The sequence below is a fragment of the Bradyrhizobium sp. USDA 4510 genome (genome assembly GCF_054059095.1).
Window position 1 is genome coordinate 4,600,375 of record NZ_JBSSBT010000001.1, and the last position, 112,525, is coordinate 4,712,899.

General features: G+C 64.3%; 105 protein-coding genes, 3 tRNA genes, 5 pseudogenes and 2 riboswitches (2 of these 115 running past the window's edge). Of the genes and pseudogenes, 56 read left to right on the forward strand and 57 right to left on the reverse strand.

Annotated elements, in window-relative coordinates; genetic code table 11:
• The 4 genes and pseudogenes from ACVMDN_RS21295 to ACVMDN_RS21310 form a co-directional block, all read left to right on the forward strand.
• Positions 1–427 carry the 3' portion of a tetratricopeptide repeat protein gene (locus ACVMDN_RS21295; RefSeq protein ID WP_076831644.1) on the forward strand. The gene continues 170 nt to the left of window position 1, outside the view, so the window shows 427 of its 597 coding nt (coding positions 171–597); its start codon lies beyond the left edge, outside the window; the stop codon is at positions 425–427.
• A gap of 200 nt (positions 428–627) precedes the next feature.
• Positions 628–1,779, forward strand: a complete 1,152-nt coding sequence (locus ACVMDN_RS21300) for a DJ-1/PfpI family protein (RefSeq protein WP_076831647.1) — start codon at positions 628–630, stop codon at positions 1,777–1,779.
• A gap of 106 nt (positions 1,780–1,885) precedes the next feature.
• Entirely contained in the window at positions 1,886–4,243 is a 2,358-nt protein-coding gene (locus tag ACVMDN_RS21305) for an Orn/Lys/Arg family decarboxylase (RefSeq protein WP_076831649.1), read from the forward strand.
• Between the two features lie 18 nt (positions 4,244–4,261).
• A pseudogene (locus tag ACVMDN_RS21310) lies at positions 4,262–4,812 on the forward strand (N-acetyltransferase family protein).
• Between the two features lie 343 nt (positions 4,813–5,155).
• On the opposite strand, the gene ACVMDN_RS21315 reads toward ACVMDN_RS21310, so the two are convergent.
• Positions 5,156–5,377 carry a dodecin gene (locus ACVMDN_RS21315; protein WP_026192947.1) on the reverse strand — a complete coding sequence of 74 codons (222 nt, stop codon included), beginning with the start codon at positions 5,375–5,377 and terminating at the stop codon, positions 5,156–5,158.
• 245 nt (positions 5,378–5,622) lie between these two features.
• Here ACVMDN_RS21315 and ACVMDN_RS21320 point away from each other — a divergent pair, with 245 nt between their 5' ends.
• Entirely contained in the window at positions 5,623–6,204 is a 582-nt protein-coding gene (locus ACVMDN_RS21320) for an HdeD family acid-resistance protein (protein WP_057017581.1), read from the forward strand.
• A gap of 132 nt (positions 6,205–6,336) precedes the next feature.
• Here ACVMDN_RS21320 and ACVMDN_RS21325 read toward each other — a convergent pair whose 3' ends face one another.
• Both ACVMDN_RS21325 and ACVMDN_RS21330 read right to left on the reverse strand, forming a co-directional pair.
• Positions 6,337–6,723: a COG4315 family predicted lipoprotein gene (locus tag ACVMDN_RS21325; protein WP_210262721.1), complete on the reverse strand. Its 387-nt coding sequence runs from the start codon at positions 6,721–6,723 to the stop codon at positions 6,337–6,339.
• Positions 6,724–6,981: 258 nt separating this feature from the next.
• Complete coding sequence (locus ACVMDN_RS21330) at positions 6,982–7,722, reverse strand: bestrophin-like domain (RefSeq protein WP_076831658.1); 741 nt, start codon at positions 7,720–7,722, stop codon at positions 6,982–6,984.
• A 159-nt stretch (positions 7,723–7,881) separates the two neighbouring features.
• On the opposite strand from ACVMDN_RS21330, the gene ACVMDN_RS21335 reads away from it, so the two are divergent.
• Entirely contained in the window at positions 7,882–8,826 is a 945-nt protein-coding gene (locus ACVMDN_RS21335; protein ID WP_076831661.1) for an ornithine cyclodeaminase family protein, read from the forward strand.
• Between the two features lie 119 nt (positions 8,827–8,945).
• Here the strand turns inward: ACVMDN_RS21335 and coaA are convergent, their stop codons facing one another.
• From coaA to ACVMDN_RS21360, 5 genes are all read right to left on the reverse strand, one after another.
• Positions 8,946–9,878 (reverse strand): type I pantothenate kinase, encoded by a 933-nt coding sequence (gene coaA, locus ACVMDN_RS21340; protein WP_076831663.1) that lies wholly within the window; start codon positions 9,876–9,878, stop codon positions 8,946–8,948.
• A gap of 225 nt (positions 9,879–10,103) precedes the next feature.
• Positions 10,104–12,362 (reverse strand): xanthine dehydrogenase family protein molybdopterin-binding subunit, encoded by a 2,259-nt coding sequence (locus ACVMDN_RS21345; protein ID WP_456835015.1) that lies wholly within the window; start codon positions 12,360–12,362, stop codon positions 10,104–10,106.
• Entirely contained in the window at positions 12,359–12,841 is a 483-nt protein-coding gene (locus ACVMDN_RS21350; protein WP_057017586.1) for a (2Fe-2S)-binding protein, read from the reverse strand. The genes ACVMDN_RS21345 and ACVMDN_RS21350 overlap by 4 nt, the downstream gene beginning before the upstream one ends.
• A gap of 4 nt (positions 12,842–12,845) precedes the next feature.
• The gene (locus ACVMDN_RS21355) at positions 12,846–13,706 is read right to left on the reverse strand and encodes an FAD binding domain-containing protein (RefSeq protein ID WP_076831740.1); all 861 of its coding nucleotides are present in this window, start codon (positions 13,704–13,706) and stop codon (positions 12,846–12,848) included.
• A gap of 254 nt (positions 13,707–13,960) precedes the next feature.
• Complete coding sequence (locus ACVMDN_RS21360) at positions 13,961–14,419, reverse strand: hypothetical protein (RefSeq protein WP_076831669.1); 459 nt, start codon at positions 14,417–14,419, stop codon at positions 13,961–13,963.
• A gap of 332 nt (positions 14,420–14,751) precedes the next feature.
• On the opposite strand from ACVMDN_RS21360, the gene ACVMDN_RS21365 reads away from it, so the two are divergent.
• Positions 14,752–16,347 (forward strand): ABC transporter substrate-binding protein, encoded by a 1,596-nt coding sequence (locus ACVMDN_RS21365; protein ID WP_076831671.1) that lies wholly within the window; start codon positions 14,752–14,754, stop codon positions 16,345–16,347.
• Positions 16,348–17,012: 665 nt separating this feature from the next.
• Here ACVMDN_RS21365 and ACVMDN_RS21370 read toward each other — a convergent pair.
• On the reverse strand, positions 17,013–18,575 hold the full coding sequence (locus tag ACVMDN_RS21370) for a winged helix-turn-helix domain-containing protein (RefSeq protein ID WP_057017589.1): 1,563 nt from the start codon (positions 18,573–18,575) through the stop codon (positions 17,013–17,015).
• A gap of 138 nt (positions 18,576–18,713) precedes the next feature.
• Here ACVMDN_RS21370 and ACVMDN_RS21375 point away from each other — a divergent pair, with 138 nt between their 5' ends.
• From ACVMDN_RS21375 to ACVMDN_RS21390, 4 genes are all read left to right on the forward strand, one after another.
• Complete coding sequence (locus ACVMDN_RS21375) at positions 18,714–18,947, forward strand: DUF1127 domain-containing protein (protein WP_076831674.1); 234 nt, start codon at positions 18,714–18,716, stop codon at positions 18,945–18,947.
• A 237-nt stretch (positions 18,948–19,184) separates the two neighbouring features.
• Complete coding sequence (locus ACVMDN_RS21380) at positions 19,185–20,588, forward strand: alpha/beta fold hydrolase (protein WP_307720402.1); 1,404 nt, start codon at positions 19,185–19,187, stop codon at positions 20,586–20,588.
• Positions 20,589–20,864: 276 nt separating this feature from the next.
• A complete protein-coding gene (locus ACVMDN_RS21385; protein WP_244558926.1) occupies positions 20,865–22,163 on the forward strand; it encodes a peptidase M15 in 1,299 nt (432 codons plus the stop codon).
• Between the two features lie 39 nt (positions 22,164–22,202).
• Positions 22,203–23,396, forward strand: coding sequence for an aspartate kinase (locus tag ACVMDN_RS21390; protein ID WP_076831683.1), 1,194 nt, complete (start codon positions 22,203–22,205; stop codon positions 23,394–23,396).
• 297 nt (positions 23,397–23,693) lie between these two features.
• On the opposite strand, the gene plsY is transcribed toward ACVMDN_RS21390, so the two are convergent.
• The 4 genes and pseudogenes from plsY to ACVMDN_RS21410 all read right to left on the reverse strand — a co-directional run bounded on the left by plsY (position 23,694) and on the right by ACVMDN_RS21410 (position 28,796).
• Positions 23,694–24,347, reverse strand: a complete 654-nt coding sequence (plsY, locus tag ACVMDN_RS21395; RefSeq protein ID WP_456835014.1) for a glycerol-3-phosphate 1-O-acyltransferase PlsY — start codon at positions 24,345–24,347, stop codon at positions 23,694–23,696.
• A 35-nt stretch (positions 24,348–24,382) separates the two neighbouring features.
• Positions 24,383–25,523 (reverse strand): annotated as a pseudogene (locus tag ACVMDN_RS21400) (amidohydrolase/deacetylase family metallohydrolase).
• 58 nt (positions 25,524–25,581) lie between these two features.
• Positions 25,582–27,525, reverse strand: coding sequence for a patatin-like phospholipase family protein (locus ACVMDN_RS21405; protein ID WP_456835013.1), 1,944 nt, complete (start codon positions 27,523–27,525; stop codon positions 25,582–25,584).
• Positions 27,526–27,644: 119 nt separating this feature from the next.
• Positions 27,645–28,796, reverse strand: a complete 1,152-nt coding sequence (locus ACVMDN_RS21410; protein WP_456835012.1) for a zinc-binding dehydrogenase — start codon at positions 28,794–28,796, stop codon at positions 27,645–27,647.
• Positions 28,797–28,884: 88 nt separating this feature from the next.
• On the opposite strand from ACVMDN_RS21410, the gene ACVMDN_RS21415 reads away from it, so the two are divergent.
• The 5 genes and pseudogenes from ACVMDN_RS21415 (at position 28,885) to ACVMDN_RS21435 (ending at position 34,224) form a co-directional block, all read left to right on the forward strand.
• Positions 28,885–29,562, forward strand: a complete 678-nt coding sequence (locus ACVMDN_RS21415; protein ID WP_141343026.1) for a hypothetical protein — start codon at positions 28,885–28,887, stop codon at positions 29,560–29,562.
• 162 nt (positions 29,563–29,724) lie between these two features.
• Positions 29,725–30,684 (forward strand): acyl-CoA desaturase, encoded by a 960-nt coding sequence (locus ACVMDN_RS21420; RefSeq protein ID WP_456835011.1) that lies wholly within the window; start codon positions 29,725–29,727, stop codon positions 30,682–30,684.
• Positions 30,685–30,957: 273 nt separating this feature from the next.
• Positions 30,958–32,509: pseudogene (locus ACVMDN_RS21425) on the forward strand (FAD-dependent monooxygenase).
• 149 nt (positions 32,510–32,658) lie between these two features.
• On the forward strand, positions 32,659–33,276 hold the full coding sequence (locus ACVMDN_RS21430) for a PilZ domain-containing protein (RefSeq protein ID WP_028342942.1): 618 nt from the start codon (positions 32,659–32,661) through the stop codon (positions 33,274–33,276).
• Between the two features lie 333 nt (positions 33,277–33,609).
• Positions 33,610–34,224, forward strand: coding sequence for a transglutaminase-like cysteine peptidase (locus tag ACVMDN_RS21435; RefSeq protein WP_026192955.1), 615 nt, complete (start codon positions 33,610–33,612; stop codon positions 34,222–34,224).
• Between the two features lie 286 nt (positions 34,225–34,510).
• On the opposite strand, the gene ACVMDN_RS21440 is transcribed toward ACVMDN_RS21435, so the two are convergent.
• Positions 34,511–34,699 carry a hypothetical protein gene (locus tag ACVMDN_RS21440; RefSeq protein ID WP_456835010.1) on the reverse strand — a complete coding sequence of 63 codons (189 nt, stop codon included), beginning with the start codon at positions 34,697–34,699 and terminating at the stop codon, positions 34,511–34,513.
• 99 nt (positions 34,700–34,798) lie between these two features.
• Here ACVMDN_RS21440 and ACVMDN_RS21445 point away from each other — a divergent pair, with 99 nt between their 5' ends.
• The 3 genes from ACVMDN_RS21445 to ACVMDN_RS21455 all read left to right on the forward strand — a co-directional run bounded on the left by ACVMDN_RS21445 (position 34,799) and on the right by ACVMDN_RS21455 (position 36,673).
• Complete coding sequence (locus tag ACVMDN_RS21445; RefSeq protein ID WP_456835009.1) at positions 34,799–35,428, forward strand: TetR/AcrR family transcriptional regulator; 630 nt, start codon at positions 34,799–34,801, stop codon at positions 35,426–35,428.
• A 33-nt stretch (positions 35,429–35,461) separates the two neighbouring features.
• Positions 35,462–35,992: a bifunctional 3-hydroxydecanoyl-ACP dehydratase/trans-2-decenoyl-ACP isomerase gene (gene fabA, locus ACVMDN_RS21450; protein ID WP_028342938.1), complete on the forward strand. Its 531-nt coding sequence runs from the start codon at positions 35,462–35,464 to the stop codon at positions 35,990–35,992.
• Positions 35,993–36,181: 189 nt separating this feature from the next.
• Entirely contained in the window at positions 36,182–36,673 is a 492-nt protein-coding gene (locus ACVMDN_RS21455) for a hypothetical protein (protein WP_225160275.1), read from the forward strand.
• Positions 36,674–37,131: 458 nt separating this feature from the next.
• Here the strand turns inward: ACVMDN_RS21455 and ACVMDN_RS21460 are convergent, their stop codons facing one another.
• The 3 genes from ACVMDN_RS21460 to ACVMDN_RS21470 all read right to left on the reverse strand — a co-directional run bounded on the left by ACVMDN_RS21460 (position 37,132) and on the right by ACVMDN_RS21470 (position 38,638).
• Positions 37,132–37,281, reverse strand: a complete 150-nt coding sequence (locus ACVMDN_RS21460) for a hypothetical protein (protein WP_156436402.1) — start codon at positions 37,279–37,281, stop codon at positions 37,132–37,134.
• Between the two features lie 371 nt (positions 37,282–37,652).
• Positions 37,653–38,168 carry a hypothetical protein gene (locus tag ACVMDN_RS21465; protein WP_141341161.1) on the reverse strand — a complete coding sequence of 172 codons (516 nt, stop codon included), beginning with the start codon at positions 38,166–38,168 and terminating at the stop codon, positions 37,653–37,655.
• A 155-nt stretch (positions 38,169–38,323) separates the two neighbouring features.
• Entirely contained in the window at positions 38,324–38,638 is a 315-nt protein-coding gene (locus ACVMDN_RS21470; protein ID WP_456835008.1) for a hypothetical protein, read from the reverse strand.
• Positions 38,639–38,725: 87 nt separating this feature from the next.
• Here ACVMDN_RS21470 and ACVMDN_RS21475 point away from each other — a divergent pair, with 87 nt between their 5' ends.
• A complete protein-coding gene (locus ACVMDN_RS21475) occupies positions 38,726–38,998 on the forward strand; it encodes a hypothetical protein (RefSeq protein ID WP_057019071.1) in 273 nt (90 codons plus the stop codon).
• Positions 38,999–39,002: 4 nt separating this feature from the next.
• Here the strand turns inward: ACVMDN_RS21475 and ACVMDN_RS21480 are convergent, their stop codons facing one another.
• Both ACVMDN_RS21480 and ACVMDN_RS21485 read right to left on the reverse strand, forming a co-directional pair.
• A complete protein-coding gene (locus ACVMDN_RS21480) occupies positions 39,003–39,533 on the reverse strand; it encodes a gamma carbonic anhydrase family protein (RefSeq protein WP_028342934.1) in 531 nt (176 codons plus the stop codon).
• Positions 39,534–39,725: 192 nt separating this feature from the next.
• Complete coding sequence (locus tag ACVMDN_RS21485; protein WP_028336117.1) at positions 39,726–40,055, reverse strand: DUF6949 family protein; 330 nt, start codon at positions 40,053–40,055, stop codon at positions 39,726–39,728.
• Positions 40,056–40,275: 220 nt separating this feature from the next.
• Between ACVMDN_RS21485 and ACVMDN_RS21490 the strand changes: the two genes are divergently transcribed.
• A complete protein-coding gene (locus ACVMDN_RS21490; protein ID WP_168856765.1) occupies positions 40,276–40,986 on the forward strand; it encodes a hypothetical protein in 711 nt (236 codons plus the stop codon).
• Positions 40,987–41,104: 118 nt separating this feature from the next.
• Here the strand turns inward: ACVMDN_RS21490 and ACVMDN_RS21495 are convergent, their stop codons facing one another.
• The gene (locus ACVMDN_RS21495; protein ID WP_021077729.1) at positions 41,105–41,317 is read right to left on the reverse strand and encodes a DUF3126 family protein; all 213 of its coding nucleotides are present in this window, start codon (positions 41,315–41,317) and stop codon (positions 41,105–41,107) included.
• Positions 41,318–41,510: 193 nt separating this feature from the next.
• Positions 41,511–42,338 carry a serine O-acetyltransferase gene (gene cysE, locus ACVMDN_RS21500; protein WP_092089661.1) on the reverse strand — a complete coding sequence of 276 codons (828 nt, stop codon included), beginning with the start codon at positions 42,336–42,338 and terminating at the stop codon, positions 41,511–41,513.
• 182 nt (positions 42,339–42,520) lie between these two features.
• Here cysE and ACVMDN_RS21505 point away from each other — a divergent pair.
• A pseudogene (locus ACVMDN_RS21505) lies at positions 42,521–43,912 on the forward strand (hypothetical protein); the annotation flags it as partial.
• Between the two features lie 3 nt (positions 43,913–43,915).
• Here ACVMDN_RS21505 and ACVMDN_RS21510 read toward each other — a convergent pair.
• Positions 43,916–44,668, reverse strand: coding sequence for an alpha/beta fold hydrolase (locus ACVMDN_RS21510; RefSeq protein ID WP_076830251.1), 753 nt, complete (start codon positions 44,666–44,668; stop codon positions 43,916–43,918).
• A gap of 57 nt (positions 44,669–44,725) precedes the next feature.
• Positions 44,726–45,859: a hypothetical protein gene (locus ACVMDN_RS21515; RefSeq protein ID WP_076830158.1), complete on the reverse strand. Its 1,134-nt coding sequence runs from the start codon at positions 45,857–45,859 to the stop codon at positions 44,726–44,728.
• A gap of 234 nt (positions 45,860–46,093) precedes the next feature.
• On the opposite strand from ACVMDN_RS21515, the gene ACVMDN_RS21520 reads away from it, so the two are divergent.
• Complete coding sequence (locus ACVMDN_RS21520) at positions 46,094–46,339, forward strand: zinc-finger domain-containing protein (RefSeq protein ID WP_018272338.1); 246 nt, start codon at positions 46,094–46,096, stop codon at positions 46,337–46,339.
• Positions 46,340–46,346: 7 nt separating this feature from the next.
• Positions 46,347–47,549, forward strand: coding sequence for an FAD-dependent monooxygenase (locus tag ACVMDN_RS21525; protein ID WP_456835007.1), 1,203 nt, complete (start codon positions 46,347–46,349; stop codon positions 47,547–47,549).
• A gap of 39 nt (positions 47,550–47,588) precedes the next feature.
• Here ACVMDN_RS21525 and ACVMDN_RS21530 read toward each other — a convergent pair whose 3' ends face one another.
• Entirely contained in the window at positions 47,589–48,023 is a 435-nt protein-coding gene (locus tag ACVMDN_RS21530; RefSeq protein ID WP_057019078.1) for a hypothetical protein, read from the reverse strand.
• Positions 48,024–48,247: 224 nt separating this feature from the next.
• Here ACVMDN_RS21530 and ACVMDN_RS21535 point away from each other — a divergent pair.
• The 3 genes from ACVMDN_RS21535 (at position 48,248) to ACVMDN_RS21545 (ending at position 49,031) form a co-directional block, all read left to right on the forward strand.
• Positions 48,248–48,334, forward strand: a tRNA-Leu gene (locus ACVMDN_RS21535).
• 133 nt (positions 48,335–48,467) lie between these two features.
• A complete protein-coding gene (locus ACVMDN_RS21540) occupies positions 48,468–48,824 on the forward strand; it encodes a hypothetical protein (RefSeq protein WP_456835006.1) in 357 nt (118 codons plus the stop codon).
• A 63-nt stretch (positions 48,825–48,887) separates the two neighbouring features.
• Positions 48,888–49,031, forward strand: coding sequence for a hypothetical protein (locus ACVMDN_RS21545; protein WP_253641282.1), 144 nt, complete (start codon positions 48,888–48,890; stop codon positions 49,029–49,031).
• A 70-nt stretch (positions 49,032–49,101) separates the two neighbouring features.
• Here ACVMDN_RS21545 and ACVMDN_RS21550 read toward each other — a convergent pair whose 3' ends face one another.
• Positions 49,102–50,721 (reverse strand): ABC transporter substrate-binding protein, encoded by a 1,620-nt coding sequence (locus tag ACVMDN_RS21550; RefSeq protein ID WP_026192960.1) that lies wholly within the window; start codon positions 50,719–50,721, stop codon positions 49,102–49,104.
• A gap of 265 nt (positions 50,722–50,986) precedes the next feature.
• Here ACVMDN_RS21550 and ACVMDN_RS21555 point away from each other — a divergent pair, with 265 nt between their 5' ends.
• The 10 genes from ACVMDN_RS21555 to ACVMDN_RS21600 all read left to right on the forward strand — a co-directional run bounded on the left by ACVMDN_RS21555 (position 50,987) and on the right by ACVMDN_RS21600 (position 63,690).
• Entirely contained in the window at positions 50,987–52,117 is a 1,131-nt protein-coding gene (locus ACVMDN_RS21555; protein WP_026192961.1) for a M20/M25/M40 family metallo-hydrolase, read from the forward strand.
• Between the two features lie 92 nt (positions 52,118–52,209).
• Positions 52,210–52,316: riboswitch (glycine riboswitch) on the forward strand.
• A gap of 3 nt (positions 52,317–52,319) precedes the next feature.
• Positions 52,320–52,434: riboswitch (glycine riboswitch) on the forward strand.
• Between the two features lie 65 nt (positions 52,435–52,499).
• The gene (locus ACVMDN_RS21560) at positions 52,500–53,858 is read left to right on the forward strand and encodes a D-amino acid dehydrogenase (protein WP_456835005.1); all 1,359 of its coding nucleotides are present in this window, start codon (positions 52,500–52,502) and stop codon (positions 53,856–53,858) included.
• Between the two features lie 160 nt (positions 53,859–54,018).
• A complete protein-coding gene (locus ACVMDN_RS21565) occupies positions 54,019–54,960 on the forward strand; it encodes an ABC transporter permease (protein WP_028336105.1) in 942 nt (313 codons plus the stop codon).
• Positions 54,961–54,963: 3 nt separating this feature from the next.
• Complete coding sequence (locus tag ACVMDN_RS21570) at positions 54,964–55,851, forward strand: ABC transporter permease (protein ID WP_456835004.1); 888 nt, start codon at positions 54,964–54,966, stop codon at positions 55,849–55,851.
• A 141-nt stretch (positions 55,852–55,992) separates the two neighbouring features.
• Positions 55,993–57,642 carry an ABC transporter ATP-binding protein gene (locus ACVMDN_RS21575; RefSeq protein ID WP_076830168.1) on the forward strand — a complete coding sequence of 550 codons (1,650 nt, stop codon included), beginning with the start codon at positions 55,993–55,995 and terminating at the stop codon, positions 57,640–57,642.
• Between the two features lie 222 nt (positions 57,643–57,864).
• Positions 57,865–59,385, forward strand: a complete 1,521-nt coding sequence (locus ACVMDN_RS21580; protein ID WP_456814557.1) for a M81 family metallopeptidase — start codon at positions 57,865–57,867, stop codon at positions 59,383–59,385.
• 6 nt (positions 59,386–59,391) lie between these two features.
• Positions 59,392–60,564 (forward strand): M20 aminoacylase family protein, encoded by a 1,173-nt coding sequence (locus ACVMDN_RS21585; protein ID WP_456814558.1) that lies wholly within the window; start codon positions 59,392–59,394, stop codon positions 60,562–60,564.
• Positions 60,557–61,975 carry an amidase gene (locus ACVMDN_RS21590; protein ID WP_057019085.1) on the forward strand — a complete coding sequence of 473 codons (1,419 nt, stop codon included), beginning with the start codon at positions 60,557–60,559 and terminating at the stop codon, positions 61,973–61,975. The genes ACVMDN_RS21585 and ACVMDN_RS21590 overlap by 8 nt, the downstream gene beginning before the upstream one ends.
• Before the next feature lie 141 nt (positions 61,976–62,116).
• Positions 62,117–63,007, forward strand: coding sequence for a crotonase/enoyl-CoA hydratase family protein (locus tag ACVMDN_RS21595; protein ID WP_057019086.1), 891 nt, complete (start codon positions 62,117–62,119; stop codon positions 63,005–63,007).
• The gene (locus tag ACVMDN_RS21600; protein ID WP_456814559.1) at positions 63,004–63,690 is read left to right on the forward strand and encodes an esterase/lipase family protein; all 687 of its coding nucleotides are present in this window, start codon (positions 63,004–63,006) and stop codon (positions 63,688–63,690) included. Before ACVMDN_RS21595 ends, ACVMDN_RS21600 begins: the two co-directional genes overlap by 4 nt.
• Here ACVMDN_RS21600 and ACVMDN_RS21605 read toward each other — a convergent pair.
• From ACVMDN_RS21605 to ACVMDN_RS21620, 4 genes are all read right to left on the reverse strand, one after another.
• On the reverse strand, positions 63,687–64,613 hold the full coding sequence (locus ACVMDN_RS21605; protein WP_456785281.1) for a ketopantoate reductase family protein: 927 nt from the start codon (positions 64,611–64,613) through the stop codon (positions 63,687–63,689). The genes ACVMDN_RS21600 and ACVMDN_RS21605 overlap by 4 nt on opposite strands.
• 129 nt (positions 64,614–64,742) lie before the next feature.
• Positions 64,743–65,720: an NADPH:quinone oxidoreductase family protein gene (locus ACVMDN_RS21610; protein WP_456814560.1), complete on the reverse strand. Its 978-nt coding sequence runs from the start codon at positions 65,718–65,720 to the stop codon at positions 64,743–64,745.
• Positions 65,720–66,331 (reverse strand): 2-hydroxychromene-2-carboxylate isomerase, encoded by a 612-nt coding sequence (locus ACVMDN_RS21615; protein ID WP_028342912.1) that lies wholly within the window; start codon positions 66,329–66,331, stop codon positions 65,720–65,722. The genes ACVMDN_RS21610 and ACVMDN_RS21615 overlap by 1 nt, the downstream gene beginning before the upstream one ends.
• Positions 66,332–66,430: 99 nt before the next feature.
• The gene (locus ACVMDN_RS21620; protein ID WP_076830192.1) at positions 66,431–67,135 is read right to left on the reverse strand and encodes a glutathione binding-like protein; all 705 of its coding nucleotides are present in this window, start codon (positions 67,133–67,135) and stop codon (positions 66,431–66,433) included.
• A gap of 99 nt (positions 67,136–67,234) precedes the next feature.
• Here ACVMDN_RS21620 and ACVMDN_RS21625 point away from each other — a divergent pair, with 99 nt between their 5' ends.
• On the forward strand, positions 67,235–68,257 hold the full coding sequence (locus tag ACVMDN_RS21625) for a methionine synthase (protein WP_456835003.1): 1,023 nt from the start codon (positions 67,235–67,237) through the stop codon (positions 68,255–68,257).
• A 16-nt stretch (positions 68,258–68,273) separates the two neighbouring features.
• Here ACVMDN_RS21625 and ACVMDN_RS21630 read toward each other — a convergent pair whose 3' ends face one another.
• From ACVMDN_RS21630 to ACVMDN_RS21640, 3 genes are all read right to left on the reverse strand, one after another.
• Positions 68,274–68,897, reverse strand: a complete 624-nt coding sequence (locus tag ACVMDN_RS21630; RefSeq protein ID WP_057019091.1) for a hypothetical protein — start codon at positions 68,895–68,897, stop codon at positions 68,274–68,276.
• A 153-nt stretch (positions 68,898–69,050) separates the two neighbouring features.
• Positions 69,051–69,578 (reverse strand): xanthine phosphoribosyltransferase, encoded by a 528-nt coding sequence (gene gpt, locus ACVMDN_RS21635; protein WP_057019092.1) that lies wholly within the window; start codon positions 69,576–69,578, stop codon positions 69,051–69,053.
• Positions 69,579–69,584: 6 nt separating this feature from the next.
• Complete coding sequence (locus tag ACVMDN_RS21640) at positions 69,585–70,337, reverse strand: competence/damage-inducible protein A (protein ID WP_076830204.1); 753 nt, start codon at positions 70,335–70,337, stop codon at positions 69,585–69,587.
• A 225-nt stretch (positions 70,338–70,562) separates the two neighbouring features.
• Between ACVMDN_RS21640 and ACVMDN_RS21645 the strand changes: the two genes are divergently transcribed.
• The 4 genes and pseudogenes from ACVMDN_RS21645 (at position 70,563) to ACVMDN_RS21660 (ending at position 74,736) form a co-directional block, all read left to right on the forward strand.
• Entirely contained in the window at positions 70,563–71,981 is a 1,419-nt protein-coding gene (locus ACVMDN_RS21645) for a circularly permuted type 2 ATP-grasp protein (RefSeq protein WP_076830254.1), read from the forward strand.
• A gap of 170 nt (positions 71,982–72,151) precedes the next feature.
• Complete coding sequence (locus ACVMDN_RS21650) at positions 72,152–73,096, forward strand: alpha-E domain-containing protein (RefSeq protein WP_016846373.1); 945 nt, start codon at positions 72,152–72,154, stop codon at positions 73,094–73,096.
• Positions 73,097–73,287: 191 nt separating this feature from the next.
• A complete protein-coding gene (locus tag ACVMDN_RS21655) occupies positions 73,288–74,130 on the forward strand; it encodes a transglutaminase family protein (RefSeq protein WP_057019096.1) in 843 nt (280 codons plus the stop codon).
• Between the two features lie 184 nt (positions 74,131–74,314).
• A pseudogene (locus ACVMDN_RS21660) lies at positions 74,315–74,736 on the forward strand (carboxymuconolactone decarboxylase family protein).
• Between the two features lie 30 nt (positions 74,737–74,766).
• Here ACVMDN_RS21660 and ACVMDN_RS21665 read toward each other — a convergent pair.
• The 3 genes from ACVMDN_RS21665 to pdhA are packed head-to-tail and all read right to left on the reverse strand — an operon-like array spanning position 74,767 to position 77,955.
• Positions 74,767–75,864 (reverse strand): dihydrolipoamide acetyltransferase family protein, encoded by a 1,098-nt coding sequence (locus tag ACVMDN_RS21665; protein WP_456814562.1) that lies wholly within the window; start codon positions 75,862–75,864, stop codon positions 74,767–74,769.
• Positions 75,865–75,884: 20 nt separating this feature from the next.
• Positions 75,885–76,865 (reverse strand): alpha-ketoacid dehydrogenase subunit beta, encoded by a 981-nt coding sequence (locus ACVMDN_RS21670; RefSeq protein WP_057019116.1) that lies wholly within the window; start codon positions 76,863–76,865, stop codon positions 75,885–75,887.
• Positions 76,858–77,955 carry a pyruvate dehydrogenase (acetyl-transferring) E1 component subunit alpha gene (gene pdhA, locus ACVMDN_RS21675; protein ID WP_168858050.1) on the reverse strand — a complete coding sequence of 366 codons (1,098 nt, stop codon included), beginning with the start codon at positions 77,953–77,955 and terminating at the stop codon, positions 76,858–76,860. The genes ACVMDN_RS21670 and pdhA overlap by 8 nt, the downstream gene beginning before the upstream one ends.
• Positions 77,956–78,125: 170 nt before the next feature.
• Between pdhA and ACVMDN_RS21680 the strand changes: the two genes are divergently transcribed.
• The gene (locus ACVMDN_RS21680) at positions 78,126–78,344 is read left to right on the forward strand and encodes a hypothetical protein (RefSeq protein ID WP_057019099.1); all 219 of its coding nucleotides are present in this window, start codon (positions 78,126–78,128) and stop codon (positions 78,342–78,344) included.
• A 352-nt stretch (positions 78,345–78,696) separates the two neighbouring features.
• Entirely contained in the window at positions 78,697–78,990 is a 294-nt protein-coding gene (locus ACVMDN_RS21685) for a GYD domain-containing protein (protein ID WP_026192964.1), read from the forward strand.
• 186 nt (positions 78,991–79,176) lie between these two features.
• On the opposite strand, the gene ACVMDN_RS21690 is transcribed toward ACVMDN_RS21685, so the two are convergent.
• Positions 79,177–80,787 (reverse strand): ABC transporter substrate-binding protein, encoded by a 1,611-nt coding sequence (locus ACVMDN_RS21690; protein WP_456814563.1) that lies wholly within the window; start codon positions 80,785–80,787, stop codon positions 79,177–79,179.
• A gap of 300 nt (positions 80,788–81,087) precedes the next feature.
• On the opposite strand from ACVMDN_RS21690, the gene ACVMDN_RS21695 reads away from it, so the two are divergent.
• The gene (locus ACVMDN_RS21695; RefSeq protein ID WP_057019101.1) at positions 81,088–81,849 is read left to right on the forward strand and encodes a hypothetical protein; all 762 of its coding nucleotides are present in this window, start codon (positions 81,088–81,090) and stop codon (positions 81,847–81,849) included.
• Positions 81,850–81,861: 12 nt separating this feature from the next.
• Positions 81,862–82,623: an SDR family oxidoreductase gene (locus ACVMDN_RS21700; RefSeq protein ID WP_092089683.1), complete on the forward strand. Its 762-nt coding sequence runs from the start codon at positions 81,862–81,864 to the stop codon at positions 82,621–82,623.
• A 364-nt stretch (positions 82,624–82,987) separates the two neighbouring features.
• Here the strand turns inward: ACVMDN_RS21700 and ACVMDN_RS21705 are convergent, their stop codons facing one another.
• Positions 82,988–84,208: an MFS transporter gene (locus ACVMDN_RS21705; RefSeq protein WP_456814565.1), complete on the reverse strand. Its 1,221-nt coding sequence runs from the start codon at positions 84,206–84,208 to the stop codon at positions 82,988–82,990.
• A 116-nt stretch (positions 84,209–84,324) separates the two neighbouring features.
• Here ACVMDN_RS21705 and ACVMDN_RS21710 point away from each other — a divergent pair, with 116 nt between their 5' ends.
• Complete coding sequence (locus ACVMDN_RS21710) at positions 84,325–85,581, forward strand: NupC/NupG family nucleoside CNT transporter (protein WP_283070568.1); 1,257 nt, start codon at positions 84,325–84,327, stop codon at positions 85,579–85,581.
• Positions 85,582–85,676: 95 nt separating this feature from the next.
• Here ACVMDN_RS21710 and ACVMDN_RS21715 read toward each other — a convergent pair whose 3' ends face one another.
• Positions 85,677–85,907 (reverse strand): MGMT family protein, encoded by a 231-nt coding sequence (locus ACVMDN_RS21715; RefSeq protein ID WP_076830218.1) that lies wholly within the window; start codon positions 85,905–85,907, stop codon positions 85,677–85,679.
• 348 nt (positions 85,908–86,255) lie between these two features.
• On the opposite strand from ACVMDN_RS21715, the gene ACVMDN_RS21720 reads away from it, so the two are divergent.
• Positions 86,256–86,567: a hypothetical protein gene (locus ACVMDN_RS21720; protein ID WP_456814566.1), complete on the forward strand. Its 312-nt coding sequence runs from the start codon at positions 86,256–86,258 to the stop codon at positions 86,565–86,567.
• 49 nt (positions 86,568–86,616) lie between these two features.
• Here the strand turns inward: ACVMDN_RS21720 and ACVMDN_RS21725 are convergent, their stop codons facing one another.
• Positions 86,617–87,027 (reverse strand): response regulator, encoded by a 411-nt coding sequence (locus ACVMDN_RS21725; protein WP_168858046.1) that lies wholly within the window; start codon positions 87,025–87,027, stop codon positions 86,617–86,619.
• Between the two features lie 5 nt (positions 87,028–87,032).
• Entirely contained in the window at positions 87,033–87,422 is a 390-nt protein-coding gene (locus tag ACVMDN_RS21730) for a response regulator (RefSeq protein WP_057019106.1), read from the reverse strand.
• A gap of 388 nt (positions 87,423–87,810) precedes the next feature.
• Between ACVMDN_RS21730 and ACVMDN_RS21735 the strand changes: the two genes are divergently transcribed.
• A complete protein-coding gene (locus tag ACVMDN_RS21735) occupies positions 87,811–88,773 on the forward strand; it encodes an HWE histidine kinase domain-containing protein (RefSeq protein WP_246786681.1) in 963 nt (320 codons plus the stop codon).
• Between the two features lie 235 nt (positions 88,774–89,008).
• Here the strand turns inward: ACVMDN_RS21735 and ACVMDN_RS21740 are convergent, their stop codons facing one another.
• From ACVMDN_RS21740 to ACVMDN_RS21755, 4 genes are all read right to left on the reverse strand, one after another.
• Positions 89,009–90,358 carry an IS701 family transposase gene (locus tag ACVMDN_RS21740; protein WP_076828966.1) on the reverse strand — a complete coding sequence of 450 codons (1,350 nt, stop codon included), beginning with the start codon at positions 90,356–90,358 and terminating at the stop codon, positions 89,009–89,011.
• Positions 90,355–90,513, reverse strand: coding sequence for a hypothetical protein (locus ACVMDN_RS21745; RefSeq protein WP_456814567.1), 159 nt, complete (start codon positions 90,511–90,513; stop codon positions 90,355–90,357). Before ACVMDN_RS21745 ends, ACVMDN_RS21740 begins: the two co-directional genes overlap by 4 nt.
• A 16-nt stretch (positions 90,514–90,529) precedes the next feature.
• Positions 90,530–91,096, reverse strand: a complete 567-nt coding sequence (locus tag ACVMDN_RS21750) for a cupin domain-containing protein (protein WP_057019108.1) — start codon at positions 91,094–91,096, stop codon at positions 90,530–90,532.
• A gap of 100 nt (positions 91,097–91,196) precedes the next feature.
• Positions 91,197–91,487, reverse strand: coding sequence for an usg protein (locus tag ACVMDN_RS21755; RefSeq protein WP_026192965.1), 291 nt, complete (start codon positions 91,485–91,487; stop codon positions 91,197–91,199).
• Positions 91,488–91,882: 395 nt separating this feature from the next.
• Here ACVMDN_RS21755 and groES point away from each other — a divergent pair, with 395 nt between their 5' ends.
• From groES to ACVMDN_RS21775, 4 genes are all read left to right on the forward strand, one after another.
• Positions 91,883–92,197, forward strand: coding sequence for a co-chaperone GroES (gene groES / locus ACVMDN_RS21760; protein WP_021077770.1), 315 nt, complete (start codon positions 91,883–91,885; stop codon positions 92,195–92,197).
• A 45-nt stretch (positions 92,198–92,242) separates the two neighbouring features.
• On the forward strand, positions 92,243–93,883 hold the full coding sequence (groL, locus tag ACVMDN_RS21765; RefSeq protein WP_076830236.1) for a chaperonin GroEL: 1,641 nt from the start codon (positions 92,243–92,245) through the stop codon (positions 93,881–93,883).
• A 713-nt stretch (positions 93,884–94,596) separates the two neighbouring features.
• Positions 94,597–94,812, forward strand: a complete 216-nt coding sequence (locus ACVMDN_RS21770) for a hypothetical protein (protein WP_028352345.1) — start codon at positions 94,597–94,599, stop codon at positions 94,810–94,812.
• A gap of 39 nt (positions 94,813–94,851) precedes the next feature.
• On the forward strand, positions 94,852–95,049 hold the full coding sequence (locus ACVMDN_RS21775) for a hypothetical protein (protein WP_057018449.1): 198 nt from the start codon (positions 94,852–94,854) through the stop codon (positions 95,047–95,049).
• A gap of 18 nt (positions 95,050–95,067) precedes the next feature.
• Here the strand turns inward: ACVMDN_RS21775 and ACVMDN_RS21780 are convergent, their stop codons facing one another.
• The 6 genes from ACVMDN_RS21780 to ACVMDN_RS21805 all read right to left on the reverse strand — a co-directional run bounded on the left by ACVMDN_RS21780 (position 95,068) and on the right by ACVMDN_RS21805 (position 102,402).
• A complete protein-coding gene (locus tag ACVMDN_RS21780; RefSeq protein WP_082653883.1) occupies positions 95,068–95,805 on the reverse strand; it encodes a Crp/Fnr family transcriptional regulator in 738 nt (245 codons plus the stop codon).
• Between the two features lie 334 nt (positions 95,806–96,139).
• Complete coding sequence (locus ACVMDN_RS21785; protein WP_456814569.1) at positions 96,140–99,502, reverse strand: adenylate/guanylate cyclase domain-containing protein; 3,363 nt, start codon at positions 99,500–99,502, stop codon at positions 96,140–96,142.
• A gap of 225 nt (positions 99,503–99,727) precedes the next feature.
• Positions 99,728–100,879 (reverse strand): SPFH domain-containing protein, encoded by a 1,152-nt coding sequence (locus ACVMDN_RS21790; protein ID WP_456835001.1) that lies wholly within the window; start codon positions 100,877–100,879, stop codon positions 99,728–99,730.
• Between the two features lie 338 nt (positions 100,880–101,217).
• Positions 101,218–101,284 (reverse strand) — tRNA-Ile (locus tag ACVMDN_RS21795).
• A 2-nt stretch (positions 101,285–101,286) separates the two neighbouring features.
• Positions 101,287–101,358: transfer RNA gene (locus ACVMDN_RS21800), tRNA-Phe, on the reverse strand.
• 204 nt (positions 101,359–101,562) lie between these two features.
• Entirely contained in the window at positions 101,563–102,402 is an 840-nt protein-coding gene (locus tag ACVMDN_RS21805; protein WP_456814571.1) for a LysR family transcriptional regulator, read from the reverse strand.
• A gap of 123 nt (positions 102,403–102,525) precedes the next feature.
• Here ACVMDN_RS21805 and ACVMDN_RS21810 point away from each other — a divergent pair, with 123 nt between their 5' ends.
• Entirely contained in the window at positions 102,526–103,119 is a 594-nt protein-coding gene (locus ACVMDN_RS21810; protein ID WP_456814572.1) for a cysteine hydrolase family protein, read from the forward strand.
• Positions 103,120–103,142: 23 nt separating this feature from the next.
• Here the strand turns inward: ACVMDN_RS21810 and ACVMDN_RS21815 are convergent, their stop codons facing one another.
• From ACVMDN_RS21815 to ACVMDN_RS21840, 6 genes are all read right to left on the reverse strand, one after another.
• Positions 103,143–104,636, reverse strand: coding sequence for an AMP nucleosidase (locus ACVMDN_RS21815; protein WP_456814573.1), 1,494 nt, complete (start codon positions 104,634–104,636; stop codon positions 103,143–103,145).
• Between the two features lie 123 nt (positions 104,637–104,759).
• Positions 104,760–105,902 carry a DUF2778 domain-containing protein gene (locus tag ACVMDN_RS21820; RefSeq protein ID WP_430641164.1) on the reverse strand — a complete coding sequence of 381 codons (1,143 nt, stop codon included), beginning with the start codon at positions 105,900–105,902 and terminating at the stop codon, positions 104,760–104,762.
• A gap of 426 nt (positions 105,903–106,328) precedes the next feature.
• Positions 106,329–107,024, reverse strand: a complete 696-nt coding sequence (locus ACVMDN_RS21825; RefSeq protein ID WP_456814575.1) for a DUF899 family protein — start codon at positions 107,022–107,024, stop codon at positions 106,329–106,331.
• 78 nt (positions 107,025–107,102) lie between these two features.
• Positions 107,103–108,605, reverse strand: a complete 1,503-nt coding sequence (locus tag ACVMDN_RS21830) for a glycosyltransferase family 39 protein (protein WP_456814576.1) — start codon at positions 108,603–108,605, stop codon at positions 107,103–107,105.
• A 7-nt stretch (positions 108,606–108,612) separates the two neighbouring features.
• Positions 108,613–109,746 carry a glycosyltransferase gene (locus tag ACVMDN_RS21835; protein ID WP_229190557.1) on the reverse strand — a complete coding sequence of 378 codons (1,134 nt, stop codon included), beginning with the start codon at positions 109,744–109,746 and terminating at the stop codon, positions 108,613–108,615.
• Between the two features lie 523 nt (positions 109,747–110,269).
• Positions 110,270–110,641, reverse strand: a complete 372-nt coding sequence (locus tag ACVMDN_RS21840) for a hypothetical protein (protein ID WP_028339943.1) — start codon at positions 110,639–110,641, stop codon at positions 110,270–110,272.
• A gap of 139 nt (positions 110,642–110,780) precedes the next feature.
• On the opposite strand from ACVMDN_RS21840, the gene ACVMDN_RS21845 reads away from it, so the two are divergent.
• Together ACVMDN_RS21845 and ACVMDN_RS21850 are read left to right on the forward strand one after the other, a co-directional pair.
• Complete coding sequence (locus tag ACVMDN_RS21845; protein WP_076828565.1) at positions 110,781–111,614, forward strand: DUF72 domain-containing protein; 834 nt, start codon at positions 110,781–110,783, stop codon at positions 111,612–111,614.
• Positions 111,615–111,624: 10 nt separating this feature from the next.
• Positions 111,625–112,086: a DUF488 domain-containing protein gene (locus ACVMDN_RS21850; RefSeq protein ID WP_456814577.1), complete on the forward strand. Its 462-nt coding sequence runs from the start codon at positions 111,625–111,627 to the stop codon at positions 112,084–112,086.
• Here the strand turns inward: ACVMDN_RS21850 and ACVMDN_RS21855 are convergent.
• On the reverse strand, positions 112,083–112,525 hold the 3' portion of the coding sequence (locus ACVMDN_RS21855; RefSeq protein WP_456835000.1) for a PhzF family phenazine biosynthesis protein. It continues 475 nt past the right edge of the window; only the last 443 of its 918 coding nucleotides appear in the window; its start codon lies off the right edge, out of view; the stop codon is at positions 112,083–112,085. The genes ACVMDN_RS21850 and ACVMDN_RS21855 overlap by 4 nt on opposite strands.

Genomic DNA, 112,525 nt, shown 5'->3' on the forward strand with positions numbered 1-112,525 from the left:
AAAGACCACGCACAAGGTCAAGAAGCCCTTCAAGCAGTCCGGCTTCGAAGACCCGGCGTTCCGCGACGGCTATCGCGCAGCCTATGCGACAATCTACGAACGCAACGACTACGCCGCCGCGATCGATCAGTTGCACGCACTCGGCCGCGATGATCAGCCGAACGTCGCGAACCTGATTGGCTACTCCTATCGCAAGCTCGGCGACTACAAGCAATCGCAGGTCTGGTACGAACGTGCGCTCAAGGCCGATCCGAACCACGTCCTGACGTGGAACTACTACGGCCTGTGGCAGATCGAACAGGGAAACCGCGACCAGGCGCAGTATCATCTGCAGCGGATCGCCGAGATCTGTGGCACCGAATGCGAAGAGTATCGGACGCTGGCGGCGGCACTGGAAAAGCCGCCGGGTACGAACCTCGTCTACTGAGCGCGTCGCGTAGCCCGCATGAGCGGAGCGACATGCGGGGAAGGACCGCCCCGGATGTCGCTGTCGCTTGTCCGGGCTATGCCTGTGAGCCGCGTTGTTCGCGTGTCCGTTTTTGCGGGAATTTCGCCGTTTTGGTCGACGTGACCAGCGAGTAGCTTGCGTGCCGGGCGACGCACGCGGATATTCTGAGATCGATCATCATGACCTGGCGGCTTCTCGCGTGGAGCGGCATCGCCGTTGCCGCGCTGGTTCCAATCATCGGCGGCATCTGGCTCTTCACCCTGCCCGCCGCATCGGCGTTCCGCGTTCCGCCGCCGATCGCGACGCAAGAGCACGACGCGATGCTCGCGGCGCTGAAGCCGCCGAAGCGGTCGCGCCCGCTGATCGCGATACCCGGCATCAACGACATGACCGAGACCACCGACTATCTGATGCCCTACGGCATCCTCAAGCGCGCCGATGTTGCCGATGTCGTCACGCTGGCGACGGGACCCGGTCCAGTCGCGCTGTTCCCGGTGCTGAAGGTCGAGCCTGATGCGACCATCGCCGCATTCGATGCCGCACATGGCGACGGCGCCGACTACGTTATCGTGCCGGCGATGAGCCGCGACGACGATCCGGCGGTCATGCAATGGGTCCGGCAGCAGGCGGAGAAAGGCGCCGTGATCGTCGCCGTCTGCGCCGGCGCCAAGGTGCTCGCCTCGACCGGCCTGCTCGACGGCAGGCGCGCCACCACGCACTGGTTTTACCTGAAGAACTGGCGCAGCAAACATCCTGAGATCCGCTATGTCGCCGACCGCCGCATCGTGGTCGACCACGGCGTCGCGACGACGACCGGGATTTCGGCCTCGATGCCGATGTCGCTGACCCTGATCGAGGCGATCGCCGGCCGTACCAGGGCTGAGGCCGTCGCGCGCGAGATCGGCCTGCCCGGCTGGGACGCGCGGCATGACAGCAACGCCTTCAAGTTCACGCGTCCCTTCGCGCTGACCGCCATCCGGAACACGCTGGCGTTCTGGAACCGGGAACAGCTCGGCCTCGCGCTTGCCCCCGGCGTCGACGAGGTCTCGCTGGCGCTGGTCGCCGACAGCTGGTCGCGCACCTACCGCTCGCATGCCGTGACCTTCGCCGCGACCGACGACGTCGTCACGACCCGCAACGGCCTGCGCGTCTATCCGCAAGTCGTGGCGCCGGATTGGTCCGCAGATCGTCTGCTGCCCGCGGTCGGCACCGCGCCGCCCGCGCAGGCGCTCGACCGGGCGCTTGCCGGGATCGAGACACGCTATGGCCGTGATACGGCCGATTTCGTCGCCGCGCAGCTCGAATATCCACGGGCTGACGCCGTGCAGTGAGGGATTGCGTCCCCAACAACGTATTCGATCCCCCATCCGCCCCATTGTCATCTGCCTGTCATGAATTGTGCCGACACGTCAGCGCCGGACCAGTTCGGGGACACGCATGGACTATTTCAAACGCTTCAACTTCCTGTTCGCTGCGCCGGTGTTCGAGGCCGACGACCTCGAGGGCATCCGCTTCAACCAGATCATCGCCGAGATCGAGCGCTCCGGCTTCGAGGTGGTTCGCGCCCGCAAGCTGGAGGATGCCGAGATCGCGGTGCAGACCGACGCCGCGATCGGCTGCATGGTGGTCGATTGGGGCAAGAAGGGACTTGAGGGCAAGACCGCGGCGCTGATCAACCTGATGCGCCGGCGCGGCCTCGACTTCCCGATCATCCTGTTGATCCGGCGCAAGCGGTTCGAGGACCTGCCGGTCGAGGTGCTCGATTTCATCGACGGCTACGTGTTCCTGTCCGAGGAAACCCCGCCCTTCATCGCCAAGAACCTGATCTCCAGGCTGAAGCAATATGCCGAGAATTTGAAGACGCCGTTCTTCGGCGCCCTGGTCGACTATGCCGAGGAAGGCAACCAGCTCTGGACCTGCCCGGGCCACAATGGCGGCGTGTTCTACAGCCGCAGCCCAATCGGACGGGTGTTCGTCGAACACCTTGGCGAAGCGGTGTTCCGCGACGACCTCGACAATTCCGTGCTCGACCTCGGCGACCTCCTCACCCACGAAGGGCCGGCGCTGCGGGCGCAGAAGGAGGCGGCCCGGATCTTCGGCGCTGAAAAGACGTATTTCGTGCTCAACGGCACCTCGACCTCCAACAAGGTCGCGCTCGGCTCGCTGGTCACCGACGGCGACCTCGTGCTGTTCGACCGCAACAACCACAAGGCCGCGCATCACGGCGCGCTTTTGATCGGCGGCGGCATCCCGGTCTACGTGCCGACGGTGCGCAACGCCTGGGGCCTGATCGGGCCGATGCGCTGGGACCTGCTCGACGAGGGCACGCTGCGCGACCACATCCGCAAGCACCCGCTGGTCAAGGACGAGAACGCCTGGAAGAAGGAGCGTCCGTTCCGGGTCGCCGTGGTCGAGCAGTGTACCTATGACGGCACCATCCACTCGGCCGAGATGATCCTCAAGCGGATCGGCCATCTCTGCGACTACATCCTGTTCGACGAGGCCTGGGCCGGCTTCATGAAATTCCACCCGATCTATGCCGGCCGCTTCGCCATGGGACTGTCCGATCTCGGCCCCGAGGCGCCCGGCATCATTGCGACCCAATCGACCCACAAGCAGCTCGCGAGCTTCTCGCAGGCCTCGCAGATCCACATCCGCGACCGCCACATCAAGGGCCAGAAGCGCCGGGTCGAGCATCGCCGCTTCAACGAAAGCTTCATGCAGCACGCCTCGACGTCGCCGTTCTACCCGCTGTTCGCCTCGCTCGATGTCGGCGCGCAGATGATGAAGGGCCGCTCCGGCGAAGTCTTGTGGGACGACACGATCCGGCTCGGCATCGAGCTGCGCAAGAAGATCCGCGCCGTGAAGCGCGAGTTCGAGGAGAAGGAGACGCGCCCCGAGCGGCGCTGGTTCTTCGAGCCGTTCGTGCCGGATCGCGTGAAGATCCCCGACGTCGCGCGCGAGAACGGCGTGCACAATGTCGCCTGGGAGACGATCTCGACCGATCAGCTCGCGACCAATCCGTCCTACTGGCAGCTCAGTCCCGGCGAGACCTGGCACGGCTTTCCCGAGCTGACCGCGGGCTTCGCGATGACCGACCCGAACAAGCTCACATTGCTGACGCCGGGCTTCGATCACGCCACCGGCGCCTATGCCGATCACGGCATCCCCGCGCCGGTGGTGGCGCAATATCTGCGCGAGAACCAGATCGTCGCCGAGAAGAACGACCTCAACTCGCTGCTGTTCCTGCTGACGCCCGGCGTCGAGGCCAGCAAGGCCGGCACACTGGTGTCGGGGCTCGTCGCCTTCAAGAAGCTGCACGACGACAACGCGCTGATCGAGGACGTCATCCCCGAATTCTTCCGCCGTCGCCCGCAACGCTACACCGGGGTGCGGCTGCGCGACCTCTGCGGCGACATGCACCGCTTCTTCCGCGACGGCGGCGTCAGCACGCTGCAGGCCAGGCAATTCCTGCCCGAGCACCTGCCCGAGATCGCGATGTCGCCGCGCCAGGCCGCACAATATCTCATCCGCAACGATGTCGACTATCTGCCGATCGACCAGATCTTCGGCCGCGTCGCCGCGACGCCGTTCGTGGTCTACCCGCCCGGCATCGCCACCATCGTGCCCGGCGAGCGGCTGTCGGAACGCAGCAAGCCAATGATCGATTACCTGAAGATGTTCGAGGCGAGCTTCAATGCGTTCCCGGGCTTCGAGGTCGAGGTCCAGGGCATCTACAAGGAGATCGACGACTCCGGCCGTGTCCGCTTCTACACCTATGTCGTGTCCGAATAGGCGAACGGACGCAACACAATGGAGAATGATCACAAGATCACCGTCCGTCCTTCCCGCGACAGCGACGTCGACGCCATGCTGTCGATCTACCGCCAACATATCCGCCGCGGCGTCGAGGAAAGCGTCGACGACAGCGGCACGCCGGAGCCCGACGATCTGCGCGACCGCCGCAAGAATCTGCGCAACACCCGCCTGCCCCACCTCGTCGCAATCTGTGACGGCGAGGTGGTTGGCTATGCCTATGTCGTGCTGTTCCGCAAGCGTCCGGCCTACCGCTACACGGTGAAGCATTCGATCTATGTGCATCACCGCTTCACCGGCCAGCGCGTCGGCGGCCGGCTGCTGCAGGAGCTGATCGACACCTGCGCCGCCGCCGGCTTCCGCCAGATGATCGGCTACATCGACAGCGACAACGCCGCCTCGCTCGCGCTGCACGACCGCTTCGGCTTCGCCCGCGTCGGGCATTTGCCCGGTGTCGCCTATCGGTATGGCACACCGTGATGGTGCAGCGCTCCCTCGCCGCCGGCGCCACCGCCCCACCGCCCCCCGCGCCGCTGTCGCGACGGTGATGGGCACGACACTTTCCATTCGTCGTCCCGGCGAAGGCCGGGACCCATAACCACAGGATTGGATTGGCAAGGAAGGCTGTGGCCCCAGCGTCGCGCAATAATCACCTTCGGTGGTTATGGGTCCCGGCCCCCCGTGCGCTATTGCGCACTAGGCCGGGACGACAGCGAATGTGTTGCGCGGCCGGTGAGTCATGCACCGGCATTCTCGCGGCCTCTGCAGCGCGAGTTTTGCATTTCGTTTCGCCGCTCTGATGACAGAGGGCGCAGGGAAAGCCGGATGCCGATCGCACCCATGGGTCCCGAGTAATCCTGCAGGCTGCAAGGCGCAAGCGACCTGAACGCCCTACTCCAGCGTAAAGCCGACCCGCAGCGCCACCTGATAGTGCCGGATCTTGCCGTCCTCGATATGGCCCCGCGTCTGCACCACCTCGAACCACTTCATTTCCCGGATCGTCTTTGACGCGCGGCTCACGGCGTTCTCGATCGCCGCCTCGATGCTCTTGTCCGATGATCCGACCAGTTCCAGGATTTTGTAGACGTGATCCTTGTCGTGCGTGGCGGGCATGTCGACCTCCTCTGTGGATGCGCGATCCGGACCGCTTGCGCTGCGGTTCGGACAGTCCATCGTCCGATGCGGGCCGGCCATCGTCAAAACCGACGAATGCTGCGCGGCAACACGCCGGACGAATTGAATAAACGTGTCGCGGCGCCTTTGGTGCCAGCATGCATTTCGTGCCAGCTGCGCACCCGCCCTTGTCCGGGCCTTGACCTATGGTAGCATGGTTTCATCAAGTATTCGGGAGCGATACGATGTCCACTGCGTCCAGCTCACCCGCCACACCTCCTCACAGCCTCGGATCCGGGCTTTCCAACCTCCGCGCCAAGTGGGGCTGGATCGTCGCCCTCGGGGTGATCTACCTGATCGCCGGCGTGCTCGCCTTCGGCAGCGTCTTCTTCGCCACCGTCGTCAGCGTGCTGTTCGTCGGCGCCATGATGATCGTCGCCGGCGTCGCCGAGATCATCAACGCGTTCCAGTTCAAGACCTGGGGCAAATTCCTGTTCTGGCTGCTGCTCGGCGCGCTCTATGTCGTGGCGGGCTTCATCACCTTCGAGAACCCGCTGCTCGCCGCGGCGACGCTGACGCTGTTCCTCGGCATCGCGCTGGTGGTGTCGGGCATCGTCCGCATCTTCCTCGCGTTCGGCATGAACTCGGAAGCGCCGTGGGGAATGGTCGCGATCTCCGGCCTGATCACGCTGGTGCTCGGCGCCATGATCCTGGCGCGCTGGCCGGTCTCGAGCCTCTACGTGCTCGGCATCTTCCTCAGCGTCGACCTGATCTGCGCCGGCGTGAGCTGGATCAGCATGGGCATGGCGCTGAAGCGCAGGGCGTGAGGCGCGATCGTCGCCTCAGGCACGATCGACGGGTGGGTTAGCCTCAAACTAACCCGCCGCATGTTTCGCGTGCGGAGAGATGGCGGGTTGCGCTGGCGCTAACCCGCCTACGCTCAATCCGCCTGCAAGCCCTCAGGGCTGCGCGAGATGCCAGGCGCCGTTCAGGAAACCGTCGCCGGTGATGTCGCCGGCCTTCTGGTCCTTGGCGAAGGTATAGAGCGGCTTGCCCTTGTAGGCCCACTGCTTGGAGCCATCGTCACGCGAGATGATGGTGTAGCCGCCTTCAGCCTTGTCGCTGGCGTCAGCCTTCAAGACCGGCCAATTCGTCGCGCACGGGCCGTTGCAGGCCGACTTGCCTTCGGAATCCTTGTCGAAGGTGTAGAGCGTCATGCCCTTGGCGTCGGTGAGGACCGAGCCCTTCGCGGTGGTTCCGGTCTTGGTCGGCGGCGCGGCAAAGGCCGCCGAGGCGAACGCAAGCGACACGGCGGTGGCGAGCGCGAGCGAGATCGATGTCTTCATGATGTCTCCTGTTCGAATGCAAATGGCTTGCATGCGTAAGGACGCCGAAGGGCGCGCACTATTCCGCTGACGGCGCGCGAAGAATTTTCGGGATGGCGATCAATGCGAGGGGAATAAAGCCGCAGGCGCGTGCCGATACCGTCCCGTAGCCCGCATGAGCGGAGCGACATGCGGGAGCCGCCCGGATATCGCGGAGCCTGTCATCGGGCGCGCGTTCGCGCGACCCGTTGGCTCATCCGGGCTACAACACCGAATGTGCTACCGCCTGATCTCCTCCGCCGCGCGCACCAGCGGGCGGTCGGAGAGCTGGATCGGGCCGGAGAACGGCGTACTCATTTCAAGGATCAGATAGATCGCGGCCGAGATCAGCGCCGCGGCGGCGACGGTGGTCGAAATCACCACCGCGTTGCGCGGCGCGCGAAAGCCGAGGGTGGCGAACATCAGCGTCAGCCACCCGACCAGGATGCAGATCAGCGGCGACGGAAACGAGCCGTCGGACTGCTCGACAAAGGTCCAGCGCTGCTGCACCGCCTGCCGATAGACCGAGCGCGCGTCGTTCCACAGCGCCACCTTCTGCTCGTCGTCGAACCGCAGCTCGCGGAGGCTGGTGCCGACCTCGTCGAGCAGGCGCTCCGACACGGCGCTTGCCCTGGAGATCGGAACATCCTTGAGCACCTGCTCGACATAGGCGAGCAGCCGCTTGCGCGGCTCCTCGGCGCTCGGCCCGAGCGGCCGCAGGCTGCGATCGAGCAGGATGAGGTCGGTGGCGAAGACGTGCAGATTGCGATCGACCGCCACATAGGTGTTGGCGGCACTGTTCATCATCAGGCCAAGCAACAGCGACGGCATGGTGACGAACAGCGTCGCGACCAGGCGTACCGAGGTGTTGGTCTCGTCGCTGCGGTGATGATCGGCGAGCCGGGCATGGATCGCCATGGTCGCAAGCGCGGCGCCGCCGAGCAGGATGAAGATCAGGACGGCGACGATGAATGCAACCACGGCTTGCGAAAACCTGCGAGAGAATCAGGTCCGCAGGATAGCAAGGGACGCCCGGCGGTGCATGTCCGGTTGACTAGCCGCCCCCACGCGCTATCCAGTCCGCACAGATTTGGGGGACATCCGGCGAGAGCGCGAGGGGCGCTCCAGAGGAGATACCACGTGCATATCGTCGACGACAGCGAGGTCAACCGCGTCCTGAGCTTTCCGGTCCTGATCGAGGCGATCGAGGCCGCGCACCGACGGCCGAAGATCGCGGTGCACGACGGCTATCTCGGCGACGACAAGGGCCAGCAGCTGGTGACGCGCAGCGCGGTCGATGCCGGCCGCTTCATGATGACCAAGCTCTACACCAGCTTTCCCGGCAACCTCGCCCACGGCAAGCTGCCGGCGGTTCAGGCGGTCTGCGTGCTGTTCGACGGCAATGACGGGCGTCCGCTCGCGGTGATGGACGCCGCCGAGATCACCCATTGGAAGACCGCCGCGGACTCCGCCCTCGGCGCAAAACACCTGGCGCGGCCGGATGCCGAGACGCTGCTGGTGGTCGGCGCCGGCGAGATGGCGCGCTGGCTGGTGCGCGGCCACCGCACCGTGCGGCCGCGGCTGAAGCGGGTGCGGGTCTGGAACCGGACAGTTGAACGCGCCCAGGAGCTCGCCGCGCTGCTGGAAGGCGACGGCATCGCGGCCGAGGCCGTCTCCGATCTCGACGCCGCGACACGCGAGGCCGACATCATCACCACCTGCACCCGCTCGCGCGAGCCGCTGGTCAAGGGCGCCAACCTTAAGCCCGGCACCCATCTCGATCTGGTCGGCGGCTTCACCCCGGAGACCCGCGAGTCCGACGACGAGGCGGCGCGGCGTTCGCGCATCTTCGTCGACCGCCGCGAATCCGCCTTCGATGGCGTCGGCGACATCCTGCAACCGATCGCGAGCGGTGCGATCGCCGAGAGCGACGTGCTCGGCGATCACTACGATCTCGCCGGCGGCAAGGTCGCCGGGCGGCTGTCGGATAGCGACATCACCTTCTTCAAGAACGCCGGCGGCGGGCATCTGGATCTGATGACCTGCGAGACGGTGCTTGCGCAGCTGGGGAAGGAGCTGCGGTAAGCGGAACTGTTCTGTAGCCCGCATGAGCCAACGGGTCGCACGAATGCGCGCCCGATGAAGGGCTCCGCAACATGCGGGATCAGCCTCCCCGGATATCGCTTCGCTCATCCGGGCTACTTCTACGTCTCGCGCAGCCAGACCTCGCCGATCGAGTGATCGGCGCGCTTGCGCAGCACGACGTCGGCCCGCGTCCGCGTCGGCAAGATGTTCTCCCTGAGATTGGCGCGATGATGCTCGCGCCACAGCCGCTCCGCGACCTCGCGCGCGTCACCCGGCGGCAGGTCCCTGTAGTGGTGGAAATAGGAGGCGGGATTCCGGAACGCTGTCGGCTGCAACCTGAGGAAGCGTTCGACATACCAGGACTGGATGTCGGCCTCATCGGCATCGAGATAGATCGAGAAGTCGAAGAAATCCGACACCACCACCGGCGCCGTGCCGCGCGCCAGCAGCACGTTGAGGCCCTCGAAGACCAGGATGTCCGGCTGCTGGATGACCTGGCGTTCCGACGGCACGATATCGCCGATCAGATGCGAATAGACCGGCAGCTCGAGCTCGCGTTCGCCCGCCTTCGCCGCTGCGAGAAATCGCAGCATGCGCGGCAGGTCGTAGCTCTCGGGAAAACCCTTGCGCCGCATCAGCCCGCGCTCTTCGAGAACGCCGTTGGCATGCAGGAAGCCGTCGGTCGTCACCAGCTCGACCCGCGGATGATCGGCCCAGCGGGCCAGCAGCGCGCACAGCACGCGGGCAAAGGTGCTCTTGCCGACGCCGACGCTGCCGGCCAATGCAACGATGTAGGGCGAACGGCGTGCCGGGCGGCCGAGAAACTCCGCCTTGACGTGCGCAAGGTTGCGCGCCGCCGCGAAATGCAGGTTCAACAAGCGCGTCAGCGGCAGATACACGTCGCTGACTTCGGCGGAATTGATCGGCTCGTTCAAGCCGCGCAACGCCGCGAGATCGGCGTCCGAGAGCGTCAGCGACGTGCTGGCGCGCAAGGCCGCCCAATCGCTGCGGCCGAAGATCATGTAGGCTGACAGCTCGTCGGGGTGGGTCATCTCAGCCGTTCACGGTGAGCCTGATGCGTCCGATCGATCTTGCCGAGGCAATGCCGGTTACGTCAATCGCCCTTTGCGGCGGCGATGGCAACGAGTAGCCCGCATGAGCGCAGCGACATGCGGGGCCGGTCTCCCCCCGGATATCCCTTCGCTCATCCGGGCTACGCGGCGACCGTAGTAGAACCGTAGGGCGGGTTTGCGTTGGCGTAACCCGCCCTACGCTCCCTACTCCGCGGCCTGCTGCGTCGGTGCGTCCAGCGCCTCCGACACCTTCGGCGGCGACATCGGCAGGCTGTAGAAGCGTTTGCCGAGCGCGTTGTGGACGGCGTTGGCGACCGCGGCCATCACAGGCACCAGCGGCACCTCGCCGACGCCCTTGACGCCCTGCGGATGCTTCGGGTTCGGCACCTCGACCAGCGCGCAGTCGAGCATCGGCAGGTCGGAGCAGACCGGCATGCGATAATCGAGGAAGCCGGGATTATCGACCTTGCCGTCCTTGTTGTAGATATACTCCTCGTTCAGCGCCCAGCCGATGCCCTGCGCGACGCCGCCCTGCAGCTGGCCCTCGACATAGCTCGGATGCACGGCGCGGCCGACATCCTGCACGGCGGTGTAGCGAACGACGCGGACGATGCCGAGATCGACATCGACCTCGACGTCGCAGATATGGGTGCCGAAGCCGCCCTCGGCGCCCTGGGTGTTGAGCTGCACGCTGGCGCCGATCGGACCGCCCTGCGACGGCGCCTTCTCGGCGAGGTCGGCGAGCGTCAGCGGTTCGAACTGGCCGGCATTCGGGCTCACCGGATGCGCGGCGCCGTTCTCCCACTTCACGGCTTCAGGGTCGATCTCCCAGACCTTCGCCGCGCGCTCGCGCAAGGTCGCGATCACCTTGTCGGCGGCCTGCGTCACCACCATCGAGGAGGCGAACAGCACGCGGCTGCCGCCGGTGAGGTTGGAGAATCCGACCGTCTGGGTGTCGCCGATGATGACGGAGACGCGCTTGTAGTCGATGCCGAGCAACTCGGCGCAGATATTGGCGATGCCGGCGCGCGAGCCGCCGATATCGGGGTGCCCTGTCGTGACGACGACGTTGCCGTCCTCGGTGATGTTGACCTGCGCGGAGGATTCACCGCCGGCATTGAACCAGAAGCCGGAGGCGACGCCCCTGCCCTGCAGCTTGCCGAGCGGCGCGGCATAATGCGGATTGTTCCTGGCGGCTTCCAGCGTCTCGATATAGCCGATGCGTGGGAACACCGGGCCGTGCGCCGCCTTGGTGCCTTCCTTCGCCGCGTTCTTCAGCCGCAGCGCCAAGGGGTCCATCTTGAGCGCCTCGGCAAGCTCGTCGAGCACGCACTCCACCGCATAAGCGCCGATCGGCGCGCCGGGCGCGCGATAGGCCGCGACCTTGGAGCGGTTGGAGCAGACGTCGAACCCCTCCGACAGCACATGCGGGATGTCATAGGGCGCGAAGCTGCACCCGACCGCACCGCGGATCGGCGAGCCCGGGAAGGCGCCGGCCTGCAGATAGAAGCTGCCATGGGCGGCGACGATGGTGCCGTCCTTCTTCGCGCCGATCTTCACCGTGCTCTTCGAGCCCGAGGTCGGCCCGGTGGCGCGCATCACCTCCTCGCGGGTCATCACCATCTTCACCGGGCGGCCGGATTTTTTGGCGAGCAGGGTGGCGAGCGGCTCGAGATAGACGATGGTCTTGCCGCCAAAACCGCCGCCGATCTCGGCGGGGATGGCGCGGATGTCGCTCTGCGGGATGCCGGTCAGCATCGAGGTCATCGCGCGCACCATGAATTGGCCCTGGCTCGACGACCAGATCGTGGTCTTGCCGTCGGCCGCAACCGAGATCAGGCAGGCATGCGGCTCGATATAGCCCTGATGCACCGGGCGTGTGGTGAAGGAACGCTCGATGATGACTTCAGCATCCTTGAAGCCCTGCGCGATGTCGCCCTTCTTGGATTCGAGGCGGCCCATGATGTTCGAGGGCTTGCCGTCGAATTTGTTGAACTCGTGCAGGATCGGCGCATCAGCCTTCAGCGCGTCGTCGATCTCGATCGCCCAGGGCAGCACCTCGTAGTCGACCTCGATCAGCTTGCAGGCCTCGGTCGCGATCGCCTCCGTGGTCGCGGCGACGGCGGCGACGGGATGGCCGGGGAACAGCGCCTTGTCGCGCGCCATCACGTTGCGGCACATCCAGCGCATGTCCTGGATGCCGAGCATGACGGCGCCCTTCTCGATCGTGAAGTCGACGATGTCGCGCGCGGTGACCACCGCCTTGACGCCGGGCAGCGCCTCGGCCTTGGCGGTGTTGATCGACCTGATGCGGGCGTGCGGATGCGGGCTGCGCAGCACCTTGCCCCAGATCATGCCGGGCATGGTGGTGTCGGCGGCAAACGCCGCGCGGCCGGTCACCTTGTCGACGCCATCGGGCCGGATGGTGCGCTGGCCGATCCATTTGTTGTTGACGACGTTCATGGGCGAGCCTCCCGCATTTCAGCCGCGGTCTCCATCACCGCGCGGACGATCTTGTCGTAACCGGTGCACCGGCAGAGATTGCCGGCGAGCCAGAAGCGGACTTCCTCTTCGGTCGGGTTTGAATTCCTGGCGAGCAGCGCCTCGGAGGCGACCAGCATGCCCGAGGTGCAGATGCCGCACTGAAGCGCGGCGTGCTCGAGGAACTTCTGCTGCAACGGATGCAGCTTCTCGCCTCTGGCCATGCCCTCGATGGTCCCGATCTCGTGGCCCTCGGCCTCGGCCGCGAGCATCAGGCAGGAGCAGACCAGGCGGCCGTCGAGCGTGATCGAGCAGGCGCCGCAATCGCCGGACGCGCAGCCCTCCTTCGAGCCGGTGAGCCCCAGTTGCCCGCGCAGCGCGTCGAGCATGGTCTCGTAGGGCTCGCACAGGAATTCGACCGGCTCGCCGTTGACTGAGGTGGTGACGTGCAGTTTCGCCATGGTGCTAGAGTCCTCCCGCGCGCTGTGCGGCGATCGCGGCGGTGCGCTTGAGCAGCACGCCGGCGGTTTTGATCCGGTAGGCGATGGTGCCGCGCTTGTCGTCGATCGGACGGCAGGCGGCGCGGCATGCGGCAGCGGCGGCTTCGAGCGCGGCATCGTCGAGCTTCGAGCCGGTCAGCGCCTTCGCCGCAGGCTCAACCAGCAGCGCGGTCGGCGCCACCGCGCCGAGGCCGACGCGGGCCGCGGTACAGACGCCATCCTTCAAGGTCAGGCTGACGCCGATGCCGACCACCGCGATGTCCATCTCGGTGCGCGGGATCATCCGCAGGTACGCGTCACCCGAGCCTTTCGGCCGCGGCGGCAAGGTGAAGCTGACCAGGATCTCGCCCGGCTTGAGGTTGGTACGGCCAGGTCCGGCCGGCACATCCTCAACCTTCATGTCCCGCCGGCCGTTCGGACCCTGCACGGTGACGACGGCACCCGCCGCAATCATCGCCGGCACGCTGTCGCCGGCCGGTGAGCCGTTGCAGAGATTGCCGCCGGCGGAAGCGCGGCCTTGCACCTGCTTGGAGCCGATCAGGTTCACGGCCTCGAGCACGCCGGGCCACACCTTGCCAAAGCGCGCATGCTCGGCGAGCTCCATGCCGGAGACGGCGGCACCCACACGGAAACCGCCATCGGCGGTTTCGCTGATTTCGGTCATCTCGCCGATCTTCTTGATGTCGACGATCAGTCCCGGCCGCACCAGGCCGGAGCGCATTTGCACCAATAAGTCGGTGCCCCCTGCCATAATGCGGGCGGCACTCCCGGCGGCAGCAAATGCGCCAATCGCTTCGTCAAGCGTGCGCGGTGCTACGTATCGGATATCGGTCATGACGGTTCTTTCGGTCTCCCTCGACTGCTTGTTCCCTTAGGATTTGCGGGATGTGGCCTTATTGATTGCTGGCCGGCAGATCGCGAGCCTACACGGCGGATCGGGGTCCGAACAGCCTGCGAGGTGCGGCAGGAAGCGCAGGCTCCTATGCAGGATGCGGACTTGTGCGGTGCCGGCGGCGGCGCGCGGCATTTGCTTTGGGGCGCGCTCGCGACCCGCCGCGACGAGGCCGCCAACCAGATCGGTCAGGCCTGACCGCGTTTGCCGGAGCCGATCCCAAGCATCGAGAACATCCCGATGACGAGCAGCGCCGCCGGAATGCACCACCACAACACGTAGCCGAACATGTATTCGAAGATCGTGCGCCGGTAAGGGGGAAGCGGATTGGGCAGCGCGCCGGCACGCTGCATCTGCTCGATCTTCTCCTGCGAGAGCTCGTGGTAAACGTTGAGCGGGCGGCCGTTGAGGTCTTTGCCGGAGCCCTTGACCATCAGGGCATAGTAGCCCGTCATCTTGTAGGGCAGGATGAAGGAGTGCGTGAGGCTCACATAGCCTAGCGCGAGGGCTTCGCCCTTGGGCCCCTTCTCGGTCAGGTCCTGCAGCTGCTGGTAGCTGTATCGCGTGCCGAACTCCGCGGCGCGTACGTCCTGACCGGACACCGCCACGCCGATGAACACGAGAAGAACGAGCAGACCGCGGCGCATGGCGTCTTGCCTCTCAACGTCTTGCCTCTCAAAGGGACGCGGCGGTTCGACCGCCGAACACTCATCAAACAAGCTACCGGAAAGGTGTCCAACCCCGGCTAACCCAGGCGATACAAGTGTCAGCAGCCGGTTAAGTCCTCCTCAACCTCGTCGGGACGTGCTGAGCGCGGCGAAGCCCGGAACCAGCGCCTGCTCGGCGACGTGCTCAAGCAGTGAGCGCACACGGCTTTGCAACCTCGCAACCGGACCGAACGCGATGGCGCGGCTCTTGCTTGCTTTCAACAACGGATTGGTGAAGCATGCCGGCGCAAGGGCAGATCGGGAGACGGCGAATGGTCGAAGTTTCGCGCAGAACGCTCCTCAAGCTTGCGGCCGGCGTACCGCCAGCCGTCCTGTCATCGCGCGCCCTTGCCGCGAGCAAGGGCAAGACCATCACCGCCGTGATGCATTCGGACCTGCGCATCATCGATCCCGGTTTCACCACCGCCTACATCACCCGCGACCATGGCTACATGGTCTACGACACGCTGCTCGGCATCGATTCGAGCTTCAAGGTCCGCCCGCAAATGGCGGACTGGACGATCTCGGACGACAAGCTCACCTACACCTTCACGCTGCGCGACGGCCTGAAATGGCATGACGGCGCGCCCGTCACCGCGGAGGACTGCATCGCCTCGCTGAAGCGCTGGACCGCCGTCGACGGCATGGCGCAGAAGCTGGCCGAATTCACCGCTTCCCTCGAGGCGAGCGGGCCGAAGACGATCGTGCTCAAGCTCAAGGAGCCGTACGGCCTCGTGCTGGAGTCGCTGGCAAAGCCCTCCTCCTACGTCGCCTTCATGATGCCGAAGCGGCTCGCGGAGACGCCGCCGGGCAAGCAGATCGCCGAGCAGATCGGTTGCGGGCCGTTCAAGTTCGTGAGCGCGGAATTCCAGCCGGGCGTGAAAGCGGTCTATGAGCGCAACGCCGACTACGTGCCGCGCAAGGACAAGCCGGATTGGCTGTCGGGCGGCAAGGTCGCGAAGGTCGATCGCGTCGAATGGGTCACGATGCCCGACGCGCAGACCGCGATCAACGCGCTGCAATCCGGCGAGATCGACTTCCTGGAACAGCCGTCGGTCGACCTGCTGCCGGTGCTCGAGGCGAACTCCGACCTCACCGTGGCCGTGCTGAACAAGTTCGGCTTCCAGATCGAGGGCCGGATGAATTTCCTGCACCCGCCATTCGACAACGCCAAGGTCCGCCGCGCCGCATTCCTGGCGATGAACCAGAAGGACGTGCTCGACGCCACCGTCGGCAACGCGAAATATTACGAGATCTGCGGCTCCTATTTCGCCTGCGACACGCCGCTCGCCAGCGACGCCGGCGCCGAGACGCTGATCAAGGGCAACGGCATGGCCGAGGCGAAGAAGGCGCTCGCCGCCTCGGGCTATGACGGCACGCCCGTCGTGATCATGATCCCCGGCGACGTGCAGACGCTGAAGGGGCCGCCGACGGTCGCGGCGCAGCTGTTGCGCGCGGCCGGCTTCAACGTCGACGCGCAGGTGACGGACTGGCAGACCGTAGTGAGCCGCCGCGCCAGCCAGAAGCCGCCCAAGGAAGGCGGCTGGAACCTGTTCTTCACCTTCACTGGCGCGACCGAGGTGATGAACCCGATCGTCAACAACCAGATCGCCGCCAACGGCAAGCGGGCGTGGTTCGGCTGGCCCGAAGACGCCAAGCTCGAGCAGATGCGCGACGCCTATGCGCGCGCCACCTCCCCTGAAGAGCAGAAGAAGGTCGCGGTCGAGATTCAAAAGCAAGCCTACGAGCAGGTGATCTATATCCCGCTCGGCCAGTTCCGCTTGCCGAGCGCCTGGCGCAAATCGCTCGCCGGCGTGCTGGAAGGCCCGGCGCCGCCGGTGTTCTGGAACGTCGACAAGACCGAATAAGCAATCGGCTTGTCCGCAGACCCCCTTCGCCCCCAAGCGACCGCCGCAGCTGCGCGCGGCCAAAATATCGAAAACAACCCCATGCAAAGGAGCTGGCGGCTGCCGGCGTTCGACAAGGCAACTTGACACGTCGGGCAACTCAGGGATACATTTCCAATATTCCGAAATCGCGCAAACGCCTCTTGCATGTGCGTCGTCGTCTTATCCTCGTTCAGCGCGCGCTCCCACACGCGAAAGGATAGCTCGTCCTATTCCAGTCCGTTTTCTCGAAGCAGCCTTGCAGTAGACATGCAGAAGAATAGCCACAAGGCGATCGAGATGAGACTACGATGCACCGACTTTGCTCCCGACTGGTATCAAAGTGACAGCCGTTATGCAGCAACTGTCGACAACGAACTCCGTTGTCGACTACAGGAGCTCGAAAGCAACTAGGAATTGAGTTTCCGTTCGCTTGGTGGGTAGTTCGATTGTCCAGCCAACCAACGCAGACGTGCCGAAGGCCAGCTCAGATGTCGGCTTCTGTCATCGTTCCTGACCTCCGGGCCATCGCGGAGATGTCCGGATACGAGAGTACAACTGATACCGGCCCCGGAGGCCCAGATGTCGCACTTTGACCCAAAGCCGACGCAGGGCAGTAAAGCACCGAAGTCGGCCCGAAGCGCTCATCACCCTTCCGGCACGCCAGCGAGGCGCCAGCCTTCACACAAGCGCTGCAGCCCGGCAAGGTAAATTGGATTGTCGCTTTGTTGAGCTGCGAGCAAGCGACGAATGGTGAAACCTGAGTTGAGCGCAAGTCCCGTTCTCGCAGCAGTTCGCGCCTCATCGAGCGCGCCGGTCAAGGCCAAGGCAGCGGCGAGCGATATATGAGCGAGATGAAAGTTACGGTTCGCCTCGGTGCTTCGTCGCAGCCAACTGACGGCTTCGACGTCTGAACCAAGCAGTAGCTTGGCCACGCCCGCAAAACACGCCCACTGGTAAGCGAAAACGTCGCGAGGAGAGAGCCGTAAAGCTTCGAGTATATGACCTTCGGTCTCGGTAGCGCGACCTATGTAGGATTTGGCGAAACCAAGGGCAGCATGAGCGTGGACCAAATTCGGAGCCAGCGCCAACGCATGTTCGAACTCACGGATGCCTTGGGCGGCCCGGTTCGTAAAGGTCTGGACCCAACCCCGAGCCATGTGGGCTGAGGCACTGTTCGGCCTAATCGACAATACCTTGTTCATCATCGCCTCGGCCGCCGCAAGCCGCGCGGGCCCATCATCCGTCGTAAAGCTACCTCCAACTACCGTATCAACATTTGCCAGACCAATCATTGCTTCGACGTTGCCGGGATCGAACTCCAGCGAGCGTTCGAAGAAGCCCCGCGCTTGCGTCACGCATTCAAGGCTAATCCCCTTCATGAACCAGGCCCGGCCCTGGAAGTACAAGTCCATCGCATCGGGATGCAGCGTACGCTCGGCTCGTCGCGCCTCAGCCTCGATGAGCTGGGCACCTAATGCACCGGCGAGCCTCGACACGATTTCGTCCTGCATATCGAACAGGTCGACGACAGGCTTCTCGAAGCGATCGGCCCAAAGATGCTGGCCGCTCCTGGCATCGATCAGCTGAACATTCATCCGAAGTCGCTTGCCGCTGCGTTGCACTGAGCCTTCGAGCACGTAGCGAACATTCAATTCGCGGCCGACTTGGCGGACATCGACAGCTCTGCCCTTGTATGAGACGGCGCTGTTCTGTGCCATTACGAATGAACCACCGATGCGCGACAGGTCCGTGGTCAGACTCTCGGTTATACCGTCCGCGAAATAGTCCTGCTCACGATCACCGCTCAGGTTCGCGAAGGGTAGCACGACGATGGATAGGCGCGGCGGCGCTTCGCCGGTTCGCTCAATTGGGCCAATCGTCTCATTTGCGGGCCTCCGGTCTTCCTTCACTGCGCCAACGAAGCGGAAACCTTTGCGCGGCAATGTTTTGATCAAGTGCTGTTTCTCGCCCGTGTCGCCGATTGCGCTTCGGGCGGCGTTCAGGCGAGTCGTTAGCGCGGCATCCGAGACGACGCGACCCTTCCAAACGGCGCCGACGAGGTCGTCTTTGCTGACGACGCGCTCCCTGTTCCGGATCAGGTATTCAATCAGGTCGAATACTTGGGGTGCGACAACGACCTCTTCCGTTGCGCGCTGCAGTTCGCGCCTGTCGGTATCCAATGCGTAATCCTCAAAAAGAAAACGCAAGCTGCATTCCCTCGCGCGGCCACCTCTGAAACCCCAAGAATAAGCTGCCCGTAAGGGAAATGTAAGCCAACTGTTAAGCGCGCCAGGGGATGTGCCCGCAATCTCGCTTGGCAGAAATAGACCAACCTGGACATTCCAATGAGCACCATCCACGGAACCAGTGAGTTTGGACCAGCAACGGCAAGGCGGCAGTTTTACAGTCCCCTCGAGGCATATTGGAATGCATTTCGTGAGTGGCGCAAACGCGAGAGGCTGCGTGCTGCGCTGGACGATCTGAGCGACAGAGAGTTGATGGATATCGGGATTGCACGGGGCGAACTCGACTACGTCGCCCGATCGGCGCTCTCAGCCGATCCGCGTTTCACATTATAGCTGCCCTAGTTTGGCCGGACGGGGCGATGCTGCCTTAGATCTGCCGGGGAAAGTCGATGAAGTCGGCTTTTGGCCCCTAAGCTGACGGTCTGCATGACCACCGGCTCTTCGAGAGTAACCGGAAGTCCCTTGGCTCGGCCGCCGTGGACGGCTTTTGACCCACAGCCGATATGGGACCTAGCCCGACGCCAACCCAATATGCTTTGATGCCGAAATCACCAATCTGGGAGCAAGTCCTTGACGGGCGAACGGATGGAACGACGGCTGGCGGCCGTGCTGGCGGCGGATGTTGCTGGGTACAGCCGCCTGATGGGAATTGACGAGGAAGGGACGCTCGCCGGCTTAAAGACCGTCAGAAAAGTGATCGTTGATCCGTCTATAGCTTCTCACCGAGGCCGTATCGTCAAGACGACCGGCGACGGTATGTTGGTTGAGTTTGGCAGCTCAGTCGATGCGATCCGCAGTGCAGTTGAAATCCAACGTAGCATGGCTGAGCATAATCCTAATGGGCCACAGGATCGGCGTATCGAATTTCGTATAGGCATCCACGTTGGTGACATCATATTTGATGACAACGACATTTTCGGGGACGGTGTAAACATCGCCGCGCGATTGGAAGGTATTTGTGACCCTGGTGGAATTTGCGTATCAGCTGTCGTCTATGATCAGGTGGATCGCAAGATCGATGTCTCTTTTGCGTCGCGGGGTCTGCAAAAACTGAAAAATATTGAGCGACCGGTGGACATCTATTTTGCCGTACTTAACGAGGCGGTCGACGCTAGTCGGAGCGTCCCCTCGGCCCAGCAGGTACAATATTGTAGATCAATTGACGGTGTGCGACTGGCTTACTCGCGAGTTGGGACCGGGCCGCCTTTGGTAAAAACCGCAAACTGGCTTAGCCATCTGGAGCTCGATTGGGAATTGCCAATTTACCGCCACATGCTGGTAGAGCTTGCGAGGCGAAACACTCTTGTTCGTTACGACGCACGAGGAAGCGGCTTGTCCGATTGGGACGTAAGTGAAATGTCGCTTGATGCTTGGGTGATTGATCTAAAAGCTGTTGTTGATGCGTCCGGGTTGGAACGTTTTCCACTCTTCGGCTATTCACAAGGCTGCGCGGTCAGTGTGGCTTTCGCAAACCGCTACCCAAACCGTGTATCAAAGTTGATCCTCTATGGAGGTTTCGCTACCGGACGCTGCAAGCGGCCATCCGTGACCGAAGCAGACCTCGATCGCTACAATGCCACTAGAACGTTAATACGAGTGGGTTGGAATTCAGATGAGCCAACTTTCAGACAATTGCTGACATCACAGCTCGCTCCGACAGCGACCGTTGAACAGGCAGCCGCCTTCAACATCATGCAGCGAAAATCTACCTCGCCAGAGAACGCTGTTCGCTACTACGAGACAGTGAGCAATTTCGACATTACTGAGCTATTGCCCGAAGTTTCTGTACCCACGCTCGTCTTACATGCCCGAGAAGAAATTATGCAGCCCATAGAAGAAGGCCGCCGCCTAGCCGCAGCTATTCCTGGTTCGAGGTTTGTATCTCTCCCTGGCAAAAATCACGTACTGTTGGAAAACGATCCCGGAATGGCCCAATTTCTCGAGGAGGTAAGGCAATTTTTAGAAATGGGGTGAATGCGAGCACTTCCGGTTTTGGCGCATAGCTGACGGTCTGCATGACGATCGCGAACGTCGGCTCTTCGAGGTGAACCGGAAGTCACCCGGCTCGGTCGCTATGGGCGGCTTTTGACCCAAAATGGGAATCAAAGCTCGAGCGCAGGTGAATCACCGAACGCAGCAGCACGCGCCGTGCCGGGTTGCTCGCGGCCGCGCGTTGCGGTCGGGCAACACTTTCTGGAAAAGCGTAGCGCCTACGGCTTCCGCCCATTGCGCATTTCCATTTTGATCCGAATGATCGATGCCGTCGCGTGCTGGGCGGTGCAACAGGGCTCGGATCGAGCCTTTGGAGGCTACGGGGTGATGAACCCGCGGCGAATTGCGACTCCGGAGTTGTGCGGGACGGTCGTTCTCGCAGGTTGGCTCCTTGCCTGGCTTGCCGGCTCTGCCGGCATCGGGAACAGCGGCGCAGTGTCCATCGAGGACCTCGCACCATCTCTCGCCGCCAACGCCGAACTGGCTGATACGCGACAGGCCACGGCAGTCGACAACGTCAGCAAAGTGAATGCTGAAGCAGCGATGGCTGCAGAACCCCTAACGGGGCCGGCGTCCGACACGATGGCCCCGCCGCAGGCAGGCGTCATGGGTAACGCTGTCGCCAACGCCGATGCGGCGATGGCGGTTGAATCGGTGCCGGCGACGCCCCCTGATGCGACAGCAACCTCGAGCGAGCCGAAGTCAATCGTCGTGGCTGCCTTGCCGGATTCGTCGCAGACGCTGCCGGTCGAAACATCGCCGGTGCAAGCGGCGACGGCGAGCCCGCCTCCAGTGTCTGGTGACACCGAGGAGGCCGCGAGACCCCTGGATATTTTCGAGGAGTGCCTCGTCGTCGATGTCTGCATCGACCGGTACCTGTGGGCGCTCTACCAGCGGACGCCGAAGCAAGACACCATCAGCGTACAAGAGCAGCGGAAAGTGACCGTCAAGAAGAAGCGCAAGACGGTGACTGTCACCAGGACGTTCACCAGGCGCGTCGATAACGATTTCACGTGGAAGGATCCGAAGGCGGCGGAGCGAATGGGCATGCCGATGATCGACTACGTGATTGGAGGGGTGGATCGGAGCTTCAAACTCAAGCTGTTTCACGCGCTCTACGCGGCGGAGCAGGCCGGGTTGGCGCCTGGCATCACCAGCGCGTTCCGCGATGACTACCGTCAATCGATCGCGAGCGGCCTGAAGGCGGCGTCCGACAAGTCATACCATGGCGGGAGCTTCCGCGGCGGCTATGGCCACGGGCTTGCCGTCGATGTCGTGAGCGTCAGAGGCGCGACGCGGGCGGAGCGTTGGGTCTCCACCGAGGCCCTTTGGAAATGGATCGATGCGCGTGGACCGGATTTTGGAATCGGGCGACCGTATCTCGATCGAGATCCACCACATGTCGCGCCGATCGACGGCAAGGAATACGCCGCTCACCGCGGCGGGACGAAAGCTCAGCACGCGGAAGCGGATCGCAAGAAGCGCGACCGGGGCGCTGTGCGGGTCGTGGCAAAACGATCAAAGACCGCAAAGGCGTCGAAGGGGAGAACGATCTGATCGGGTTCAGCTGCGCCTTCCAACACGACGCGGGCAACAATGCCTAGCAATCCCATCATCGTGCAAAAATACGGAGGCGTCTGTCTCGAAACACCAGCAAGAATCCGCGCGGCCGCGAGCAGTGTCGCCGATTTGCATGGCCGTGGTCATCGTGTCGTGGCGATCGTTTCAGCGATGGGCAAGACCACCGATGAACTCGTCAGGATGGCCTATCAGGTCAGCCCGCACCCCAATCGCCGCGAACTCGATATGCTCTTGACCACCGGCGAGCGCATCAGCATGTCCTTGATGAGCATGGCGCTGTCTGATCTCGGCGTGCCGGCGATCAGCTTTACCGGCAGTCAGGCCGGTGTCATGACCGACGGGTCCCATTCCTCCGCACGCATTCTGGACGTGCGGCCCATTCGCGTGCGCGAAGAACTCGATCGTGGACGCATCGTGGTTTTGGCGGGCTTTCAGGGCGTGAACCCGCTGACCAAGGAAATCACGACGCTTGGCCGAGGTGGCAGCGATACCACCGCGGTCGCCATGGCTGCGGCGCTCAAGGCGGAGTGCTGCGAGATCATCAAGGAGGTCGACGGAGTTTGCTCGGCTGACCCGCGCATCGTCGCGGACGCAAAACCCTTGCGTCAGCTGGATTTCGCATCCCTGTCCGAAATGTGCTTCTGGGGCGCCAAGGTCCTGCACTTTCGCAGCGTGGAGCTGGCCCACAGCCAAAACGTGCCTTTGGTCCTGAGAAAGTGGGGCGGCGCGCGACACAGCACGCAAGTGATGAAGGAGGTCGCAGACATGGAGAACGGAAAAGTCCTGGCCGTCAACTCGATGGCTCGCATCGAGCATGTGGAGATCGATTCGGCGGACCTCAATCAAGGCTTTGAGAAGTTCGCGCAGCATCTCCAGCAAAATGGCTTGCCTTGGCCGCAACTCCTCGCCTCGGCTTTCACCGCCGAAAAAACCCGCATCATGATGACTTGCGATTCTGAGACACTCGACGCGTTGCTGCGTACACTGGAACGGAGCAAAGACCTGCGCAAACAGCGCGAGACGCTGAGTTCGGTGAGCCTCACTTGCTTCGGCGGTATTTCCTCGGACCTGCCGTACAAGGCGGTTCAGATTCTGCAACGCCACGGAATCATCGCCGACAAGTATGTTTTGTCATCGCATTCGGTAAGCTTCTTTGTTCCGATGGAGAGCCGTGAGGCCGCGGTCATGGCTCTGCATTCGCTGATCTAGTTGAAATTTGGCAAGGGACGACGTTGCCCGGCCTCGCCATCAATACCAGCCGCGCCGACTATCGCGTGGTGAAGGAGTTCCGGATGATGCGCTTCACCGGTGAGCGGTGGCAGCCTTTCGGGCCGGTCGTCGCCGACTAGAGCCTTCCCCGTTCCGATTGAATCGGAACGGGATTCCATATCCATGGTTCAAACGCGTTTTCTTAACGCGAACCGGTACCGGCTTCGCTCCGGAGCGCTCGAGGCCGGATCATCGGATTGATCGATCGGCCTTCTCTGAGGAAATCCGAACCACTTATCAATGCCCGAGCCGCGCCTCCGTGCCGGCCAGCAGCCGCTGAATGTTGGCACGATGGCGCACGATCACGTAGATGCCGCCTGCGATCACCAGCAAGCGATAGGGCAACGGTTGCTCCAGGCCGCAGACGAGGACGATCGCCGTCAATGCCGCCAGCATCGAGCCGAGGGAGACAATCCGAAAGACAGCCACCACAGCGCCAAAGGCCGCCGCAGCGCCGAGGCCTACCGGCCAGGACATCGCCAGCAACACGCCGAGCCCGGTCGCAGCGGATTTGCCGCCGGTGAAATTCAGCCAGATCGAACGGCCGTGCCCTAGCAACACGGCAAGCCCGGCCAGGCAGACAGCCCAGGACACGCAGGTTTGCGGATCAAGCGCTGCCGGCGGCGTGACGGATGGCAAGGTGTACAACCAGGGATAAAACCAGCGGGCAAACACGATTGCCGCTACGCCTTTCAGCACGTCGACAAGGAGCACCGCCAATGCGGGCCACTTCCCCAGGGTTCGCAATACGTTCGTTGCCCCGGTGGATTTGGAGCCATGCTGGCGGATATCGATGCCCCTCAGCAGCTTCCCCGCCAGATACCCCGTCGGCGTCGAACCGAGCAGATAGGCGATCGCCAGTCCAGCCACACCCGCGATCCAGAAGATCATGCCAGTCACCTCGATGCCCGCGGCGGCGATCAATCCTAACGCGGATGCCACCAGCGTCCGCCGATCACGACGCCTTCGGATGCGATCTTGCGATCGCCGGTCAGGTGCTCGCCGACCACATCGACATAGTCGAACGTCCCCTGCCGGACCAAGAGCAGCGTGGCGTCGCCGACGCTGCCCGGCTTGAGGCTGCCGAGCTCGGGGCCGCCGCAATGCCATCGCGGCATTGACGGTGGACGCCGCGATCACGTCCGGCAGCGGCATCCCCATGCAGAGGAATTTCGACATCGTCGTCACCTGGTCGAATGCCGGGCCGTCGATGCAGAGCTGATGGATGTCGGAGGAGATGGTGTCGGGATAGAAGCCGTTGGCGAGCATCGCGCGCGCCGTCCTGAAGGCGAACGAGCCCTTGCCATGGCCGATGTCGAACAGCACGCCGCGCTCGCGCGCCTCCAGGACGACCTTCTTCACCGTGCCCTGCGCGGTCGCGGGCGTGTTGGGGAACGGACGGAACGCATGGGTCAGCACGTCGCCCGGACGCAGGCGCGCGAGCACCTCCTCATAGCTCGGCGGCGGATGGTCGATATGCGCCATCAGGGGCATGCCGACCTGCTCGGCAACTTCGAGCGCGATCTCGAGCGGCACCAGCCCCGAGGTGCCCGAGGCGAACAGGCCGACCCGCACCTTGATGCCGACGATCAGGTCGCGGTTCTCGTCGGCGACGCGCGCCGCATCGATTGGATTCATCAGCCGCAGCTCCTCGCTCTCGCCGACCATCACGCGATCCGAGAAGCCGAAGATGCCGGCGTGCGAGACGTGCAGATAGGCGAGGATACGGACCTGGCTCGGCTCGATCACATGCTTGCGGAAGCCGGCAAAGTTGCCGGGGCCGGCGCTGCCGGTGTCGACCGAGGTGGTGACGCCGGAGTTGCGGCAAAACTCCTCCGCATCGATGCCGAGCGAGGTGCCGCCCCAATAGACATGGGTGTGCAGGTCGATGATCCCCGGCGAGACGATCAGCCCCGAGACGTCGCGGACCTCGGTGGCGGGATCGGCTTGCAACTCACGGCCGAGCGCAGCGACCTTGCCCGCGGCAAAGCCGACATCGGTCACGGCATCGAGTTTCTGCGACGGGTCGATCACCCGTCCGCCGCGCAGGATCAAATCGAAAGGCATCGTGTTCTCCGGATTCGGTCCGGCACGATGGTCGACTTCGCCGGCGCCCGCAAGCCGCTCAACCGACCCGGGCCTGCTCAGAAACCGGCGCGGTCGCTGTCGCGCGATCCACGCCCTCGTCGGCGACCATGTCCGATCCCTTGTCCGCTTCGTTGGCCGACGCGACGATGGCCGCAATGGCAGGATTATGTGCCGCCTCCGAGGCAGCAATGGTCTCGCGGGCCCAGCGGTACGAGGATTCGAAGATTTCCTGATGGCGGTCGAAATCGGTGACGTCGATGCCGTCGGGCGTCGGGGGACGCATCACCATGTCGAGCGGCGTGGTCGGCAGCGTATCATAGCGCTGATGCGCGACGAGGCTTCGCCACAGCACGTTGACGGCGCTCGGCGCGGCCGGAAGCAATTTCTTGCGGAACGGCGTCAGTAGCGACGCAAACAGCTCTAGCCGCCCCGGCAGCGCGGCATAGTCGACGTCGAACATCTCGGTTGCCGGGTCGCCGAAATGGACCACCAGATTCGGTCCGCTCTTCATCTGGTGCATCTGCGCCAGCGGAACGTTGTCGACGAGGCATCCGTCGACCAGCATCGAGCCGTCCTTTGTATAGAACGGCGGCAGCAGACCGGGGATGGCGCTCGACGCCCGCACCGCGTGCCACAGCAGACCGGTGCGGATCAATTCGAGACTGTGCGTCGACAGATTGGTCGCGACCGCCGCGAACGGCCGCCAGCAGTCCTCGATCCGGCAATTGTGGCCGTACTGATCGGCGAGCGCGGCATCGAACGCCTTGTGGTCCAGCAAGGCGTAGCGCGGCCAGGTCGGGCGGCGGAAGCTGCGACTGGAGACGAAGATCTCATGCGTGCCGCGCTCGAGATGCTCGGCGTCGTAGTTCTTGGCAAAGCCCGCCGCCATCGCCGAGCCGACGCTGGTGCCGACAAAGATGTCGAACATCGCGCCGCGCTCACGAAACGCCTTGTAGACGCCGACATGCGCGGTGCCGAGGCTGCCGCCACCGCCGGCGACAAATCCGACGGCGCGACCGCACAGGAAGCGAACCAGGCTGTCGATGTCGAGCTGGTCCTCGAGCGCGACGTGATGATGCATGAAGCAGGGCAGCCGCGCCAGCCACGCCGCGGTGCCGCTGACCTCGTGGCGCCTGACGTCATGAACCCGGACGAGACGCCGCGTCGACGCCGGATGCACGGCGCAGGCGAAGCGTTCGATCTCCGTCAGATCGGGCGTCGGCGCATGGCCACGGCAGGCGAACACGACAAGGTCGGCCTGGCGGATGGTTTTCCGCGCCCACTCCGATGCGTCGGGACCACCGAAATAGGCCACCAGCGGTGCGTCGTACTCGATCCTGTTGAGCCAGTCGGCGACCTCGGATGCGTCGAGCGCGCGGCCGGGAAACATCGCCTGGACCCGCGCGAGGTCGACGATTTCGGCACCCGCAGCGGCAAGGCCTTCGCGCAGCCTGCGCTCAAAGGCGGCAGGCACCGGTTCCCGTCCGCCTGGGATCAGCGCGACCGTGCGCGCCTTCGGCGACGCCCGGAGCGGCAACAGGCGCGCGGTCTCGGTGGCAAACCGCCGCGCGAGCGCAGCCAGCAGCGCCTCGACGATCTCGGGCGTTTCCCGCGCCAGCGTCGTATAGGCGGCGCGCGTCAACACCAGCACGCTGGTGTCGCGGATCGCAATCACGTTGGCCGTGCGCGGGATATTGGCAAAGAACCCGATCTCGCCGACCAGTTCGCCGGCGCGAAGTTCCGCGATCGGTTCGGGATGACTGGTTCGGTACACCGCGAGCGCGCCATGCAGCACCAGGAACAGCGCGTCGGAGGCGCCGCCCTGCTCGACCAGCAGCTCGCCGCGCACGAGGTCGCGCCGGGTCATTGCGCCAAAGGCGATCAGCCGCTGCTCCGCGCTGAGGGTTCTGAACAGCGCGAAGTCCTCGGATACGTTTCCCCACGCAAACGTCGCGCTCGGCGGCACACGGTTCGAATGCATGATCCGATGTTAGCGCCGGGCCATCGTCCCGGCGAGCGATATCAGGGCCCAAACGGCCGCACCCTGAACACAAATCCTTGGGAGCACTGCAGCAGGATTTGCAGCATCCGCGATCTGCTTCACCCGACCAATTCCGGCCACGGCACGATGGTCGACTTCACCGTCTTCATCGCCATTGCGTCGGCAACCGCGCGGGCGACGCCGTCCTCGGTGAACGGATAGATCGTCTGCATGTCGAGCCAGGGATATTTGTTGCGCGTGCGGTAGAGCATGTCGACGCCGAGCGGCAGGTCGTTGCCGGTAAAGCCCCAGGAGCCGAGCACGTTGAGATCCTTGGTGCAGATGCGGTGCCACGAGGTGTCGATCGAGCCGGCATCGGTGAACTGCCCCATCTCGACATAGGTGCCGCCGTCGCGCAGCATCTCGATGCCCTCGGGGCCGGCGGTCGGGTGGCCCGAGCAGTCCATGACGAGGTCGGCGCCGAAACCGCCGACGATATCACGCACCGCCTTGATGCGCTGCTCCGGCGTCTTGAGCTGCTCGATTTCGACGGTCGCCTCGGCGCCGAACTTGCGCGCCAGCGCAAGGCGCGGCGCCTCCGGCGCGCCGACGCAGATCACGCGCCCCGCGCCCATTTCCTGCGCAGCGGCGACCGCGAGGATACCAATCGGCCCCGAGCCCTGGATCACCACCGTGTCGCCCCAGCTGAAGCCGCCGGCGCGGGTGGCGCGGTTGAAGGCGCGGATGCAAGAGGTCAGAGGCTCGGAGAGCGCGCCAAGCCGCAGCGACATGTCGTCGGGCAATTTGTAGATCTTGGTGCCGGGCAGCATGTCGAGATCGACATAGACATATTCAGCCCAGCCGCCCCACATGTGCGGCGCCTTGTCGAAACCGAGATAGCGGCCGTAATAGACCGGCGTCAGGCATTTGTTGGCGCTCTCGGGATAATGGATGCAGTAGTAGCAGCGGCCGCACGGCATCAAGGGCGGGATCATCACCTTCGATCCCACCTGCAGCGGCTTGCTCATGAAATCCTCGGTGAACTCCGCGCCGCATTCCACGATCACGCCGCCGAGCTCATGGCCGAGCGTGAACGGCCACGGCAACGGCTTCGGCCAATGTCCCTTCAGGATGTGCAGATCGGTTCCGCAAACGCCACAGGCACCCACCTTGATCAAGGCCGCCTTTTTGCCGATTTCCGGCCATGGCACTGTCCGGATTACCGGCTTGGCTCCAGGTCCATCATGCGTGCAGACGCGGATCTGCTCCATCGGTTCGCTCTCCCTGTCCTTGTCGTTGGGCCGGGTTCGGCCGAGCCGACTTTAAGTCAGGACGATTGGGATGTCATGAAGGCCTGTCATGAAGGTCTTGATGACAGACCTTGGCGGAACGAGGCGCTTCTCGTCCTGGCGGAGTATTTTCCGCAAGGAGGCATCGATTGTGAAAGCAGCCGAGGGCGAATTGGCTGGTAGCATTGCGGGGAATGACACCATGAATCCTGGTATCGAAGGTATCGTCGGCATGTACGTCAAGTTGGGCGAACTGGACACGCTGCAACGGATGAAGGAGCATCGACAGGGCTTGCTGGACCAATGCGTCGATACGGCGAATTTCAGCTTCGATGTGACGAGATCGATCTACAGGAGCGACCTCGAGGTGATCGAGGCCGGCATCGAGAGTCTGTATGGCGAGATCACCGGCCATGTCGACGTCGTCAACGAAAAAAGGATTTCCGGCTGGGCGCTGTACAACCAACACCCCGACAAGAGGGTCGCGATCGATATCTACTTCAACGGCAATCTCGTTGGCGAAGTCGTCGCCGATCAGTTCCGCAACGATCTTCTCAAGCTCAACAAGGGCGATGGACACCATGCCTTCGTCTTCGTGCCGCCAAGCGAATCCTATCAGCCGCCGCTGCAGATTGAGGTCCGCGCGGCGAAACGAAAGATGCTGAAAGCCGTGGCTGTTGAACCACCAGCGGCGGCAGTCGAACCGGAAACGGCTGTCGAACCGGAAATGGACGCCGAGGCCAAATAACCTCACCGCGCCGCTTCCGCACACCCCAGGATCCGCCGGGTGCCGCCACCCGGCTGAAGCCGCCGCAGACGCCAATATGGGCTGCGACATGACGGACGTGCGCGGCCGATTGACAGCGACGATCGCTTCACCGCAACCTGCGATGCAACCTCAGGTGACGGAATGAAGCCGCAACCCGGCTCGGAGCGAATCTTCGTGGACGCCAGCACCGATCCGCTGGACGGGCGCGTGCGATGGGCGCCGGCGAAGTCGCTGTGGCTTGGCAGCATGACCGCGGTCGCGATCATCCTCGGGCCGCTGCTGTTCACGTGGAGCGCGTTCGCATTATTCATCGTCACCAGCGCGATCACGCTGTGCTTCGGGCATTCGGTCGGCATGCACCGCCGCCTGATCCATGCGAGCTTCGACTGTCCGCTGTGGCTGGAGCGGCTCTGCGTCTATCTCGGCACGCTGGTCGGGATGGCCGGCCCCTACGGCATGGTGCGGCTGCACGATTTCCGCGACTGGGCGCAGCGCCAGACGGCGCGCCACGACTACTCCTGCCACCGCGCCGGTTTCTGGCGCGACGCGTGGTGGCAACTGCACTGTACGCTGGTGCTGAAACACCCGCCCGAATTCCGGCTCGAACGGCGGCTCGCCGATGACCCCTTCTACGCCTTCGTCGAGCGAACCTGGATGTGGCAGCAATTGCCCTGGGCGATCCTGTTCCTCGCGATCGGCTCGTGGAGCTGGCTGGTCTGGGGCATCTGCGTCCGCGTCGCCGTCTGCGTCACCGGTCACTGGCTGATCGGTCATTACTCGCATCGCAAGGGCGGACAGACCTGGATCATCGAAGGCGTCGCGGCCCAGGGCTACAATGTCGGCATCGCGGGCCTGATCAGCATGGGCGAAAGCTGGCACAACAATCACCACGCCTATCCCGGCTCCGCGAAGCTCGGGCTGCTGCCGAGTCAGATCGACCTCGGCTGGTGGTTGATTAAGGCATTCGAAGCCGCAGGACTCGCGAGCAACATCAAGACGCCGGACGATCTTGCGCCCCGCCCGGGCGCGCGCCGCGTCGACGAACCAGGCAACGCCGATGCAGTCGCGCCGCGACATCGCGGCCGTGCATTGTTCCAGTAATCCGCAGCCGCGCATCTTCCGTTGCGGATCGAACGCCACGCAGCTATATACGCCGCGTCGGAAAAGGCAGACTTGGTTTGGTAAGCCCAAGTCCTTTCGGATCGAAGTCCTTTCTGGAACGAAAGACCTTTCGAAAACGAAAGCTCTGGTCTCCTGCCTCGTGCATGAGATCCCCACGACGAACACCGGACGTAGTCAAGGCGCCCAATGTTCGTCCGTGTGGTTCTCAACCCGACGAACCGCTCCGGTCGAACACCGACAAAGGAGCAGTTCATGCACGCCAGCCGCCCCCTTCCCCATGATGTCGTGATTTCCGGTGCCGGCCCCGTCGGCTTGATGCTCGCCTGCGAGCTGCGGCTCGCGGGGTGCTCGGTCCTGGTGCTGGAGCAGGCCGCCGACCCGCATTCGCCGCTGAAGCGGCTGCCCTTCGGCATGCGCGGCCTTTCGGCGCCCAGCATCGAGGCGTTCTATCGTCGCGGGATGCTGGATGACATCGCGGTGGCTCAGCGTGTGCAGGATGGCACGGCCAGTACGCCAAACGGCACACATTGGATGCAACATCCGCGCCGCCCGGCCGGCCATTTTGCCGGCATCCAGTTCTTTCACGATGATCTCGACACGTCGAAATGGCCGTTTCGTCTGCCGAGCCCGGCAGGCACCAGCATGGCGGTCGAGATGGAGGCGCTCGAATCCGCCCTCGCCGCGCGCGCAACCGCGATGGGGGTTGAGATCAGGCGCGGCCTGAGTGTCGATGCGTTCGATCAGTCGGACGACGGCGTCACCGTTCGCGCCGGTGCCGAGACGTTCCATGCGCCCTGGCTGGTCGGCTGTGACGGCGGCCGCAGCATGGTGCGCAAGGCCGGCGGCTTTGAATTCGTCGGCACCGATCCCGAGTTCACCGGCTATTCGGTCGAGGTCGAGATATCAGATCCGGACAAGCTCCGTACCGGCCGTCACTACACGCCGACGGGCATGTATACCTGCGCACGGCCCGGCACGATCGCGACGGTGGAGTTCGACGGCGGCGTCTTCCACCGAACCCGGCCGATCACGCGCGAGCATGTGCAGGCGGTGCTGCGCCGCGTCTCCGGCACGGACGTCACGTTGACGGCGCTCCGGCTTGCCACCACCTGGACCGATCGCACCTGTCAGGCGACGGATTACCGCAAGGGCCGCGTGCTGCTCGCGGGCGATGCCGCGCATATTCATTCTCCGCTCGGCGGCCAGGGGCTCAATCTCGGGCTTGGCGACGCGATGAACCTCGGCTGGAAGCTCGCGGCCACGATCCGCGGCGACGCACCGGTGGACCTGCTCGACAGCTACTCGCGTGAGCGGCATCCGGTGGGCGCGCAGGTGCTGGACTGGTCGCGCCCAGGTCGCGCTGATGCGGCCAACCCGAAGTTCGCGCGCGCTCGAAGCCATCATTCGCGACCTGATCGCGACATCAGACGGCGCGACCTACTTTGCCGAGCGCGTGTGGGGCGTTACGCTGCGCTACGATCTTGGCAGCAACCATCCGCTGGCGGGCCGCAGCGCGCCCGACTTCGAGCTCGCCTGCGGCACGAAGCTCGGCGAGCTGCTCAGAGATGGTCGCGGCCTGCTGCTGGACTTTGATCGGCGCGCGCCCCTGCAAACGCTTGCCGATCGCTGGCATGGGCGGATCGGCTATGTCGCATGCGAGGTCGGCGATCGGCTCGGCTTGAGGGCGGTGCTGGTGCGACCCGACGGGTTTGTGGCTTGGGCCACAGACATTGAGCCGGATCTGGAGGAAACTGCTCAAGCCGCATCGCGATGGTTCGGAGAACCCGGCGCGGCACATGAATGAGCCTGACGTCCTCGGGTACGGTGCACGTGTTCGTCGCCCGTCTCTCTCGCTCCGTGTCCGAGTTCCCTTTCACAACCGTAACGCCCCGTTAACCCTATCAGCCTTAGGGTCGTCGGGGCTCCGAATGGACGGTGGCCGGGTTTGTCGTGATGTCGTTTGCACAGAAGAAAACTACCGTCGTCCCCGTAGCCGAGGAGCGGCGGCGCTTCCAGCGCGTCAAGGTGCACCTGCTCGGCCGCTACATGCTGCCCGACCGGCGCGAGTTTCCCTGCCAGATTATCAACATGTCGCCCGGCGGCCTCGCTTTGCTGGCGCCTGGCATCGGCAATGTCGGCGACCGCGTGATCGCCTATCTCGACCATATCGGCCGGGTCGAGGGACGCATCACCCGCATCATCGACAACGGCTTTGCGATGACGATCGGCGCCACCGCGCGCAAGCGCGACAAGCTCGCCGCACAGCTGACCTGGCTCGCCAACCGCGACATCCTCAATCTGCCCGAGGATCGCCGCCACGACCGTATCGTGCCGCGCAACCCGATCGCCCTGCTGACCCAGGAAGACGGCACGCGGATGACCTGCCGCATCATCGACCTTTCCTTGTCCGGTGCTGCGATTGCTGCCGAGAACCGCCCGCCGCTGAAATCGCTCGTGATGCTCGGGCGGGTACAGTCCCGCGTGGTGCGAAATCTCGAGGAAGGCTTCGCGCTCGAGTTCGTCCACGAGCAATCGGCGGAAACGCTCGAAGAGAGCGTTACCGCGAGGTAAAGCGAACAAGCGCTCAAGACCCCTGTTTTGGCCCGCGAAGGCGGCCACCGGTGCACCGGTGGCCGCCTTCCGCGCGTTTGGCCCGGTGAAAATCGGCGGTTAACGGCCGCAGCGTTTGGCGCAACAAACCGCGCTGGCGCAGCGCTTGCCGCGTTAATGCATAAAATTTGAATCAATTGCAGTTGTTTCAAATTTTACGCGAATTCGATTCAAGTACAGTTCGAATTCGCCGCAGCTTTTACCAGTATTCGCGTCAAATCTACTTTGCGTACTTAGCGGCGGCGCAAAAGCTTTGTGCGAAACGTGGTCCCAACAAGAAGAACGGGGGCCACGATGTTTGGGTTCAGGGGACAGGGGAAAGGTTTGGCGGTTGCCGCCATCCTGTTTGCGACGTGCGTGTCGGCCAAGGCCGGCGACGTGGTCTACGCCAGCCTGGGTGACGTTGCGCGTTCGCCGATCGGCTGGGTCGAATTCTGTGCCGACAATCCGGGCGAATGCCGCGGCGGCGCGACGCAACCACGCGACATCGTGTTGTCGCAGACCGCTTGGCGGGACCTCGTACGGGTCAACAAGTGGGTCAACGAATCCATCAAGCCGATGACCGACATGGATCATTGGGGCGTGATCGAGAAATGGTCGTTGCCATCCGACGGTTACGGCGACTGCGAGGACTACGTGCTCCTGAAGCGCAAGATGCTGATGGACGCCGGCTGGCCCCGCGAGGCGCTGTTGATCACGGTGGTCCGCGACAAGAAGGGCGAAGGCCACGCAGTGCTGACGGTGAAGACCGACAAGGGCGAGTTCGTGCTCGATAACCAGAACGAGAGCATCGTCGCCTGGACCGACACTGGCTACCGCTTCGTCAAGCGGCAGTCGCAGGGCGATCCCAATGTGTGGGTCTCGCTCGGTGACAACCGCCCGGCAGTTGCAACGGCAAGCTCGCGCTGAGCAGAACAGGAAATTTCGAGTTCGCGATCCGGTCACATCCCCACCCCTCCCCGTCCCAGACCGGTTCGCGCGCGGCCACCCTTCCCCCAAAGGGTGGCCGCACCTTTTTTGAGCGGCGTCGACCGATGCCTAGTGTGCTGAATGCGAAGTTCGTGCGATTTCGCGGCAGCCACTTTCACGAACTTCGCATTCATAAAGCACACTAGAATCATAAGTTTGCCAGTGTCCTTGGTCTCGTCTGAGATGCCGACGATCTTGTTGGTGGCCTGGCGATAGAATTTGAAATTCAGCTCGGTCTCGGGCCGGCCGTCGCCGCGCGGGCGATCAGGCCGTTGCCGCCCTCGTTCTCGCTCGCGAACACGAACACGATGTCATCGGCCGCGATGTGCTTGCCGCCATACATGGTCTTCTGCGCGGTGAAGGTGAACACCTTCGCCCACGCATTTCGGATCTCGGTCTTGATCGCAAACGCCATCGCCTTCCTTCACCGGCTCGCTTTGCCATCCGCGTCGGCGGCTTGACATCCTAGCATCGGCGCGATTGAATTGAATTCAATTCAGCGAATGGGCCCACGATGGACGCGGCGAGCCTGGGGACACGAGAACGGCTGCTCTCGGCAGCGCAGGCCGAGCTCATCGAGGGCCATGGGCACCTCGAGATGCAGGCCGTCGCAAGGCGGGCGCAGGTCTCGGTCGGGCTCGCCTACCATCACTTCGGATCGAAGGCCGGCCTGATCGCCGCCGTGGTCGAAGGCTTCTATGAACAACTTGATGCGGCGGCGTTCGGCAGTGCCAAGCTGTCCGCCACGGACTGGGCGGACCGGGAGAAGGCGCGCATCGGCGCCTATGTCGCCTTTCACTATGACCACCCGTTTGCGCCCCTCGTGATCGGACCGCTCAGCCGCGCGCCCGAGGTGCTCGATGTCGAGACCGCCTTCACCGGCCGGCAGCTTGACGCCGGCGCCCGCATGATCGAAGCGGCCCAGCGCGACGGGATCGTGCCCGGCGGCATCGACCCTCACCTCACCATCGCGCTGATGATCGGCGGCATCCGCCAGGCGCTGATCGGCGCGCTCACGAGCGAAAGACGGCCGGATCCGGCAAGGCTGACCGGCGACATCTGGGCCTTCATGGCCGCCGCGCTGGGCTTGCCTGCCAAACCCCTGTCCGCGCGGCCAAGAGCCACGCGGCGCAGCCGCAGCTAAGCTTCAGCCAGAACCCGAACATCGGTGGCCATCTTGTTCAATCCGCACGATTTTCACGCACCGCAATCGTCCTACAGCAAGCCGGATCTGCTGCGCTCGAGCGAAGGCGGCTATTTCGGCCCGGGCAATGCGCAGCTGCCGGCACCGCCGATGCTGATGATGGACCGCATCACCGAGATCAGCCTGGACGGCGGCGCGTTCGGCAAGGGCCATGTCGCTGGCGAACTCGAGATTGCGCCGGACCATTGGTTCTTCGCTTGTCACTTTGCCGCCGACCCCGTGATGCCCGGATGCCTCGGCCTCGACGCCATGTGGCAGATCATCGGCTTCTGGCTCGGCTGGTCGGGCTCGCCCGGCAAGGGCCGCGCGCTCGGGGTCGGCGAGGTCAAGTTCAGGGGGCACATCACGCCGGATGTCAGGCTGGTGCGCTATGAGGTCGACATACGCCAGGCCAGGCGCGGCCGGCTGGTGCTGGGCATCGCCGACGGCCGGGTGCTCGCAGACGGCGCTTGCGTCTATCTGGCAAAGGACATGCGGGTCGGCCTGATCGCGCCCAGAGGCTGAATTCGGGGAGGTTGAGTCCGGGTCGGCCAGAGGCCGATCGTGCCTCGAGCGGGCCGGGCAGCACGGCCGAAAACTAACATATGATACAAATTTCGCTGCTGCCGCAGTGGTCTACACACCCCCCGGTTTTGCCCGCGCCGGGGTTTGTGCTATTTCGAACCTTTCAATTGATGTCCGGTTGTTGGTCGCATGGTCGAACTTGCCCCCCGGAATTCACAAGCCAGCAGCCTGATTGGCGTGCAGCCGATCGCGATCGGCGCCGTGGCGCTGGTGCTCGTGCTGTTCGGAATCGGCTCGATCGCGCTGTGGCGTGCCTACACCGGCAACGTGCCGGAGACCGACCGCATGGTGGCCGCGCGGCAGTTGCAGGCGCGGACCGCGCAGGTCTCCGAGGCCCTGGTGGAAAAGACCAAGGGCATGGAGGCGACCCAGCAGGAATCCATCGACCAGCTGCAGGAGGTACAGGACCAGCTGCAGACCATGCGCAAGCAGTTCGCCTTGCAGGCGGCCGATGCCAAGAGGCTCTCCGACCAGGTCGCCGCGCTGACCGAACAGGTCGAGGGTTTGCGCCAGTCGCTGGCGAGCGCGCAGGCCAACGAGCCGGCCGCCGAGCCCGCGCCGCGCAAGCGCTCGAAGGCCACCCGTAGCGCCAACCGGAAGCGCCACAGGTCGCGCGGTTGACGCGCCCGCAGACCCCGCCCACCCAAGGTAACCAGCCATAAAAATGCGCCAAATCCCCAGCAAGATCATCATCTAACGGGGAACTTTCGCGCTCGAGGGCTGCCGGCGGCGGCCGATCATGAGTGCCCGCTACCGTGAATTAATCCTGACTTTGTGAACTGGTTCACATATCGGCCTTCGAATCCGAGTCATCTTCGAATGACCGGATGGCGTGAGCCGATTTCAATATCCGGGGCTGGCAAGGTCGTTGACGGTATACTACGTCGACGGCCTTGTTTTTTGGGGTCCTTGAATCCCGCTCGGGACCGCCCGGCAGGAAAGCTCCGGCTCGAGATCCCGAAGGCGGCCCTCGCCGCGCGAAAGATGCAGACCGCCTGAAGAAATACGGCATGCTCGGCTGACGACTCTGGATGCGCAGCGTCACCGCGGCCAAAGCCGCGGCGAACGGAATTGCCGCCCTATTCGGTGCGATCGCGCAAGACGCGACCACCTCGCAGTCGCAGCCGAGCAAGCTTCGGCTCGAGCTCGCGCAGCATGTAGATCAGCGCAACGGCAAGGCTCGCAACAACCACCATGAGCAGCAATGTCAGGTCCGGAATGGTCAGCATCTTGGATGTCCTCTGGGCCCGGCTTCAATCGCGGCCGGGCCATCTGTTTTCGCGGCGCGCTCACGCACGGACTGCTGCAAGGCGGTGCAAGCTGCATACCAGTGTCCCGAATCCGAAGTTCGCATCATTTGCCGCACCTTCGGAGCGAACTTCGGATTCGATAAGGACACTAGCAAACTTATGATTCTAGTGTGCTTTATGAATGCGAAGTTCGTGAAAGTGGCTGCCGCAAAATCGCACGAACTTCGCATTCAGCACACTAGTGCGCGACAGACAACGCGGCGGCCGGGCATCGAAACGCCGGCCGCGCCGATCATTGCAAGACCATCAGCATGGCGAGCGAACGGACCGGCCATGCGCGAGCGAATGGCTCAATTGCAAACCTGCACCGGCCGAACGCGCCAGCCATACGGTGTCATCACGCCGCGGCGAACGACGTAACAGCCGCCGTAACCGTAGCCGTAGCCGTCGTCATAGCCGTAGCCGGCGTAGTATGGATTGCCGTAGTAGCCGTCATAGTAATCGTAGGCGCCATAGCCCAGCCCGAAGCCGACCGCTGCCGCCGCGAGCGGATAGCCCCAGCCGCCGCCCCAGCCGCGCCGATAGTAGCCACCGTTCCAGCCGCCACCACGCCAGCCTCCGCCGTGCCAGCCGCGGCCGGCCCAACCGCCGCCGCCGATCGCAGCCGACCGGAAGCCACCGCCTCCGCCCATCGCCCGGAATGCAGCGCCGCCGCCGTGGAAGCCGCCAAATCCGCCGCCGCCGCGGAAGCCGCCACCACCATGAAAGCCGCCGCCACCGAAGCCACCGCGTGCCGACGCAGCATCGACGGTGAACAGACCGACCGAGGCCGTCGCCAGCAAGGCAATCATCGTTTTACGCAACATCACCCGTTACTCCTTTTTTCAAAGGCTTTGTTTTCAAGCCTCCTCCGCCGCGTCCTGCGTATGCTAGCTCAATCTAGGACCGCGGCTTCTACCGCGCGCCTATGTCGCGCTCACATCTGCGCGACCCGCGTTCATCAAAGCACGGCCGTCAGAAGTTAACAGCCGCGGCAGATGCCTTTCGTACGGCGCTCGACTTTTTCGTTCTCGTCGGCGATGGCCTTGTCGACGCTCTCGGTCGTCGTTGCCGATCCGGTGGTAACGCCTCTGCCGGCATTGGGGCCGCCGGAGGATTGCGCGGTCCCGGCGCTGTTGGTCCCGGCCGGCGGCGACGTGGCTTGCGGCGATGTCGGGCTGGCTGACGAAGGGCTGCCGGTCCCGGCGCCGCTCCCGGTACCTTGGGCGACGGTAACCGCGGGCGTCAGCACAATCGCGATTGTCGCGAGCGCGGTGGTGACAGATAATTTGCGCATGGCAATTCTCCCTTGCGGACGTCAACGAGTCCGCAAAACGCCGGTTCCCGCAGGCGTTGGAGCAATACAGTTTGGGAGCAATGCAATTTGCGCAAGCTGATCGAGTTTGACGACGACACTTTCGACAAGCTGAAGCAACTCGGGCGCGACCGGATGGCGACCTTGCAGGAGCTCGCCGACGAAGCTTTCGCCGACCTGCTCAAGAAGCACGGCATTCCGATCGACCTGAAGGATGCGCTGCGCAAGAGCGCAAGACTTCAGGAAGCAACAAGACTTCAACAGGCAACGAGACCGCAAGGCGCAGCGAAGCCTCGCCCCGCCGCACCGAACGCCGCGCGCAAGCGCGGCCGCAAGCGCTGAAGCTTCAGCCGATCTTCTTCAGTCCCGTTTTGTATTGCGGGCCCCTGATGGCGTAGGACTTCGCCGGCCGCGACAGCGCTTCGGCCTGCGCCGCGTCAAGCGTACGCACCACACGCGCGGGCGCACCGATGATCAGGGAATTTTCCGGAAACTCCTTGCCCTCGGTGATGACGGAGCCGGCACCGACCACGCTGCCGCGCCGGATCCGCGCGCCGTTCATCACGATCGATCCCATCCCGATCAGCACGCCGTCTTCCAGCGTGCAGCCGTGCACGATCGCATTGTGCCCGATGGTGACGTTGTTGCCGATGCTGAGGGGAAAACCGGGATCTACGTGCAGGGTGGAATTGTCCTGGACGTTGGAGCCCTCGCCGATCTCGATCCACTCATTGTCGCCGCGCAGCACGGCGCCGAACCAGACGCTCGCGGCGGACTTGAGGCGGACCTTGCCGATTACAACGGCATTGTCGGCGATGAAGTAGCTGCCGTCGGCGGGAAGATCGGGCGCCTGCCCGTCGAGTTCGTAGATCGCCATTGAGGTCTCCCTGGAGCGTTTTCGAGCGAAGTGGACACCGGTTCGCGTGAAGAAAACGCGTCGAAACGAAAATCCAGAGCTTCGGCTTCTGATTCAATCAGAACCGAAGCCCTGATCGCAGGAGACCTTGGCACGACGGCCGACATGGTTTCAAGCAAGCGCGACCGTGATCGGCCGCGGATCATGATCGGATCACGCCAGCACGCCCGCAGCGCGCAGCGTCATCACGAAGAAGGTGCCCGACATCAGGCTCCAGAAGCCGGAGATGACGGTTGCCATCATCACGAATTCGAAGCGGCGGCGCTCGATGCGCGCCCCGCGCAGCGTGTTGCGCATGATGATGAACGGTGCGGCGAAGACGAGGAACGGGACCGCGGCGAAGGTCTTCGGCGCCGCGCCCTCCTGCAGCAGGCCGAAACCGGCCGGGCGCTCCGCCATCGCCTGGTAACCGTTGGCCAGCGCGCCCGCGAGCGCGAAACCGATCAAGAGCGAGAACAGGGAATTCAAGGTATCGGGCGACATCGGAAACTTCCGCTACGCAACAGGCCACCCGCCCTGCTTCGCAGAATTGGCAGCCTGCCGCCACATCATCCTTAAGGAAAGGTTAACCGGACACATCAGGCGCGGCGTTTGCGCATGGCCATTCGGTCCCGGATTCCATTGGAATCGTACGGAAATTCCCCGCTACGTGGCATATTCGGCAGATGATTCGGCCACTCCCGACCTGATCTCAGCCTCGCTCATGACGCTTCTCTCGACCGCCCAGCATCTCGCCCGCGACACCCGCCGCAACCCGCGCGCGCATCTCGTTCCGATCATCGCCTCGGCGGTGATCGCGGCGGGCGCGGTCGCGCTTGTCGCCTATCTGCTGTGGCCGACCTACACGACCATCCCGCCGAGCGATCCGTCGCGGCTGCCGGTGAGCGTCGGCGGCACGCTGTTCAACGTGCCGACGATGGCGGTGCGCATGAAGATCCAGCGCCACTCCGGGCCGCAGGAGCGCGTCGATCTGAGCTTCCTCTATCCGTCGCTGGACGCGCCCGCCGCGCCGAAGCACTACAGCGCCGATACGGTCGATGACAAGGTGCAGCCGATCGACAGGATCTTCGTATCGATCGCGGCGCACCACGATTCACTCGCGCCGGACATGCGCCTGCGCACGATCTATCCGCGCTATCTCGACGAGCGCGCAAACATTGATGACGGCCTGACGGCGCGCGCGTTCCGCGACGGCACGCCCTATGGCGGCGAGGACCTGTTCACCGCGAGCGAGCCGCAGCTGACCGCGCGCTGCACGCGCGACACCTCGACGCCCGGCATGTGCCTGAGTGAGCGGCGCATCGACGGCGCCGACCTGATCTTTCGCTTTCCGCGCAGCTGGCTCGCGCAGTGGCGCGACATCGCCACCGCGATGAACCGTCTCTCCGCGCAGATGCACAGCGCGAAGGGATGACACTGTCATTGCAAGCGGAGCGACGTTTCCGCGAAGGATGGTCGCTCCAGCGCAAAATCGCTCTGCAATTTTGTCGCGAGTTCGTCGTAACGACGTGTGAAGGCGAGGCTGTTCCGCCTTACTCGGCCAGATCCTCTTCCAGGATGGCCATCTGGAACTGGAACGAGCGATCATCGTCCTCGTCGTCGACGAACAACACGCCGATGAACTCCTCGCCGATATAGACCTCGGCCGAGTCGTCCTTCTTGGGCCGCGGCACCACGCGGATCTTGGGATTGCTGAACACGCGTTTGAGATACGCGTCGAGCTTCCTGACTTCCTGAACGTCCACGGCCGTCTCCAATCGGGTCGATGATTTTCGGGGGAGTTTTAGGACGAGACGGCAAAGATCGCCAGAGCCTTTTCAGGCTTTGGCGACGTGATGTTGCGCACACGACTCTCGTTTTGTGCTTTGTGGCGTTTTCTTCACGCGAACCGGCGCCCACTTCGCTCAGGAACGCGCCGCGATCAGAAAGCGAGTGAAATCAAAGCCCGATCGCGCTGAGCATCTGGTCCATGGTACGCGACGGCTCGGCACAGCCGGCCTCGCCGACGATTTTCGCCGGCACGCCCGCGACCGTGACGTTGTGCGGCACCGGCTTGACCACGACCGAGCCGGCCGCGATGCGCGCGCAATGACCGATCTCGATATTGCCGAGAATCTTGGCGCCGGCGCCGATCAGCACGCCGTGGCGGATCTTCGGATGGCGATCCTCGTTCTCCTTGCCGGTGCCGCCGAGCGTGACGCCATGCAGGATCGAGACATCGTCCTCGATGACCGCCGTCTCGCCGCAGACGAAACCGGTGGCATGATCGAGGAAGATGCCGCGGCCGATCCTGGCGGCCGGGTTGATGTCGGTCTGGAACACGGCCGAGGAGCGGCTCTGCAGGTAGAAGGCAAAATCCTTGCGGCCCTTCTGATAGAGCCAGTGCGCGAGACGGTGGGTCTGCAGCGCGTGAAAGCCCTTGAAGTAGAGCAAGGGATCGATGAAGCGCGAGGTCGCCGGATCGCGGTCATAGACGGCGACGAGGTCGGCGCGGAACGCGTTGCCGATATCGGGCTCATCGCGCAGTGCCTCGCCATAGGTCTGGCGGATCAAGTCGCCCGACAGCGCGGCGTGATCGAGCCGCTCGGCAATGCGATGGACCACCGAATCTTCCAGCCGCTCATGATGCAGCACGGTCGCATAGATGAAGGATGCGAGTTCCGGCTCGCGCCGCAGGATGTCCTCCGCCTCGCCGCGGATTCGATCCCAGATCGGATCGAGCGCCGCAAGCTTGCCTCCCTGCGGATTGACCTGATGAACTGCCATAGCTGCTCTCGCAATTCGGTTGTTCTGATGTGCGTTATAGCACGATGGACCCAGCGCGTCCCGGGATGGCTCAGTACGGTAAACCCCAGCCGAACACCCCCGGGCCGGCGTCTAGGGGAATTGGTCGGGATTTTGCCGAAATCAAGCCGTGCTTCTGCAACTATTGGCGGATTTCGTCCCCCGTGTGGTTTTGGGCATGGTCGGCCCCAATAAAAGGGGGAAACATCATCAATACCCGGAGTTTAGGTGCCCGCCTGACCGATGCACGGTCGGTCTGGATCGCGACCATTGCCATCCCCCTCCTGCTGCTCGCCCCTGCCTTCTGGAACGGCTATCCGCTGCTCCAATGGGATACCGGCGGCTACCTGGCGCGCTGGTATGAGGGCTACCTGGTGCCGAGCCGGTCCACGGTATTCGGCATCTACCTCCATGTCGGCGAGACATCGGATTTCTGGCTCAACCTCGGCATCCAGACCCTGGCGACGCTGTGGATCCTGCAACTGACGCTGCGCGTGCTCGGCCTCGCCCGGCCGGTCCGGCTGATCGCGATCAGCCTCGCGCTGATCGCAACCACCGCCCTGCCCTGGCTGGCCAGCATGCTGCTGACCGACATCTTCGCCGGCCTTTCGGTGCTCGCGCTCTTCATCCTGATCCTGCACGGCGAACGGATCTCGACGCTGGAGAAGGCGGTGCTGTTCGGGTTCATCGCGTTTTCGGCCGCCACGCACAGCGCGACGCTGGCGGTGCTGCTCGGCCTGTGCTGCGTCGGCTGGATGCTGCGTCCATGGCTCGGGCAGCGCATCCCGTTCGCGGGCCTCGTGCAAGGCAGCCTGACCACCGTCGCCGGCGCGGCGATGCTGCTGGCGGCGAACTTTGCGCTGTCCGGACAGCTGGCCTGGACGCCCGGCGGCTATGGCGTCGCCTTCGGCCGCATGCTGCAGGATGGCATCGTCGCGCAATACCTGCACGATCATTGCGCGACGGAGAAGCTGAAGCTCTGCCCCTATCGCAACGAGTTGCCGCCGACCGCGGACGACTTCCTGTGGGGCCACAGCATGTTCAACACGCTCGGCCGCTTCAAGGGACTGAATGACGAGATGGGCACCATCGTGCTGCGCTCGCTGGCCGAATATCCGGAATGGCAGGCAAAGGCGGCGCTGACGGCAACCGCCGACCAGCTCATGCATGTCGCGACAGGCGAAGGCGCCAATGGCTGGATCCCGCATACCTACGGCATCATCGAGCGCTACATTCCCAAACAGGTCCGGCCGATGCGCGCGGCGCGGCAGCAACGCTGGCACCTCGACTTCACCGCGATCAACCGCATCCACGTGCCGGTCGCGCTGGGCTCGATGCTCCTGGTCGTCATCCTGTTCGGCCGAGGACTGTGGCAGCGGCGGCTCGACGATCTGACGTTGCTGGCGGGCACAGTCACTCTCGCCCTGCTCGGCAATGCCTTTGTCTGCGGCGTGATCTCGGGACCGCACGACCGCTACGGCGCGCGCATGGTGTGGGTCGCGACCTTCGTGGTGCTGATCGCGGCCGCGCGCGCCTTCGCCAGGGATGAAGCCGACGATCTATTTTCGCCGCGACAGGAAGTCGGTGACCCCGGTCTTGTAGACCTTGTCGCCGACCGCCCGCATGTGATCGCGGTTCGGAATGTCGAGCACCTCCGAACCCGGAATGATCCGGCCGAGCGCTGACGCCGAGCCCGCAATCTCGTCCTTGCTGCCGACCGCGATCAGAACCGGCACGCGGATGCCGGCCGCCTCCTCGCGCGTCATCAGGCGGCGCGAGCCGCGCAGGCAGGCGGCGAGCGCGCGGCGGTCGGAGCGGGTCTGATCGGCAAAGGCGCGGAAGGTACGGCCGACCGGGTCGGTGACATCGTCGAGCGACGGCGCCTCCAGCGCCAGCGCGACCGCCTCGCCGGGGCCGCCGCCCTCGATCAGTCCGATGCCGATCCCGCCAAGGATCGCCGAGCGCACCCGATCGGAATTCTCTCGCGCCAGGATCGCGGTCATCCGCGAGCCCAGCGAATAGCCCATGATGTCGGCGCGCGCGATTCCGAGATGGTCCATCAGCGCAATCACGTCGCCGGCCATGGTCGCGATCTCGTACTGCGCGGCATCGTAGAGCTTGGCGGATTCGCCGTGGCCACGATTATCGAGCGCGATCACCCGACGGCCGGCCTTGACGAGATCGGACACCCAGGTCGGGTAGATCCAGTTGACGTTCTTGCTCGAGGCAAAGCCGTGCACCAGCACGATCGGTTCGCCCGCGCCTTCGTCGATAAAGGCAATTTCAACATCGCCGTGATGGAAACTCGGCATCATCCATTCCGTTTGTTCTTGGGATTTGCGATTGGCGATCGACAGGCGACCGCAAGCCTAACCCTGGGCGGGCATACTCGCCAAGGTAGCCTGAGCGGCCATCTGCTGCTTCAGGCGCAGCACCTTGCTTCGTCTGAGCCACCCGGCGGTGGCCCGTTCGGTGGTGGCCTTGATCGACGACAGGAAGCCGAACAGCGCCAGCAGCGCGCCGAACAGCCACATGGTGAGATTGAATGCGCCGGCCGCCAGCAGCAGCGCGCCGCGGCCGAGCAGCTTCAGGATCGCGCGGGTCTGGCCGCCCTTGACCTCGGCTATCCGCGCCGCCCGCGCGATCTCCCTCGGATTCTCGGCGACCTTCAGCGTATCCCGCGCAGCGCGAACCCCGGCCGCCTCGCCGATGCGCCCGACGTCCTTGGCGACGCGCACCAGCGCGCCGGCCTTCTCGGCGCGGAAGGCCGCGCGGATCGCGGTTGCGGTTTGCACCGGCCGCAGCACCGAGCCGGATGCGACCGCCTCGCGCAGCGCCGGCTGGTCGACCACCTCGCGGGTCGAACGCCCGGCCCATTCGATCATCCCCTCGCTCAGCCGTCCGGCCTTGCGCGTATCCTTGACCAGCGTCAGCCCGGCGCGCAGCGGCCCGGCGCCGCCGACCGACACATAGGTGGCCGCGGTCACCGCGAGCCCGGCGGCCGCGAGGCCGAGCACCAGCTGGTCGGTGTCCTCGCCCATCACGAGGTGCTTGCCCTCGCGCACGACGTCCCGGACATCACCGAATACGAACAGGTCGCCGGCGACCGTGCCGGACAGGCTTGCGACATCGTCGGCATTGCCGGTCACCAGGCCGGTGGCGAAGCCCTTGGCGTAATGCATGCTGGATGATTGCTCGGCGCGCGCGTCATCGACGCGCTTGGTGAGATCGTCACTAAGTGCGATGCTCTTCTCGCCGGCGAGTTCGACAAAGCTGGCCGCAAGGTCGGCATCGCCGGAAGCCAGTGCCGCCTCGATATTGTCCGCGATCAACGCCGGGTTGTTGCGCAGCACGGAATTGAGCCTGATGTCGGCGAGCGCAGCGGGATCGTCCCGCGCCGCCAGCACGGTGCCGGCATCACGGGCGTGCGGCCAAATAGCCGCGCCCACGGCAGCACTTGCTGCCACGCCGACCACCGCCAAGCTGACGCGCACCCGATTCATCCCGATAAAACCTCTAGTTTTATTCGCCTTGGAGATAGTGTGCCGTTTTTGCGACACAACGGCTCCGACCAAAGGAGGGCTTCTCTGGGACGACAAGATTGTGTCGAATTTGCATGAGCAAATGAGCCATCGGGGCTCTAGGAATCAACTGTTCCCGCCAGTATGGTGCGCGGCATTTCGCGATGCCGCATGCTGTTGATTGCGTCTGCCCATCGTTGCCATCAAGGTGAGAATATGTCCGACCACGTCGTCCCGCACTTCCATAACGATGCCGGTGTCTCGGTGATCGAAATCGGATCGCAGGAGTTCATGTGCGTCGGCGCCAACCCGCCGTTCGACCATCCGCACGTGTTCCTCGACCTCGGCAATGACAACGAGATTATCTGCCCGTACTGCTCGACGCTTTATCGCTTCGCATCCGACCTCGCGGCCGGCGAAGCGCGACCGCCGGAATGCGTGCTGAAAGACAAGGTCGCCTGACCGCTCCGTGGCGCTGACGCGAACCGTCATCGTTGCAGGCGCCGGGATCGGAGGACTGACGGCGTCGCTGACACTGGCGGCACAGGGCTTTCGCGTCGTCGTGCTGGAGAAGGCCGAACGGCTCGAGGAAGCCGGCGCCGGCATCCAGCTCTCTCCCAATGCCAGCCGCATCCTGGTCGAGCTCGGGCTCAAGGAACCGCTTGCGCGGCGCGCGGTCACGCCTGAATCCGTCAACATCCTGAGCGCGCGGGCCGGTGGCGAGATCGCACGGATGCCGCTTGGCCAGGCCGCCGAGTTCCGCGCCGGCGCACCCTATTGGGTGATCCACCGCGCCGATTTGCAGGCGGCGCTGCAGGCCGCCGCGAGCGACCATCCCGATATCGATCTGCGGCTCGGCTGCCAGTTCGAGGATGTGACCAAGCATGCGCGAGGCCTCACCGTCGTGCAACGCCGCGGCAATTCACGGCAGGAGGAATTGGCCGTCGCGCTGATCGGCGCCGACGGCATCTGGTCGTCGGTGCGCGGGCATTTGTTTCCGGATGTACAGCCGCAATTCTCCGGCCTGATCGCCTGGCGCGGCACGCTGGACGCCACCGCCCTGCCGCGTGAATACACCGCACCGCGCGTGCAGCTCTGGATGGGACCGGACGCACATCTCGTCTCCTATCCCATCTCGGCCGGACGCCAGATCAACGTGGTCGCGATCGTATCGGGCACCTGGAACCGGCCGGGCTGGAGCGAGCCCGGCGACATCAACGAGATCAAGGCTGCATTCGCCACCGCGCGCTGGCCCGCGACGGCGCGGATGCTGATCGGCGCGGTCGACGGCTGGCGCAAATGGGCGCTGTTCACCCTGCCCGACATCGGTCGCTGGAGCGAAGGCGCGGTGACGCTGCTCGGCGATGCCGCGCATGCGATGCTGCCGTTCGCCGCACAAGGTGCCGGCATGGCGATCGAGGATGCGGCCGTGCTCGCCAAGGCCTTGAGCGACGGCACCGGGGAAAACACCGCGGGCATTCCCGCGGCGTTGACGCGCTACGCACGGGTGCGGCGCGGGCGCGTGCTGAAAGTGCAGCGCCTGGCGCGACAGCAGGGCCGCATCTATCATTTGCGCGGGCCGGCGGCGATCGCGCGCGATCTGGCGATCCGCGCCATCGGTCCGGAGCGCATGCTGGCGCGGCAGGACTGGATCTACGACTGGCGAGCCTGAGCTCGGCCAATCACGACCGACCCGTCTGGAAACGCAAGCTTAGTGGACGAGGCCTCGCGGTGCGCGCGGGCCCTTCGCCGCCGGCGTGGAAGCCGCGGGGGCCGCGGCCGCAGGCGTGTCCGGCGTGCTTTCATGGCACCTGCCTTTGCGCCAGGCCTCATCCGCCAGCTTCTGCTGGGAGTGGATCGAGATCAGCTCGTTGCGATAGACCATCTCGGAGACGACAGTACCGCCGACGCCGGTCTCCGCCTTGGCCATCAATTTTTCCTGATCCGCCGCGCGGGTCTTGAGATTGCTGCGCTCGTTCTCGAGCTGCTTGCAATCATAAAGCTCGTACTTGGCGGGATCGGCGAATGCCGACGGCACGGTGTCGCCGATCTGCGCGCAGCCGGAAACGCCCGCAGCCGAGGCGAGCAGCGCGATGACGGCCGCCGCGCGCGACAGCTTCAGGCGGCGTGGGAAACGAACAGACATTCAGCTTTCTTAACCGGACAGTGTTGAGATTGCCTAAAGCAGCCACCGGTGTCCGGATTGAGGCTCAATCGCGGCGGCGCGCTGCTTATCCCAATGCTCGGCCGCCGAGGCAAATGGAATTGCGGGCCGCCGCTTAAGCCTTTGAAAGCTCACCTGTTAGCACCGGATAATGACAATTCCACTCCGCGCCCAAACGCGCTAGAAATCGGCGCGCCTGGCGCAACGCGGACGTGGCGGAACTGGTAGACGCAAGGGACTTAAAATCCCTCGATGGCAACGTCGTGTGGGTTCGAGTCCCACCGCCCGCACCAACCTTCGCATGCCACGCGCACCCGAGCGGGCCAGCGTCGTGTTTCCCGGCTGTGGCGCAGTTCACACGCCGCGATCGCTGATTGTCGTAGTCTTGCCCGCATTGGAAATTCCGGCCGCGGATTTTCGCGGCTGTTGCATTTCGAAATCAATTTTGGTCGGAGATCGGCGATGGAGATTGCAAACTGCAATCGGATTGCAAAGAGCAATCGGATTGCCAGCGAAACGGCGCGCGATCATGGTGCCCTTACTCTCGAGCATGGCGACGATGCGGCTCATTGCAGCAACGGGCTCAATGCCCAGAATTTCCGCAACGCTGCGCCCGACGACCGCGCGATCTACCGGCGATGGATCCGCGGCGCGATCATGGTGTACGGACTGCTCACGTTTGCCGCTGGAGCGGCGGTCTGGATGAGCGGAACCGGCACCAGACAGACACAGCTCACGAGCTTGTCGAGCCCGAGCAGCATGACACCAGGCCACGGCGATTAGCGGTCGCCGGTTCGGAACCCGTGCACTGCGTATTCGTTGTCATGCCGCAATTGGAGCATGACGATGCCGAACGACGATCCATCCGCGCAGCGCGCAACCGACCAACCCGATCAGCGCAAGGAGTGCCCCTCCCCGCCGCAGCACGCACCACAAGGCGGACCACCGCTCAGCGACGGACTGGAGCAGCTCCGCGACAGCCACACCTGACAAGCGATAGCGCGAAAAGAAAAATGGCCGGGACAAGTCCCGGCCATTTGTTTTGCGTCAAGCCGCAAGCTTACTCGGACTTGTCGATATTCCAGAAGATCGGCGTTGCCGGGCCGTCGAGCACACCGGTCAGCGACTTCCGCCATGCGCTCGGAATGGTGTACTGGCCGAGCGGAACGTAGATCACCTGATCGTAGGCCTCGGTCTGGATTTCCGCGGCGATCTTCTTCTTTTCCTCAGCCGAGCCGGCGCGCGCGAACTTGTCACGCAACTCCTCGATCTTCGCGTCTTCGGCCCAGCCGAACCAGCCGCCATTCTTGCCGCGACCGGTGATCGACGCGTTGACGATCGGGTCGGAGACGTCGGCCGCGACCCAGTTGGTGAAGAACATGTTCCAGCCGCCTTCCTTCGGCGGCTTCTGGCTGGCGCGGCGGGTCACCACGGTCTGCCAGTCGGTGGCCTGCAGGTCGACCTTGAAGCCGGCCTCGCGCAACTGCTGCGCAGCCACGACCGGTTGGGCTTTCAACGTCGTGACGTCGCCCGGCGCCATGATCACCACGGGGGTGCCGTCATAGCCGGATGCGGCAAGCGCCTTCTTGGCTTCCGCCAGGCCGTTGCCCTTCACCAGCGTTTCGGCCCCGACGTCGGTCTCGAGCGGCGTGCCGCAGACGAAGAAGGCGCCGCAGATCCTCTGGTACTTGGCGTTGCCGACCAGCGCGTCGAGCACGTCCTTCTGGTTCATCGCCAGGAACGCAGCCCGGCGCACCTTCGGATTGTCGAACGGCGGATAGAGGAAGTTCATGCGTCCGAGGGTCTGGAAGCCGAACTTGTTCAGGACGTCGATCTTGAGATCCGGATTGGCTTCGAGCACCGGTAGCATGTCGAACGGAAGGTTCTCCATGAAATCGATGTCGCCGGATTGCAACGCGTTCACCGCGGTCTGCGCATCGGCCATCGTGACCCACTCGACACGGTCGACCTTGACCACCTTGCCGCCCGCGGTCCAACTCGCAGGCTCCTTGCGCGGCACGTAGTCCTTGTTCTTCTCATAGACCGCCTTCACGCCCGGCTGGAATTCCGCCTGCACGAATTTGAACGGTCCGGAGCCGATCTGTTCCGGGATCGGCTTGTCCGGCGGCGTCTCGGCCAGACGCTTCGGCATCATGAACGGCACGCGCGATGACGGCTTGCCGATCGATTCCAGCACGAGGCCGTAGGGTTCCTTCAGCTTCAGCGTGATGGTCTTGGCGTCGGTCGCCTCCAGGCTCGCGACGAAGTCCATCAGCTTCTGGCCCATGCCGTCGACCTTGCCCCAACGCTGCAGCGAGGCGACGCAGTCTTCCGCGGTGACCGGCGCGCCGTCGTGCCACTTCAGACCGTCGCGCAGCGTGAACGTGTAGGTCAGCTTGTCGTCGGAAACCTTCCAGTCCGCCATCTGCGGCTGGATCTTGAAATTGGAATCCGTCGCCAGCAGCGTGTCATAGATCATGTAGCCATGATCGCGGGTGATGTAGGCCGTGGTCATGATCGGATCGATGACGCGCAGATCCGAGTGCATCACCGCGGTGATGGTCTTGCCCGCGGCCATCGCCTGCGGCGCGAATGACAATTCCTGCGGCGCGAACGACAGCGCGAGCGCCGTCAACGCGGCCGCTAGCGTGCGGTGTTTCCAACGCGAGATAGGGAACATGCAATCTCTCCTGACGTGTAACTGGTCAAAGCCGGCTTATTCGTTATGCATGTGGTTCGTTATTTAGGCGAACTAACATGCTGTATGGCTTGTGAAATTGAGACTTGCACCAAGCGCCAAGCGCGTCAATCGGTTTCAGGTCGCATCGGACGTACACAAACGAATGAGGCCGCGCGCCAGATTTTGGCTTTACAAAATCGTCGGCTGAGATTTTCGTAACGCGCGCGCGATGCCGGCGCCGTCAGAACAACAAGAGAGAACAACGATGAACCCCGCCAATCTCCCCTTTGATTCCGAAACGATGCTGCAGGGCCTGCGCAGCTGGGTGGAATGCGAAAGCCCGACCTGGGACGCCGCCGCGGTCGAACGCATGCTCGATCTCGCCGCCCGCGAGATGGCGATCATGGGTGCGACGATCGAGCGCATCGCCGGACGCCAGGGCTTCGCGGGCTGCGTCCGCGCCCGTTTCCCCCATCCGAAACAAGGCCAGCCCGGCATCCTGATCGCCGGCCATCTGGACACCGTTCACCCCGTCGGCACGATCGAAAAGCTGAAGTGGCGGCGCGAAGGCAACAAGTGCTTCGGGCCGGGCATCTTCGACATGAAGGGCGGCAACTACCTGTCGATCGAGGCGATCAGGCAATTGGCGCGCGCCTCCTTCACGACTCCGCTGCCGATCACCGTGCTGTTCACCCCCGACGAAGAGGTCGGCACGCCGTCGACGCGCGACATCATCGAGGCGGAAGCCGCGCGCAACAAATATGTGCTGGTGCCGGAGCCCGGCCGTCCGAACAACGGCGTCGTCACCGGCCGTTATGCGATCGCGCGCTTCAACCTGGAAGCCACCGGCAAGCCCAGCCATGCCGGCGCAACGCTGTCTTCCGGTCGCTCCGCGATCCGCGAGATGGCGCGGCAGATCATCGCCATCGACGGCATGACCACCGAGGACTGCACCTTCTCGGTCGGCATCGTGCATGGCGGCCAGTGGGTCAATTGCGTCGCGACGACCTGTACCGGCGAAGCGCTCAGCATGGCCAAGCGCCAGGCCGATCTCGACCGTGGCGTCGAGCGCATGCTGGCACTGTCGGGCACCGCCAACGACGTGACCTTCAAGGTGACGCGCGGCGTCACCCGCCCGGTGTGGGAGCCCGATGCGGGCACCATGGCGCTCTATGAAAAGGCAAAAGGCCTTGCTGCAGCGATGGGTCTCGATCTGCCGCACGGCAGCGCCGGCGGCGGCTCGGACGGCAACTTCACCGGCGCGATGGGCATCCCCACGCTCGACGGCCTCGGCGTTCGCGGCGCCGATGCACATACGCTCAACGAGCACATCGAGGTCGACAGCCTCGCCGAACGCGGCCGCCTGATGGCGGCACTGCTGGCGACGCTGGACTGACATCGATTTGCACTGCACAACACGTTGGCACTGCCGGATCGAAATTTAGCCTTGTCCATTTTTAAGGCTTCGCCTACGGTCCGGCCGTCCAACGCGACGATGCGGGAGAGATCGAACCGACAACAATCGTGTTGTTGGCTTCGGCGCCGACGGAGCAACCGCCCCGGAAACTCTCAGGCAAAAGGACTGTATCGTCAGGACGATCTGGAGAGAGACGAACATGGCCGCACATCAAGGGCCATGACGTCCACCGAAGGGGATAGTTCGCTTCTGGCCACAGCCCGATGCGGATCAAGCTCTCAGGTACCGTGACAGATGGGGCGCCGATGCCGGTTTCACCGGCGGTTCGGCGACTCTAACCCACGGGAGCCTGACAACTATCATGCCACACATCGCGATCATCGGCGCCGGCATCACCGGCGTAACGACGGCCTATGCCCTGCTTGAACGCGGCTACAAGGTGACTGTCCTCGACAGGCATCGCTACGCCGCGATGGAAACCTCGTTCGCCAATGGCGGACAACTCTCCGCCAGCAACGCCGAGGTGTGGAACAGCGCCGCGACCATCCTCAAGGGGCTGCGCTGGATGCTGAGAAGCGACGCGCCGCTGCTGATGAACCCGAAGCCGAGCTGGCACAAATATTCCTGGATCGGCGAGTTCGTAGGCCACATCACGCGCTATCGCGGCAACACCATCGAGACCACGAAGCTCGCCATCGAAGCGCGCAAGCATCTGTTCTCGATCGCAGAGCGCGAAAACATCGCCTTCGATCTCGAACGCCGCGGCATCCTGCACGTCTATCACGACAGGGCCGGCTTCGAAGCCGGCCTCAAGGTCAACGCGCTGCTGCAGCAAGGCGGGCTCGACCGCCGGCCGGTGACCCCGGACGAGATCCGCGTCATCGAACCCGCGCTGCAGACAACCTGCTATGGCGGCTTCTTCACGCCGTCGGACGCGACCGGCGATATTCACAAATTCACGCGTGGGCTTGCCGACGCCTGCATCCGCCGTGGCGCGAGGTTCGTCCATGAAGCCGACGTCGACACGATCGCACACGGCGATGACGGCTTCCGCATCGGCTGGAACGAAGCTGCTTCACATGATGCTGCGGTCGCGACGCGCCAGCAGCTGCAGGCGGACGGGATCGTGATTTGCGCCGGCGTGGCGAGCCGCCACTTCGCCAGCCTGCTCAACGACCGCGTCAATGTCTATCCGGTGAAGGGCTATTCGATCACGGTGCAGCTCGATGCGCCGCAAAGCCGGAATGCGGCCCCAACCGTCAGCCTGCTCGATGAAGCTGCGAAGATCGTCACCAGCCGGCTCGGCGCCGACCGCTTCCGCGTCGCCGGCACCGCCGAGTTCAACGGCTTCAACCGCGACATTCGCGCCGATCGCATTCAACCGCTGGTGGACTGGGTGCGGCATCATTTCCCGGAGATCGACACGTCGAAAGTCGTGCCATGGGCGGGCTTGCGCCCGATGATGCCGAACATGATGCCGGTGGTTCGCGCCGGACGGATTCCGGGCGTGTTCTACAATACGGGCCACGGTCATCTTGGCTGGACACTGTCGGCGGCGACGGCGCAGATGGTGGCCCAGGCGATCGACGATTGGCGCGACCTCGACACGCCGCCGATGGCGCCGACGTTCGGTGCCGGGCTCGACGTGCCCGCCGACGCGCGCAAAGCTAAAATCAATCCACCTTCCAGTGGACTGCTTCAAACTTCACCGGAGGAATAATCGCGGCCAACAGGACTGATTAGCTGCACCGCAAAATCCGCAGCACCGATGGCATGGGACTTGCTCAAGTTCTACCGTGAGTCTGCTACCATCTGTGCTACGGTCTGGTGTGCAACGGTCCCGCTGGGGACTTCATCGACCACAACCCAACGGATCAAATTTGCTCGGATATCTGCTTCGCCGCATCCTCGCCGCCATTCCCGTGATGGGCGTGGTGGCTCTGTTCGTGTTCCTGTTGCTGCGGCTGACGCCGGGCGACCCGGCTGCCATCCTCGCCGGCGACAACGCGACGCCCGAACAGCTCGAACGCATTCGGACCTCGCTTGGTCTGAACGAGCCGATCTACATCCAGTTCTACACCTGGATCGCCAAGTTGCTGCACGGCGACCTCGGCGTCTCCCTGATCTCGAACAAGCCGATCCTCGAAATGATCGTCCCGCGCCTCGAGCCCTCGATCTCGGTCGCGCTGGCCACCATCATCCTCTCGATCCTGGTGGCGGTGCCGCTCGGCGTGATCGCGGCGTGGAAGCACGGCACCTGGATCGACCGCTTCGTGATGGGGCTTTCCGTGCTCGGCTTCTCGGTGCCGGTGTTCGTCATCGGCTATGTGCTGATCCAGATCTTTGCGATCGATCTGCGCTGGGTTCCGGTACAGGGCTTCAAGAGCATCTCGGCCGGCTTCGGTCCGTTCTTCCAGCGCCTCATCCTGCCGACCTGCACACTCTCCTTCATCTATGTCGCGCTGATCGCACGCATGACGCGGGCCTCGATGCTCGATGTGCTCGGCGAGGATTACGTGCGCACGGCGCGGGCCAAGGGCATCGGCGAGACCGGCGTGCTGCTGCGCCATGCGCTGCGCAACGCCGCCGTGCCGGTCATCACGGTGATCGGTTCCGGCTTCGCGCTGCTGATCTCCGGCGTCGTCGTCACCGAGAGCGTGTTCAATCTGCCCGGCATCGGCCGCCTCACCGTCGATGCGGTGCTGGCGCGCGACTATCCGGTGATCCAGGCGATGATCCTGTTGACGTCGGGTATCTACGTCGCGGTCAATCTGTTGATCGACCTCGCCTACACCCTGCTCGATCCTCGTATCCGGTACTGAGCAATGGCGATCGAAACCCTTCCCGAATCCTCGCTTCCCGTTACCCGGCCGTTCCGCGTCAAGTTCGGCTTCCTGACGTCGACGCCGATCATCGCGGTTGCGACGATCAGCCTCTCCCTCATCATCCTGATGGCGATCTTCGCGCCGCTGCTTGCGCCGCACGATCCTCTGCTGCTGACGCCGTCGCAGCGGCTGAAGCCGTCGAGCGCGCAATATCTGCTCGGCACCGACGCTTATGGCCGCGACCTGTTGTCGCGCATCATCTACGGCGCACGGATCTCGCTGGTGATCGGGCTCGGCGCCGCCGTCTGCTCGATCGCCATCGGCCTTCTGATCGGCCTCGTCGCCGGCTTCTTCCGCTGGGTCGATGCGGTGCTGATGCGCGTGATGGACGGCCTGATGGCGATCCCCGCCATCCTGCTCGCGATCGCCGTGGTGTCGCTGTCGGGCGCCAGCATCTGGACCGTGATGGTCGCGATCACCATCCCCGAGATCCCGCGCGTGGCGCGGCTGGTGCGCTCGGTGGTGCTGACCGCACGCGAGGAACCTTATGTCGAGGCCGCGATCTCGCTCGGCACCAGCCTGCCGAAGATCATGTGGCGGCATTTGATGCCGAACACGATCGCGCCGCTGATCGTGCAAGGCACCTATGTCTGCGCGTCCGCGATCCTGACCGAGGCGATCCTGTCGTTCCTCGGCGCCGGCATCTCGCCGGAAACGCCGACCTGGGGCAACATCATGGCCGAGGGCCGCGCCTATTTCCAGGTCAAGCCGTCGCTGATCTTCTGGCCGGGGCTGCTGCTCTCGATCGCCATTCTCAGCGTCAACCTGATCGGCGACGCCGCCCGCGACGCGCTCGATCCCCGCATGAAGCAGCGTGAGGGCAAGTGACGGCTTCAGCTCTTCTGAAGCCGTCATTCCGGGGCGATGCGAAGCATCGAACCCGGAATCTCGAGATTCCGGGTCTGGTGCTGGCGCACCATCCCGGAATGACAGTGGGTAAATTCCTTCACAGCGCCAAGAGACCCTGACATGACCAACGTCGTCCTCGACATCAGCAATCTCGTCGTCGGCCTCGGCCGCAAGGCGGATGCGCATCGCATCATCGACGACCTCTCGCTGCAGGTACGTGAAAGCGAGACGCTGTGCCTGGTCGGCGAAAGCGGCTCGGGCAAGTCGGTGACATCGCTCACCGTGATGGGCCTGCAGCAGAAGGGCACGCTGGTGCCGTCTGGCGGCAGCGTCAAACTGGTCGGCGAGGAACTGCTCACCGCCAGCGACCGGCGGCTGCGGCAACTCCGCGCCACGCGGATGGCGATGATCTTCCAGGAGCCGATGACCGCGCTCAATCCGGTCGTGCCGGTCGGCCGCCAGATCGACGAGGTGCTGCGTGCCCATACCGATCTCGACGCCCGCGCACGGCGCCAGAAGATTTTGGCGATGATGGAGCATGTGCGGCTGCCGGACGTGGAGCGCATCTTCTCCTCCTACCCGCACCGCCTCTCGGGCGGTCAGCGCCAGCGCATCATGATCGCGATGGCGCTGGTGCTGGAGCCGAAGCTCCTGATCGCGGACGAGCCGACCACCGCGCTCGACGTCACCACCCAGAAGCAGATCCTCACCTTGATCCGCGACCTGCAACGCGATCACGGCACCGCGGTTCTGTTTATCACCCACGACATGGGCGTGGTGGCCGAGATCGCCGACCGCGTCGCGGTGATGCGGCACGGCCGCCTGGTCGAAACCGGCCCGCTGCAGGACGTGCTGCGCAATCCGAAGATGGAGTACACCCGCAACCTCTTGTCCTCGGTGCCGAGCCTGGTGCCGCGCGCGCCGCGCCCGGAGACGACCGAGCCCGTGGTGCTGGAAGCCAACGAGCTCAGCAAGGTCTACCGGGAGCGGTCGCTGTACGGCAAAGCCCGCGAGGTCGCCGCCGCCAGCAACGTCACGCTCACTCTGCGCAAGGGCCGCACGCTCGGCATCGTCGGCGAAAGCGGTTCCGGCAAGTCGACGGTGGCGCGCTGCATCGTCCGCCTGATCGATCCGACCTCGGGCGGGGTGCGCCTCGCCGGCCGCGAGATCTCCGACCTGTCGCGCCGGCTGTTGCAGCCGCATCGCCAGAAGATCCAGATCATCTTCCAGGATCCCTACCGCTCGCTCAATCCGCGCGTCACCGTCGGCGAGAGCATCGCGGAAGGCCCGGTCAATTATGGCATGCCGCGCAAGGACGCGCTGGCGCGGGCGCGCGAGCTGCTCGAGCTCGTCCATCTGCCGCCCGACGCGATCTCGCGCTATCCGCACCAGTTCTCCGGCGGCCAGCGCCAGCGCATCGCGATCGCGCGCGCGCTGGCGCTCGATCCCGACGTGCTCGTCGCGGATGAGGCGGTGTCCGCGCTCGACGTCTCGGTGCAGGCGCAGGTGCTGGATCTGCTTGACGAAATCCAGCGCCGGCTGGGCATCGCGCTGCTGTTCATCACGCATGATTTGCGCGTCGCCGCACAGATCTGCGACGACGTCGCCGTGATGCAGCATGGCCGCGTCGTGGAACAGGGACCGGCCGCCGAGGTGCTGACCAATCCGCAGCAAGCCTATACCCGCGCGCTGCTCGATGCGGCGCCCGGACGCGATTGGGACTTCGCCAACTTCCGCCCCGTTTCGGAAGGCATTGTGGCGACGGCCTAGGTCTTTAGCCTCAAGCCTTTCCGCCCACAGGGCATGCAAATCCGCTGGTGCTCCCCGGCTTGCGCTGGGCGCGACGACACGCTTAACGTCGCGCGCTAGAGCGTGGCCCTGAAGGTGGACACCGGTCTTCCCCGGAGATCACGCTCCAACCAACGAGATGAGATCATGACGCGCGTCGTTATGATCGCATCATGATCGAAGAAACGTATCGAGACCGACTTGATGACCCGCATTGCCGTTGGCGGCTTCCTGCACGAGACCAATACCTTCGCACCGACGAAGGCAACCTATGACGATTTCGTGCATGGCGGCGGCTGGCCGTCGATGACGCATGGCGCCGACGTGCTCAAGGTCATGCGCAAGATCAATGTCGGCCTCGCCGGCTTTGTCGAGGCGGCGGAAGCCAATGGCTGGGAGCTGGTGCCGACGATCTTCGCCGCGGCGAGCCCGTCGGCGCATGTCAGCAAGGATGCGTTCGAGCGGATCGTGACGGAAATGGTCGACGGCATCGCCGCGGCCGGACCGATCGATGCCGTCTATCTCGACCTGCACGGCGCCATGGTCACCGAGCATTATGACGACGGCGAAGGCGAAACGCTGGCCCGCGTGCGCAAGGCGATCGGCAACGACCTGCCGCTGGTGGCGAGCCTCGATCTGCATGCGAACGTCTCGCCAAAGATGATCGAGCATGCCGATGCGCTGATTGCCTACCGCACCTATCCGCATGTCGATATGGCCGAAACCGGCCGCGCCTGCGCCCGGCATCTGGCGCTGATGCTCAAAACCAGGCAGCGCTTCGCAAAGGCCTTCCGGCAATTGCCGTTCCTGATCCCGATCAGCTGGCAATGCACCAACGACCAGCCGACCAAGGGCATCTATCAAAAGCTCGCCGCCCTCGAGAGCGACGCGGTGCCGACACTGTCGTTTGCGCCGGGTTTTCCGGCCGCCGATTTCAGGGATTGCGGGCCGAGCGTATTCGCGTACGGCCGGACCCAGGCCGATGCGGATGCCGCCGCCGACAAGGTCGTCGCCCTGGTCGAGAGCCATGAGGACGATTTCGACGGCCGGATCTATTCGCCCGACGAAGGCGTGCGGCTGGCGATGGAACTGGCGAAAGCGGCGAGCCGGCCGATCATCATCGCCGACACCCAGGACAATCCCGGCGCCGGTGGCGATTCCGACACCACCGGCATGCTGCGCGCGCTGGTGCGCAACAAGGCGAGTGCCGCAACCGGCGTGATCTACGACCCGCAATCCGCGAAGGCCGCGCACAGCGCCGGTGTCGGGGCATCAGTCACGCTCGAGCTCGGCGGCAAGTCCGGCATTCCCGGCGACGCGCCATACCGGGAGACTTTTGTCGTCGAACAGCTCTCGGATGGCAAATTCGTGGCTCCCGGTCCCTATTTCGGCGGCCGCGACATGGACATGGGCCCCTCGGCCTGCCTGCGGATCGGCGACGTGCGCGTCGTGGTCGGCTCCTACAAGGCCCAGCTTGCCGACCAGGCGATGTACCGCTATGTCGGCATCGAGCCGACGGCACAGAAGATCTTGGTCAACAAGAGCTCGGTGCACTTCCGTGCCGATTTCGAGCCGATCGCCGAGAAGCTCTTGATCTGCGCCGCTCCCGGCGCGATGCCCGCCGATACCGCCACGCTGCCGTGGAAACATTTGCGTCCCGGCATTCGTATCAAGCCGAACGGCCCTACTTTCACACCCACCTCCCCATCACGCACAAACGGATAGAGAGCCATGCCGACCATTGAGCGCATCGACAGTTTTGCCGACGAACTCACCGCCATCAGACGGGATCTGCATGCGCATCCCGAGATCGGCTTCGAGGAGGTCCGCACCTCGGGCATCGTCGCCGACAAGCTGACGAGCTGGGGCATCGAGGTGCATCGCGGCCTCGGCGGCACCGGCGTGGTCGGTGTGCTCAAGGGCAAGGGCAACGGCACCAAGAAGATCGGCCTGCGCGCCGACATGGACGCGCTGCCGATGGAGGAGAACACCAATCTGAAGTGGCGTTCGACCATCCCCGGCCGCTTCCACGGCTGCGGCCATGACGGCCACACCACGATGCTGCTCGGCTCGGCGCGCTATCTCGCCGAGACCCGCAATTTCGACGGCACCGTGCATTTCATCTTCCAGCCGGCCGAGGAAGGCCTCGGCGGCGCGCGCGCCATGATCAAGGACGGCCTGTTCAAGCAGTTCCCCTGCGACGAGGTCTATGGCCTGCACAACGCGCCGGACCTCAACCATGGCGAGATCGCGATCCTGCCGGGCCCGGCAATGGCCGCAGCCGACTTCTTCGACATCAGGATCCAGGGCTACGGCGCCCATGGCGCGATGCCGGAGCGTTCCAAGGACGCGGTCGTGATCGCAATGACGCTCGGACAGGCGTTGCAGTCGATCGTCAGCCGCAACGTCGATCCGCTGCAGGCTGCGGTGCTGTCGATCACGCAGATCCATTCCGGGTCGGCGTACAACGTCATTCCCGGCGAAGCCTGGATGTGCGGCACGGTGCGCTGCTTCTCCGACGAGATTCGTGAGCTGATCCGCAAGCGCATGCGCGAAATCTCCGCCGGCTTTGCGGTGGCATATGGCGCCGAAATCTCGGTCGAGATCCGCGACGGCTTCAGCGTGCTGGTGAATCAGGAAGAGCAGTCCCGCGTGGTCGAGGAAGTCGCGCGCACCGTCGTCGACCCGGCCAAGGTCATCACCCGCTCGACACCCAAGATGGGCAGCGAGGATTTCGCCGACATGATGCAGGCCATTCCCGGCGCGTATTTCTGGGTCGGCCATGACGGCTCCGTGCCCGTTCACAATCCCGGTTACGTTCTCGACGACAAGATCCTGCCGATCGGCGCCAGCATGTTCGCCCGCATCATCGAGAAACGCATGCCGGCAGGTGCGCATGCATAAGCCCAAAGGGGACGCCATCACGTCGCTGCACGATCTCTCCGCCGTCGACCTGCTCGCCGGCTATCGTGCCAAGCAGTTCTCGCCGTCCGAGGTGCTGGAGGAAATCATCTCCCAGGTCGCGACCTGGGAGCCGCACATCAAGGCGCTGTATTTGTACGACCCGGAAGGGGCGCGGAAGGTCGCCAAGACCTCGACCGAGCGCTGGCAGCAGGCCGAGCCGGCCGGCACGCTCGATGGCGTTCCCGCCACCATCAAGGACAATGTCGCGACCAAGGGGCAGCCGGTGCCGCTGGGCGCGGCGAGCGTCAAGCTGGCGCCCGCGGAGAAGGATGCACCGCCTGCGGCGCGGCTGCGCGAGGCCGGCTGCGTGATCTTCTCCAAGACCACGATGCCGGACTACGGCATGCTGTCGTCGGGCCTGTCCTCGTTCCATCCCCTGACCCGCAATCCCTGGGATGTCAGCAAGAACCCCGGCGGCTCGAGCGCCGGCGCGGGCGCGGCAGGCGCTGCCGGCTATGGTCCCTTGCATCTCGGCACCGATATCGGCGGCTCGGTGCGGCTGCCGGCCAACTGGTGCGGCCTCGTCGCATTGAAACCGAGCCTCGGCCGCGTGCCGATCGACCCGCCCTATGTCGGCCGCGTCGCCGGTCCGATGACCCGCACCGTCGACGACGCCGCGCTGATGATGAGCGTATTGTCGCGTCCCGATCGCCGCGACGGCATGAGCCTGCCGGCGCTCGAGGTGAACTGGAAGGCGCTGGAGAAGTCGCCGCGCAAGCTGCGCATCGGGCTGATGCTCGACGCCGGCTCCGGCCAGAAGGTCGAGAAGGAGGTTCGCGAGGTCGTCGTGAAGGCTGCGAAGGCGTTCGAATCCGCCGGCGCCGTCATCACCGAGATCGACGGCATCCTGACGCCCGAGATGCTCGAAGGGCTCGACAATTTCTGGCGCGCTAGGACCTGGGACGAGCTGTCGAAACTGTCGCAGGCCGACCGCGGCAAGACCCTGCCCTACATCCTCAACTGGGCAGAAGCCGGCGCAAAGCTCTCCGGCGTCGATGTGGTGCGCGGCTTCAACATGACGATGGCGATCCGCGCTGCCGCCGCGAAATTGTTCTGCGAGGTCGACTACGTGATCTCGCCAGTATCGCCGGTGGTGAACTTCCCGGCGGAGTTCGCCGCGCCGCTCAACGACCCGGCAAAGCCGTTCGAGCACATCTGCTTTACCGTGCCGTGGAATATGTCGGAGAACCCGGCGCTGTCGATCAACGCCGGCTACGACAAGAAGGGCTTTCCGATCGGCGTCCAGATCATCGGCCGCCGCTTCGACGACATCGGCGTGCTCGGCATGGGCAAGGCGTTCGAAGGCCTGCGCGGCCCGCAGAAGCCGTGGCCCGCGCCGCCGAAGAAGTAAAGCAGCGCCTCAACGCAAGTCAGGATGCGCGGAGTCAGGCCCGCGCATCCCTCTTCTTCACAACGGATGATTGCCGGGTTAACTGGATGGAGACGCGCGCCAGCGCCGTTCATTCAAGAAAACCGAGAGGAAATCATCCCCATGGCGTATGAGACGATCAAGTACGAGGTCGCCGAGCAAATCCTGACCATCACGCTGAACCGGCCCGACAAGCTCAACGCCTTCAACGCCACGATGCAGCAGGAGCTGATCGACGCGTTCGACAAAGCCGACAAGGACGACGACGTCAGGGCCATCATCGTGACGGGTGCGGGCCGCGGCTTCTGCGCCGGCGCCGATCTTTCCTCCGGCGCCAACACGTTCGACCGCGATGCCCGGCGCGGCCCGGTCAAGCGCAATGCCGACGGCAGCGTCGACTACAGCGATCCGCAGGTGCGTGACGGCGGCGGGCAAGTGACGCTGCGCATCTTCAAGTGCCTGAAGCCGGTGATCGCTGCCGTGAACGGCCCGGCGGTCGGCATCGGCGTCACCATGCAGCTTGCGATGGATATCCGCATCGCCTCCGACGCCGCGCGCTTCGGCTTCGTGTTCTCCCAGCGCGGCATCGTGCCGGAAGCCGCATCGAGCTGGTTCCTGCCGCGCATCGTCGGCATCTCGCAGGCGCTGGAATGGTGCTATTCCGGCCGCGTCTTCCCGGCGCAGGAAGCGCTCGCCGGCCGGCTCGTCAGCAAGGTGGTGCCGCCGGCCGATCTGCTGCCGACCGCGCGTGCACTCGCCAAGGAGTTCGCGGCCAAGACCGCGCCGGTATCGGTGGCGCTGATCCGCCAGATGATGTGGCGCATGATGGGCGCCGACGATCCGATGGAGGCGCACAAGGTCGACAGCCGCGGCATCTATGCCCGCGGCCGCTCCGACGACGTCAAGGAAGGCGTGGTGTCGTTCCTGGAAAAGCGCCCCGCGCAGTTCAAGAATAAGGTGTCGTCGGACATGCCCGACTATTTCCCGTGGTGGCAAGAGCGCGACTATAAGTGAACGAACGGCGTCAAGCGGCGTCCACACTTGACGGCGTCGTCCTGCTGCACGGCATCAGCAGGACGGCGCGCTCGTTTCGCAGGATGGAGCTGGCACTGACGGCTGCCGGCTTTGCCACCCTCAATCTCGACTATGATAGCCGGCGCAAGCCACTCGACGTGTTGGCCCAGGACATCCGCCCCTCGCTCGATCGGTTCGCAGAGAGCCTCGACGGCTCCGTGAACTTCGTCTGCCATTCCATGGGCGGGCTTCTGGCGCGCGTCTATCTGGCAAGGCATCGCCCGGCGCGGCTCGGCCGCGTCGTGATGCTGGGCACGCCGAACGGCGGCAGCGAGATCGCCGACCGCCTGAAGAACCTCGCGGCTTATCGCGCCTATTTCGGTCCGGCCGGGCAGCAGCTCGTCACCCGCCGCGATGCCGCAACCAGCGCGCTGCTGCCGCCGATCGATTATTCCGCCGGCATCATCGCCGGCAACCGTTCGGTCTATCCGATCACCTCCATGGCCCTGCCGCGGCCGCATGACGGCCGGGTGTCGGTCGCCAACACCAGGCTCGAGGGCATGGCCGATCACATCGTGATCCGCACCTCGCATCCCTGGCTGGTGCGCAACAAGGAAGCGATCGCGCAGACCATCGCGTTCTTGCAAGAGGGGAAATTCAGCACAAATCGTCGGGTGGACTAGGCGCGAGCGTTACCCATCCTGTGCAGCTTGAGCATGGCATAGACCGCATTGTTGGCTGGCGTAGGAATGCCAAGCGGGCGGGCGAACTCCACCACCTTTCCGGCGAGCCAGTCGAGTTCGAGCCGGTTACCGCGTTCGAGATCGTGCAGCATGGAAGCCTTGAAGGTGGGCGGCGATGCTTCCGCGAATTTCATTCGGTCCTCGGCAAAATTCTCCGGAATCGGAACGCCCCTGGCACGGCCGACCGCCACCACCTCGCTCATCAGGCTGTAAAAGAACGCTCGCGTATCCGGGTCGGCCAGGATCGGCCCCAGCGGCTGGCGAGTCGTTGCGGTCGCGCCTGATAGTCCGACGAGGAATACAAATTTCTGCCAGCGCTCGCGGTCAATCCCGTCGGACACCGAGATGTCGATGCCGGCCGCTTGAGCGGCGTCGGCAAAGGCCTTGAGGCCGTCATCGGGCTTACCGTCGGTTCTGCCGCAGACCATGCGCGCGAACTGGCTCGTGTGGGTGACGACGCCAGGCGCGGACAGCACTGTAGCAATGTAGGCACTTCCAGCGACCACGTTGTCGGCGCCGAGAATCGGGGCGATCCTCTCGGCGCTATCGACCCCGTTTTGCAGCGGGATCACCCGGGTGCGGGGTCCGACCAGGGGGAGAGACGACCTGGCTGCCGTCTCGCTGTCCCAAAGCTTGACCGCGAACAGTACGATATCGACAGGGCCGACCGTGGCTGGATCATCGGTCACGTTGGGTTCGGGCAAATGAAGATTGCCGAGCACACTCTCGACCTTGAGACCGTTTTTCCTGATCGCCTCGAGGTTGGAGCCGCGTGCGATAAAGAACACGTCGTGCCCTGCCGCGGCCATACGTGCTCCGAAATAACCGCCGAGGGCACCGGCCGCCATCACAGCGATACGCATGTCATATCCTCCCCCCTGCAACGACACTCAGCCGGCAGAGGATATCACGCGACGGACCCGGGTTCGATTCCCTGAACGTCAGGCCCATCGCGTCATTTGGCTGCACTGCAGAATTTGGACACTGTGGATTCACGGCCTCGTCAGCAGCGCCACACGCCCGATCGCCTTGCGCTCGATCAACAGCCGCATCGCCTTCGCATAGTCTTCCAGCGGCAGCCGGTGCGAGATATTCGGCCGCACCCGGCCGGCCTCGGCCCATTCGCTCAGCGCCTTGAACCTGAACTCGCCGAGTGCGGGATCCTTGCGCACTGCCTCGCCGGCGCGAACGCCGAGCACGCTCGCGCCCTTGATCATCAACAGATTGGTGCGGGCGAGACCGATGCCGCCGGTGAAGCCGACGACGAGAATCCGTGCGCCCCAGTTGATGCAGCGCATCGAATTCTCGAACACCTCGCCGCCGACAGGATCGAACACGACATCCGCGCCGCGACCGTCGGTGAGGCGCTTGACCGCATCGCGGAACGGCTCGCGCGCATAGAGCACGAGATGGTCCGCGCCGCGCGCCTTGGCGATCGCAAGCTTGTCCTCGCTCGAAGCCGCGGCGATCACGGTGGCGCCGAGCAGCTTGCCGATCTCGACCGCGGCAAGTCCGACGCCGCCGCCGGCGCCATGCACCAGCAGCACCTCGCCCGGCTTGATCTGCCCGCGGTCGATCAGCGCATGATAGGCGGTGCCATGCGCGGCCAGGAAGGTCGCGCCTTCCGCGTAGTCGAAAGTCGACGGCACCGGCACGAGCTGCGACGGCGTTGCAACCGTCTCGTCGCAATAGGCGCCGAAGCGCATCTTGACGATCACCTTGTCGCCGACGGCGACACCGGATGCTCCATTGACCTCGACGACATCGCCGGCGGCTTCCGAGCCCGGCGTGAACGGCAGCGGCGGCTTGAGCTGGTACTCGCCCGCGGCCATCAGGATGTCGGGAAAGTTGATCCCGGCGGCCCGGATCGCAACGCGCACCTGGCCCGGCTGCAAGGGCACCGAGGCAAAGTTCTCGAGCTGCAGACGCTCGGGCGGGCCGAGCTCGCGGCAAACGACGGCTTTCGGCATCAGGCGGCCCGCGCCTTGAGGCGTGCCAGCGCCTCGCGGATCAGCGGCAAGCGGTCGTTGCCGAAATACATGTCGGTCTTGTCGAGATAGATCGTCGGCGAGCCGAAGCCGCCGCGCGCCATCACCTCCTCGGTGTTGGCCTTGAGTTGATCCTTGATCGCCTGGTCGCCGATGCCGGCAAGGAATTGCGCCGGATCGATTCCGAGTTTAGTGCAGATCTCGGTCAGCACCGCATCCTGCGAAATGTCCTTGTCGTCACCCCAATAGGCCTCGAACACCGCGCGGGCGAACGGCACCATCTTCTCGTTGCCGAGAAGGATGCAGCCGCGCATCGCCTTGACGCTGTTCACCGGGAACACGGTCGGCGGCATCTTGATCGCAAGGCCGGCCGAGCGCGCCCAGTCGGTGAGATCCTTCTTCATGTAGCGCGCCTTCAGCGGCACCGGCTTCTCGCGCTGCGCGTAGACCGACGGGTTGACGGTGTTGAAGATGCCGCCGACCAGGATCGGCCGCCAGGTGATCGGAGCGTCGAACTCCTTCGCGATCGGCTGGATGTTGTGCCAGGCGAGATAGGTCCACGGGCTGGAGCAGTCGAAGAAGAATTCGATCATGGCGTTTCCCTTTGTCTTTTCCACATTCATTCTCGTCATTCCGGGGTGCACCGCAAGGCGCAGGGCTCGCGACTGTGTCGCGCCGCGGAATAACGGGCATCATTTCTTCTCGACCAATTCCTTCGCACGCTGGCCGAACATGTTCTTGCGTGATTCCTCGTCAAACGGCTCCTTGACGAATTTTCCGATCGCAAGCCCCGCCTGCACCTGCGGGCGGGCGCGCACGGTGGCGTACCAGCGCTTGATGTTCGGGAAATCGTCGAGGGTAAAACCCTGCGCCTTGTGGGTCATGGTCCAGGGGAAGCAGGCGATGTCGGCGATCGAATAGTCGTCGCCGGCGATATAGGCGCCGGTCCTGCCGAGCTGGCGGTCGAGCACGCCATAGAGCCGCGCGGTCTCGTCGCGGTAGCGCTCGATCGCGTAGGGAATCTTCTCGGCCGCATAGAGCGCGAAATGGCCGTGCTGGCCGAGCATCGGCCCGAGGCCGCCCATCTGCCACATCACCCATTGGATGACGTTCGACCGCGCACGCAACTCCCGCGACAGGAATCGGCCGGTCTTGTCGGCGAGATAGATCAGGATCGCGCCGGTCTCGAACACCGAGAACGGCCCGCCGCCGTCGGCCGGTTGATGGTCGACGATGGCGGGGATCCGGTTGTTCGGGCTGATCGCCAGGAATTCGGGCCGAAACTGCTCGCCGGCGCGGATGTTCACCGGGATCACCTTGTAGGGCAGCCCCAGTTCCTCCAGCATGATCGAGATCTTCCAGCCGTTCGGCGTCGGCGCGTAGTGCAGATCGATCATCGGCGTTCTATTCCCCATCACAAAGACTTTTGTTGTTCTGTACCTCCACCTTAGGACATGGCACACAGGCCCTCAATCAGAACCCAACAGGAGGCACCCATGCTGTTTCCAACGACGATCGCAGGCTCGCTGCCGAAGCCGGAATGGCTGGCGGAGCCGAACATGTTGTGGGCACCCTGGAAGTCGGAGGGCGCCGAGCTCGCCCGCGCCAAGCGCGATGCCACGGTGCTGGCGGTCAAGCTGCAGGAAGATGCCGGCGTCGACATCGTCACCGAGGGCGAGCAGGCGCGCCAGCATTTCGTGCACGGCTTCCTGGAGCGGATCGAGGGCATCGATTTCGCCCACAAGGTCGAGATGGGCATCCGCAAGGACCGCTATAAGGCGATGGTGCCGCAGGTGGTCGCACCGCTGCAGCTCAAGGGACGCGTCCACGAGAGCGAGGCCCGTGCGGCCCGCGCGCACACCAGGAACCGGCTGAAATTCACCATGCCCGGCCCGATGACGATCATCGATACCATCGCCGACAAATATTACGGCGACCGCGTGAAGATGGCCTTCGCTTTCGCCGAGCTTTTGAGTCAGGAGGCGAAGGCGTTGCAGGCCGACGGCGTCGACATGATCCAGTTCGACGAGCCCGCCTTCAACGTCTACATGGACCAAGTGCGCGACTGGGGCATCAAGGCGCTGGAGCGCGCCGCCGAAGGTCTGACCTGCGCCACCGCCGTGCACATCTGTTACGGCTACGGCATCAAGGCCAACACCGACTGGAAGCAGACGCTTGGCGGCGAGTGGCGGCAATACGAGGAGACCTTCCCCGTCATCGACAAGAGCAGGATCCAGCAGGTCGCGATCGAATGCCGCAACTCGAAGGTGCCGATCGAACTGCTGGCGGCACTCCCCGGCAAGATCGTGCAGGCCGGCGTGATCGACGTCGCCAGCGACGAGATCGAAACCGCGGAGGACGTCGTCAAGGTGATCGAGGCGGTCGCGAAGCACGTGCCGAAGGGCAACATCATCGCGACCACCAATTGCGGCATGGCGCCGATGCGGCGGGACATCGCGGAAGCCAAGCTGATCGCGCTGGGCGCCGGTGCCAAGCTGGCGCGGCAGCGGCTGGCGTAAGGATGACGCCGGCCAATCAACCCAGAACGGCCATCGCGCTCGGATGCAACACCGGCCGGTAGCCGGCCTGGAAGGCGCGCAACGTCGATGGCGGCGTCAGCAGCATGGCCGGCTCGGGTACGTCGGCCCGGCTGTAACCGGCGAACGACCAGCGCAACGTGGCGCCGTCGGCGACGAGGTAGCTCTCCCCGCTCGCCTGCACCATCGTCCCGTCGGGCAAGTCGCGCAATCGCATCGGCAGCGGATGCAGCCGCTTCTTGCCGCGGTCGAGCCGCTCGGCGTGCAGCACCGCATCCATCGCCTTGGCGCTGAGATCGCTTACGCCGTTGCCCTGCTCCCAGCAGCTGCGAAACCGCTTGGCATCGTCACGGCGGCAGTAGAAGCAGGGCCGGTGTCCGGCCGCGAACGCGGTGGCCTCATCGAGGAAGAACAGCTCGGTCCAGCTCTGCCGGCTCATCACCTCGCGCCGCCGTCCCCTGAACTCGCAGACGCAGGTGAGCCACGCCGGGCTCGACCAGCGCTTGTTCAGCAGCGTGCGCGTCGCCGGATCGTGGATGATGCCGCGATTGCCGGTGAAGGTGCCGCGATGGTCGGTCGCGACGATGTCGCCGGTGGGCGTGACGCGGTTTTGCAGGGGCATGTTTCTTACTTCCCCCTCGCCCCGCTCTTGCGGGGAGAGGGTTGGGGTGAGGGGCTTGTCCGCAAAGATAGTGAGAGATGAACTCGCGGTGACTCCCCCTCACCCGATTGCTCCGCGATCGACCTCTCCCCGCAAGCGGGGCGAGGTGACTCCTCACGCCGCCCCGTCGCGGATCGGCGGCTGGAACGACAGCGCGGTATCCCAGGGAAAGTAGATCCAGGTGTCCTGCGACACCTCGGTGATGTAGGTGTCGACCAGCGGCCGGCCCTTCGGCTTGGCGTACACGGTCGCGAAATGCGCATCGGGCAGCAACTGGCGCACCAGCCTGCCGGTCTTGCCGGTATCGACGAGGTCGTCGACGATCAAGAGCCCCTTGCCGGTGCCGCCGCCGAGCTTGGCAGTCTGCTCCGAAATGCCCTTGAGCACTTTCAGGTCGCCCTGCTTGTCGTGGTCGTAGCTGGCGACGCAGACGGTATCGATCACCCGCAAGCCGAGCTCGCGCGCCACGATCGCCGCGGGCACCAGCCCGCCGCGGGTGATCGCGATCACCGCTTGGAACGGGCCGACCTCATTGAGCCGCCAGGTCAGCGCCCGGCAGTCCCGATGGAATTGATCCCACGAGACCGGAAACGGCCTGCCGGCTCGCTCCTGTGCACTCGGTTCGGAATTTCGTTCAGCCATATCGTCTCAACCCGCCGGCTTCTTCTGCGCGGCCTGCACTTGCTTCAGCATCTCCTTCACCGCGATCATCGCCGCGGCGAGCTTTTCCGGATCGCGCGAGCGGACCACGAGATTGGTGTTCGGCTTCTGGTTCTCGTCCTGGAACGGATAGCTGCCGATGATGGTGTCGGGATTGGCTTCCGCGATCGCCCGCAGCGGGCCGCCGATGTCGCCTTCCCGCGCATCGGCCCTGACCGAATCCGACAGCATCCGCACGCCGGACTTCAGGGTCGGCGCCACGATGTCCATCATCGCCTGCATGATGCTGGGGATGCCGGCCATCACGATGACATTGCCGAGCTTGAAGCCCGGCGCCAGGATGGTCGCGCTCTGGATCAGCTCGGCGCCGTCGGGCACCCGGGCCATCCGCAGCCGCGCCTCGTTGAGGTCCTGCTCGCTCCAGCGCTCCCTGAACCGCGCCACCACCTCGGGGTGATGATGGATATCGACCCCGAACGCCTTCGCCACGCTGTCAGCGGTGATGTCGTCATGGGTCGGCCCGATGCCGCCGGTGGTGAACACGTAGGTGTACCTATGCCGCAGCGCATCAAGGGCAGAGACGATGTCGGCCTCGTCATCGGCGACGACGCGGACCTCCTTCAGGTCGATGCCGATGTTGGTCAGGTATTCGGCGATGAAGCCGATGTTCTTGTCCTTGGTCCGGCCGGACAGGATCTCGTCGCCGATCACCAATATCCCCGCCGTGACGATCTCGCTCATGGTCTCATTCCCTAACTTGATCCCCTGACATTGCCGATCCAATGCCTTGATGTCACGGGGTTTTGCCGCCGAATTAAGCAGACCTCAGCCGGTTTTTCGGGCAGGCCTTCCACCTCACCCATAGCAAATGCCGCAAGCCAATGCATATCGCGCTGGCCCGCCCCTTGCTACCATCCCATCAAGTCATGCACTGTGTCACAGGGCTTGGGAGGGCAGTCGGGCTATATGGCAGTCGCGTTCGACGAGATGAATGGCCTCGGCGAGGATCTCCGCCCGGCCTACCAGGAGCTCTCCCGCTGGCTCAAAGAGACGCCGCCGGATGCGCTCGAATATCGACGCCAGGAAGCGGAGCTGCTGTTCCGCCGGATCGGCATCACCTTCGCGGTCTATGGCGATGCCGAGGCCCAGGAGCGGCTGATCCCGTTCGACGTCATCCCCCGCATCATGTCGGCGACCGAGTGGACGCTGCTGGAGAAGGGCCTCAAGCAGCGCGTGCTCGCGCTCAACATGTTCTTGAAAGACATCTATCACGGCCGCGACATCCTGCGCGCCAACGTCATCCCCGAGGACCTGATCTTCCAGAACCCGGTGTTCCGGCCGGAGATGAACGGCCAGGACGTGCCGCACGACATCTACGTCCACATCGCCGGCATCGACATCATCCGCACCGATCCCGACAATTTCATCGTGCTGGAGGACAATGCGCGCACGCCATCCGGCGTGTCCTACATGCTGGAAAACCGCGAGATCATGATGCGGTTGTTTCCGGACCTGTTCGCGCGGCACCGCGTCGCGCCGGTGGACCGTTATCCGGACGAGCTGCTGTCGGCGCTGCGGTCGGTGGCGCCGCACAGCGCCTCCGCCGAGCCGACAGTCGCGCTGATGACGCCCGGCGTCTACAACTCGGCCTATTACGAGCACTCCTTCCTCGCCGACAAGCTCGGCATCGAACTGGTCGAGGGGCGCGACCTCATCGTCAAGAACGACGAGGTGTTCATGCGCACCACCGAGGGGCTGAAGCGGGTCGACGTGATCTATCGCCGCGTCGACGACGATTTCCTCGATCCCCTCACCTTCCGGCCGGACTCCGCGCTCGGCGTCCCCGGACTGATGTCGGCCTACGCCGCCGGCAACATCACGCTCGCCAATGCGGTCGGCACCGGCATCGCCGACGACAAGGCGATCTATTCCTACATGCCGGACATCGTAAAATTCTATCTCAGCGAGGAGCCGATCCTGAAGAACGTGCAGACCTGGCGCTGCCGCGAACCGCAGGATCTGTCCTACGTGCTCGACAACCTCACCGACCTCGTCGTCAAGGAGGTGCACGGCTCGGGCGGCTACGGCATGCTGATCGGCCCCGCCGCAACCAAGGCGACGATCGAGGCATTCCGCGACAAGCTCAAGCGCGAGCCGGAAGGCTTCATCGCCCAGCCGACGCTGGCGCTGTCGACCTGCCCGACCTGCACCGACAAGGGGCTGGCGCCGCGTCATGTCGACCTCCGCCCGTTCGTGCTGACCGGCTCCAGCCACACCACCATCGTGCCCGGCGGGCTGACCCGCGTCGCGCTAAAGGAAGGCTCGCTCGTCGTCAATTCGAGCCAGGGCGGCGGCACCAAAGACACCTGGATACTGAGTGAGTGATTTGAAGCCAAACGCGCTGCGCGAGCCCTCCCTCCCCCTGCAAGGGGGAGGGTCGGGGTGGGGGTCGGCCGCATACGCCGAATGGAGAGAAAACCCCCACCCGCCGCTGCGCGTCGACCTCCCCCTTTCAGGGGGAGGTGAAACACGTTTCGCCTTGTAGGGACTATCGCATGCTGTCGCGCACCGCCGAAAACCTGTTCTGGCTGGCCCGTTATGTCGAACGCGCCGAATATCTGGCGCGCACCATCGATGCGACGTTGCGCGTCACCGCGCTGCCCGCGGCCTATGTCGGCAAGACCAATGAGTGGGATTCCGCACTGCTCACCGCCGGCGTCGGCGCAAGCTTCTACGATCACTATGAGGAAGCCGACGAGCGGAACGTCATCGAGTATCTCTCCTTCTCGTCGGAAAATCCGTCCTCGATCAAGAACTGCATCGAGGCGGCGCGGCTCAATTCACGCTCGGTACGGACAGCGCTGACGTCGGAGATGTGGGACACCATCAATTCGGCGTGGATCGAGCTGCAGGCGGTCTGGAACAAGGGTCCCGCCAACCGCGAGGAGCTCGCCAAATTCCTGCGCTTCGTACAGGAGACCTCGCTGCGCTTCGACGGCTCGGCCTACCGCACCATGTTGCGCAACGACGCCTACTGGTTCTCGCGGCTCGGGGTCCATCTCGAGCGCGCCGACAATACCGCGCGGATTCTCGACGTGAAGTATCACATGCTGTTACCCGAGGAGGAGCATGTCGGCGGCCCGCTGGATTACTACCAGTGGACCTCGATTCTGCGCTCGGTGTCGGCAACGACCGCCTATCACTGGGTCTACCGGGAAACCCTGAAGCCCTGGCTGATCGCCGACCTGTTGATCCTCAACGATACGCTGCCGCGCTCGCTTGCGAGCTGCTACAGCAACCTCGTGCGCAACCTCGACCAGATCGGCGTCGCCTATGGCCGCCAGGGCGCCTCGCAACGCCATGCCCGCGGCATCAGGAACCGGCTCGAGCACAGCAACATGGACGATATCTTCCAGCACGGCGTGCACGAATTCATCCAGGAGTTCATCGCGGACAACTCACGGCTGGGTGAGATCATCACCAAGCAGTACCTGATCTAACCGATACGGCCGAAAAACGCTCAAATTGTCGTCATGGCGGGGCCAAAAGCGCGAAGCGCGTCTTCGCATGGGTGTCCCGGCCATCGACATCTTGCTTTCGCGGCCGATTAGGAAGAAAGACGTGGGTGCCCGGGAAGGGTCCGGGCATGACAGTCCTGCCCTGAAAAAACCGATTGAACACCGGTTGAGCCATGCGCCTGCGGATAGCCCACACCACCACCTATCGTTACGAGCCGGCGGCCTCGGGCGTGATCCAGATTCTGCGGATGACGCCCGGCAGCCATGACGGCCAGTATGTCGCGGATTGGCAGATCGACGTCTCGACCGATTCCCGGCTCGACACCCATGAGGACGCCTTCGGCAACGTCACCCATGTGCTGACGCACGGCTCGATCGCCGACCTCACGATCCATTGCGAGGGCCTGATCGAGACCCAGGATACCGGCGGCGTGCTGCGCGGCAGCGACGAGCGGTTTCCGCCGAGCCTGTTCCTGCGTCCCACACCGCTGACCGACCTCAACCCGGCAATGACGGCCGTCGTGCGCGAGCTGCGCGCCGACGCCGGCGCCGACGTGCTCGGTTTCCTGCACGCGCTGATGGTGCAGATCTACGAGCACATGACCTTCGATGAGGACCCGACCAACAGCGCCACCTCGGCCGCCGAGGCGTTCGCGCTGAAGCGCGGCGTCTGCCAGGACTACGCGCACATCCTGATCGCCTGCGCGCGCGCCGGCGGCGTTCCGGCGCGGTTCGTCTCCGGCCACTTCCTGCGCTCCGACGGCATGGTCAACCAGCAGGCCGGCCACGCCTGGGCCGAGGCCTTCGTGCCCGATCTCGGCTGGATCGGCTTCGACGCCGCCAACGGCATCTGCACCACCGACGCCCATGCCCGCGTCGCGATTGGCCTCGACTATCTCGGCGCCGCCCCGGTCCGCGGCACCCGCTATGGCGGCGGCAACGAGACGCTGACGGTCGCGGTCAAGGTCGACCAGGCCGGCCGTCCCGGCCAGTGGCAGAGCCAGACGCAGTCGTAGGGCTGATCCCTCTCCGCGTCTGTCATTGCGAGCTAACGGGTCGCGCGAACGCGCGCCCGAGGACAGGCTCCGCGAAGCAATCCATCTGACCGCCTGCGGAGGCATGGATTGCTTCGTCGCTTCGCTCCTCATGACGGCAGGGGTGCTATGATCGCTGCTGCAAACCGAACCAGCGAGACAAGCCATGGCCACCGTAAAACTGCTTTCCGACGACGAACTCCCGGCGGAGGCACGCGCCGTCTTCGACGACATCCGCAAGACGCGGAACTCGGACTTCGTCAACAATTTCTGGCGCGCGCTGGCGCATCGAAGACCCTGCGGCGGACCTGGGAGAGCATCAAGGAGGTGATGGCACCCGGCGCGCTCGACCCGAAGGTCAAGGAGATGCTCTACGTCGCCGTCTCGGTGGCCCACGGCTGCAGCTACTGCATTCACTCGCACACCGCGAGCGCCCGCGCCAAGGGCATGACCGACGCCGAATATCAGGAAATGCTGGCAATCGTCGGCATGGCCGCCGAGACCAACCGGCTGGTCACGGCGCTCGGCGTGCCCGTCGACGAGGCCTTCCTCGTCGATGCACCTGCGGGACGAAGCCAGGAGCCGTGACGCTCCTGCCTGTCTCGCGGATGAGTGATGTCACGAAATGCGCTCAACGTCGGATTTGAGGACAACCAGGAAACGGGCAGCTTCGCCGCCCGTCACCACCCGATGATCGAAGGTCAGCGATAGCGGCAGCGTGCGTCGGACCGCAACCTGCCCGCGAAGCGCGACCACGCGCTCCGAAATCCGCCCGGCGCCGACGATCGCCGTCTGTGGCGGCACGATGATGAGATTAGCAAACCGGCCTCCGATCATGCCGAAGTTCGACAACGTGATCGTCGCACCGCGCAGTTCCTCCGGGGGTATCGCGCGCGCGATTGCGTCGGCTCGCAGACGGTCGAGTCCGGCCCGCAGGTCCGATACGCTCCGCTCCGCGACATTGCGCAGCACGGGAACGATCAGGCCGCCGCCGGTGTCGACGGCGATGCCGAGATCGATGCGCTCGATCAGGCGCCGTTCTCCCGTATCGGAATGATACCAGGCATTGAGCGCGGGCTCTGCCTTGCAGGCAGCGGCGATCGCCCGCGCCAGGCGGATTGTCACGTCCTCGCCCTGCCGCCAATCGTCGATGTCGGCCTCATCGGTGACCGTCGCGGGGACGATTTCCGCATGCGCTGCCGTCATGCGTTGGGCCATCGCGCGGCGCAAGCCGCGCAGCGGCTCGGCGGGTCCGCTGTGAGACATCCGCTTCGCCGCCCTCTCAACATCGGCCCGCGTGATGGTGCCGCCGGGCCCGGTCGCCTCGACGAGATCGAGCGCGACGTCAAGCTTGCGCGCAAGGGCGCGCACTGCCGGAAACACTTGGGCTCCCTGCCCGCTGGGCGGCGAAGCAGTTGCTGGCGCCGGCCGTTGCTCGCCGGTGTCGAGTTCGCCCACAATCGTGCCGGTGTCCTGCCCGACGTCCTCGGCAAACTCGACGAGCGGCGCGCCGACCTTCACGATATCGCCCTTGGCACCGAACAGGCGCGCGATGCGTCCGCTCGACGGCGCCGGTATCTCGACCACCGCCTTGTCGGTCTCGACCGAAACGAGCGGCTGATCGGTCACGACGTGATCGCCCTCGTTGACGTACCAGGTGACGATCTCGGCTTCTTCAAGACCTTCACCAAGGTCCGGCAACGTGAACTGGCGCATGGCACAAGGTCCGTCGGTGTTCAGTTGTACTGTTGCGCCTTTCGGGCTGCGGTCACGATGCGTCCGACCGACGGCATGTAGCGTTGCTCGAGGCGGGCCATCGGAATGATCGTGTCGTAGCCGGTGACGCGGGTCACGGGTGCGAGCAGCGAGGACAGTCCGCGCTCGGCGATCATGGCCGCGATCTCCGCCCCAAATCCGCCGGTGTGCGCGGCCTCGTGCACGATGACGCAGCGCCCGGTCTTTGTGACCGACCTGAGCACGGTGTTTTCATCGTAGGGCTTGAGCGTGGCGAGGTCGATAACCTCGGCAGCGATGCCCTCGTCGGCGAGCGCGTCCGCTGCGGCCATCGTTTCCTTCAGCATCGCACCCCAGCTGATCAGCGTGACGTCGCGACCTTCCCTCTCGACAAAGGCGCGATCCATCGGCAAGGCTTCGCCGTTGTCCTCGACCTCGCCTTTCACGGCGCGGTACAACCGCGTCGGCTCCAGGAACACCACCGGATCGGGATCGCGGATCGCGGCGAGGAGAAGTCCATAGGCGCGCTCCGGCGACGAAGGCACCACGACACGCAAGCCCGGAATGTGGGCCAGCATCGCCTCGGTGCTCTCGGAATGATGCTCGGGCGCGCGAATGCCGGCACCATGCGGCGTCCGCAGGACCATCGGACAAGTGAGCCGTCCCTGGGTACGGTTGCGCAGCCGTGATGCGTGGTTCACCAGCTGATCGAGACAGGGATAAATAAATCCCATGAACTGGATTTCGCCGACCGGCTTCAGTCCCTGCGCGGCCATGCCGACGCAAAGCCCGCTGATCAGGAGTTCGGCAAGCGGCGTATCGAGGACGCGCTCCGGACCGAAGCGCTCCTGCAAGCCGACGGTCGCGCGGAAGACGCCGCCATTGACGCCGACATCCTCGCCGAGCACGACCACATCGGGATCATCCGCCATCGCGCGGCCGAGCGCCAGATTGATGGCTTCGACCAACGTGAGTTCAGGCATCGTCCTCTCCCGCAAGTTCGCGACGCTGCGCGGCATACGCCTCGGGCAGATCGGCATAGAGGTTGTCGAACATGGTTTCTGCTCGGCGTGGCGGCGTCTTCAGATAGCGCTCCACCGCCGCCTCGATGCGCTCATGGCACTCGGCGGCAAGCCGCTCCTCATCCGCCTTGGTCCACATCTTCTGACCCACAAGATAGGACCGGAGGCGCGCGATCGGCTCTTCCTTCCAATGCGCCTGGACTTCTTCGGCCGAACGATAGCGCAATGCATCATCTGACGTCGTGTGATCGCCGAGCCGATAGGTGACCGCTTCGATGAAGTGAGGGCCCTTGCCGTCGCGGGCAGTGGCAATGGCCTCCTCGGCCGCGGCACGCATCGCAACCACGTCACTCCCGTCCACCTGCTCGCCGCTGAACCCGGCGCCGATGGCCTTCTGCGCCAGCGTCTCGGAACCCGTCTGCAGACGCAACGGCACCGATATGGCCCATTGATTGTTGGTGGCGACGAACACGAGCGGCAATTTGTGAACGCCGGCGAAATTCATGGCCTCGTAAACATCGCCTTTCGAGGTGGCGCCGTCGCCGAACATGCAGACGGCCACGCGCGGCTCCTTGCGCAACTTCAGGGCGTAGGCAACGCCGGCGGCATGCGGCGCCTGTGATCCGACGGGAACGCAGAACGGGAAATCGTGCACCGGACCGGAGAATTGATTGCCGCGTTCATCGCCGCCCCAGAACAGCAGGATCTCCTCCAGCGCGACGCCACGCCAGAGCAACGCGCCATTGTCGCGATAGGAGGGCAACAGAACGTCATCCTCCCGCATCGCACTCGCGATGCCGACCGACACCGCCTCCTGGCCGAGCGAAATGGCATAGGTTCCCAGCCGACCGGTGCGCTGCAATGCAACAGCCTTTCGGTCGAACAGACGCAAGAGCACCATCGACCGGTAAAGTTCGACCAGCAGCTTGGCATCGGTGGCGAAGGCAGGAAGCGGCCGCTCTATCGAGCCGTCGGGCGCGAGGTAATTGCGGCGGCGCACCTCAAAGCGCGCAATGACGGGGAGCTCTTCGTTTGCTCTTTTGCTGGCCACGCGCTCATTCCTGGAGCGGTTCTGCCTCCCACATTCAGTTATTTGGTGTTAGGGCCGCGACGATGCAATACCGTAGCAGCATCGCTCTTGGCGCACGCGTCAGCGGCCGGGTCGTAAGGATCGATCGACAGGATCCGTGGAACAGCGCCGCGACTGCGGTATAAGAGAGCATGGCAAATGGTCAGGTTGTCCTCGTAACAACTGCGCCGTTGGACGGCGGCCCGCCTGTTCGCTCGGTCTTCTTCGTGGCTGAAGGAGACGCGGCAAAGGCCACGGCCATTATTGCGGACATGATGGCCCCGAATGAAACGGTCGAAGCGTGGGGGCCGCTTCCCGAAGCAGCTGTCAAGGCGCTCGGGTTGAAACCCGGTGACTACACCCACAGCTGACTTGCATCGGATCGCTGCCCGGCGCGCGAAGGTCTGCGGCCGCATCCTTGCGCAGAGGGTGTGATCTTGACGCGGCGCCCTCGCTTACGCGAGGCCACCGCGGTCCCGATCACAACGCGGGGAGCCCTCTTTCTCGAGCAAGGGACATGGCGTAATCTGCAGCGAGCTGCCCTTAGACGGGACGGGCCGACGTCGCCGTTTGAAGGAACGGGCGGCGGTCAGGCCGTCGGCAGGCATCGCAGTCTGAAAGCAGCGCCTGCCTTATGTGGCGCTCCCTCAACTTCAACATGAAACAGGTTGGCCTGCCGCGCGCGCGGCAGACAAGGGCAGTGCTTAACCCTTGGAGGACGACATGGCGACATTCATATTGAGGATCGACTGGACCGACCAGGGAATTCGTAATGTCAAGGAAGCTCCCAAGCGCAGCCGAGCGGCGAAAGAACTCGCCAAGACGCTCGGTGTCGAAATCAAGGAGGTCTATCTCACCTCCGGCGAGCATGACATCCTTCTCCTCGCCGAAGCACCGCTCGGCGACAACATCACAAAACTCGCGCTTGCCCTCAGCTCTCTGGGAAACATACGGACTTGCACCTCACGGGCCTGGCCCGAGGCGGAGTGGACCAAGCTGATATCCGAGCTCCCGTAGCTACGTCGGATATCCCGATCGATCTACGCGGCCTGACTGACGGGCGCCGTCGCAAACTTGCCCCGGCGATCGGCGCGGGAGTGCGCGCGTGCGCAGGACCAGCCGCGGCTTTGGTCGTATGAATAAATAAGGATACGAAGGGCACGAGGGCGACGGCGCACGTCGTCGCCGGCGAGGCACTACGCGTTACTTATCCAGCCAAACATCCTCGAAGCGCAGATTGTTGTACTGGCTGTTGTCGTGCGGGTGGAAATTCCTCACATAGGGCTGCCAGCAATTGCCGGCCGATGAGTGCAGGATGACCGGCCGCGCGGCGTCGTCGACCAGCAGGTGCTCGATGTCGAATACGATCTTGCGGCGCTTGTCCTTGTCGACCTCGCGCGACTGCGCCGCCAGCAGCTTGTCGACTTCGGCGTTGCAATACTGGGTGTAGTTGCGCTCGGAGTTGCAGGAATAGTTCTCGACCAGATTGCCGTCGGGATCGTCGACGCTGACGCCGGTGACATTGAGGCCGATGGTGTAGTCCTTGCGCTGCAACCGCGAGTACCAGCGCGGCGTATCCAGAATGTCGAGCTCGGCTGTGATGTAGATCTTCTTGAGCTGGTCGGCGAGGATCACCGCCGGGTCGCGATAGGTCGGCAGGTTGCGGGTCTGGATCTTGATCGACAGCGGCTTGGCGTCGCTGTAGCCGAGCTTCTGCATGATCGCCTGCGCCTCGGCGAGGTTCTTCTCGGCATCGGGGCCGTAACCCATCAGCGTCGACAGGATCTCCGGCGGCATGCCCCACTCGCCTTCGGGCTTGGCCTGCATCGCGCCGCCGAGCCGCCCGCTGCCCTCGAACAGGATGCTGTTGAAGGCCTTGCGATCCAGCGCCAGCGACATCGCCTTGCGGATATCCGGATTGTCGAACGGCGGATTGACGCGGTTGACCAGGAGATTGATCTGCAGATTGGTCGACGTCATCTCGCAGATCGCGTTCGGCGCCCGCGCCTTGACGTCCTTCATCAGGGGAATGCTGACGTCGGACGGAAAGGTGATGTCGTAGTCGCCGGTCGCGAACGCCAGCATGCGGGTGGCGCGGCTGTCGATCGAGCGCACCGTGATCTCGTCGAGATACGGCCGGTCCTTCTTGAAGTAATCGGGGTTACGGACCAGACGGATAGAGTCGCCGCGCCGGAACTCCACGAACTTGAACGGCCCGGTGCCGACCGGCTTGGTGCGCATCACCTGCTGTGGCACGTGGCAGGGATAGACCACCGAGAAGGCGCTGGCGAGCAGCGCCAACAGACCGGGCTGCGGCTCGGTCAGCTCGAACGTCGCCTCGTCGTCGCCATTGACGCTGACATCCCTGAGCTTCGAGTACCAGACCTTGCGCGGGTTGCGCTTGAAGTCCGGTGTTTTGACGTCTTGGGTCTCGCTCTTGCCGATCAGCATCCGCCAGGTGCACTGCACGTCCTTGGCCGTGAACGGCTGGCCGTCATGCCACTTCACGCCGTGCCGCAGCCTGAAGGTAAGCTTTGTGTTGGTCTGGTCCCACGACCAGCTCTCGGCGAGATCGGGGATCACGGTGTCGATGCTTTCGTGCACCTTGGCCGGATCGAACACCACGAGGTTGTTGAAGACGGCCGCGAACGGCATCACCGAGGCGATGGTGGATTCCTCGAGCAGCGAGGTCGAGGGCGGGTTGTCGTTGTGATAGAGCCGCAGGGTGCCGCCCTTCTTCTGCGCCGATGCAGGGCTCGCGGCCATCGCGGCGATGCCCAATGCCACAATGCACGCGGCCAGTTTGAACGACATTCCCGCCTCCCGAAATTTCTTGTTGTCGTCGGTTGCAGGCAGTCGAGCACAACACCCCGCCCCCCGCAACGACGCAAGGCGAAGATCATTGCCGGCTGCGCGCCACGCAGAGCGAGACCGGAATGCTCGCGACCTCGATGGCCGGAACAGGGCACCCGGACGGACCACCGCCGGGATCGGCGGCCCCGACCCGCGCGACCGGCCATCGCACGTCCCGTCACGGGGAATTGGGGTTGGATGCATCCTCGAAATTGGCTACACGTTTCCCGCCGAGAAACTCGGACCGTCTGAGGGCTTTAAATGACCTATTGCTGCGGAATTCTGGTGCGCGACGGGCTCGTCATGATCGCCGATACCCGCACCAATGCCGGCCTCGACAACGTCTCGACCTTCCGCAAGCTGCACATCTTCGAAAAGCCTGGCGACCGCATCATGGCGATCGCCAGCGCCGGGAATCTCGCGATCAGCCAGTCGGTGCTGTCGACCCTGACCGAGGGCATGGAAAATCCGGACACCGGCGAGCTCGAGACGCTGATGAACGCCCCGACCATGTTCCAGGCGGCGCAGCGGATCGGCCGCGCCATCCGCTCGGTGCACGCCACCGAGGGCGATGCGCTGCGCGCCGAGGACATCTCCTTCGACGTCTCGTTCCTGTTCGGCGGCCAGATCAAGGGCTCGCGGATGCGCCTGTTCATGGTCTACACCGCCGGCAACTTCATCGAGTGCACCACCGACACGCCGTACCTGCAGATCGGCGAGCACAAATACGGCAAGCCGGTGCTCGACCGCGCCATGCATTACGACGTCGAGCTCTACGAGGCGCTGAAGACCGGGCTGATCTCGATGGATTCGACGATGCGCTCCAACCTCGGCGTCGGCCTGCCGATCGACGTGCTGGTGGTGCGCACGGACGCCTGCGAGGCCGACCTCAACCACCGCATCGAGGCCGGCGAGCCCTATTTCCACGACCTGCGCTCACGCTGGTCGGCGGCGCTGCGCGCGGCGCACCAGAACATTCCACGCCCCCCCTACAAGAACGAAACCGAAGCAAAAACCAAGTAAGAGGAAACTCGGATGACTGAGGCAACCAGCAAGATCGCACTCGTGACCGGCGCCGGCACCGGCGTCGGACGCGCCGCGTCGCTCGCTTTGATGGACAAGGGCTACACCGTGGTGCTCGCCGGGCGCCGCATGGAGATGCTGGAAGAGACCGCCAAGCTCGGCCCCGCCGGCAAGAGCCTGTGCGTGTCGGCCGACATGGCCAATCCGGCCGCGATCGCAGCCCTGTTCGACAAGGTGAAGGCGACCTATGGCCGGCTCGACGTGCTGTTCAACAACGCCGGCATGGGCGCGCCGCCGGTGAATTTCGAGGACTTAGCCCTGGAGCAGTGGCAGGCGGTGGTCAACACCAACCTCACCGCGCCGTTCCTGTGCACCCAGCACGCCTTCCGCATCATGAAGGACCAGACGCCGCGCGGCGGCCGCATCATCAACAACGGCTCGATCTCGGCGCATGCGCCGCGGCCGTTCTCGGCCGCCTACACCTCGACCAAGCACGCCATCACCGGCCTCACCAAGTCGTCCAACCTCGACGGCCGCATGTATGACATCGCGGTCGGCCAGGTCGATATCGGCAATGCCGCGACCCCGATGACCGACCGCATGGTCAACGGCCCCGGCGTGCTGCAGCCGGACGGCACCACCAAGCACGAGCCGCGCATGGACGCCAAGGCGGTCGGCGATGCCGTGGCCTACATGGCCGGCCTGCCGCTCGACGCCAACGTGCTGTTCATGACTGTGATGGCGACCAAGATGCCGTTCGTCGGCCGGGGCTGATCTTCTCCTCCCTGCTTGCGGCAGGACGATCACGACGCCCGGCCGGGCTTGTCCCGGCCGGCCGTCGCGGGGCGCGCTGCCAAAATATCGAAAACAACCCCATGCAAAGGAGCCGGCGGCTGTCGGCGTCCGACACGGCGACTTGACACGTCGGGCAAATCAGCGATACTTTTCCATTATTCCGAAATCCTGAAAGCTTGCCCCGGGCTCATCGTCCCCTTCTCCCCGCGCGCGGGGAGAAGGTCGGGATGAGGGGGAGTCTCCACAAGGACGGTGAGAGACAAACGCGCGGAGAGTCCCCCTCACCCGGATTGCTGCGCAATCCGACCTCTCCCCGCAAGCGGGGCGAGGTAAGGGAAGTGCCCTACTCCAGCTTCTCGACGTCCCGCAGCGTCGGGAACAGCTTCATCCAGAGCAGCGCGACCGCAACCGTGGCGACGCCGCCGAGCACGGCCGACGGCACGGTGCCGAGCAGCGCCGCGGTGACGCCGCTTTCGAACTGGCCGAGCTGGTTCGACGCGTTGATGAACAGGAAGTTCACCGCGCCGACGCGGCCGCGCATCTCGTCGGGGGTGGCAAGCTGCACCAGCGAGAAGCGGATCACGACGCTGATCGTGTCGGCGGCGCCCAGCACCGCGAGCGCCAGCGCCGACAGCCACATCCAGTGCGACAGCGCGAACACCACCGTCGCGACGCCGAACACGATCACCGCCTGGAACATGCGCATGCCGACGCGGCGGTTGATGGTGTGCCGCGCCAGCACCATCGTCATCAAGAGCGCACCGACCGCGGGCGCAGCGCGCAGGATTCCGAGGCCGAGCGGACCGGCTTGCAGGATATCGCGCGCATAGATCGGCAGCAGCGCGGTGACGCCGCCGAACAGCACCGCGAACAGGTCGAGCGAGATGGTGCCGAGGATCGCCGGATTGCTGCGAACGAAGGTAACGCCGGCAAACAGGTCGTCCGACGACCCGCCGTTCTTCACCGCCTGCTGCAGCCGGCCGATGCCGCCGGTCAGCAGCGCGCCGAACAGCCAGAACACCATCATGATGCCGTAGGGCGCGCTCGGCATCAGGGCATAGGCGAAGCCGCCGAGCGCGGGTCCGGTGATGGTCGCGACCTGCGCCGCGCCGCTCGAGATCGCGGTCGCCCGCTGCAGCGAGCCTTGCGGCGCGATCAGCGGCAACAGCGCGGCGGTCGCCGGACTCTCGAACGCGCCGGCGATCCCGAGCACGAAGGTCGCGACGAAGATCTGGATCTCGGAGATGGTGCCGGCAAAGGTGCTTCCGGCGAGAAACAATGCGGTCAGCGCCTCCGCGATCTGGCAGGCCTGCACCACGCGCTTGCGCTCGAAGCGGTCGGCGGCGTGGCCGGCGACGAATACCAGGAGCGCCGTCGGCAAAAACTGCACCAGTCCGACCATGCCGAGGTCGAACGCGCTGCCGGTCAGATCATAGATCTGCCAGCCGATCGCCACCGCGCCGATCTGGCTGGAGAAGCGCGACAGGCTGCGCGACGACAAGAAGAACAGGAACGGTCTGTGGCCGAGCAGATCGCGGGCGCCGGCCGGCGTGGCGGAGGACATGGATGATTGCGTGGCCGAGCGCCTGCAACTTGTCAATGGATACGAGATGAACGCGCAACAGCATTGCGCTGCGCGAGGCCCCTGCCCATAATCCCGCGAGAGTTCTTGGGGGCATGATGCTGCAGTTGCAATCGGCGTTCGGCGTGGTGGCGTTGCTCTTGATCGCTTGGGCGCTGAGCGAGAATCGCCTGAAGGTGTCGCTGCGCCAGGCGGCGATCGGGCTTGTCGTCACGATCGTCACGGCTCTGGTGCTGATCAAGGTGCCGCTGGTGACGCAGGCCTTCGGCGCGATCAATGACGCCGTCGGCACCATCGCCGCCGCGACGCGCGCCGGCACTGCCTTCGTGTTCGGCTATGTCGGCGGCGGCCCGGCGCCGTTCGATCCCAAGGCGCCCGGCTCGGATTTCATCCTCGCCTTCCAGGCGCTGCCGATCGTGCTTGTGATGAGCGTGCTGACGACGCTGTTGTTCTATTGGCGCGTGCTGCCGCCTGTCGTGCGCGGCATGGCCTGGCTGCTCGAGCGCACGCTCGGCGTCGGCGGCGCGGTCGGGCTCTCGACCGCGGCCAATATCTTCCTCGGCATGGTCGAAGCGCCGCTCTTCATCCGCCCCTATCTCGCACAGCTGACGCGCTCCGAATTGTTTCTGGTGATGACCGGCGGCATGGCCGGGATCGCCGGCACGGTGTTGGTGCTGTACGCCACGCTGCTGGCGCCGCTGATCCCGGATGCGGCCGCGCATTTCGTCATCGCCTCGGTGCTCGGCGCGCCGGCCGCTATTTTAGTGAGCCTGATCATGGTGCCGGAAACGTCCGGCAAGCGCACCGGCGGATCGCTCGACAATCCCGATATCCAGGTGTCGTCGACGATGGACGCCATCGTGAAGGGCACGGCAGCCGGGCTCGAGCTCTTGATGAACATCATCGCGATGCTGCTCGTGCTGGTCGCGCTGGTGTATCTGGCAAACGCGATCATCGGCCTGCTGCCGGAGATCGGCGGCGCGAAGATTTCGCTGCAGCGCCTGCTTGGTTACGTCATGGCGCCGGTGTGCTGGCTGATGGGCCTGCCCTGGCCGCAGGCGATCACGGCCGGAAGCCTGATGGGCACCAAGACCGTGCTGAACGAGTTGATCGCCTATGTCGACCTGTCGAAGCTCGGCCCCGACGCGCTCGATCCGCGCTCGCGGCTGATCATGCTCTACGCGATGTGCGGCTTTGCGAACTTCGCGAGCCTCGGCATCATGATCGGCGGCCTCGGCATCATGGCGCCCGAGCGGCGCGACGAGATCAACGCGCTCGGGCTGAAGTCGATCGTCTCGGGCACGCTGACGACCTGCCTGATGGGCGCGATCGTGGGGATGCTGACGCAGCCGTAGTCGCAGTAACCCGGATGGAGCCAACGGGTCGCGCGATGACAGGCTCCGCGCAATCCGGGGCGGTGCTGACGCGGTGAAGCTCCCTGCCAAGCGGATCATTGTTGGGCCGGCCGACGGCGCGGGCGCACGTAGCCGCGCATTGAGCCGTCGCTTGCAATAACGCGATGACAGGGGATCGATGGGTCGTCATTCGTGCGCATTATGGCACCGACCGCGCGCGCAGCCTTCGGATTGCCGGCTTTAGCAGCGACAGCTTTGTACGTCATGGCCTTCCCCTTTGGGATCTTGCGCACGATGTCGCGGACCTTATCTGAAAAGGTTTTCATAGATCGAGTGTAGCAGATTTCTCAGAGGGTTTTCGCCATTTTACTTGCGGTTGGACGAGCGCGTCGCGTTGGCACGGAAGATTCGACCGGACGTGCCGGTGTTTAGTTTCGAAGTGCGCGCCGCCGTCTTAACATTGCGGGGCAGCTATAGGCCCCTAGCGTCGTTTGCCGCGCAGTGCCGGCGTAGACGCAAACGGAGCATTGCGGACATCGACCGGCGGCTCCGCTCGATGCGATTCGACGTGAATGACCCGCTGTGGACATTGCCATACTTCTGAGGTGACTTTATCCGCTGACCCCCATAGTTCAGCCGAGGAGAATTGTCGGGTCTCGCGAGGACCGGAATGGATGTCAGAGTTCGCCTTAGCCGAAGCCAGATATGCTCTGAGCGGCGAGGTCAATATCGCCTGTCAAGTGATGGGTGAAGGACCTATCGACATCATCATGGTTCTTGGTGGGTTCTCGCGCGTCGATTTTCAGCACGAAACGTCCGGATATACGGCATTCTTGCAGCGGCTTTCAGCCTTCGCGCGTGTCACTACATTCGACAAAAGGGGCGACGGACTATCCGACCGGATTCCGATGCTCCTTCCCTTGAGCAACGCATGGACGACGTTCGCGCCATCATGGATACAACAATTGGCACATCACAAGCGGTGATCATGGGGAATTCCGAAGGCAGCGCGATGAGCGCACTGTTTGTAGCCACCTATCCTGCGCGGGTATCGCGGCTGGTGATTTTCGGCGGCTTCCGGGTCGCGAGCAGTTGGCGAATGTGATCCAACACGGGGCGATAATTCAGCTTCTTCGCTGCCTGCGGGCCTTCCTCGCAAAGGTCACCCGCGAGCGCGAGGACCTTGCCGACCGTCGCGCCCAGCATTGTCTTCACAGTTGGGTAGTTGCTCCGTATCCACGCAGAAAGAGCAAACCCAGAGCCGGTGGGGCCGCCTACGTCGATCAGGGCGACTTCGATACAGTGTTTCCCGCCTTCGAGGCATTCACGTGCCTCATCGTGTTGAGTTGCTTCCATCACGCGATAGCCGCACTCACGAAGGTACTCCGCCAGCGGATGGCGCACGAGCACGTCCTGCTCGACGATCAATACAGTTGTTGCTTGCATGCTTACTACAGCGCCGGGCCGAGCATCTCCGCGATCAGCATCGCGATCTGCTTGGGATCGTAGGGCTTGCTGATGAACCTACCTACGCGGCTCGCTGCGCTCTCCAATTCTGTGCTTCCAGAGGCAACGAGGATAAGGAGCATCGGTTGCATGACGCGGACCTTCCCAGCCAACTCCAGACCATCAAGGGTTCCGGGCATCCGGATATCGGTTATCAGCGCGTCAATCCGCTCGCCTGATGAGATGTAGTCCATCGCGTCATCGGCGGTCCTCGCCTCAATAACCTCAAACCCCGCGCCTCGAAGCTGCTCAGCTACGTCAAATCGGATGAACCATTCGTCCTCCACGAACAAAACCCTGATCCGTTCGCTCTTTTGCTGCGCTTGGGGGACCATCGTTGGCTCCTCGGATGCTGGTCAGCCAACCTACAGAGGGGCACAACGTTCCAAGCCATTGAGTTCTTTTGCTAATTTGGCGTCGTGGCGGGAACATTCTCGGCCGACCGCCGACCTACAGCGGCGGTTGATGACCGCTTATGGCCCGTTGCGACAGCTCGTTATGCCCATCTCGTCGTTGCTCTGTTGACATCAGGGTTTCGTGGGCCATTGTTCCCGATTCCAATGTTTGCTGTTGATCGCCATGGGCACTGTTCGAGAAGTAAAAGGCGATTTTCCGCGGGCTGAGGGCGAAGCTGCCGCACTCATCCGGTCTTTCGACTGGTCCAGCACCAGCTTGGGACCAATCGTTGGGTGGCCAACGCACCTCAGGAGCGCGGTGAGCCTTATGCTGCCGGCCAAAGCACAAATCGTGCTGTTTTGGGGAGCCGAATTTGTCGCTCTCTACAACGACGCCTATGCTCCTACGATAGGTCAGAAGCATCCAAAGGCACTTGGGCGACCAGCACGCGATAATTGGGCCGAGCTGTGGGACGATTTAGGACCGCTTCTCAGGCGCGTCCTCGACACCGGCGAAACAGTCTTCGCGAAGGACCGCCCCTTCTACATTGAGCGGCACGGCTACCCAGAGACAGTTTATTTCGACATCTCGTATTCTCCAGTTCAGAACGAGGCTGGCGAAACTGGCGGTGTACTCTGCATCGTTAGTGAGACGACCGAACGTGTAATTGCGCAAGAACGCCAACGGTTGCTCGCTCGGGAAGCAAACCATCGCGTAAAGAACATGTTTGCCGTTTTCCACGGCATCATAAGTCTGAGCGCTCGGTCAGCCAGAACTCCGCAAGAGATGGCTCAATCGTTACGAGGCCGTCTCGACGCTCTAATGCAGGCCAAGGACCTAATCCGTCCCGGAATCATGGGTACGGAGGCGCATAGCGAGCGAACGACGGTGGGAGACGTGGTGCGAACGGTATTGCGGCCGTATGAAGATGACGCGTCCAGCGAACGCATCATGGTAAGAGGACCAACTGTCCCCGTGGGTGCTATGGCCGTTACAAGCCTCGCACTCGCGCTGCATGAAACCACTACGAATGCGGCCAAGTATGGGGCGTTGTCGGAACCAACCGGTTCAATAAACATCGCATGGGACACGCAAGGCGGGGACTTGCATCTTGAATGGGAGGAGACAGGCGGCCCAGTGATTGTTGCTGCACCTTCGGCACAGGGTTTTGGGAGTGTGCTTGCGGAGCGCAGCATTGCCGCTCAACTGGGCGGCAAGGTGGAATATGATTGGTTACCGAGCGGGCTCAGGTTAAGGGTTTCGATTCCTTTGGATCGTCTTGCAGTCTGATTGCGGGGATAGTCTGTTTCGGGCTACTTGACGCCGCTCCTCCAATAGCGCCGACAGAATAACTGTTGGTGGTCTCATTCACTTTGGAACGTCGGCAGTTGGCCCATCGCGACATCTTGCGTTGCCGCACGAACTTGGTCGCTATCGGGGCAAAGCGGACGTAGAGTCACGCCGACGGTTTTATGGGTACACAGCCTAGCACTACTTTGGCAGATTGTGTTTTCGCCGCTGTTTTTCACGGATTTGCTTTCGGCAATATGGGCACTGCTGAGACGGCGGCCGAAGGATGAGATCGACGATGGCGTGACGTACGGCTGGCATGGTTGGCTGAGGCGGAGGCCCGTTGATTCTTTTTTTTCCGCCCCGCGTATGCGAGGCGACGATGTTGCAGGAAGGCGTAGGCAATCATTGTCATCAAGGCGTGGCGATGAAGACCTTGCCATGATCGCCCTTCGAAGTGATCAAGTCCAAGTTCCTCCTTCAACTGCTGATGCGCCTGCTCACAAATCCACCGTGCCTTGATGGTGGCGGCCAGCGTGCGCAGATCCGTCGCCGCCGGAAGATTGGCCAGATAGTATTTCTTCTCCCCGGACGCACGTTGCTCGCCAATGAGCCAGGCTTCGTCGCCTGGGAGATGCTGCTGACCTTTATCCCATATCCGCTGCGGAGGGCCGTCGGCGGTCCGGACACGGAGAGCAGCAAATTGGGCTTTCAGCCGACCTTTCGTCCCGCTACGCCAACTCACGGTTTTCCATTTGGCGCTGGCGAGCATTTGTTCTGCGGCAATCGATAAGATATCGGGCACGTGGTGCTTTCGTGGTTTTCCGCGGACCTTGGTAATCGGCCAAATGAGCTTCACATCGACCGGATACACTTTCTGGTGCCGAGGGATGCCGACAGCCCAGGTCAGCCCGCGCTCTGTTAGCCCTTGTCGAAACGGTGCGCTGAGGCCGTATCCTGCATCCGCCAGCACACATCCAAAGCGCACGTTGGCTGCCATCGCGCGGTCAATCTCGGCTAGAGCAATCTCGGGCTTGGACCGTGCCGTTCGATGTTCGACTGGCACGCGAGCGCGCTTCAAACGAGATATGTCGCTTGTCCAACTGTCAGGCAGAAAGAGACGTAACGCGACCATCACGGGCACTTCGCCGCGAGCAAGCGTCAAAGACACCAGCGTTTGGCAATTTGCCGTTTTACCGAGAGCCGACGCGTATTGAGCCGCAACACCGACCGAGCGCTCACCCTTCTTGGGAAGTGAGGTGTCATCAATAACCAGCACCGCATCCCTGCCGCCGACAAGTCGGTCCGCCTGGTTGAGCAGCTCTGTCTCCAGCGGCGTCGCGTCCCAGACACCGTCCGCAATGAAATGGTGCAACTGGTCGTAGTTGCTCGCGGCAAGGCGTTCCGCCATCGGCTGAACGCTCTTGCGATCGCCCGGACCGATCAATCCCGCAACATACAGAGGACACATCCGCTGCCGGGTCTTATGACCCAGCCGGTCCAAGAACGGCATCAGCCAGCGTTCGAGTTCGTCTTCCCATCCGGGCATGGTCAGCCCTCCAAGAGCCGACCACCCATGAATCATTGAAAAATTGATTCGGGAATCCTATAAAACGCGGCAAAATCAACAATCTGCCAAAGTAGTGCTAGAAAATCGTCATGCCCGGGCTTGACCCGGGCATCCATCGACCAAGGAGAATCTTGCGAAGCAAGCTGGATGGCCGGGTCAAGCCCGGCCACGACGAGTGCGTGAGCACTACGCCTTCAGCTCCACCGTCTTGAACTCGGCCGGCAGGATCACTTCCAGCAGTTCGACGTCGTCGGAATAGTCCAGGATCATGTGCCGGATGCGCGGCGGCTGGGTCCAGGCACTGCCTTGCTGCATCAGCGTCTCGCCCTCGCCTTCCATGTAGGTCTTCACCCAGCCCTTGAGCACATAGACCATCTGGAAGTCGACATCGTGGAAGTGCAGCTTCGACACTTCATCGGGATTGCACGGTCCCTGCAGCCGGATGACGTGCGCCTGGGCGAGACCATGCGACGCGGCTGATATGCCGAGGTCGCGGTACTTGGCGTAGGCGCGCAGCCCGTCGGCCTTGAAGTCCTCTTCGCGGTGATGGCTGATCGCCACGCGCTGCTTCGGCCGCGCCTTGGTCGCAGCTTTCGGCGCGCTCTTCTTGGCCGCCGAGACGCGGCCTTTCGACTTGATGGTCTTGCGCGCGGACGATTTCGCGGACGTCTTCTTGGCGCCTGCGCCGAGCCCCGACCATTTCTTCTTCACCGCGGTCTTGGCTGCCGATCTTGATGCCGTCTTCTTGGCCATTGTTTCGCCTCCCGTCTTTTTGTGACGGAGAGAGGCTAACACAAGTCGCGCGCCGCGAGGCGAGCAAAGGCGCAGAGCCGCGCCCTGCTACGTTTGCTGATCAATGCAGCCGGAACACGCCGTCGACGGCACGCAGCTCGGCCGGCTTAACCAGCTTGGAATGCGCCACCGTCACCGAAAACAGCGGGCCTTCGAGCTTCGCCTGCCAGAACGCGAGGAAATCCTGCAGCGCCGGAAATTTCGGAAACAGGTCGTAGTTCTGCCAGACATAGGTCTGCAGCAACGAGGGGTGATCCGGCATCCGATAGAGGATTTGCGCCGTCGTCAGCCCGTACCCCAGCAACTGCTTCCGGAAATCGTCGGAAACAACCCCACCAACTCGCGAGACCATGCCAACCTCCTGTGACGGAGCGCATTCACGTGGTGGCCGACCTCCCCCGCCGGACCACCGGCAATGGATGCGCTCACATGAGAGAAATGTGACGCACGCGACTAACCCATCTCAAGCCTAAATGTTTAATAGGTTGTTGAAATTTCTTGCGTTGGCAGCAGCTTACCGCATCTGCTAATAGCCCCGGCAACCCCTCTTGGGCGGCATTAAGGATGCCGAAATGATCTCGGCATCCTCTTGGCAGGCGGCACTCACGAGTGCCAATTTTTCTGCTAGAGGCACTTGCCCGCCGCCAAGGCTTGGCCTATCTCCTGCCCAACCAGTCTGGCACTCGCTGGACTGGACTGCTAACTCTCCAAAAATCTACAGCATCTACAAATGTTTAGGAGGACTGCATGAAATTCCGTCCGCTTCACGACCGCGTCGTGGTCAAGCGTATCGACGCCGAAGAGAAGACTGCTGGCGGCATCATCATTCCGGACAGTGCCAAGGAAAAGCCCTCCCAGGGCGAAGTCATCGCCGTTGGCCCGGGCGGCCGCGATGAAGCTGGCAAGCTGATCCCGATCGACGTCAAGGTCGGCGACCGCGTCCTGTTCGGCAAGTGGTCGGGCACCGAGGTCAAGATCGACGGCGAAGACCTGCTGATCATGAAGGAAAGCGACATCATGGGCGTGCTCGACGTCCCCGCTTCCAAGAAGAAGGCGGCCTAAGCGCCTCCCTCCCTCCCAGGTTAAATCTCTCAAGGAAAAACTCAGATGGCAGCTAAAGAAGTCAAATTCTCCGTCGAGGCGCGCGACAAGATGCTGCGCGGCGTCGACGTTCTCGCCAACGCGGTGAAGGTCACCCTCGGTCCGAAGGGCCGCAACGTGGTGCTCGAGAAGTCGTTCGGCGCTCCCCGCATCACCAAGGACGGCGTCACCGTCGCCAAGGAGATCGAGCTCGACGACAAGTTCGAGAACATGGGCGCCCAGATGGTGCGCGAAGTCGCCTCCAAGTCCGCTGACGCGGCCGGCGACGGCACCACCACGGCGACCGTGCTCGCCCAGGCGATCGTGAAGGAAGGCGCCAAGTCGGTCGCCGCCGGCATGAACCCGATGGATCTGAAGCGCGGTATCGACCTCGCGGTCGAAGCCGTCGTTGCGGACCTCCAGAAGAACTCGAAGAAGGTCACCTCGAACGAGGAGATCGCCCAGGTCGGCACCATTTCGGCCAACGGCGATGCCGAGATCGGCAAGTTCCTCGCCGACGCCATGAAGAAGGTCGGCAACGAGGGCGTGATCACGGTCGAGGAAGCCAAGTCGCTCGAGACCGAGCTCGACGTCGTCGAGGGCATGCAGTTCGACCGCGGCTACATCTCGCCCTACTTCGTCACCAACGCCGACAAGATGCGCGTTGAGATGGACGACGCCTACATCCTGATCAACGAGAAGAAGCTCTCCTCGCTGAACGAGCTGCTGCCGCTGCTCGAGGCCGTGGTGCAGACCGGCAAGCCGCTGGTCATCGTCGCCGAGGACGTCGAAGGCGAAGCTCTCGCCACTCTCGTCGTCAACCGCCTGCGTGGCGGCCTGAAGGTCGCGGCCGTCAAGGCTCCGGGCTTCGGCGATCGCCGCAAGGCCATGCTGCAGGACATCGCGATCCTGACCGGCGGCCAGGCCATCTCGGAAGACCTCGGCATCAAGCTCGAGAACGTCACGCTGCAGATGCTCGGTCGCGCCAAGAAGGTGATGATCGACAAGGAGAACACCACGATCGTCAACGGCGCCGGCAAGAAGGCCGACATCGACGCCCGCGTTGCCCAGATCAAGGCGCAGATCGAGGAGACCACCTCGGACTACGACCGTGAGAAGCTGCAGGAGCGTCTCGCCAAGCTCGCGGGCGGCGTCGCGGTGATCCGCGTCGGCGGCGCGACTGAGGTCGAGGTGAAGGAGCGCAAGGATCGCGTTGATGACGCGATGCATGCGACCCGCGCGGCTGTCGAGGAAGGCATCGTCCCGGGCGGCGGCGTCGCCCTGCTCCGTGCCTCCGAGCAGCTCAAGGGCCTGCGCACCAAGAACGACGACCAGAAGACCGGCGTCGAGATCGTGCGCAAGGCGCTGTCGGCTCCCGCTCGCCAGATCGCGATCAACGCCGGTGAAGACGGTTCGGTCATCGTCGGCAAGATCCTGGAGAACAAGACCTACAACTACGGCTTCGACTCCCAGACCGGCGACTATGCCGACCTCGTCAAGAAGGGCATCATCGACCCGACCAAGGTCGTACGCACCGCGATCCAGAACGCTGCCTCGGTTGCCGCGCTCCTGATCACCACGGAAGCGATGGTTGCCGAGCTGCCGAAGAAGAACGCCGGCGGCCCCGCGATGCCTCCGGGCGGCGGCATGGGCGGCATGGACTTCTAAGCGACGAAGTCGTCCCGGACGCGGTGCAGCGCGAAGCGGTGCACCGCAGAGCCGGGATCTCGCTCAACGACAACGAAACGCAAAACCCCGGCAGCGATGCCGGGGCTTTTGTTTGGGGCAGGCTCGCCGGGCGACTTACCGCAGCGCGGCCAATGCGAATACTTCCACAACCTCGCGCTGATGCAGGCGCCTCACACTGCTCACGGCATGCAGGTTATGCACAACACTCTCCGTAAACATACGTTGGTCTGAGTTGACAATCTCAAAAAAAATTTCGTGCGAGAGTCGCAAACCGAACCGACAGCGTCATCTTCGTCCCCCACAGTAGCTTCGGGACAAGATCGAAGTTCACTCCAACAATCTGAATTGAGCACGGAGCGTCAGCTCCCGTGACGCGGGCAAGCGTTGCGGAGAATGCTTTCACTTGCGAGGGAGGCAGTGCAGTGAGCGAAAGCGACAAGGTTTTCAGCCGAGCCGCCTGAAGAAGCGGCGTTGAAGTCACATCGAGGATTCGTTCAAGGAGGGACCTGGCCGGTTGGAAGAAGCCCAGTGACGAGAGCATGCAGCCCCCACTGCCCGATGCTCCGTCAACCGCCGCAGGTGCGCGATGCCCCCCCAACTACCCCGCGCACCGATCAGGCCAATCCAACCGGCCGGACTATTCTGCAAGGCAACAGGCAAAAAGCAAAAGGCAATATGGGAGGGAGGCGCTCATGGGCATGGTGATGGTCAGATGTCCGCAAACCGGGCACGCGATTTCCACCGGAATCAAGACCGATCGCGAGAGCTTTCGACGCAGTACCGTGTTCTTCTCGCGCACGCCCTGTCCATTTTGCCGCGCGGATCACGCCTGGTTTGCGCGGGACGCCTGGGTCGATGAGCCGAGCATCCGCGTGCGGCGGCGCCGCGGCGGCGGTTCACCGGCCTGAAATGGCCACCACTTTTGACGACCGCGATGGAGGGACACCATGGCGCAGGTACAGATCTCGACCGAAACGTCTGCCTGGCTGCTACAGGCCAAGGACTTTCTCGATGAAGCACGACGGCTGAAGCCCGGTCCGAAGCGCAATGAGTTGCGCGAGACCGCAAAGGTGCTGCGTGAGATTGCGGAGCTCGAAAGGGTATCCTCCCCGACACGGGAGCTTGATCGGCGGCCGGGAAGCTGATCGCAGCAGGGAACGCGCTCACACGGCGTCGTCAGCCTCGATTTCCGGGATACCTGGATCGTTAGCCGGCGCCATTCCTCGCGTTCGAACCCTGTCGCCCGAGAAGATCTCCTCGGCCTCGATACGCATGACGCGATGGCATTCGCACGCCGCCGCCAATAGCCGCGCCCGGTCGATCTCGATCTGGCCTCGTTGATCTGACCTGATCGCACCGCGCTTGCGCAGATTGCCCATCAGCAAGGTCACCGTCGTTCGTCGCACGCCGAGGATTTGCGACAGCGCTTGCTGGGTCAGCGGGAGGACGTCGCTGTCGACGCGGTCGCGAAGCTGAAGCAGCCAGCGCGCCATCCGCGCCTCGACCGGGTGGAGCGCATTGCAAGCGGAGCCGAGCTGAAACTGGATCAGCATCGATCTGACGTGCTTCTGGATTGCCTGCCGAATCCCCGGACTGCGCCCGAAAGCGGCGTGAAAGCGCGCCGCCGGAACCCGCGAGGCGGTACCAGCCGCACGAACGACGGCGGTAATGCCTGACGGCGAGGCTCCGAGAACCGAAAGACTGCCCACGGCCCCTTCGCATCCGACCACGCCGGTTGCGACCGTCTGCCCATCCGCCATGTCGATCATCAACAGGATCGCGCCGCTGTGAGGAAAGAAGACGTAGTCGATCTCGTCACCGGCGCGCGCCAGGACTGCATCCTGTTCGAGCGCAACGGTCTCAAGTTCGGGTCTCAGGAGGTCCAGATCCGCCGGCGACAATGTCGCGAGAAGGCGATTACAAGTTCCACCGGAAATGCTCACCTGCGGGAACGTCAAGGGTCGCACAGCATACTCACTCGAACACGGGATCAAAAACATATTCCAAACGCTTGACCGCAAGGCGGAATTCTCCGCGGCGGCGTCCTTAAAGTTAGATGCAAATGCGCCGCCGGACGCAATAGCAAAATGCGCATCGTCGCACCGTAGAACTTCGGGAACCCAACAGTTCCAGTTTCGCATCGCTCGCGCCGCGCGCGACATCCGAACCTGCTCTTTCACTATCTGCGCGGGCGTGGGCGGACGCGGTGTGACCGCGCCGCCGCTGCGGCACCCGTCAAGACGCGCGCGAGTGGCGGTCCGGCCACCGACGCGCCTGCGCGAGCAATTCCTGCGCGTCCTTGATCTCGGCAAGGTCGAGCGCCGGATCGAAACCGGCGAGCACCGGCGCCAGCAATTGCGATATCTCCTCTGCCCGGCCGCTGCGGCTGTAAACACGTGCAAGTCCCAGCGCGCTGCGCAGCTCGAACGTCCTGGTCTGCTGCCTTCGAGCAATCTCGAGGGCGCGGTGGAAGGCATCCTCCGCGCCGGACATGTCGGGGCTGTGACGACGCGACAGCAGCCCAGCCTGCACGCGGTAGAGTTCGGCATCCAGCCAGTGCTGCCCGGACTGCTCCGTCGCCTCGATCAACTCATTGATGATGTCGAGCCCGGCATCGACATGCCCGGCCTCCGCATTCGCCACGGCAATCTGCAATCCCCAGAACGGTTCACAGAGATAGCAGTCGTTCTCGTGAAGCAACGACCAGCCACGCTGCATCTCCGCGAGACCTGCGGCGCGGTCGCCGGCACGCCACTTCTCCAGACCATTGAGATAGGTTCCGGCGGCGACATACAACGGCATCGTGTGATCGCGCGCCAGGCCGAGGGCCAGGATCGTGTCGGTCTGGCGCAATCTGTTGCCGCACAGCCCGTCGAAGACGGCCTTGTGAACCAGCGCATTGGCGCGCGCGAGCGCCCGCTGCTTCCCGGCGACGTCCATCGCGGCGCCCGCGAGCTGCCGGGCCCGATCGATCTCGCCACGCGGCCAAAGCACCAGGGCGAGAAATCTCATGATGACGAACGGCAAGTCGAGCGTCGACGCCTTGAAGGTTGCCGGATCCGGCTCGGTCGCATAGGCCGCGAAGGCCTGCTCGAGATGGATGCCCGCGTTCAGGTACTCGCCCGCGAACCAGCAGGTTACCCCGCTGGTCCAGCGCGCGACGATGGTCGCCACCGGCGACTGCGGGTGCCGCTCCGCTGCGCCCATGATCGCCTCCGCTAACTCCCGCATCGGCGCGAGCTCGCCGTGGGTCAAGCAGGCGTTGAAGAGGCCCGACTGGATCGGCGCCATTTCGATCGGATCATCGATATCGGAGGCGAACTGCCGGGCGCGGGTCCAGGCGGCGACCGTCTCGGGGGCGCTGTGCCCGAGACTGCCCCGCAGCGCGCGGCCGTAGGCGATTTGCAGATGGAGCCGGCCGATCATCCGATCCGGCTCGTCGGGCAGTTCATCGGCGATGGCGACCGCCTTGCCGAGATGCGCGATCGCCTCGCAATAGGCCGAGCGCTTCAGCGCCTGCTGACCGGCCTTGCGCCACCACGCCAGCGCGGTCTCGCCGAGCCCAGCCTCGGTGAAATGGTAGGCGACGACTTCCGGCTCGATCTCGGCCATCTCGGCAAACTTGTCGCGCAACACATCGCCAATATGCTTGTGAAGCAATTGCCGGCGGCTCTTGAGCAAGCTCTCGTAAGCCGCTTCCTGGACCAGCGCGTGCTTGAAGCTGTAGCTCGCGTCCGGCGGCACGCCCCGGCGCAGCAGCAGCTCGGCCTCTTCGAGCTGGGCAAGCGCCGCGGCAAGCGTCAGATCGTCGCGCCCTGCCACGCTGCGCAGCAGCGCATATGAGAACTCACGGCCGATCGCGGCACCGATCTGCGCCACCTCCTTGACCGGCGCCAGCCGGTCGAGCCGTGCCATCAGCGAGTCCTGCAGCGTTGCCGGGATCGCCAGCGGCGGCAGCGGATTGTCGAGGCGATAGCGCCCGGCATTCTCGACCAGCAGCCCCGACTCCATGACCATCTTGGTCAGCTCCTCGACGAACAGCGGGACACCGTCCGTCCGCTCGACGATCTGCGCCATCATCTCGCCGGGCAGCAACCGGCCGACGGTCACCTGCTCGATCAGCGCGCGCGTATCCTGCCGGTCGAGCCGATCGAGCCGCAGCAGGCTGACATTGGCGAGCCCCGCCCATGGCGGCTCGAACTCCGGCCTGAACGTCATGAGCATCAGGATCGGCAGCCCCCTGATCCGGTCGACCGCGAGGTCGAGCAGCTCGAGCGACGTGGCATCGGCCCAATGCACGTCTTCGCAGACGACAAGCACCGGCTGCTGCCGGGCGAGGCCCTCGAGCTGGTCGAGCAGCGCTGCGAATGTCTGCCGCCGCTGCTGCGCCGGGCTGAGGCCGAGCGGCGGATAGCGCTCGCCGGTCGGGATCGACAGCAGCGCTGCGATCAGCGGTGTCACGGTGGGCACGTGCTGCGTGCCGAGCGCCAGCATGGCTTCGAGCTTGTCCAGCTTCTGCTCCGGCGCATCTTCCGACCTGATGCCGGCGGCACGCTCGAGCTGGCCGACAAAGGGGTGCAGCGCGCTGTTGGTGTGATAGGGCGAGCATTGATACCGCACACGGCGGTGTGTTCCGGGCGCCAGGCTGTCGGAGAGCATCGCCACGATGCGCGATTTGCCGATACCCGCTTCGCCCGATATCAGCACGGCCTGGCCCTGGCCCTGCCACGCGAGTTGCTGGCGCGACAGCGCAAATTCGATCTCCGCCTTGCGGCCGACGAAGCCGATCGAGCGCGCGGTGCGCACCGCCTCGAAACGGCTTTCCGATGCCGGCTCGCCTTCGACGGCCCACACCGCGATCGGCTCGGAGATGCCCTTGACCTCGCGGCGGCCGAGGTTGCGCAGCGTGAACAGATTGCCGAGCAGCCGGCGGGTCGAGGCCGCCACGACGACCACGCCCGGCTCCGCCAGGCTTTGCAGCCGCGCGGCGATGTTCGGCGCATCGCCGACCAACGCCTGCTCCTCCGACGCGCCGCCGGAGACGAGGTCGCCGACCACGACGAGCCCGCTCGCGATTGCGATCCGCACCGCAACGCCCTCTTTCGCGCGGGTCTCGAGCTTGCCGATTGCGGCGATGACGTCGAGGCCGGCGCGCACCGCGCGCTCCGCATCATCCTCGTGGGCGCGGGGATAGCCGAAATAAGCAAGGATCCCATCGCCGATAAATCTGGCAACGGCGCCGTCATATGTCGTGATCACCTGCGCGCAGGCCGCGCGATAGGCGCGGATCACCTCCCACATGTCCTCGGGATCGAGACGTGCCGATAACGCCGTAGAGCCGACCAGGTCGCAGAACATCACTGTGAGGTGGCGGCGCTCGGCATCGTGCGGTGAAACCGGCGCGGCGATCAGTTCGGCATGATTGAGATCGGCGATCGCGCGCAGCATCTTGCGGCGATGGCCGAGCAGGACGCCGAGCCTGTCGAAGTCTTCATCCGTCAACTCGGGAAGAACGCCGAGGTCGATCCCGTTCTCGGCAAAACGCAGCGCGTATTGCCCAAGTCCCAGCTTCTCGAGCCATTCCGCAATCTGCTGCACTGGCTTCACCGACGGGTTGACGGCTGGCCGAATGGACCACGGCGCATGAACGTTATCGCAATCTGACCGGAGTAGCACCTTTGTTTTGCGGCGTGGCGCGGGACATGCGAACTGTGCCGTGGCGGTGCCCCGTTACAGCCGTCTGCACGCTAACATTCGTACGGGTGCCGGCGGTCCGTCCCGGCGAAGAAAATCGAAGGGCCGCCCGTGGGCGGCCCTTCTGTCTTAGGCGCTCTCGGGCGCCTTGAGACGCACGAGCTTGGTCAGCAGCGCATCGAGGCCCTGGCCCTCGCCCGCATGCAGGTCGATGCGGCCGACCTTCTCGACCAGACGCTCGAGCGACTCCAGCTCCTTGAGCCGCAGCAGCAGAGGGTTCTCCTCCATCAGCCTGGCGGTATTCAGGAGCGAACGCGTCGCCGCGGTCTCCTCCTGGCGGCGGATCAGGTTGGCCTTCGCCACCCGCTCCGCCTCCACCACCTTGTTGACCAGCTCGCGGATCTCGCCGGGCAGGATCACGTCCTTCACGCCGAGCTCGGTGACCTCGACGCCGCTGTCCGCGACACGATCGCGGACGAAGTCGCGAAGCTCCGTATCGAGCGCCGTCTTCGCGGACAGCACCTCGTCCAGCGTGCGGCCGGCCACCGCCTCGCGGATCGCGAACTGCACCAGGCGGTACAGCCACGCATCCACGTCGGGCACCGTTGCCACGACCCGCTCGGGATCGACGATCCGGCGGAACGCGGTCAGCGTTACGCGCAGCGCGATGCGATCCTTGGTCAGCATCTCCTGCGCCGTGATCTCGACCGCCTGGGGACGCAAATCGAGGCGCTTGACCTCGATCTTGCGGCCCGCGATCCAGAACGTGTGCCGACCGGGCGCGAGCCGCTCGACCAGCTTGCCCTCGACCGTGAGCAGACCGGCCTCGTGGTTCTCGACCACCGCCTCGGTGATGACGCCGGCCCGGTTGAGCTGGATCATCGCGAGGTGGCGTGCCGTGACCCTGGGATCGCTGGTGACGTCGATGCGCTCGACCTCGACCGACGTCGCGATCTTCCAGTACACGCGCGTCTGCCAAGGCGTCATCAGTTGCACGGGACGGCCGTCGAGGCTGACGATCGCGATCTCGTTCGCGCGGGTTTCCACCGCCTCGAACAGCTCGTCGGCGAGATCAGGCCGCGCGGCCTTGATCACCGCGAAGCGATCCGCGGGGAATTCGGTCCGCACGACGCTGAACAGCTCGGCCTTGAGCTGATGCAGGGGATCGAACAGCCGGTGACGTCCGGGCGCGAGCACCTGCTCGAGCCGGCCGTTGCGCGTCAGCAACGCGCGCTCGCCATCCTTCACCGTCAAATTGGTCGTCAAGAAGTGCCAGGTCATGACACGCCTCCATCGTTTGCCATCAGGCCCATGGGCCTGAGAGCGGGTTGCATTTGGCAAAGGACGTGAGGACGCGAACGCGGCTTCCTGTCAGCCAAGCGGGCCGTGGCTTAAGGCTTGCGCGATGACGGGCGCACGCGCGCGTTCGCGCGACGAATGTCGCGCGGCCGAGCGGAGCCACCCGGCATCAGCGCAAGCGGTATCCACCGCGGCGCAAAGCCGGTCTCACAGTGTCGATGTTCGGACGAAATGCCTTGCGGCAGGACGGCCGGACTGCGACTGAAGCGCGCGTCCGGTCCCCTTCAGAGGTATCAGCTTTACAGGCTGAAACGGAGCGCTTGGAGCGGGAATCGAACCCGCGACCCGATGAGTATCATTCACCTGCTCTAACCAACTGAGCTATCCTTTGTGAGAGACCGGATTCGAACCGATGCCTTCGGGATTTCATCCCCGACGCTCGACCATGAGCTTCATCTCGCGATCTTCATTTCGGCGGAACACGACACCGCAAAGCGGCTCGCGCCAGTCGGGATCTCAACGAGCCCGAACCCGTGGCCGAAGCGAAGGAGCGGGCTAATAGACGAAGCACGTCCGGGTTGCAAGAGGGCTGCGTGTGATTTTTTCATGACGGGGCGCTGCTGAGACCCACGCGTCGCGGCACGTCCCGTCATTGCGAGGGCACCTCACCCCCTCTGCGTGGCATCCTGGAAGCAGGCGCGCAGCCAGTCGATGGTGACGCGCGTCGCCGCGTCGCGCTTGAGATGGTTCTGCACCAGGAGCCAGACGTCGCGTCGCTTCGGCAGCAGCGTGGCGCGCAAACGCCGGTCGGTCAGCAGGTCGGCACAGCTGTGCTCCGGCAACACGCCGACCGCGTGATGCGACTGAATCAGCGTGTGGATGATCCGGACATTGTCGGTGACGCAGCGCGCGCGAAGCCGCCTCGCGCACAGGAACTGCATTTCCGGAATCCCTCCAAGCTCGTCGGGATAGGCGCACAGCATCGCTTCGCCCGCTGTCGTCGCGGCCGGCTCGAAGAAATACAACCTGACCTCGGCAAGCTTCGAGATCGCAAAGTCGCCCTTGTCCGGCTTGCGCAAGCGGATCGCGAGATCGGCCTCCCAGCGCGAGAATTTTACATTGTCGCTCGACGTCAGAAACTGCAGCGTCAGGCCTGGATGGGCGCGCAGGAATTCACTTGTGCGCGGCGCCAGCACCTCCTCGGCGATCGCGCTGGTGGAGGCGATGCGCAGCCGCCCGACCGGACCAGGCAGGCTTTCGCCGATCCGGCCGATCTCCTCGGCATGCGCGGCCATCGCCTCAATATGCGCGAGCACCATGTCGCACTGCCGGGTCGGCTTGCGGACGCCATCGACGGCCTCGAACAGGCGCAGGCCGAGCGCGCGCTCGATCCGCGCCAGCCTGCGCCCGACCGTGGTCTCGTCGATGCGCAGCCGCGCGCTGGCGCCCGCGTAAGTGCCCTCATCCCTGACGGCCGCGATGATGCGAAGATCGTCCCAGTTCATGGCGGCAGGCTACATCCTGCGGCGGCCACCTGCAATAACGCAGCCACCGGCTGCAATATCCCTGCATAACGGCAGGCCGATCCCGGGCTATGTTTTCGGCGATACATCCGCTGGAGAACGACCATGACGTCAGCCAAGACATTGATGCAGCTTGCCGGTATCGACCTCACCCCGCCCCGCCTCGGCGACAGCTGCCTGGTGCTGATCGATATCCAGAACGAATATCTTGCAGGTCCCTTGGCGCTGCCCGACGCCAGCCCGGCGATTGCGCGCGCCGCCAATTTGCTCGCGCGCGCCCGGGAAAGCGGCGCCGCGATCATCCACATCGCGCACAAGGGCCAGCCGGGCAGCCTGTTCGACCGCAGCGCGGAGCGTGGCGCGATCGTCGCGCCGCTGGCGCCGCGGCCGGGTGAGATCGTGATCGAGAAGCAATTGCCGAACGCGTTCGCCGGCACCGACCTCAACGCGCAGCTTGCCGCGACCGGCCGCAAGGAGCTGGTGCTGGCCGGCTTCATGACGCACATGTGCGTGAGCTCGACGGCCCGCGCCGCGCTCGATCTCGGCTTCCGCACCACGATCGACGCCGACAGCTGCGCCACCCGCGATCTGCCCGACGGCGTCGGCGGCACGATCGCTGCAAGGCTGATTCACGACGTCGCGCTCGCCGAACTGTCCGACCGCTTCGCGATCATCGCCCGCGGCAACGCGCTCGCCTGAGCGCCGCTCCGCTCTGCGTTGTGCTACTGAAACGCGACCTCGGCGAAGCTGCGCAGCTTGCGCGAATGCAGGCGTTCGGATTCCTGCTGCTTGAGCCGCTCCAGCGCCTTGAGACCGATCTCAAGGTGCTGGCCGACGCGCTGACGGTAGAATTCGCTGGCCATGCCTGCGAGCTTGATCTCGCCGTGCAGCGGCTTGTCGGAGACGCACAGCAGCGTGCCGTAGGGTACGCGGAAGCGGTAGCCGTTGGCGGCGATCGCCGCCGATTCCATGTCGAGCGCGACCGCGCGCGACTGCGACATGCGCCGGATCACCTGCGGTCCGCTGATCTCCCAGTTGCGGTTGTCGACGCTGGCGACCGTGCCGGTGCGCATCAGCCGCTTGAGCTCGAAGCCGGTGAGCCCGGTCACCTCGCCGACGGCTTCCTCGAGCGCGACCTGCATTTCCGCAAGCGCCGGGATCGGCACCCAGAGCGGCAGTTCGTGATCGAGCACGTGGTCCTCGCGCACATAGCCGTGGGCGAGCACATAATCGCCGAGCCGCTGCGTGTTGCGTAAGCCAGCACAGTGCCCGATCATCAGCCAGGCATGCGGCCGCAGCACCGCGACGTGATCGGTGATGTTGCGCGCATTGGACGGACCGATTCCGATATTGATCAGGGTGATGCCGCAATAGCCGGGCCGGACCAGATGGAAGGCCGGCATTTGCGGGACGCGTTCGGACGGGGTCCCGGTGGTGCCGCCGAGCCGCGCATTGTGCGTCATCACATTGCCGGGCGCGACGAAGGCCTCGAGACCGGCCTCGCCCGACGCAAGCCGCTGCTGCGAGAGCTGCACGAAGGCATCGACATAGAACTGGTAGTTCGTGAAGATCACGAAATTCTGGAAGTGCTCCGGGTCGGTGCCGGTGTAGTGGTAGAGCCGGCGCAGCGAGTAATCGACCCGCGCCGCGCGGAACAGCGCCAGCGGCTCCGGCACGCCCGGCGTCAGCTCAAAGGTGCCGTCGGCGATCGCATCGTCCATCGCGGCGAGATCGGGCGTATCGAAGATGTCGCGCAGCGACCTTGTGAACGCCGAACTGTCGGCGATGGTCAGCGCCGCCTCGATATTGATGTCCCGGCGGTAGGCGAAATGGATCGGGATAGATTCGTTCGACTCGCCGATCTCGACCGCCACGCCATGGTTCTTGATCAGGAGCCCGATCTGCTCGGTGAGATAGGTCCGGAAGATATCGGGGCGCGTGATGCTGGTCTCGTGGACGCCGGGTCCTGCGACGAAGCCGTAGGCAAGCCGCGAGTCGAGCCGCGCATGTGACGAGGTCGTGATACGGACGAACGGGTAATGTGCCCGCACCCGCGTCGTGAACGGCACGCCGTTGACATAGGCCTCGAAGCGATTGCGCAGGAATCCGGTGTTGCGCTCGTAGATCTCTTCGAGACGGACAACGGCGGCTGCGGCATCGACGAACGCTTCGGTCGTGATCGGCGGCGGGATTTCGATGGAGGGTGTGGGAGACATGTTCGCGTTGCACCAGATCCGTTGCCGAGCTTGGACTCGCTCTGGATCAGTGCAGTATAGCGACTATGGCATCCAGTTCCAGACGTCGATCAGGCCGCAGCGGTGGGCCGCTGCCCGCTCTGACTACTGAATCCGCGCGAGCACCGCGAGACGGCGGATGCCCTTGTTACGGTAGGCGTCGAGGAACGCGTAATAATCCTTGAACGAGACGCAGCCGTTGGAGTCGCCGTTCGGACCGAGCATGAAGGTGTGCGCGAGCAGGCCGTCGCGGTTGAAGATCTTGCCTTCGCCGCCGATTGGATTGAGCCGCAGCGCCGGCACGCCGTGGAACAGCGCCTCGCGCGGCTTGAGCTCGTAAATGTGCGGCGGCGTCACGCCGACCATCTTCAGATGCGAGGACCTGGGGTCGTCGAGCCTGGAGCCGAGGCCCGAATGCGCCTCGAGGCGCGTGCCATCGGGCAGGTACACGGTCTTGGCCGAGATGTCGTAGACCGCGGTCTGACGGTCATAGGGCGGCGAGCCGCCGAGCATCGGGTTCTGGTCCAACGTCGAGGGGATGCTGCCGGTCACGTTCGCGTCGGCTGAAGCGAAGGAGAGCAGTCCGCCGCTCGACTCCCGCTTGCCCCACAGTTTTTCGACCATGGTCTGCCGGTCGTTCGATGCGATCGACATCACCGCGGCCTTGGCGCGCGCGGCCATGTCGCGAACGCCGCCGGATTTCGCAGCCTGCTTGGCCTCGGCAGGCTTCGCCTCGGACGCCTTATCGGCCCCCTTGGGCTGAACGTCCGCAGCGGGATCGTTGAGCGCCACCTTCAGATTGGCGGCGGCCTGCTTCTTGGCGGTCTCGACCGACTTCGGCGCCGGCAACGCCTTCGATGTCTCGGCAAGCTCCGCGGAGGCGACCGCCCTCGCCGCTTCGGCGACCTTGGGCGCAGCGGCCTGCTTGATCGGGTCGATCTGCGATGCGGCGTCAGCCACGACGCTGGATGCGACGCCCTCGGGCGAGGCGGCCGCAAACCGATCGTTAAACATAAGCGACGATGCCGGGGCTTCCGACTTCGCGACCTCGGTCTTCGCGGGCGCCGCCGGTGCTGGCGTCAGGGACGCGAACACCTCGTTGAAGGCAGGCGTCGGCCGCGCAGCGACCGCGACGGGCCGCTTCACCACCGGCGCATCGAACGACGCACTACCCACCGACGGATAGACGCTCGCCGCAAAAATGTTGGCGTAGACGGTCCAGGCGCAGCCAAGCACCAGCCCCGCCACCGCGGCGCTGCCGAGGAAATGCTGTGGGAGAATTTTTCGGGAGGATTTCTTGCGGCTTGGCGCCCCAAGAACATACGCACTCGCACTCGTACCCATACGCCCGGCGCTCAAAACAGGTCCACCTTTGTCCCTCACTCGACGCGGGGTCGAACGGGTGTTCGGCTCAACGTCGCGCGGGGGCACAGACGGCCATTAAGGCGACTTTTAGTTAAATGCGACTTAACCGGATGCGATCCCCTGCAGCGCGGGAAGTGCCTGTGGCGTAGGGCTTTTTTAAGATGACATTGGACCGCCAAAGCGGCTTTTCTGTCCCATCATGGGACATTCCGGTATGCCGCTCCAGCGCGGCATACCGGAATATATTCAGGGGAGAATTTCCTTGCCGATCGCCCCGTAATCGCGCGGGGATCGAGCAAAAACCATCTCTCAGTAGCTGAGCTTCGGATACCAGTCCTTGCCGCGTCCTTCAGGCGTCGTGTCGAGCAAGGTCCACAGCGGATCCATGTCCGGCGCGCCGCGCGGGTCCTGGCCGGGGTCCATCGTGCCCGCCCCCATTTCGCCGGCCCAGAAATGACGGATCGTGCCGTCGTGGCGTGTGAAGACATTGTAGCCCGGCAGGTCGCTGTCATCCTTGTTGACATAGTCGCGCGTGTAATCGCCCGATGCATCCGAGTAGATCCTGTGACGCGTCCAGCCGCGCGCCTTCTTCGCCTCGATCAGCCGTGCGATCGGCGAGCGCGCCACGAACACGAACGACACGCGCTGCTCGATATCGGGCAGCTTCTCCTCCCACGTGCTCAAGAACGACGTGCACATCGGACACGGCTTCTCGCGCTGCGGGCCGTACATGTAGCTGTAGATGATGAGGGTCGGCTTGCTGCCGAACAGATCGGCGAGCGATGTCGCACCGGCCTCCCCGATGAACTCATAGGACTTGGTCACCTCGCCGCCCGGCGGCAATGCGCGGCGTAGCGCGGCGACGCGCTCGATATGCCGGCGCAGCTCGATCTCTTCGACGAGCAATTCCTGGCGGGCGCTTCGATACTCGGCGCTCTCATTGGGAAAGCGCCTAACATTGGTCGTGGCGAGTTCGGCAGCAGGCTTGAGGACGGAACTGGTCATGGTTGGAACCTCGCGTGGTTGACGGGCTGTCTGGAAGACGACCCGGACCCGGACGATCCGACACTCAACGGCGAGGATTTATTGCAGTTCCGGCGGCGGGGAACGGTCGAGGATCTCGCCCTTTGCGCCTTCCAGCAGGTCGAGCGCGTAGGTCTCGATGGTCAACGGCCCCCGCATGCGTTTGGCCTCGGCCACCGTTTCGACACGGGCGAAATTGTCGCGCAGCGAGGCCGGCATCGCCTGCTCGACCTCATGCACATAGAGCAGCTTGCCAGCCAGTTGCGCCGGGCTCGGCTCTTGCATGTTGACCCAGCGAATGCGCTGGCCCTGCTGGGCGACGCAGGTGCCCTTGGGGAGATAGAAGGCGAGCCAGCCGGTGGTGCCGTAATCCGCCGCCAGCACGCAGCTCGCGCCGGTCCGGACGCGGGTCGCCTCGATCTCGTCCGCAAGCTCCTGCCAGCCGACACCGACGCTGCGCACGGTGGCGTCGCGGCGGTAGCCCGAGAGCAAACCGGTGTTGGCCTGCACGATCAGCAGCGCGAACAGCACGACGCCGACGGGTGCGGCCCAGCGGCGGCAGAAATCGATCGTGCGCTGCTCGCGCGGCGCCCACTGCACCTGGACTGCCGCGACCGCGGCCGCCACGGCAAAGGCGGGATAGACCGGCGCGAACCAGTTGGCCTCGACCCGCGCGTGCAATGCGTGCCAGGTGAAGTAGACCACGATGGTCCAGAACATCGTGTTGACCAGCACGCGCGCCTCCAGCGCGCCGGCGCGGCGCCGATAGAGCGCGTAGAGGCCCATCACGCCGAGGATGAAGACCAATGGCGTTGCGAACGCAAACTGGGTCGGGATCAGCTCGGCGATGTAGGTCGGGCGGAAATCCTCGATCCGCGCGCGGCCCATCTGCTTGATGAAGGACACCCAGTGATGGTCGGCATTCCAGCGGATGACCGGGCTGAACAGGCCGAGCGCGACCAGACCGCCGAGATAGAGCCAGGGCGACAGAAACCAGCGCCGCAGCTTCGGCACCATCGCAAGCCAGATCAGGATCGCCGGACCAAAGAACAGCGCCGAGTATTTCGACAGCAGCGCCGCGCCGGCGCTGGCGCCGACCGCAAGCCACCATTCGCCGCGACCGCTCGCCAGCACCTTTGCCAGCGCGTACAGCAGCAGGCTGGCAGCGACCAGCAGCGGCGCATCTGGCGTCACGATCAGCGTGCCGACGGCGGCCATCAGCGTCACATTGAGCAGGATGGTTGCGCTCGCGGCGATGCGCCGGCCGCCGAACAGGATCTCGGCCGCCCGGTAGATCGCCCAGCTCATCGGCAGTGCGAGCAGGATCGACACCAGCCGCACGCCGAACGGCGTATCGCCCGCGATCATGGTGCCGAGCCGGATCACCACCGCCACCATCGGCGGATGGTCGTAATAGCCGCCGGCGAGCGACTTCGACCACATCCAGTAATAGGCTTCGTCGAAAGTCAGCGGCGTCCATGCCGCGGCGGCCAGCCGCAACACGACCAGCGCGCACACCGCAAGCGCGGTGTTTCGGGCCAGCCGCGCCTCGCTCGCGTTCATGCCGCCGTCATCGCTTGCGCCAGACGAACAGCCCGGACATCGCGTAGTTCCAAACCACGCCCATCAGCGCGCCGGCTGCGCCCGCCAGCCACCAGATCGGCTCCTGGTCGTAGACCGAGAACGCGACGCCGACATTGGCGAGCAGGCCGACGCTGCAGACCAGATAGAACAGCAGCAGGCCGCGCAGGATGCCAAAGCCCTTCAGCCGCTGATCGCGATAGGTCAGGAAATTGTTGAGGATGAAATTGCTGGTCATGGCGACGATCGCACCGGTGGCCTGGGCCTCCGGGAATGGCGCCTTGAACAGTTCGAGCGCGATGAACAGCACGGTGAGGTGCACCACCAGGCCGAGCCCGCCGACCGCCGCGAACAGAATGAAGCGCAGCGAGATCAGATCATTGGTCAGCTTCGCCAGCACCAGGCCGAGGAAGTCGAGCGCGACCATCGAGTCGAGCTTGCTCTCGCCATGCTGGCGGGCACCGAAGGTGTAGGGAATTTCGACCGCGCGCAGCTTGCCCTCCGCGGTCGCTACGACGTCGAGCAGAATCTTGAAACCCTGCGTCGACAGCTGCGGCGCGAGCTGCTCGAAACGGTCGCGGCGGACCATGAAGAAGCCGCTCATGGGGTCGGCGATCTCGACCTTCAGCGCGCGGCGCGCGATCTCGGTGGCAAACGCGCTGGCGCCGGCGCGCTGCTTGTTGAAGCCGTCGGCCTTGTAGCCCTCGATATAGCGGCTGCCGACCACGAGCTCGGCCTCGCCGCTCTGCAGTAGCGCCACCATCTTCGGCAGCTGGGTCTCGTCATGCTGCAGGTCGGCATCCATCACCGCGGCATAGGGCGCGCTCGAGGCCAGAATGCCCTCGATGCAGGCGCCGGACAGGCCGCGCCGGCCAATCCGGCGGATGCAGCGCACGCGGGAATCCTTCCGCGCCAGCGCGCGCACCACGTCCCAGGTTCCGTCGGGCGAATTGTCGTCGACGAAGATGACTTCCCAGGACACGTCCTTCAGGATCGCGTCGAGCCGGCGGTACAGCACCGTGACATTGTCGCGTTCGTTGAAGGTCGGGACGACCACCGAAAGCAGCGGCAAGCTTGCTGCCTGCGATGAGGTTTCGGGGCTCGGCTTGATGGCTTCGTTCATGAGCGCCAGCGTATAGCCGCAGCCTCTCCCGCTGCCAAGGCAGGCCGACCCAAACGCACGCTCGGAAAGCGGGAAAACGGGGCAAAACACCCCTGAAAATGCCAACGACCACGAACAAGGGGCGCGCGTACATCCGGCGCAGCCTATCAATGTCGTGGTCGTCCGGCGCCGGAGCCCTGAAGCTGCAACGTCGCCGTTGGAAGCAAGATAGGAAGGCCCCAGGCGGTCCGCAAGGGGCGCAGGAGGCGCTAGTTGTTCGGGACTTCCCGGATCACCGGGCCGCGTGGCGCCCGGGGCTGCCGGCGCGGCCTCGGCAGCTGGAGCCGCCTGCGGCTGTGCGGCGGACCGGGTCGGGTTACGGAGCTGGCTCGGCGACGGCCCGTAGATGAACGCCGCCGCCAGCGCGACGGCCGCGACCAGTGCGCCCAAGAAACCTGCCGTCGATTGTGATCTCATGCCGATGATCCCCTCGCCTGCGCGGATTGATATCAAAAATCGGCCGGCCGCAACAGGATTTGGGAACCTATTTGGCCGCGGCCCTGCGCCGGGTGAAGGCGGTCACGATGTCCTTCTGCGCGAGCTCGATCGCACGGTTGGCGGTCGTCAGATTCGCGTCGGCGTCCTGCTTCGGAAATTGCAGCGACAGGAAGTCGATCAGCGACACGCGGAAGTTCTGCCGCTCCGACGGACAGACATTGGCGATCAGCGAGGTGAACTCCTGGTCGGACATCGCCTTGTTGCTGTCGCGGGGATATTCGCGGGCGAGACAATTCCAGTAGGCGTCGCGGCCGGTGATCGCGAGCTTGTGCGCATCGTCGACCTCATCGGCCATTGCAGCGGAGGATATGGCGGCGGAGGACATGATCAAGAGGGCGGCCGCAACCAGCATGCGCATTGTTGTTCTCCATTTTGGCGCATCGTAGCGAAGAGCGACAGCGACGATAAGCGCCGCCGTGCCGATCTGGCAAACTGGCCAATCACGATTATTTTGATTAGTCTTGCTTCCTGTTCCCTCCCTCACGATGAGTGCAGTCGTGGCCAAAGCTCCCACCAAGGCGACCAAAACCAAGACCGACGCAGGCAACATCTATATCGGCATCGGCGGCTGGACCTTCGAGCCGTGGCGCGGAGTGTTCTATCCGGAGAAGCTCGCGCAAGCGAAGGAGCTGTCCTACGCCGCCTCCAAGCTGACCTCGATCGAGATCAACGGCACCTATTACGGCTCGCAGAAGCCGGAGAGCTTTCGCAAATGGGCCAGCGAAGTGCCCGACGGCTTCATCTTCTCGCTGAAGGGACCACGCTTCGCCACCAACCGCCGCGTGCTCGCCGAGGCCGGCGATTCGGTGAAGCGGTTCTATGATTCGGGCGTGCTGGAGCTGAAGGACCGGCTCGGGCCGGTGCTCTGGCAGTTCGCGCCGACCAAGAAGTTCGACGGCGCCGATTTCGGCAAGTTCCTCGAGCTGCTGCCGCGCAAGCTCGACGGCCGCGCGCTGCGCCACGTCGTCGAGGTCCGCCACGACAGTTTTTGCGTGCCCGAATTCGTCGCCCTCATTCGCGAGCACGAGGTACCGGTGGTGTTCGCCGAGCACGGCAAATATCCGGCGATCGCCGACGTCGCGAGCGACTTCGTCTATGCGCGGCTGCAGAAGGGCAATGACGAATTGAAGACCTGCTATCCGCCGAAGCAGCTCGACGCCTGGGCCAAGCGGTTTCAGGACTGGGCCGCCGGCAGCGAGCCCGACGATCTGCCGAAGGTCGAGAAGACCGCGCCCAAGAAGGCGCCGCGCGACGTGTTCGCCTATGTGATCCACGAGGGCAAGGTCCGCGCGCCGGCCGGCGCGATGGAACTGATCGAACGGGTGAAGTGAGCGAGAACCGATGGCGAAGGCCAGGAAGCTGTTCACCATCGGCTACGAGCAGACGCCGTCGAAGGCGGTGCTCGACGAGCTCGAGCAGGCCGGCGTCAAGCTGCTGGTCGACGTCCGCGCCATCGCCTCCTCGCGCCGGCCCGGCTTCTCCAAGACCCAGCTCGCCGCCGGTCTCGACGAGCGCGGCATCGGCTACGTCCATCTGCGCGGTCTCGGCACCCCGAAAAGCGGACGGGAAGCGGCACGCAGCGAGCAATATGCGCTGCTGCACAAGATCTATTCGGCGCACCTAAAGACGGCGCAGGCCAAGGAAGAGCTCGACGAGCTGTCGGCGCTGGTCAAGCAGTCCGGCCCGGTCTGCATCCTCTGCTACGAGCGCGACCACCAGCACTGCCACCGTCGATGGATCGCCGAGATCATCGAAGAGCGCGACGGCGTCAGGATCGAGAACCTGGCGGCACCGCAGCTCTAGCCTGCCTCGCCCGGCATGTTCAGCGTCCCTTCCATCATCTTCACGCAGCCGCCGCCGACATGCACCGAAGTGATCGCGCCGCCTTGCTTGCGCACGCGCGTCAGCAACAGGCTCGGCCGGCCCATGTCGACGCCCTGCCCGATCCGCAGCCGCAATTCGCCATCGCGCGCGGGATCAATATCGGCGAGCAGCGCCGCGCAAGCCGCGGTCGCGCTGCCGGTGGCGGGATCCTCGGACAGGCCGCTGGCGCCCGGATGGAACATGCGCGCCTGCAGGTCGAGCGGCTGCTCGCTCGCCGGCACGTCGCGCGTGTAGAAATAGACCACGTCGCGGCCGATCTCGGCCAGCGTCCTGGCGAACGCCGCAGCATCCGGCCGGGCGCGCCTCAGCGCCTCGCGCGAGGCGATCTCGACCACCAGGAACGGCAGCCCGACCGAGA

What these genes read in the sequence shown, in the direction of transcription:
- ACVMDN_RS21690 (WP_456814563.1), bottom strand. Translation starts at nt 80,787, where the DNA reads ATGTCGTTCAAACTGGCCGCGTGCATTGTGGCATTGGGCATCGCCGCG.
- plsY (WP_456835014.1), bottom strand. Translation starts at nt 24,347, where the DNA reads ATGATCTTCTGGATCGCGGGTGTGGCTGGACTGGCGATCGCCTATCTG.
- ACVMDN_RS21715 (WP_076830218.1), bottom strand. Translation starts at nt 85,907, where the DNA reads ATGAAAACCTTTTCAGATAAGGTCCGCGACATCGTGCGCAAGATCCCA.
- ACVMDN_RS21315 (WP_026192947.1), bottom strand. Translation starts at nt 5,377, where the DNA reads ATGCCCGCCACGCACGACAAGGATCACGTCTACAAAATCCTGGAACTG.
- ACVMDN_RS21830 (WP_456814576.1), bottom strand. Translation starts at nt 108,605, where the DNA reads ATGAACGCGAGCGAGGCGCGGCTGGCCCGAAACACCGCGCTTGCGGTG.
- ACVMDN_RS21620 (WP_076830192.1), bottom strand. Translation starts at nt 67,135, where the DNA reads ATGATCGATCTGCACTACGCGCCGACGCCGAACGGCTGGAAGATCTCG.
- ACVMDN_RS21835 (WP_229190557.1), bottom strand. Translation starts at nt 109,746, where the DNA reads ATGAACGAAGCCATCAAGCCGAGCCCCGAAACCTCATCGCAGGCAGCA.
- ACVMDN_RS21490 (WP_168856765.1), top strand. Translation starts at nt 40,276, where the DNA reads ATGACGCTTCTCTCGACCGCCCAGCATCTCGCCCGCGACACCCGCCGC.
- ACVMDN_RS21665 (WP_456814562.1), bottom strand. Translation starts at nt 75,864, where the DNA reads ATGCGCCAGTTCACGTTGCCGGACCTTGGTGAAGGTCTTGAAGAAGCC.
- ACVMDN_RS21685 (WP_026192964.1), top strand. Translation starts at nt 78,697, where the DNA reads ATGGCGACATTCATATTGAGGATCGACTGGACCGACCAGGGAATTCGT.
- ACVMDN_RS21440 (WP_456835010.1), bottom strand. Translation starts at nt 34,699, where the DNA reads ATGGCGTTTGCGATCAAGACCGAGATCCGAAATGCGTGGGCGAAGGTG.
- ACVMDN_RS21815 (WP_456814573.1), bottom strand. Translation starts at nt 104,636, where the DNA reads ATGTCTCCCACACCCTCCATCGAAATCCCGCCGCCGATCACGACCGAA.
- ACVMDN_RS21595 (WP_057019086.1), top strand. Translation starts at nt 62,117, where the DNA reads ATGGCGTATGAGACGATCAAGTACGAGGTCGCCGAGCAAATCCTGACC.
- ACVMDN_RS21405 (WP_456835013.1), bottom strand. Translation starts at nt 27,525, where the DNA reads ATGCATTCGAACCGTGTGCCGCCGAGCGCGACGTTTGCGTGGGGAAAC.
- ACVMDN_RS21375 (WP_076831674.1), top strand. Translation starts at nt 18,714, where the DNA reads ATGAGCACCATCCACGGAACCAGTGAGTTTGGACCAGCAACGGCAAGG.
- ACVMDN_RS21460 (WP_156436402.1), bottom strand. Translation starts at nt 37,281, where the DNA reads ATGCTGACCATTCCGGACCTGACATTGCTGCTCATGGTGGTTGTTGCG.
- ACVMDN_RS21740 (WP_076828966.1), bottom strand. Translation starts at nt 90,358, where the DNA reads ATGATTCATGGGTGGTCGGCTCTTGGAGGGCTGACCATGCCCGGATGG.
- ACVMDN_RS21670 (WP_057019116.1), bottom strand. Translation starts at nt 76,865, where the DNA reads ATGCCTGAACTCACGTTGGTCGAAGCCATCAATCTGGCGCTCGGCCGC.
- ACVMDN_RS21420 (WP_456835011.1), top strand. Translation starts at nt 29,725, where the DNA reads ATGAAGCCGCAACCCGGCTCGGAGCGAATCTTCGTGGACGCCAGCACC.
- ACVMDN_RS21445 (WP_456835009.1), top strand. Translation starts at nt 34,799, where the DNA reads ATGGACGCGGCGAGCCTGGGGACACGAGAACGGCTGCTCTCGGCAGCG.
- ACVMDN_RS21385 (WP_244558926.1), top strand. Translation starts at nt 20,865, where the DNA reads ATGATCGATGCCGTCGCGTGCTGGGCGGTGCAACAGGGCTCGGATCGA.
- ACVMDN_RS21455 (WP_225160275.1), top strand. Translation starts at nt 36,182, where the DNA reads ATGGTCGAACTTGCCCCCCGGAATTCACAAGCCAGCAGCCTGATTGGC.
- groL (WP_076830236.1), top strand. Translation starts at nt 92,243, where the DNA reads ATGGCAGCTAAAGAAGTCAAATTCTCCGTCGAGGCGCGCGACAAGATG.
- ACVMDN_RS21550 (WP_026192960.1), bottom strand. Translation starts at nt 50,721, where the DNA reads ATGTTCCCTATCTCGCGTTGGAAACACCGCACGCTAGCGGCCGCGTTG.
- ACVMDN_RS21480 (WP_028342934.1), bottom strand. Translation starts at nt 39,533, where the DNA reads ATGGCGATCTACGAACTCGACGGGCAGGCGCCCGATCTTCCCGCCGAC.
- ACVMDN_RS21545 (WP_253641282.1), top strand. Translation starts at nt 48,888, where the DNA reads ATGCCGAACGACGATCCATCCGCGCAGCGCGCAACCGACCAACCCGAT.
- ACVMDN_RS21390 (WP_076831683.1), top strand. Translation starts at nt 22,203, where the DNA reads ATGCCTAGCAATCCCATCATCGTGCAAAAATACGGAGGCGTCTGTCTC.
- cysE (WP_092089661.1), bottom strand. Translation starts at nt 42,338, where the DNA reads ATGGCAGTTCATCAGGTCAATCCGCAGGGAGGCAAGCTTGCGGCGCTC.
- ACVMDN_RS21640 (WP_076830204.1), bottom strand. Translation starts at nt 70,337, where the DNA reads ATGAGCGAGATCGTCACGGCGGGGATATTGGTGATCGGCGACGAGATC.
- ACVMDN_RS21485 (WP_028336117.1), bottom strand. Translation starts at nt 40,055, where the DNA reads ATGTCGCCCGATACCTTGAATTCCCTGTTCTCGCTCTTGATCGGTTTC.
- ACVMDN_RS21520 (WP_018272338.1), top strand. Translation starts at nt 46,094, where the DNA reads ATGTCCGACCACGTCGTCCCGCACTTCCATAACGATGCCGGTGTCTCG.
- ACVMDN_RS21695 (WP_057019101.1), top strand. Translation starts at nt 81,088, where the DNA reads ATGACCTATTGCTGCGGAATTCTGGTGCGCGACGGGCTCGTCATGATC.
- ACVMDN_RS21510 (WP_076830251.1), bottom strand. Translation starts at nt 44,668, where the DNA reads ATGCCGAGTTTCCATCACGGCGATGTTGAAATTGCCTTTATCGACGAA.
- ACVMDN_RS21465 (WP_141341161.1), bottom strand. Translation starts at nt 38,168, where the DNA reads ATGTTGCGTAAAACGATGATTGCCTTGCTGGCGACGGCCTCGGTCGGT.
- ACVMDN_RS21825 (WP_456814575.1), bottom strand. Translation starts at nt 107,024, where the DNA reads ATGACCAGTTCCGTCCTCAAGCCTGCTGCCGAACTCGCCACGACCAAT.
- ACVMDN_RS21725 (WP_168858046.1), bottom strand. Translation starts at nt 87,027, where the DNA reads ATGCAAGCAACAACTGTATTGATCGTCGAGCAGGACGTGCTCGTGCGC.
- ACVMDN_RS21650 (WP_016846373.1), top strand. Translation starts at nt 72,152, where the DNA reads ATGCTGTCGCGCACCGCCGAAAACCTGTTCTGGCTGGCCCGTTATGTC.
- ACVMDN_RS21680 (WP_057019099.1), top strand. Translation starts at nt 78,126, where the DNA reads ATGGCAAATGGTCAGGTTGTCCTCGTAACAACTGCGCCGTTGGACGGC.
- groES (WP_021077770.1), top strand. Translation starts at nt 91,883, where the DNA reads ATGAAATTCCGTCCGCTTCACGACCGCGTCGTGGTCAAGCGTATCGAC.
- coaA (WP_076831663.1), bottom strand. Translation starts at nt 9,878, where the DNA reads ATGACCCACCCCGACGAGCTGTCAGCCTACATGATCTTCGGCCGCAGC.
- ACVMDN_RS21410 (WP_456835012.1), bottom strand. Translation starts at nt 28,796, where the DNA reads ATGGAGCAGATCCGCGTCTGCACGCATGATGGACCTGGAGCCAAGCCG.
- ACVMDN_RS21530 (WP_057019078.1), bottom strand. Translation starts at nt 48,023, where the DNA reads ATGTCTGTTCGTTTCCCACGCCGCCTGAAGCTGTCGCGCGCGGCGGCC.
- ACVMDN_RS21645 (WP_076830254.1), top strand. Translation starts at nt 70,563, where the DNA reads ATGGCAGTCGCGTTCGACGAGATGAATGGCCTCGGCGAGGATCTCCGC.
- ACVMDN_RS21435 (WP_026192955.1), top strand. Translation starts at nt 33,610, where the DNA reads ATGTTTGGGTTCAGGGGACAGGGGAAAGGTTTGGCGGTTGCCGCCATC.
- ACVMDN_RS21580 (WP_456814557.1), top strand. Translation starts at nt 57,865, where the DNA reads ATGACCCGCATTGCCGTTGGCGGCTTCCTGCACGAGACCAATACCTTC.
- ACVMDN_RS21415 (WP_141343026.1), top strand. Translation starts at nt 28,885, where the DNA reads ATGAAGGTCTTGATGACAGACCTTGGCGGAACGAGGCGCTTCTCGTCC.
- ACVMDN_RS21555 (WP_026192961.1), top strand. Translation starts at nt 50,987, where the DNA reads ATGAACCCCGCCAATCTCCCCTTTGATTCCGAAACGATGCTGCAGGGC.
- ACVMDN_RS21305 (WP_076831649.1), top strand. Translation starts at nt 1,886, where the DNA reads ATGGACTATTTCAAACGCTTCAACTTCCTGTTCGCTGCGCCGGTGTTC.
- ACVMDN_RS21840 (WP_028339943.1), bottom strand. Translation starts at nt 110,641, where the DNA reads ATGCGCATGCTGGTTGCGGCCGCCCTCTTGATCATGTCCTCCGCCGCC.
- ACVMDN_RS21705 (WP_456814565.1), bottom strand. Translation starts at nt 84,208, where the DNA reads ATGTCCTCCGCCACGCCGGCCGGCGCCCGCGATCTGCTCGGCCACAGA.
- ACVMDN_RS21585 (WP_456814558.1), top strand. Translation starts at nt 59,392, where the DNA reads ATGCCGACCATTGAGCGCATCGACAGTTTTGCCGACGAACTCACCGCC.
- ACVMDN_RS21775 (WP_057018449.1), top strand. Translation starts at nt 94,852, where the DNA reads ATGGCGCAGGTACAGATCTCGACCGAAACGTCTGCCTGGCTGCTACAG.
- ACVMDN_RS21470 (WP_456835008.1), bottom strand. Translation starts at nt 38,638, where the DNA reads ATGCGCAAATTATCTGTCACCACCGCGCTCGCGACAATCGCGATTGTG.
- ACVMDN_RS21560 (WP_456835005.1), top strand. Translation starts at nt 52,500, where the DNA reads ATGCCACACATCGCGATCATCGGCGCCGGCATCACCGGCGTAACGACG.
- ACVMDN_RS21350 (WP_057017586.1), bottom strand. Translation starts at nt 12,841, where the DNA reads ATGGCGAAACTGCACGTCACCACCTCAGTCAACGGCGAGCCGGTCGAA.
- ACVMDN_RS21790 (WP_456835001.1), bottom strand. Translation starts at nt 100,879, where the DNA reads ATGACCTGGCACTTCTTGACGACCAATTTGACGGTGAAGGATGGCGAG.
- ACVMDN_RS21770 (WP_028352345.1), top strand. Translation starts at nt 94,597, where the DNA reads ATGGGCATGGTGATGGTCAGATGTCCGCAAACCGGGCACGCGATTTCC.
- ACVMDN_RS21325 (WP_210262721.1), bottom strand. Translation starts at nt 6,723, where the DNA reads ATGAAGACATCGATCTCGCTCGCGCTCGCCACCGCCGTGTCGCTTGCG.
- gpt (WP_057019092.1), bottom strand. Translation starts at nt 69,578, where the DNA reads ATGGCTGAACGAAATTCCGAACCGAGTGCACAGGAGCGAGCCGGCAGG.
- ACVMDN_RS21570 (WP_456835004.1), top strand. Translation starts at nt 54,964, where the DNA reads ATGGCGATCGAAACCCTTCCCGAATCCTCGCTTCCCGTTACCCGGCCG.
- ACVMDN_RS21710 (WP_283070568.1), top strand. Translation starts at nt 84,325, where the DNA reads ATGCTGCAGTTGCAATCGGCGTTCGGCGTGGTGGCGTTGCTCTTGATC.
- ACVMDN_RS21320 (WP_057017581.1), top strand. Translation starts at nt 5,623, where the DNA reads ATGTCCACTGCGTCCAGCTCACCCGCCACACCTCCTCACAGCCTCGGA.
- ACVMDN_RS21750 (WP_057019108.1), bottom strand. Translation starts at nt 91,096, where the DNA reads ATGGCCAAGAAGACGGCATCAAGATCGGCAGCCAAGACCGCGGTGAAG.
- ACVMDN_RS21720 (WP_456814566.1), top strand. Translation starts at nt 86,256, where the DNA reads ATGTCAGAGTTCGCCTTAGCCGAAGCCAGATATGCTCTGAGCGGCGAG.
- ACVMDN_RS21575 (WP_076830168.1), top strand. Translation starts at nt 55,993, where the DNA reads ATGACCAACGTCGTCCTCGACATCAGCAATCTCGTCGTCGGCCTCGGC.
- ACVMDN_RS21805 (WP_456814571.1), bottom strand. Translation starts at nt 102,402, where the DNA reads ATGAACTGGGACGATCTTCGCATCATCGCGGCCGTCAGGGATGAGGGC.
- ACVMDN_RS21610 (WP_456814560.1), bottom strand. Translation starts at nt 65,720, where the DNA reads ATGCCGAAAGCCGTCGTTTGCCGCGAGCTCGGCCCGCCCGAGCGTCTG.
- ACVMDN_RS21730 (WP_057019106.1), bottom strand. Translation starts at nt 87,422, where the DNA reads ATGGTCCCCCAAGCGCAGCAAAAGAGCGAACGGATCAGGGTTTTGTTC.
- ACVMDN_RS21430 (WP_028342942.1), top strand. Translation starts at nt 32,659, where the DNA reads ATGTCGTTTGCACAGAAGAAAACTACCGTCGTCCCCGTAGCCGAGGAG.
- ACVMDN_RS21700 (WP_092089683.1), top strand. Translation starts at nt 81,862, where the DNA reads ATGACTGAGGCAACCAGCAAGATCGCACTCGTGACCGGCGCCGGCACC.
- ACVMDN_RS21810 (WP_456814572.1), top strand. Translation starts at nt 102,526, where the DNA reads ATGACGTCAGCCAAGACATTGATGCAGCTTGCCGGTATCGACCTCACC.
- ACVMDN_RS21590 (WP_057019085.1), top strand. Translation starts at nt 60,557, where the DNA reads ATGCATAAGCCCAAAGGGGACGCCATCACGTCGCTGCACGATCTCTCC.
- ACVMDN_RS21655 (WP_057019096.1), top strand. Translation starts at nt 73,288, where the DNA reads ATGCGCCTGCGGATAGCCCACACCACCACCTATCGTTACGAGCCGGCG.
- ACVMDN_RS21300 (WP_076831647.1), top strand. Translation starts at nt 628, where the DNA reads ATGACCTGGCGGCTTCTCGCGTGGAGCGGCATCGCCGTTGCCGCGCTG.
- ACVMDN_RS21605 (WP_456785281.1), bottom strand. Translation starts at nt 64,613, where the DNA reads ATGCGTATCGCTGTGATGGCGGCCGGTGCCCTCGGCGGTTATTTCGGA.
- ACVMDN_RS21360 (WP_076831669.1), bottom strand. Translation starts at nt 14,419, where the DNA reads ATGCGCCGCGGTCTGCTCGTTCTTCTCGTGTTCATCGGCGTGGCGGTG.
- ACVMDN_RS21755 (WP_026192965.1), bottom strand. Translation starts at nt 91,487, where the DNA reads ATGGTCTCGCGAGTTGGTGGGGTTGTTTCCGACGATTTCCGGAAGCAG.
- ACVMDN_RS21515 (WP_076830158.1), bottom strand. Translation starts at nt 45,859, where the DNA reads ATGAATCGGGTGCGCGTCAGCTTGGCGGTGGTCGGCGTGGCAGCAAGT.
- ACVMDN_RS21630 (WP_057019091.1), bottom strand. Translation starts at nt 68,897, where the DNA reads ATGCCCCTGCAAAACCGCGTCACGCCCACCGGCGACATCGTCGCGACC.
- ACVMDN_RS21615 (WP_028342912.1), bottom strand. Translation starts at nt 66,331, where the DNA reads ATGATCGAATTCTTCTTCGACTGCTCCAGCCCGTGGACCTATCTCGCC.
- ACVMDN_RS21365 (WP_076831671.1), top strand. Translation starts at nt 14,752, where the DNA reads ATGGTCGAAGTTTCGCGCAGAACGCTCCTCAAGCTTGCGGCCGGCGTA.
- ACVMDN_RS21345 (WP_456835015.1), bottom strand. Translation starts at nt 12,362, where the DNA reads ATGAACGTCGTCAACAACAAATGGATCGGCCAGCGCACCATCCGGCCC.
- ACVMDN_RS21850 (WP_456814577.1), top strand. Translation starts at nt 111,625, where the DNA reads ATGGCGAAGGCCAGGAAGCTGTTCACCATCGGCTACGAGCAGACGCCG.
- ACVMDN_RS21735 (WP_246786681.1), top strand. Translation starts at nt 87,811, where the DNA reads ATGCTGCCGGCCAAAGCACAAATCGTGCTGTTTTGGGGAGCCGAATTT.
- ACVMDN_RS21625 (WP_456835003.1), top strand. Translation starts at nt 67,235, where the DNA reads ATGCTGTTTCCAACGACGATCGCAGGCTCGCTGCCGAAGCCGGAATGG.